Here is a 115343-nt window from a genome sequence, read left to right as displayed (position 1 = left end):
AGCCCGGCGATCGCACGGCCGGTCGTGCGAGTGCTGGGGAAGCCGATCCAGGCAGTGTTCGGGACGCCGGGCAAGCTGGCGCGCGAGAACGCGGCCCGCAACCCGCGGCGCACGGCCTCGACTGCGGGGGCGCTGATGATCGGCGTCACGCTGATGGCGACCACGGCGGTCGTCGGCGCCTCGGTGCGCAACACCGTGGCGGATGCGCTGACGGATGCCGTGAGCGCCGACTTCTTTGTGCGGAACGACCAGTCGCCCTTCGACCCCGCCAGCGGATTCCCGGCGCAGGTCGTGGACGATCTCGACGCCTTGGACATCATCGAGAGCGTCGTCGGCTACCGGGTGGCATTCAGCGGGATGTCTGTGGGCGGCCAGAGCCGCGACCTGGTCAGCGCCGATTTCGACGCGGTGGAGGATCATCTGGACGGCGGCGTGATCTCGGGGTCGATCGCCGCCGGCGACCCGCTCACCGGCGTCGCTCTTCATGTCGACCCTGCTGAGGATCTCGGCGTCGCCGTCGGGGACACGCTGGAGGCGACGTTCCCCGACAACGAGACGGTGACGCTGACGGTGGCGGCGATCTATACCGACGCTGTCATCTACGGCAACTGGCTCATCGACAACGCACTGTGGGAGCAGCACCTCAGCCGCCGTGACTACCGCTTCGGAACGGTGGTCGTCGCTCAAGCCGATCTGCTTGAGCGGGGCCAGGCCGCCATCTCGGAGGTCGTCGCCGGCTACCCGGGTGTGATCGCCGAGAACCGAGCCGAGTTCCGGGAGGCCAACGAGAGCCTGGTCGACTCGATCTTCGCGGTGATCACGGTGCTGCTGGGCCTGTCGTTCGTGATTGCCCTGGTCGGTATCACCAACACGCTGGCGCTGTCGGTGTTCGAACGGACCCGCGAGATCGGCCTGCTGCGGGCGGTGGGCATGACCCGGCGCCAGCTGCGGCGTGCCGTGCGGTGGGAGGCGGCCATCGTGGCCACGTTCGGCGGCCTGATGGGTGTGGTGGTGGGCATGATCCTCGGTGTGGCGGGCTCGCTGGCCACGCCGGACTCGTTCATCACCACCGTGGATGTGCCATTCGGAACCCTCGCCATCTACGTGGCCGCTGCGGGGCTGGCAGGCCTGCTGGCAGCTGTGCTGCCCGCTCGTCGCGCCGGCCGCATGAACATCCTGGACGCCATTGCCCACGAGTAGCTGAGTCACATCGGCGGGCCCGTTTCCGGCGCTGTTTCTAGAATGCCGCGATGACGTGCCCTGCCTGCGCTACCGAGGTCCCGCAGGGCGCACGCTTCTGCCCGACCTGCGGCAACCTGCTCGTCTCTACCGAGGAACGGCGCGTCGTCACGGTGCTGTTCGCCGACCTGGTCGGGTTCACGTCAATGAGCGAGGCTGCTGATCCCGAGGAGATCAAGCATCTCATCGACCAGTGCTTCCAGCGGCTCGTGGCCGACGTGACCGCGTTCGGGGGCACCGTCGACAAGATCATCGGCGACGCGATCCTGGCGCTGTTCGGCGCGCCGACGGCACATGAAGACGATCCTGAGCGGGCGCTGCGGGCAGCGTTCCGCATGCAGCGCTCGCTGGAGGCCTTCAACGCCGAACGCAATCTCGACCTGCGGATCCGAATCGGCATCAACACCGGCGAGGTGCTGGTGGGTGCGCTGCGAGCCGGGGGCGACTACACCGCCATGGGCGACACGGTCAATATCGCGAGCCGTCTCGAGACGCTGGCCGAGGCCGGCGAGGTGCTGGTGGGGCCGACGACTCAGGCAGCCACGGTCGGCATCGTCGACTACACGCCCCGCGGCGAGATCGGCCTGCGCGGGCGTGACGAGCCAGTGCCGGTCTTCCTGGCCAGCGGCGAGCTGGCGCCGCCCGGCCGCCACCGCAGCGCCACGATCTCGCCGCTGGTGGGGCGCGACCTGGAACATGCCCTGCTGGAGACCGCGATCGACACCGCAGTGGCCCGCAGGCGTGCGGGGCTGTGCCAGATCGTGGGCGAGGCCGGCATGGGCAAGACGCGCCTCGCCCGTGAGGCCGCGCACGGCGCCACCGACCGCCACGACGCGATGGTGCTCGAGAGCATGGCGCTGCCCTACGACGAGACCAACCCGCTGCGGTGTCTGGGAGACGCCATCGCCACCGCAGCAGGGGTGAACGCCGGCGACTCGACCGTGCAGGCCACCCGGCGTGTCTCGTCGCTGGTGGCCGACGTGCTGCGACCGACCAACGGCAACGGCGAGAGCCAGTTGGTCAACTACGAGGAGATCGACGAGATCACCGACGTGGTGCTCGCCGTGCTGGGGCGGGTGGGCAGCGGCGACCCTGCCGAGATCGAGTGGCGCGCCGAAGCCACATTCCGCTCCCTGCGCCGATTCCTGGGAGCTATGACGCGCCGCCAGCCCGTGGTACTGCTGCTGAGCGACGTGCACTGGGCGGAAGAACGGCTGCTCAGCGTGCTCGAGCAGCTGCTGGCTGCACTGGCCAACCAGCCGTTCGTGGTGATCACCACGGCCCGTTGGAACGTGGACGAGCAGCGCTGGACGGTGCCGCCGGGCCGTCACAGCACGGTGGTGCTGAACCTGGACCCGCTCAGCCGCGAGGCCACCGCCGAGCTGGCCGCCGAGCTGCTGGGCGGGGGCATTCCCGCCTACCTGGCCGATCAGCTCTACGAGCGCAGCGGCGGCAACCCGTTCTTCCTGGAGGAGATGTGCGTGCTGCTGCGGGAGTCGGGCGTGGTGGGGCCCGGCGCCCGTCCCGATCATGAGGAGCGCTCGCTGGCGGAGATGCCCGACACCCTGCGGGGACTGGTTGCCGCCCGTCTCGACACGCTGAGCTCGCCCGAGCGCCGGCTGGTGGACGCCGCATCGGTGCTGGGCGGCGGCGGCTCGACCAGCGAGCTGCTGGAGATGACGGCGGCCACGAATCCCGACACAAGTGCCGAGAACGACGCTGCCACCTTCCAGCGCCTGGTCGACAAGGACATCTTCACCAGCGAGGCAGATGTGTGGACGTTCCGCAGCGATGTGGTGCGCGACGTGGCCTACAGCATGCTGACCAAGACCGACCGTGCCGAACGGCATCTCGATGTGGCGCTGTGGCTGGCGCAGAACCGGGACGACCCCGCCAGCGACTCGGTGGGCGTGATCGCGGATCATTTCGCCTCGGCGGTGGAGCTGGGGGCCGATGCCGGGCAGCCGGCCGCAGGAAAGGCCGGCGCGGATGGCGCCGACGTCTTCGAGGGCGGCATGACCGAGGTGGCGATCGAGTGGCTGGGCCGCGCCGGCACCTGGGCCGCTGCCCGCGACAGCCACTATGCCGCCGCGCAGTTCTACCGGCGCGCCATCGAGATGCTCGGCGACGCCGACCCGCGCCTCATCGACATGTCGCTGGGCCGGGCGGCTGCACGCCTGCGGCTGGGGGAGCTGCACGGCGCCCACGCCGACGCCGAGCTGGCGCGTGCGCTCGCAACGCTGAACGGCAACCGGCTCGCGGCAGCGCACGGACTGCGGGTGCTGGGCGAGGTGGCGCTGGCCGGTGACGAGCACGCGGCCGCCGACAAGCTGCTGGCCGATGCGCTGGACCAGTTCCGCACCCTGGGCGAGGTGCGTGAGGCGGCCGAATCGCTGCGGCTGCGGGGCCTGGCTTCGCTCCGAGCCGGCGAGTATGCGCGTGCCGACCGCTACATCAATGAGGCCAACGGCACCTTTGCGCACCTGGGCGACGAGAGCGGCGTGGCCTGGTGCCTGCAGAATCTGGCGTGGCTGTCGTTCGAGCAGGGCTTGATCGACGAGGCCGGCAATCGCATCACCACCGCCATCGAACGGTTCGGGGATCTGGGCGACACGGTCGGCCTGGCGACGGCTGAGGGGCTGCTCGCATTCCTGCGCTTCCATGCGGGCGATCGTGACGAGGCCGAGGAGCTGGCGACGTCGGTGCATGCGATTGCCCACGAGCGGGGCGAGCGATTCACCGAGGCCATGATGGACCTGCTGCTGGGGTCGCTCGGCCTGTGGTCGGGCCGGGCTGCAGACGCTGTGGAGCGGGCGAAGGCTGCCGAGCAGGTCTTCCGCGACGTGCACAGCGATTTCGGCGAGGTGCAGGCGATGGGGCTACTGGGCCGGGCCTACGCGGCTGTCGGCGAGCTGCAGCGCAGCCGGGCGATGCTGGCTGAATGCCTGCAGCGGGCCAGCGACATGCCGGGCCAGCCGCTGGAGGGGTTCGCCCGGGCCGTGCGGGCCGGTGCCGCGGTGCAGATGGGCCAGCCCGAGATGGTCAGCGAGGATCTGGCGCGAGCGGGCTGGGAGCAGTCCGCCGATCATCGGCCGCGCGAGCCGGGACGGGGTCCTGACCAGACCGCGGTGATCGGCCAGCGTGATCTTGACGTCTCGCTGGGGCTTGCGCTGGCGCAGCTCGGCCAGGCGGAGGACGCCATCGCTGCGCTCGAGGCTGTGCCCACTGCCGACTTGCCGTCGACCTACCTGCATTCGTGTCTCGCGATCGCCTATGCCACCGCCGGGCGCACGGTTGACGCCCTCGAGCAGTCCCGCTTCGCCATGGCCAGCGGCACCGGCACCTACGTCGACGTGCGCAACGCTTTGGTGGCACGGGCGCTGGCGCACGCCCGCGATGCCGATCTGCCGGCGATGGAGGCGGCGTTCGAGCAGGTGATGATCCTCACCGACGCCACCGACAGCCGGCTCAGCCAGACCGTGGTGCGGCTGGCCCGTGCCATCGGGCATGAGTGCTTCGATGCGCCCGACACTGCTGCGCTGCGGTCGGAGGCGGAGGTGGGAATCGCGCAGCTCGGGGCGCGCCCGAGCGGCTGGGAGACGGCGTTCCGGCTTGCCGCCGGATTGGAGGCCGCGGCGCCGGTCATCACCGGTCCGCTGCCCGAGGCCATCCCGTTCCCCGGACTCATGGATCAATAGCCCGCACGGCAGACCTGCCGTGCACGCCGGTAATCTCGCCGGCGTGTCTCGGGTGCTGATTGCGAAGCTCGGTCTCGACGGGCATGACCGCGGGGTCAAGGTGGTGGCCCGCATGCTGCGCGATGCCGGCTTCGAGGTCATCTACACCGGCCTGTTCCAGACTCCCGAGAGCGTGGTGGCCGCAGCGGTCGACGAGGACGTGGACGCCATTGGCATCTCGATGCTGTCGGGGGCGCACGAGGCGTTGATGCCGCTCGTGACCCAGCGCCTGCGCGAGGCCGGCGCCGAGAACATCCCGGTCATCCTGGGCGGCATCGTGCCCGACGGCGACCTCGAGGCAATGCGCGAGGCGGGCATGGCAGCCGTGCTGACGCCAGGCGCGACCGCCGATGAGGTGGTGGCCGCCGTGAGCGACGCCATCGAGCGCTCCCAACAGACTGCTTGAGCCGGCTCGCCGGGTACCCGGTGCACGCAGACGGGTAGATTGCCCTGCGTGTTGAGCAACGGGTCTATTGAACGAGTCGGGGTGGTCGGCTGCGGCCTGATGGGGTCTGGCATCGCCGAAGTGGCTGCCCGCAGCGGGTGCGACGTCAAGGTCGTCGAGGTCGACGAGGGGGCGCTCGCAGCCGGCATGGCCCGCATCGAGAAGAGCCTGAACCGGGCCGTGAACGCCGGCAAGCTCGACGACGCCGGTCGGGAGGCGGCGCTGGGCGCCATGTCGTTCGGACTCGATCTTGACGATCTGGCCGATCGGGAGTTCGTGATCGAGGCGATCGTGGAGGCCGAGGCGGCCAAGCTCGACGTGTTCGGCCGGCTGTCGAAGGTGCTCGACGATCCCGACGCCGTGATGGCCTCCAACACGTCGGCCATCCCGATCATGAAGCTGGCGATGGCCACCGACAGACCGGCTCAAGTCATCGGCATGCACTTCTTCAATCCCGTGCCGGTGATGGGGCTGGTGGAGGTCATCTCGTCGCTGCTGACGGCAGAGGAAACGGCGCAGCGCTGCCGGTCCTTCGCATCGGACCGGCTCGGCAAGCGTGTGGTCGACTCGCAGGATCGGGCGGGGTTCGTGGTGAACGCCCTGCTGATCCCCTACATCCTGTCGGCCATCAGGATGCTCGAATCGGGCTTCGCATCGACCGAGGACATCGACGCCGGCATGGTGCTGGGCTGCAACCACCCGATGGGGCCGCTGGCCCTGTGCGACCTGATCGGCCTCGACACCACCCTTGCGGTAGCCGAGTCGCTGTATGAGGAGTTCCGCGAGCAGCTCTACGCCCCGCCGCCGATGCTCAGCCGCATGTGCGACGCCGGGCTGCTCGGGCGCAAGACCGGCCGGGGCTTCTACACCTACGGATGAATCCGGCTGACGACGAGGTACCCGCTGGTATCCACGCCCAGGCGGTCAGCGAGTGGTTCGCCGCCTATGTGCCGCAGGCTGCGGGGCCGCTGCGCTTTGAGCTGATCGCGGGTGGGCACTCGAACCTGACGTACCGGGTGCACTGCGGCGACGGCTCCTCGGTGGTGCTGCGGCGGCCGCCCCTGGGTCATGTGCTGGCCACGGCGCACGACATGGGCCGTGAGCACAAGATCATCTCCGGCGTGGGACAGACCGATGTGCCGGTGCCCCGGGCGATCGCGCTGTGCGCCGACGAGACGGTGAACGAGGCGCCGTTCTACGTCATGAGCTACGAGGCGGGCGCGGTGCTGCATTCGGCCGACGAATCGGCGCTGGTGCCTGACAGCGAACGTGTGCCGTTGAGCCGGCGGGTGGCCGATGTGCTGGCCGAGCTTCATGCGATCGAGCCCGACGACGTGGGCCTGGGCGACCTCGGACGGCGGGAGGACTACCTGGGCCGGCAGCTGCGTCGCTGGAAACGACAGTGGGAGCAGTCCAAGACCCGTGAGCTGCCGATCATGGACGACATTGCCGCCGAGCTGGAGGCCCGCAAGCCCGAGCAGATCGGCTCCGCGATCGTTCATGGCGACTACCGGCTGGGGAACATGATCTCCGGGGGCGGCGACATCGTGGCGGTGCTCGACTGGGAGCTGTGCACGCTCGGCGATCCGATGGCCGACGTGGGCTACCTGATGAACAACTGGGTGTCGCCCGATGAGCTGTCGGCGGGCAGCTCGGCGCCCACGCAGGCGGGCGGGTTCGCGTCTCGCAGCGAGATGCTGGACACCTATGCCGACGCGTCGGGGCGTGACCTGTCGCAGGTCGACTACTACCGCGCGTTCTCGTACTGGCGTCTGGCTGCTATATCGGAGGGCGTGCTCAACCGGTACCTGCGCGGGGCGATGGCGGACGCCGAGGACACCGACACTGATCAGTTCCGTGAGAACGTCGATTTCCTGTCGACAAGCGCAGCCGAACGCCTCGCCGTTCGCTGATGGCTGAGACGGATCGTCCTCCCGTCGAGCCGGAAGAACACGCCACAGCTTCTCCCGTCGTCGAATTGCACGAGCTGTCGGCGGCAGCGCCTGAATCAAGCCAGGCTGGCGGCCTGGTGCCCGAACTGCCCACTGCGCAGCCCGGAGCGCAGCTCCCGGCGGAGCTCGCCGGCGCTCCGCCGCAGCGGCGGGGCTGTCTGCTGATCGGGCTGGCTGCGGTGATCGGAGCGGCGGCGGGCGCGGTCGTCGCCGGGTTGATCCTGGTCATCGTGCTCAGCGGTGATGACGGTGGGCCATTGCGCGGTGACGGTGTTGCCGATTCGGGCGCTGTGCTGCCATCGGGCGATGATCTCGGACCTGCAGCGGTGCCGGCTGAAGTGACGCCGCCCGAGGGGTCAACGGGGGACTCAGACTTCTGGAGCCAGGTGCTCGCCGACTCTGACCTATTCAGCGGCATCACCTCTGGCGAATCGGGTACCCAGTCGGGCGACGGGGAGCTCGACCTCTCTCCGGGCGTCCTCGCCGACGTTTGGGCACGGATGCTCACCGGCGAGTCGGACGAGCCGGGGGCGCCTCTGGGCAGCCGCATCGAGGGCATCAACGTCAAGGCGGTCCTCGAGGAAGTCCAAGAATCCGTGGTGATCGTGAAGACTCCGACCGAGGAGAGTCCGGATGGCGGAGGCTCGGGATTCGTCGTGGCGTCTGATGGCCACATCGTCACCAACGAACATGTCGTCCGGGATGCCGAATTGGTTCAGGTTCGGCTGTTCGGCGGAGAACTCCTGCCCGCCGAAGTCGTTGCCAGCGACCCCACGCGTGATCTCGCTGTGCTGAAAATCGACCGTGCAGGACTACAGGCAGTCCGTCTCGGCTCCAGCGAGGGTGTAGAAGTTGGCGACGAAGTGATTGCCATCGGCAACGCCTTCGGCATCGACGGTGAGCCCACGGTCACGGCGGGCATCGTCTCGGGCCTGAATCGTCACATTGACTTTCCGGACCGCCGACGGTTGGTACGGCTCATACAGACCGATGCTGCGATCAATCCAGGCAATTCCGGCGGGCCGCTGGTAAACGCTGCTGGCGAGGTCATCGGTGTGAATACGGCGATCCGCAGCGGCTTCGCGGAGGGCATTGGGTACGCGATCTCGATTGATCATGCCCGCCCGATCATCGACCAACTGCTCGAAGGTGTCGTACAAGCCAAGGCGTACCTCGGCGTGCGGATCGCGTCGGTTAGCGAACTGCTGGCTGCGCAGGAGCAGGCTGAGGCTGAGGAGCCGGATCCGCTGGACGAATTGGGTGACGGCAGGCCTGAGACGGTCGAGCCGGGAAGCGACACTGGCACCGTCGAGCTCGACGACATCGATGTGCCGCCGGAAGTCACTTCCGGGGCGTATGTGGTCTCCGTGGAAGCCGGACACGCGGCCCAGCGAGCGGGAATCGTCCCCGGCGACGTCATCGTGTCTTTCGAGGGTGTGCCTATCCGAACCAGGGACGAACTGGTGCTGGAGATCTTGGCGCGGGTACCGGGCGATCTGGTGTCCATGGGCGTGATCGGCCTCGACGGCAGAGTACGCACGGTGGAACTGGTCTTGGGCTCGTTCCCCAACGAGTAGCGAGCACGAAGCCCTTCTGGAGCAAACCATGACGCGCACATCACGCTTGGGCGCAACAGGTGTTGAGGTCAGGGCATTCGACTGCCGCAGACGGGTGTAGATACACACATATGTGGTCATGCATCTACACATGCTTCAGTGTGCCGGTTTGGGAAGTGGTTGATGGCGTGCTAGTTGGCTTGGGCAACGCAATGCACTGCGTGAAGTCCTGTATCTGGGTTCCGCCGGCTGATCCAGGCATCATCTCAATCTGACGACCGAGCGCACGTGGCTTGGTCAGGCGCTGGCGGCGCGTTCCGCGTTCATTTGCGATACTTCATGACCCAAGCCAAAGGAGCAGGTCATGGCAGATCGCATTCTCGACACTGGAACTGACGACATCTCCGTCGAGGTGACCGACGGCGTGATGACGATCACGCTGAACCGCCCCGACCGCCGCAACGCGATGTCCACGCCGATGATGGACGGCCTGGTCGCGGCGCTGGCCGATGCCGAGACGGCCACCGACGTGGGGGCGTTGGTGCTGACGGGTGCCGGCGGCGCGTTCTGCGCCGGCGGCGATGTGAAGGGCATGGCTGCGGCCGGCGGTGAGGGCGGCGGCAGCCCGCTGCAGTACGACGCCCGGGTGCACAACCAGCGCCGAAGCCAGCGCGATACCTCGGGGAAGCTGTACGAGATGCCCAAGCCGACCATTGCGGCGCTGCCAGGTGCGGCTGCGGGTGCGGGCCTGTCGCTGGCGCTGGCGTGCGACCTGCGATATGCGGCGCCCAATGCGATCATGACCACGGCGTTCGCCCGGGTCGGGTTCAGCGGCGACTACGGCGGCACGTGGTTCATGTCGCGGCTGATCGGCTCGGCCAAGGCGCGTGAGCTGTACTTCCTGTCCGACCGGGTCGATATGGATCAAGCGGTGTCGCTGGGCCTGGTGAACGGAGTGTTCCCCGCGGAGAGCCTCATGGACGAGGTGGGTGCCATTGCCCAGCGGCTGGCCAATGGACCCACGGTGGCCTACCGGTACATGAAGGAGAACCTGAACCGGGCGGTTCACGGCGACATGGGCGAGTGCCTCGACATGGAGGCCGCGCACCACATCCATACCGGTCAGACCGACGACCACAAGGAAGCGGCGCAGGCGTTCGTGGACAAGCGGGAGCCGGTCTTCCACGGTCGTTGATCAGCCTGCCGTTCCCCCTCATCGCTGTGCCTGGCGGCAGTGCCGTTCGCCGGTTCTCTAACCGATATTCGATTCCTGTCATCCGCCGGAAGCGCCGGCTCGTAGCCTTGACCTGATGCGCAGTGAGGTCGACCCAGGTGAGGTTGACCTGGCACGAGTGCCGCCGGTGCCGCCGGTCGAAACGGCTCAGGCGCCGAGCCAAAGCGAGCCTGCGCGTGTCATCCCGCCTGCAGATGCAGCCCGTCCGGGAGCCTCGGTTGCGACGGGTACGCCGGTCATCGAGCGTGTGAATGCCCAGCGCAACGGTTCCGCGCCGACCCTCGCGCCTGCTCCCCCGACGATTTCACGAGCGGCCGAGTCGGGCCTCGCCGAACCGCCCGCGCCGTCGCCTCGTGCAGATCGTCTGGTTCCTCCGGCGAGTCCGCGCACTCGGGAGGCGGTGTCAGGGCGGGCCTGGCGGGCGCTCACGGTGGCGTCACTGGGCACCGTGCTGGTGGGCTTCAACAGCACCGCCACCAACATTGCCTTGGACTCGATCCGGCAGAGCTTCGCCGGGGCCACGGCTGCGGACGTGGGGTGGGGCATCGCCGGGTACATGATCGGCACGGCAGCCTTCCTGCCGCTCGCCGGTCGCCTGGCCGACCGCATCGGCCGCAAGCGAATCTTCCAGACAGGCCTCGCCTTGTTCGCCCTGTCCGCCGTTGCCTCGGCGTTCGCTCCCACCGTTTGGACGCTGAACCTGGCCAGGGTGATGCAGGCGATCGGCGGGGCTGCGATCCTGCCCGCCTCATTGAGTCTTGTCCTGCCGCTTTTCCCCGCGTCGCGCCGAACGAGCGCCGTGGGGCTGTGGTCAGCCGCCGGGCCGCTCGCCGCAGGCATCGCGCCGGGTCTGTCCGCACTGCTGCTGGGTACCGTGGGTTGGCGATTCCTCTACTTCGTGAGCGCGCCGGTGGCGGCGCTGATGTTCTTCGTGGCGTGGCGCCTGCTCACCGAGTTGCCGCCCCCAGCGACATCGAATCGACTGGATGTCACCGGCGCGGCTGCGGGCACCATCGGCCTTGCTGCGCTGGTTGCGGCGATCATGCAGGGAACCCGCGAATGGGGATGGTCATCACCGGTCACGCTCGTCGTAATGGCGGTGGGAGCGGGTGCATTCGCCTGGTTCGTCGCCAATTCGCTGCGCCATCCCGAGCCACTGCTCAACCTGCACCTGTTGCGAGGGCGCGGTGTGTGGGTGACGCAGCTCGCCAACTTCCTGGTGGGCGTGTCGTCGCAGTCGATCTGGCTCATCTGGCCGCTGTTCATGTTCAACTTCTGGGGCTATTCGGAGTTTCAGGTCGGATTCGGCGTCACCATCGGACCCATCGTCGCCGGTGCATCCACGGTGTTCTTCAGCCGGCTGGGGGAGCGCTGGAACGCCATTGCCCTGTGCCGTACCGGTGCGGCCATCCAGGTCATTGCCATCGGGTGGCAGGTGGTGCGGCTGGGCACCGAGGCTGACTATTTCGCCGAGATGATGCCCACGATTGCGCTGTTCGGCTTGGGCTGGGGGATGTGCGTGCCGCTGCTGAACAGCGTGGCGCTGGCGTGGGTCGACGACTCGTACTTCGGCGAGATCAGCGGGCTGTTCAACACGTTGCGCTATGCGGCGTCGGCGATCGGCATAGCGGGTCTGTTCGCCTTGCTGAAAGAGGAAGCCGGCTCGATCATCTACTACCAGCGCGGGCTGGCGTTCTTCTTGGTGTTCTCGATCATCGCGTTCGTGTCGCTGTGGATTCCGATCGGCCGGCCCGACCGGTCCCATGGCTGACATGGGTGGCCGAGTGCTGCTGGCGACTGTGACGTAATCCAGCGTCTCGCTTCAGGTCTCGTGCTTGGCTCGAATGCGCGTCATTCCTCAGGAACTGTTGACGACCCGCGCGGGCGACGAGTGAGCCGAGCCAGAGTCTTGATTCTCGGCGTTGATGCGGGGCGGGTGGGTCTGGCACGCTGATCCCCTGACTCTTGATCAGATGCTCCGGTTGTTCGCCATTGCGGCGCTCGTGTGCAACGCCGCGACGCTCGGTCTGGCGGCGGCGGCCCTTCGGCGCCGCGGGCGTCCTCGGCGGGGCGGGCTCACGAGCGGGCCCGGGCCGGCGGGCGTCGGCGCCCGGACGGTCGTGGGGGCTGCTGCGCTGCTGGCGACTGCGGCCACGCTGGGTTCGCTGTACCTGTCTGAGATCGCCCACCTGGAGCCGTGCCGCTGGTGCTGGTTCCAGCGCATCGCCATGTACCCGCTGGCGCTGGTGCTGATTGTCGGGCTGCTGTTCCGGGACCGCACCGTGTACCGCTACGGGCTGCCGATGTGCGTAGCGGGCGCTGCGATGTCGACGTGGCACTACCTGCTGCAGCACTTTCCCGATCTTGAAGGCGCTGCGACGTGCAGCATCACCAGCCCGTGCACAGTGCGGTACGCGTGGGAGTTCGGGTTCGTGTCGATCCCGTACATGGCCGGCAGCGTGTTCGTGCTCGTGGGTGCACTGCTGACCTTGGCGTGGCGCCGCTCTTGACACGTCCTCCGCATTGCACCGCCCTCTCTCGTACTTCGCGGGAACGCCGCCGTTGGCTCCTCCCGATCCTCGGCCGTCTCTCCTGCCTCGCAGGCCAGCCGCCGTTGGCTCCTCCCGGTCCTCGGCCTTCTCTCTCGGCTCGCGGGCCAGCCATCCTTCCCCCTACAGCATCACGTCCCTGACCATGAGAGGACTTGTGAGGCTTCTACGGTTGAGGCATGAAATGCGAGGGAGGGGCTGAGCGATGAGACGGCTGCTGGGCAAGTTGATTCCCCGATCCACCGGCGGGCGCTGGGTGCTCGGCACAGGACTCGCCGCTGTGGTGGGGGTCGGCATCTACCTGGTCTTCTTCGTCTTTGCGTTCCACCTGATCTTTGTGGACGAGGTGGTCGACGAGGAAGGTCCCGAGTTCGCTGTCGAGGCCGATATCGATGCGCTGATCAGCGAAGCGCTCGACACCGCCGGCACGGAGGCGGCGTCGGGCGCGGCCGATGCGGCCGATGCGGGCGAGCCCGGCGAGTCCGGCGACGCAGAAGCCGAGCCGATCCCCGACGAGTCGATGACGGTGTCCGAGCATCCTGACGACGATGAGACGGCTGCTGACGAGCCCGCAGCAGACGCGCCCGAAGCGGACGAGCCCGCGGCGACTGCGCCGGCCACGACGGCGGCCCCCCCGCCGACTACCACTGAGGCTGAACCGGCCGTCCGGGTTGCCTATGTGGGGAGCTTCGGACCGCGGTCGCACCCTGCCGAGGGCACGGCGGTGGTGCTCACCGACGGCGCGCAGACGTTCCTGCGGTTCGACGACGATTTCGCCACCGACAACGGCCCCGACCTGAACGTGTACCTGCACACTGCGGGTCCCGACGCATCGGTCGGCGACCTCGTGGGCGACTTCATCGACTTAGGCGACCTGAAGGGCAACATCGGGGCGCAGAACTACGTGATTCCCGCCGACATCGATCTGGACCGCTACAGCACCGTGTCGGTCTGGTGCGTCCGCTTCCGCGTGGTCTTCGGCACCGCCGAGCTGGTGCCCATGAACTGACCTCGTCCCGGCCGCCCCCAGCAGCGGGCGCACCTCTTAGTGTTCTGGCATGGAGGTGAAGGACGGGCGGGCGCATCTGGCCGCGCTTGATACTGACCGGCAGGTGTACCTCGATGGGGAGCTGATCAAGCGGGTCGCGGAGCATCCGGCGTTCGCGCAGAGCTGCCGGGCGATCGCCGGCCTGTACGACTTCCAGGCTTCGCATCAGGAACTGATGACGTTCGACATCGGCGACGGGCGGCGGGCCAACCGGGCCTGGCACATGCCACGGTCGTACGAGGACCTGGTGGCCAAGCGTGTTGCCATGACTGCTTGGGCCGAGCTCCATGCCGGCTACATGGGCCGCTCGCCGGATCATCTGGCCTGCGCCGTGTCGGGCCAGCTCATGAACCTCGAGCTGTTCGAAGAGCACAACCCCCGCTGCGCCAAGGCCTACTGGGACTACTACGAGTGGGCCCGGGCCAATGACATCTTTCTGACCTACGTGATCATCAACCCCCAGGGCGACCGGTCGCGGGCGTGGGGCGACCAGCCGAAGCAGATCACCACTCACATCGTGGACGAGGGACCCGACGGGCCGACGGTGCGCGGGGCGAAGATGCTGGGCACCAGCTCGATCATGGCTGAGGAGATCCTGGTCGCCAACATCCAGCCGCTGCAGGAGGGTGAGGATCATCTGGCGATCTCGTTCGCTGTGCCGCTCGACACGCCCGGCGTCAAGGTCGTGTCACGCAAGAGCTTCGAGCAGCATGCAGTCAGCCCGTTCGACAACCCGCTGTCGCACCGATTCGACGAGAACGACGCCATCATCTACTTCGACGACGTGACCGTGCCGTGGGAGCGGGTCTTCGTGTACCGCAATGTCGACATGTGCCGGCGCCAGTTCCACGAGACGCCCGGGCACGTGTACCAGAACTACCAAGCGCAGGTGCGGCTGGTGGTCAAGCTGCGGTTCCTGCTGGCAGTGGCCCGGCGGCTCACCGAGACGATCGGGACATCCGGCATGCCGGCAATTCAGGCGAAGCTCGGCGAGCTGGCCGCCCGCGTGGCTGCGGTGGAGGGCCTGATGTTCGGCATGGAGGCGAGCGGGCAGCAGTTCGGCGAGTACTTGATGCCGAACCGGCACCTGCTGTACTCCGCGCAGGTCACGACGCAGGCCCTGTACCCGCAGCTGATCACCGAGATCCGGGAGCTGGCCGGGGGCGGGCTGATCATGCTGCCGTCGTCGTCGGCCGACCTGTCGAGTCCTGAAGTGGCTGCCGTGCTCGACGACACGCTGGTCTCGGCCCGGGACGGCGAGGGCGCGTACGAGCGGATGAAATTCCTGAAGCTGGCGTGGGACGCCATCGGCTCGGAGTTCGCCAGCCGCCACACGCAGTACGAGATGTTCTATGCCGGCGCCCAGTTCGTGACTCAGGGCCACAGCTTCCGCACCTACGACTGGGAGGGCGCCGACCGGCTTGTCTCGTCGATGTTGGCGGGCATCGACGCCGACTGGAGCGGTGCCCGTCAGGTCGCTGAGGGCCAAGTTGGTGTCCTTCGCGAGAATGCCGGCCCCGACAGCGCTGGAGGGGAAGGCGCCGGTCGGCACGGTGCCGGAGCGGAAGGCGGCAGCCAGCATCGCGCTGGGCGCGAGGACGTCGGGCAGGGCAACGCCGACAGGGAGACCTGATGGAGATCCGCAAGATGATGACGTTCGTCGAGGACACCCGCAGCGAGGCGGGGGTCGACGTCGGTCCGGTACTGCGCAAGGTGGCGGTGGTGGCGGTCGTGAAGAACGACTATGCGGGCCGCCATGTTCAGGATCTGTCGCCGTACTACGAGGCGAGCGTCGAGCTCGGCGAGGAGATCGCGGCGCTGGCGGTGGAGCAGATGAAGCCGTACACGGTCATGAGCTACGGCAAGGCGGCCATCGTGGGGCTCGACGGCGAACAGGAGCACGGCGTTGCGCTGCTCACCACGCCGTACGGCAACGTGCTGCGCGAGGCGGCGGGCGGCGGTTCGGCTTGGATCTCCTCGGCCACCAAGCGGGCGCAGCCCGGGGCGTCCATCGACATCCCGCTGGCGTACAAGGATGCGTTGTATGTGCGTTCGCACTACGACGCCATGAGCATCACCCTCCACGACGCGCCGCTGGCCGACGAGATCGCCGTGATCTGCTGTTTCGCCAACCGCGGCCGCCCGCACCACCGCGTCGGCGGCCTGAGCATCGCGGAGGCAGTCGGCGAGGACGGTTTGACCTGATGCGCGTGACGGTCAACATCGGCCCTGTGCTGGCTGTCGAGCTGACGGCGAGTTGCTCCGACGATCGCCGCCATCGTCATGTCGGCCGGTTGAGCATCGATGATGCGGTGGGCGAGGACGGGCTGACCTGATGCGTGCTGGTCGGATGTCGGCTGAGTCGAGGGGGCTGACCTGATGCATGTCGCGATCATCAACATCGGCAGTCTGTTGAGCGGCGACTGGCGCGAGCCCTTCATCGATGCCAACACCGTGGTGACCGACGGTGGGTTGATCTCGTGGGTCGGCACATCCGGCGGCGTGGCCGGCGAGTTCGACTATTGCGATGTGGTGATCGATGCGGCCGGGGCCACCGTGGCGCCCGGCTTGATCGACTCGCACGTGCATGTGGCGTTCGGCGACTTCACGCCACGGCAGAACACGGTGGGCTACCTCGAGAGCTACCTGCATGGCGGCACCACGACGGCGCTGTCGGCGGGCGAGGTGCATATCCCGGGCCGGCCGCACGACCTGGCCGGCGTGAAGGCCCTCGCGATTGCTGCTCACAAGTGCTACGAGAACTTCCGGCCCGGCGGCATGAGGGTTCATGCGGGCTCACTGCTGCTCGAGCCGGGACTGGAGCCCGACGACTTCGCCGCTGTGCGGGCCGAGGGCGTGTGGCTCTGCAAAGCCGGCTTCGGCGACGTGGAGGGCGCCAAGGACTATGTCGAGCTCGTCGCCATGGCCAAAGAGGCCGGCCTCATGACCACATTGCACACCGGCGGCTGCTCCATCCCCGGCACGTTCCCCGTGACCGGCGAGGACGTGCTGGACATCAACCCCGACATCTCGTTCCACATCAACGGCGGCCCGGTCGCCATCGAGGACCGCTACTACGACGTGATCGCCCAGACGCAGATCGGCATGCAGGTGTGCGCCGCAGGCAACCTGCGCACCGGCATCCTCGCCGCCGAGGCCGCGCACCGCCATGACGCCTTCGATCGCTTGCTGATCGGCACCGACACCCCCACCGGCAGCGGCATCATGCCGCTGGGGATGCTCTACACGATCGTCCACATGGCGGCCGTCAGCGACCTAGATGTCGTTGACCTGATCGGCGCCGCTACCGGCAACGTGGCCCGGATGTTCGGCCTGAACAACGGCATGATCTCTGCCGGCCGTGACGCCGACCTGATCGTGATCGATGCCCCGCTCGGCGGCACCAAGGACACCGCCCTCGACGCTATGAAGAACGGCGACATGGTCGCGGTGGGCGCCGTGGTCACCAACGGCGTGCCCCGCTTCGTCGGCCGCAGCCGCAACACGCCGCCCACGACCCGCCCGATCACGGTGAGCCGCTCGTCAGTCCTGCAGCAATTCTGACCTCGGCCCGCCCCCGCAGCCATCCCAACCTCCCGCCACGGCGGCTCAAGATCGCGGACTCGCCGGCAGCTGGTTCAGGCCGCTTTCATGAAGCGCACGTTGAGGTGCAGGTAGGCGTTCGGGTTGGGGTGCTTGGCCCAGACGTCCTGCCACTCCTGACTGCCGAGCGTGGACCGGAAGCCCTCCTCGCGGGCGGCCCGGCTGGCCCACCGGATGATCCAGCACACGTTGGGCTGGCCGTGCGGTGACACCTGCGGGTCTGACCCTGCCACCTCGGGCTCGTGACCGTCATCAACCCAGAAGTCGATGACGTCGAGGTTCTCCCGCAGCCACGGCGCCGCGTGCTCGGCGGCCCACTCCTTGTAGGCCTCGAACCACTCCGGATCGATGGTGTAGTCGCGGACTTCCACGATGGCTTCTGATGCGTCTGCCATAGGCGCTCCTTTCGTTGCCGCAGGACAAGCTGCCTGCGGGCCTGCGAGGGCAGTCTTGCAGGGGCCTGTGACACGAGCAGGAGCTGCCGTCTCAGCACCCGGTTCAGCCGCCGCCGGTCTCAGCCCCGTCGGTGGGGATGGCCTGGATGTCCTGGATCACGTCGGGCGGAAGATCCGCCCCGATGTCCATGGCGACCGACGCATTGACCTCGTCGACCAGCCCGTCGAAGTGCTCGGCGATGGCGCCCGCGATCTGGTCATGGCGTCCCACGGCGGCGAACAGCTGCACCACATCGTCGTCGACGCAGCCGGCCATCTGGCCCCAGCCGTCGTTGCGGGAGAGGTGGTTCAGCTTCTCGCCCAGATCGCCGAGGTCGTGCTGCTCGAGCACCGGCCAGTACGCCCGGGTGCTGCCGTAGAAGCCGATCCGGTAGCGCACCCACTCGACCATGCGGTCGACGGTCTCGTCGTCGGGGCCGGTGCAGATGAACCCGCCGCCGGTCACCCAGAAGTCGCTGCGGCTGCGCCCGGCCCGGTCGAGCCCGGTCTGGAGCTGCGGCATGACCTCACGCCTCAAGTAATCGGGCGTGCAGAAGCCGTGCAGGCGAACCCCGTCGCAGTGCTGGCCGGCCACTCGCAGCATCGCGGGCCCGACCGCGGCGATCATGATCGGCGGCGTCGGGCCGTCGAGCGGTTCAGGCGTGAAGTTGGGCGTCATCAGCGAGAACTGATAGTGCTCGCCCTCGTAGCTCAGCCGCTCGCCCGTCGACCATGTGTGCCAGATGGCCCGGATCGCCTGCACGTACTCGGCCATGCGGGGCGCCGGCGCCGACCACGGCACGCTGAAACGGCGCTCGTTGTGCCCCTTGACCTGGCTGCCGATGCCCAGCACGAACCGACCGCCAGAGGCCGCCTGCAGGTCCCACGCGGTCGAGGCAGTCACCATCGGGCTGCGGGGGAAGCTGATGGCCACGCTGGTGGCCAGCCTCACCCGCTCGCTGTTGACCGCCGCTATCGCCAGCGGGATGAACGGCTCGTGGCGGTTCTCCATGGTGACGACGCTGTCGTAGCCGTCGGCCTCGATCCGCCGCACCTCGTCGGGCACGGCTGGCAGGTTGTGCTGGGGCAGTGTCGCGCTGACGTGCATGGCGTCCTCCGGTTCGCTGGGGCTCCATGTTGCCGTCGGGCCACGCCTCACGCTCGTGGCCGTGCACTGGCGAAACAATTGCCAGTCCGAACGACAATAGATGAGCTCGCCGCTAGGGTTGCGCTTGTGACCGAGACAACCTCCACGTTGGCGATCCCGGTTGCGGCGGCCGACGTGTGGGATGCGCTGGCGGACTTCGGGGAAATCGTCGGCTGGGCTCCCAACGTCGACCACTCGTGCCTCATGAGCAGCCAGACCTCTGGGGTCGGCACAGCGCGGCGCATCCAGGCCGGGCGCAGGACGCTGGTGGAGCGGGTGGTCGAGTGGCAGCCCGGCGAACGGCTCGGCTATGTCATCGAAGGGCTGCCGGTAGTCCGGTCGCTGCGGAGCACCTGGCATCTCGACGAGCGGGGTCCCCGCACAGTGGTGTCGCTCACTACCGCCGTCGACGCGGGATCACGCCCGCCGCAGAAGCTGGCCGCGAAGGCGCTGGCCCGCCGGCTCTCGAAGGTGTCCGACCAGATGCTGGAGGGCCTTGATCTCCATGTACGAGGGTCCACTCCGTGAAGCCGCGATGTCGGCGTTCATATGCCCTGCCGACGCCGGGCCTGAGCTTGGACGAAAGGCTTTCTTCGTGACCGATCTGCTTGGTCGTCGGAATGTACGGGTCATACTGAGATGTGACGAGCAGGTGTGGGCGTCATGAACGCCCGGCCCGACGTGATCATCCTGATGACCGATCAGGAGCGTGCCGCGCCGCCGTATGAGCCGGCCGAGGTGCGGGCGTGGCGCAAGCGTCTCGGCGGCGCCGCCTGGTTCGAGGACCACGGCGTGTCGTTCGGGCGCCACTACACGGGGTCGGTCGCCTGCGTGCCGAGCCGGCCGACGCTGTTCACCGGCCAGTACCCCGACGTGCACGGCGTCACCCAGACGAACGGCCTCGGCAAGATGGCCGACGACAGCAGGATGCGGTGGCTGCGGCCGGGCGAGGTGCCCACGCTGGGCCACTGGTTCCGGGCCGGCGGCTACGACACGCACTACCAGGGCAAGTGGCATTGCAGTCATGCTGACTTGACCCATGAGGGAGCGCGGCTGGACACCAACGACGACGAGGGCTTGGTCGACGCCGCTGCCGAGCAGGCGTACCTCGATGCCGACCCGCTCGGCCCGTTCGACTTCTCGGGCTGGATCGGCCCTGAGCCCCACGGCGGGCGACCGGCAGACAGCGGGCTCGTGCGCGACCCCCTGTTCGCCGACCGGGTGGTCGCGTGGCTGGAGGATCGCTATGCCCGCCGCCGGGCCGGCGACGAGGCAGCGCTGCGGCCGTTCCTGCTGGTGGCCAGCTTCGTCAATCCCCATGACATCGTGTTCGCCCCGGCATGGCTCGGCCGCCGCGGACCCGACAACCCGCTGGCCGCCGGCGACGCCGATCCGCCGCCCATCCCGCCGTCGCCCACCGACGACGAGGACCTGTCCACCAAGCCGGCGGCACAGATCGCCTTCCGGGCCTCGTACCCGACCACCTACGGGCTGGCGCCGGCGGTTGACCGGGTGTATCGCAACCAGGCGGCCGAGTACCGCAGCCTGTACTACCGGCTCCATGCCGAGGTGGACGGGCCGCTCGACCGGGTGCGCCGGGCGGTGACCGAGGGCGGCTCCGAGGAGGCGGTGCTGGTGCGCACGTCGGATCATGGCGAGCTGCTGGGGGCGCACGGCGGGCTGCACCAGAAGTGGTTCAACCTCTATGACGAGGCGACGCGGGTGCCGTTCGTGATCGCCCGGGTCGGCTCGAAGGCGACGACGGGCCGGGTCGTCGACGATGCGCCGACGTCTCATGTGGATCTGGTGCCGACGCTGCTCGGGGCGGCGGGCATCGATATGGCTTCGGCGGCCGATGAGCTGCGGAGCACCCATTCCGAGGTGCATCCGCTGCCCGGCCGTGACCTGATGGACGTGGTCGACGGCGTTGCGGAGCCCGACCGGGATCGTCATGTGTACTTGATGACCCGCGACAACATGCCCGAGGGCGATTCGGGTGCCAGTGCGATGGCCCGGCGGATGGGGAGAACGCCTCCGCCGCTGCGCATCCAGGTGCCGGCCCACGTCGGCGCCAGCTTCGAGAGCCTCGTGTGCCGGATTGGTGACGCTCCACCTGATGCCGGTGTCGGCGAGGCCCGGCCTGCTGCTGATGCTGGCGACGCTTGGCCTGTCGCAGCCGCGGACGGTGGCGGCGACGGTGCCGGGTCTACCGGCGCAGGGCACTTGTGGAAGATCGTCCGCACGTTTGACGATCCGGCGACGTGGACGCAGCCGGGCGTGCGGCACCTTGCAGCCGACGGCCCGGCGGGGGAGGTGTACCGCACCGAGCCGCTGCCCGACCAGTGGGAGCTCTACGACCTCGATGCCGACCCGATCGAGGCACACAACCGCTGGCGCGACCCGGCCGCGGCCGAGGTGTTCGCAGAGATGACGAAACGCATGACCGACGAGCGAGCTCGAGCCGTACCCGAGCGCAATCAGCCGTGGCCGTACGCGATGCGGCAGCCCGGCGGAGGCACTGGCAGCTCGACGATGAGCGGATCAGTCAAGGTTCGCCCTCCCGCTCGTGCGCTTCGCAAGGTGCTGCAGCGGCTCGGCATGCATCCCGACGACGTTGAGTCGATTGATGTTGATCTCAGCGGCCGGCGGGCGCTGATCGTCGCCACGAATCATGGCGTGCTGGACATCGGCAAGCCGACCGGTGTGTTCGCCAGCGAGATGACAGTCCCGTACTACGCGTTCGCCGATGCCGGCATGTCGGTGGACGTCGCCAGCCCCAAGGGCGGCGTCATCCCGGTGGACCCGCAGTCGCTGCGTGCCCCGGTGCGCACCGAGGCCTGCGACCGCTTCCTCGCCGACGAAGTGTTCAGAGGCAAGGTGCAGGAGTCACTGGCCGTCGGCGACCTCGACGTTGCCGACTACGACGTCGTCTACCTGGCGGGCGGCTGGGGAGCTGCATTCGACCTCGGGTTCTCCGAGGAGCTCGGCCGCAAGATCACCGAAGCCGACGAGCAGGGCAGTGTGATCGGCGGCGTGTGCCACGGCCCGCTGGGACTGCTGCAGGCCAAGGCCGCCGACGGCAGCCCGCTGGTCGAGGGCCGCCGGGTGACGGCAGTGACCGACAAGCAGGTCCGAGAATTGCGGATCACCTCCACGCCCCAGCATCCCGAGACCGAGCTGCGCAAAGCCGGCGCCCTGTTCGAGAGCGTGACCCGGTTCCGGGATCCGCTCGCCAACCACTGGGTGGTCGACGGCAATCTGGTCACCGGCCAGAACCAGAACGCGGCGCCGATGGTCGCCCGCGAGATGCTGCGACTCGTGAGCGAGCAGTGACCGACCTCAAGTCGCCCGCGGTGGACGTCGAGTCGCCCGATGATGCGCCAGAGCCCGTCGACGGCAGGGTCGCCCGGCGTGAACGGAATATCGACGCCGTCCTCGATGTCGTACTCGAGATGTTCGCCGAGGAGTGGCTGTTCCCGACGATGGAGCAGGCGGCGAGCCGGTCGGGCCTGTCGCTGCGCTCGCTCTACCGGTACTTCGCTGATCCGGGCCAGCTGCTCGAGGCCACCATCAGGCGAAACCGGGAACTTGCCGCCCCCGTCGCCCATCTGCACGCCATCGGCGAGGGCCCGCTGGCTGCCCGCATCGACGCCTTCGTAGCCATGCGACTGCGCCTCTACGACATGATCGGCCCGGTGTACCGGGCGACGCTGGCTCATGCCCACCGACTGCCCCGCATCAGCGACCAGCTCGCCACGGGCCGCGATGATCTCCGAGAACAGTTCGAGCTGCAGTTCGCCCCCGAGCTCGCCTCCCGCAAGCCGGCCGACCGTGACGCCGTGCTCGCGGCCGGCGACTTGCTGGCTCAACTCGACTCGATCGACTACCTCCGCCGCCACCGTGCCCTGTCCGCCACCGAGACCGCAGCCGTGCTGTCGTCGACCCTAAACACGCTGCTGGGCTGAGTCGGCCACAACACCGGCGGCGCCCGGGGGCCCCGTCGAACACACCTGGCGCCCTCGGCAGGATTCGAACCTGCGACGCACGGTTTAGGAAACCGACGCTCTATCCCCTGAGCTACGAGGGCAAAATCGGCACACATCCCCAAGAGGGCTGCCCTCGAAGTCTGCCTGATTCGTGGTCCCGCCACGAATCCCATCACTTCTGACGTGATACAGGCTCGCGCCCCACTCGTCACGCGCCGATGGATTCGCCACTTGGCAACTCCTCGTTGCCGAAGTGCACTTTGCGTGAGCTATCTGTCCGGTGCCGAAGGCAAGCGGGCCTCGCAGCCCGTCGCGGCTCCACGGACCTCGGAGCCGCGGTGCGGGTCTAGGGCGCTCGGGGTCGGGCGCTGCCGGTTCGTTTTGCGTTTGCAGGTTCGGGTCCTGTCGCTTTGGTAGGGGTCCAGGTGCCGTCGGGTTGGGGGATCATCTGGTGGCCGTGCTGGTGGAGGTGATGGTGGTGGGTGTGGCACAGCAGCACGAGATTGTCGAGGTCGGTGGGGCCGCCGTGGGTCCAGTGGTGGATGTGGTGGGCGTCGCAGCGTGAGGGATGTTCCGCGCAGCCGGGCCATTGGCAGTGTTTGTCGCGGGCGATGAGCAGCCGTCGCAGCCGCAGCGGGACTGTTCTGGCCGAACGGCCGACGTCGGCAGGTCCGCCGGGGCCGCCCAGGATCATGGGGATGATCTCGGCGTCGCAGGCCAGCCGTCGCACGATCTCAGGCGGCAGCTCGACCCCGGCATCAGTCAGGCCCATCTCGTCGGTGCGGCTGCGCAGCGCGTCGAGGCCGATCAGCACGTTGATCTGCGCCGGCGGCAGCCTCCGCCTGATCGCTGCGTCGTCGTCGTCAACCGGCTGATCGGGGAGGTGGCTGTCTGGTTGCGCACGAGCGTGGAGCCGGTCGACCGCTTCGGCATCGGTGTCGGTGAGGGTGATGCCCGCGAGCGCGTAGGCGAGCACGTCGGCGTCTCGTTGGGCGGGTGTGCGACGGCCATTGCGCACTTGCTTGTCGTTGAGCCAGTACTGGCGGCGCAGCGCCTCGAGACCGGCCTCGACCGCGGCGCCGACCTCGGGGTCGAGCTTGGCCCACAGCCGCAGCATCCCCTCGTGGTCTCGCTGCCAGCCCGCACCTCGGGCGCGCCGCTGCCGCTCGAACCGCTCCATCGGGGTCTCCACTGAGTGGTCGGCCTCGGCCCGGCGCACCCGCCGACGCGTGGCGTCGGTGTCCTCGCCGGCCGCGGCAGCGGTCAGCTCGGCGCGCACCCCATCAGGCACACGCGCGTCGCACAGCGCCTCGGCCTGGGCGGCGTTGACCTCGCCGCCTGACAGCGCCTCCAGCACGCCGGGGTGCTCGCGGGCCTTCTCAGCGGCACGGACCATTCGGCGGGCGTCACGCTCGGACACCCCCGCCGCATCGCGCAACGACAGATGCGGCGCAACATCAGGTGCAACACCAGAGCGGCTCAACGCATCGAGCGCGCCCAGTACCTCGGCCCGATACCCCGCCAGCCGATTCGCGACCCGCTCGATGTCGCCCAGCACACCCAACAGCTCGGCGCGCCCCAACCCGGCCAACGCCGCACCACCCAACCGGGACAGCGACAACCGCTCGGGCGAATCAGGCCGAACAGACAGGCTGGACCGGTCGGGGTAGCCAGGCTCGCGAGACGGCCGGAGCTGGTGAGGCAACGGCGACCTCGGTTTGGGCGATGCGAGTTGGGTCGATTGAGCGGAGCCGGTGACAAGGTGTTCTGCACGGGCGTGGTTGGCGGACGTGTCACCGGCGGGGAAGAGCTCAGCGGATGCGCCCGCAGCATCATCGTCGGCAGCGCCCACAGCACCCGCCTCGCCAGCCCGTCCGGCCCCGCCAGAACCGTTCCTCAACATGGGAACAACCGTACGAAGGGGGTGTCACACGATTCGGGCACGGCCCGCCCATCAACCGTTCAGCCCAGGTCACCGGCCGGGGCCGACCAGGTCGATGATGCCGATCGAGGGGCGTACGCCCAATCGCAGCTGCGGGGCGTTGCCGCGCTCGCGGCCCACGCCGGTCGACACGTAGATCGGCGTCCCGTGCAGCTCATGCAGCCCGCCCGCCGCCACATGCCGGGGCACGCCCGTCAACGTCAGCGGCGGACCGAAGAACGGCAGCGACACCTGCCCGCCGTGCGTGTGACCAGAAACCACCAGATCGACCGGCGTCTGCCGCACCAGCTCAATGGCGTCCGGCTTGTGCCCGATCAGAATCCGCACGCCCAGACCCGTCCGCACGCCCGGACCCGTCCGCACGCCGGCCGACCCTCCGTCGCCACCGCCATCGCCGCCGCCGTCACCGTCGCCATCGCCGCCACCGGCTGGTCCCACACCATCACCGGTCAGCCCCTGCTCGCCACCAGCCAGTCGCCTCGCCATCCGCCGGGCTGCCGCATCGTCGCCGAACAGCGTCGTTCCGCCCACCCACACCGACACCCCGTTGAGCTCGAACGCATCGATCTCGTTGTCGAGCACCCTGGCTCCAGTGCCCTCGGTGATTCGGCGCAGCCCCGCAACCGTGTCGGTGTTGCCGCTCACCAGGTACACCAGCGGCACCTCGCCGACAATCCGCCTGATCAACTCCGTGAATTGCGGCGCCCGCTCGTCGAACAGCTCGGCATCGAACTGGTACAGGTCACCCGGCAGCAGCACGATGTCGGGTTCGAAACCCAGCAGGCGCTCCACCGCATCACGCTCGTAGTCACCCACCGCCGTGGTCTGCAGATCCGCCAGCACGCCGATCCGGATCGGCTCGCCCACCCCATCCACCCCGTTCACCCCATCCACCGCCAGCGACACCGTCTCCACCCGCAGCCAGAACGGCTCCACATAGGTCGCATACACACCGACCGGAATGGCGGCCAGCGCAACCACGCACACGGCAGTGACGCCCCACGGCCGCGCCCGGGCCCCCATCAGCACGATGCCGCCGGCCAACGGCACCCCGACGGTCCCCACCACATAGGCCACATGGATCAGCGTGAACCCGTCCACGCCGGTGATGAACAGCGCCCCAGCGCCCAGCACCACCGTGCCGGCGAAACCCACGCCCGCCGCACGTCCGACAACCCGTCCGCCCCCCAGACCGGCGCGCAGCCAGCGCACCGCGCACAGCCCCGAAACGCCCCCCACCAGCACAGCGGCCGCAATGCAGTAGTAGTTCAAGATCACCGGCTGCTCGACCCCGACTCAGCAGGGTGCCACAGACGCTCCGCCCCAGCCGGGCGGGGCCGAACATCGGACCAAGGCGGCCCGTCACTGTCGAGGCTGACCGTGCGGTGCCGTTCGTCGTTGACCGCCTCAGTTCTCGATGGCCTGATCCGCGGCGACGAGCCCGCCGTCTGCGCCGCCTCACATTGATAGGCAAGCCACCACTTGCCTGTTACAGTGCCAGGCCAGTGGCCGACATCTACAAGGCCATCGCGGACCGTACGCGTCGAATCATCCTCGACGAGCTGTCCGAGCGCGATGGCCAGACACTGTTCGAGATCGGAGCACGGCTCGCCTCCAAGCATCAGCTGAGTTCGACCCGCCAGGCGATCTCTCAGCACCTCGGCGTTCTGGAGGACGCCGGCCTCGTCTCAACCAGGCGTGAAGGCCGCTACAAGTACCACTTCTTCAACCCGGCACCGCTGGCCGAGATCAACCGGCGATGGCCAAGAAAGGACCCAACCATGAGGATCGAACTCACCGGAGTTTTCGTTCACGACCAGGCGAAGGCCCTGGCGTTCTATACCGACGTGCTCGGCTTCCAGACGCGCCACGACATCCCGCTCGGCCAAGACCGCTGGCTCACCGTCGTCTCGCCCGACGACCCCGACGGGCCCGAGCTGCTGCTCGAGCCGTCGCATCACCCGGCGGTCAAGCCCTACCGCGACGCCCTGATGGCCGACGGCATCCCGCTGGCCCAGTTCGCCGTCGACGACGTCGACGCCGAGCACCAGCGCCTGACCGAGGCCGGCGTCACCTTCACGGTGCCCCCGACCGATGTCGGCGAAGCCTGGATCGCCGTGTTCGATGACACCTGCGGCAACCTCGTCCAGATCATCTCCGCCAAGTCCTGAGGACGACCCCCGGTCGACGACGGCGCAGCAGGTCGGCAACGCCGCCGATGTAGGCCCCATCGACATCCATGCACAGCCGCAGCAGGGCGGAGCCGAAGTCGCGGCAGAGCCGTGGCGTAACTCAGCGCACTACGATGTAGTGCAACGCACTCAGACTGTTCCGATGGAGAGTTGCGATGAGGACGTTGCGATGAGGACGTTGCGATGAGCCGACCGACATCGCTGCGGCTGCCAGAAGCGCTGCGGACGCGCCTCGACGACGAGAGCCGGCGGATCGCAAGCGCCCCGTCGTCGCTGGCAGTTGTGCTGATTGATGAAGGGCTCAAGATGCGGCGCTTTCCCGGCATCGTGTTCCGTGACGGCCCGGCGGGGCGCCGCGCCGGGCTGGCCTCCGGACCCGACGTGTGGGAGATCGTGCGTGACCTCAAGCGCCACGGCGCCGACCCCGACTCCACCGGCGACCCAGTCAGCGTTGTCGCCGAGGAAACGGGCCTTGCGCCCGAGCTGATCGGTCTCGCAGCCGACTACTACGCCACGTTCCCCGATGAGATCGACGACCGCATAGCAGCCGACGCCAGAGCAGCCGAAGAAATGCGTGCGCTCGCGGATCGCCGAGAGCGCATGCTGTCGGCGTGAGGTGGCTGCTCGACGAGATGTACCCGCCCGCCGCCGCTGCCGAACTCGGACGGCTCGGCCACGATGCCCGCAGCGTCGCCGGCTCGGCGCTGGCGGGCGCCGATGACGAGCATCTCTATGAGCTGGCGGCCAGCGAGGGTCGCGTCCTCGTCACGGAGAACTTCGCCGACTACGCGGTCCTGGTGACCCGCAGCCTGGAGCGCAGCGCTCCCCGGGGCGTCGTCGCGTTCGTCAGAAAGAGCGACCTGCCCTCAGGAACAGCCCTGGGCCCAGCCCTCGCACGCCGCCTCGACGCATGGGCCGACGCCAACCCATCGCCCCCACCCGGCACCCACTGTCCCTGACACCAACCCACCCGCGCCGCTACCCCCGACCGCTACCGTGGTGGCCGACAACCCCGAGGGGTCGCTGCTCCAGCGGCTTCCGGGGTTCAGTCGTTCTGGTCCCGGCACCATGAGAGTTCGCAATGAAGCTGACCTACGCAGTCGTCATCGAGCAGACCCCGAACAACTACGGCGCCTACGCGCCAGACGTCCCGGGATGCATCAGCACCGCTGCAACCGTCGATGAGATGCTCGCGAACATCCGCGAGGCGCTCGCCTTCCACATCGAAGGCCTGGTCGAGGGCGGCGACCCTGTACCGGTACCCACGATGTCGATCGACGATGCCATTGCGCACCACAGCGGGCCCGTTCCTGAGGACGTGCTCAGCTCGTACTCCGAGTTCGGCGATGCCGCAGCGACCGTGTCGGCCCGATTCGAGACAGTCGAAGTCGAAATCTCAACTCCTCAAGCAACACTCGCCGACTGACGCCATCCCGGCTCCAGTTCGAGACTGCGTACCGGCGAGCTGCGTCGCGCCCCCCTGGCTATGGTGACGCTCAACGGGAGGTGCGGAGTTCACCGCTTGCGCAGGGGAACCTGAGCACTCGGCGTTGAGCCGACTTCAGGCGGACCGGCCTCCCGTTTTGCGCGTCACGGGTCGAAATCGACTGTGGCCTGCGGTTTCAGGGGGCCTACGGTGTCGGCTTCGGGTAGCGGCCCGGCCGACGCTCGTGGGAACGATGCTTCGGGAAAACGCAGTAGCGAATCATTTGAGTTTGTCAGAAATATTAGATAGATTTCTGACAAAACAAACGATCCGAAGGACACGAAGGGAGGTCACCCATGGCATCAGTGGCGAACGAGATCACTCAGCAGATGGCCGAGCGCGCCCCGGGGACATGGGTGTGCACTCCTAGAGACTTCCTAGGCCTCGGCAGCCGCGATGCGGTCGATCAGGCACTGTCGCGTTTGGTCAAGGCCGGCACGCTGCGCCGGATCGGGCAGGGCCTCTACGACATGCCGCGGTTCAGCATCAGGCTGAACCGGCCTGCACCGGCCGACATGGACGCCGCCGTAGCTGCGCTGGCGCGGCGGGACGGCGTGCGGATCATGCCTGACGGGCTGGTTGCCGCAAATCGCCTGGGGCTCACCAATGCAGTGCCGGCAAAGACGAGCTACCTCACCGACGGCGCATCCAGGACGCTCAAGATCGACGGCAGAACGGTTCGCTTCCGACATGGCCGGCCTCGGATCATGCAGTGGGCCGGCAGACCAGCGGCCCCGGTGGTTCAGGCACTGGTGTGGCTCGGCCCGGACGCCGCCACCGATGCCCAGGTTGTCGCGACGCTCCGGCGCCGCCTCCCTGACGAGGTCAAGCACGATCTCAGCGAGCACATCAACGACGTTCCCGGCTGGGCGATGCCGCTCGCGCGCAGCATCGTGAGCGGCCCAGCAATCGCCGCGTGAACAAGGCATTCGCTGAATTCCTCTCCTTCAGTGAGCAAGACCGGCGCGACGTCTTTGAAGCAGCCGCAACTCGCCTCGACACGCTTCCCAGCTATGTGGAGAAGGATTTCTGGGTTTGCGTCGTTCTCGATGCGATCTTCAACGGATTACCTGACGGGCACCCTCGGTTGCTGTTCAAGGGCGGGACGTCGCTGTCGAAGGTCTTCGGCCTGATCAATCGGTTTTCCGAAGACATCGATCTCGTCGTGTACCGAGACGATCTGGGCTTTGGAGGCGACAGGGACCCGATCGCAGCGAAATCTCTGTCGAGGAACCAGCGAAGTGCGCTCTTCAAGACGCTCGCTGAGCGCTGCAGCAGTCACATCGTCGGTGATTTTCGGGTCGCGCTGACGAGAGCAGTCAGCGAGGCTGCGGAAGATTGCCTTGTCGTACCTGACGGCGAGGATTCGCAGACGCTCCTAGTCGAATACCCCACGCTCTACCCCAGTAGCGATTCCGCCTATGTGGCGCCGAGCGTGAAGATCGAGGCAGGAGCGAGATCAGCCACCGATCCCAATGAGTCCGGCGGCGCAACCGCGTTCATCGACGATGAACTGCTTGATTCCTCGCTCGATGTCAGCAACGTCAAAGTGCTCTCACCGAACAGGACCTACTGGGAGAAGCTCCTGATTCTGCACGGAGCGCACTGCGGCTACCGAGACGAAAAGCGTCTACCCGAAGACAGGAACCGGATCTCGCGCCATTACTACGACGCCGCCATGATCACGGCAACCGACCTCGGCGCGTCGGCCTTGACTGATCTCGAGCTTCTCGACGAGGTACGAAGCCACAACCTCGTCGCATTCAGGCAGGCATGGAAGCGATTCGAACAAGCCACGCCTGGCTCGCTGAGACTCGTACCGCAATCCGGGCTACGGGAGGCGATCGAACGGGACTATGCGGCAATGCAGGACATGGTCCTCGGGGATGCTCCTGAGTTTGACTGGATCAACGAGAGGCTGCAAGAAGCCGAAGCCGCTGTCAATTGAGGGCACGCGAATTTCGGCCAGGCCGGCGGGCGTCGAGCAAGACCATCTCGGGATCCGGCTTCGAGGGTGCGCCGGTCCCGGTCGGGCTCGACCCTGACCGCCAAGAGGCTTCGGCCCGTTCCCGATGGCGTGGAACACCGAACTGGCCGATCCGATGGGCGGCCAGCAACGGTTCGATCGCCGCCGGGACTGGTGGGCCAAGCACCGCCCCCACATCGAGTCGACCATCCTGGCCAGCTAGACGACCGCAACGGGGAATCCTCGCGGAAGCTGGCACGATGGTTGAACCATGAAACCTGAAGCGACCACCTTGGGACATCGCGTCGACGTCGTGCGGTCTGGCGACTGGTGGGCGATTACGGTGCCCGCGCTCCGGGGCGTCTTCTCGCAAGCGAGGAACCTTGATGAGGTGCCGGAGGTCGCTCGCGAGGCGATCGCCATGATGCTCGACGTCGATCCTGTTGAGGTGGGCCCGATCGAGGTGCGTGTGCAACCGCAGCAGGGTGAGGCCGAGCTTCTGGCCGAGTAGGACCGTCGCCGCCAAGTCTGTCCGTGAGCCGCCCAGCCTCTGGGAAATGACAGAGGTCCCTCACAAGGAGGGACCTCGGGTCCTGAACGACGAAGCGAACAGGGCGTTATGCCCGGAGAATATCGCCGCACCACCACGGCATCTACGTGCCAGGTGTCAGCCTCAGCCGGGGAGGTTGGGTACCGATGACGCCATCGGGATCGCCTCTGTGGCGTAGTACCAGACCTGCACTGGCACTGAGACCATCGCCGTCACGACGATTGACCGCCGGCGAGTCAGGAATGCCAGCCCGAGAATCGCAGCGATCGTCACGGCAATCACCGCCCATCCCGCCACGTACCGCTGCTTGCATGGAGCATCCCAGTCGAATCCGCAGAACGCCGTCCCGAAGCCCCAGCCGCCGAGATACAACGACACGAACAGCGATCCGAGCAGCCAGGCGAACAGGTGCGCTACGACGCCAGGGCGTCTATCGAGCAGTTCGGTGCTTTGCCGAGGCGGCGGCACGGGGAGCGGCCGCATCGCTGCGCTGGACTTGCGTGCCACTCGTCAGACTCTCCATCTCGGGGCCCGATGGAAGCTTCGCAGCGCTGAGGTCGAATGCGGGTCAATTCATCGAGAAAAACGCTCGATGGGGCCTTGCTTCTGTGCCTTGGCGCGGTCAAGATCGCGGCAGCAGATAATTGCCGTTATCACATAGGTTCGTGAGTCTTCCAGCATGCACTATGTGCAGGTGTGCGGACAGCACTCAGTGTCGTTCAGCGGTGTCCGCGAGCCGGTCGCGTGCGGATGCAGGTCGGCGGCCCGTGACGGCATTCGCGGTGAGCGAACGCCGCAGGTACGGTTGTAGAACTGCGCGACGGCACCGCGGTCGGCGGTCTCGTTGCGGGTGTAGTGGGCGGGCATCATCGGAGAACGCCACCGTCCCATGCTCGTCATCAGGCTGGGCAGCTCAGACGCCAATGCGGGCAAGGTCCTGGGCCATGCCGACACGGGGCGAGTGACCGCTGAATCCGTCGCCCAGGCCGGCCGCCAAGGCTGCCTTCTTGATCCGCAGCGAGATCTGATTCGAGCTGAGCTCGAACACAGGCCGGAGCTCCGCCGGGGCGCCATTGCGAATCGACGCTAGGGCCACCATGGTCGGCGCCGACACGAACACCACGGCACCCGTCGCCGTCGGGATCAGTCTTCGAGCGTCGGATCAGCAGCCGCCCGCTGCCGTCGGGCGCCCTCTCGATGTCGCTCCAGGTGAGCGCAGCGCATTCGGAGACCCGCAGCATCGCGTCGCGCATGAGCCGCACGAGCGCGATGTCGACGCATCCTCTTCGTGCAGCAGCCTGGGCGACTCTCGCGCCTGCCGTTCTTGCCGAGACGAGCCCGGCACGCGAGTGGCTGCGCTGGCGTCGAGCGCCTCTGCCGTGAGGGCCCTTCGCCTGCTTCTGAGCCTTGCCGGCCACCCGAGTCGCTCCCCGAAGGGCTCTCTTGACGTCCGGAGGGCTGCACGGGTTCTCGAGGCCGCAGCATGTTGTGGACGTAGGCGATTGCGGCGGCGCCACACGCAACGTGGCTCGGCCTGTGCCCGAGCAGCTCGAAGCGCCCGGCCAGGTATGCGGCGACTTGCTCGGGCTCGGCGGGGAGTGCCGGGATGCCCCGAGTCGTATGGCCCAGGACGAAGTTCCGCCATTGGCTTCTGTAGCTGCGGATCGTGTTGGGCGAGACCTCATGGGAACAGAGCCAGTTCGATGACTCTGCCCATCGGAATCGGTGAGGAGAACGGCGTCGCGGAGCTGTGGCGGGGCTCGCACGCTACAAGTTCCGTACCGGGCGTTCGCTCACCGGAATGCCGTCACGGGCCGCCGCCTGCATCCGCACGCGACGGCTTCGCGGACACCGCTGAAGGACACGGTGCTGTCCGCACACCTGCGGATAGTGCATGCTGAAGCCAGAACCTATGTGATAACGGCAATTTCACACGGCAGCCGAATCGGGTGTGGCTCGAATCAGCCCGAGCAAACGCCCCAAGCCGATGACCCCGCCCGGCCGGTCAGCGGCAGCTCTTGCGAGCATCGTCGAGTCCTGCGTTCCTCGCGAGGACGTCCTGAAGGGCGGACTCGTCGACAAGCACTTCGCTGCCCAGCTTGACCAGGTCATCCGCAACGCCGTCGGCTATCACGACTACGCCGACCCTGACTCGTTCTTCAAGATCACCCACCCGACGAAGGGTCTGCGCGACCTCCTAGCGGGAACCTTCGCCCGCCTGTCGGACAACGCCAGCGCAGCACCCAGCGCTGAGCACGCTGTTTATCGCTACGAGACCAGCTTCGGCGGTGGCAAGACCCACGGCCTGATCGCCCTCTGGCACTTGGCCAGCGGCGCTCGCCCACCAAACCTCGACGAGTTCATCGATCCGGCTCTGCTGCCCGACGAATGCGCTGTCGCCGCGGTAGTCGGCGACAGCCTCGACTCTGTCAACGGTCTCACCACGGATGACATCACAACATTCACGATGTGGGGCGAGATCGCCCGACAGCTCGGCGACGACGCATGGGCCGCCGTGCGCAAGAGCGACGAGACTCGAACGACCATCGGCAAGCAGGTGTGGCTCGACGTCATCGGCGACCGCCCGACGGTGATCGTGATCGACGAGATCGCCCAGCACCTCCGGATGCTGGCGACTTCAGGAAGCGAGGAACAGCGCAACCTCGCAGCCCAGACCATCGCAGGGCTCAAGGTGCTGTTCGAGGCGGCGACCGCAGCTCCGCGAGCACGCATCATCGTCACGCTGGCCACCGGAACCGAGGCGTTCGAAGCCGAGACCGCCGAGATCGAGAAGGCGCTGCTCGAAGCCGAGGCCCAACAGACGATCGCCGAAGCGCACGACGTCATGGAACGCCCGAAGGGCGCTGTCGGTCGACCAGCCGAAGACGACGAGATCGGTTTCATTCTCCGTCGGCGCCTGTTTGCGGAGGTCGACGAGACTGCCGCTCGGGCGGCCGCAGATGCCTACCGGAAGCTCTACTCGACGCTGGCCGAACAGGGCTACACCGTGGGCGGTTCAGCCACCGACAACCCGGCGGGCTACGCCGAGCGACTGCGAACCGCATACCCGTTCCATCCGTCACTGATCGACTGCCTTGACAAGCGGATCGGCCCCATGCCGGGGTTTCAACGCGCACGTGGCGCACTCAAGATGCTCGCCGAGACAGTGGCGGCCCTCTGGCGATCCGATGCCACCACGCCCATCATCAACCTCGGCGATCTTCCTCTCGACAACCTGACCGTCAGGTCAGCGATCACGACTTCGATCGGGCGCGAGTCCCTCGACGGACCCGCCGTTGCCGACTTCGCTTCGGATACCAGTCACGCCGCATCGGTGGACAACGAACGATGGCCGACAGAGCGACTCGCGACTCGCGCCTGCCGTGCGGCGTTCTGCAACAGCGTCGTCGGTGGGGCACAACCGGGCGCCTCGGAACCTGACCTCTACGCAGGAACACTCGCACCGGGTGAGAGCCCTGATGAGGTCGACGCAGCGCTGGTGGCGACCAGCAAAGTCGCATGGCACTTAACCAACGACGGCGCTCGATGGCGGTTTCAGGTAGAGCCCAACGCCAATCGCATCATCGCCAGCGAAGTGGCAAACGTCCTCAAGGCGGATGTCACCGAGGAGCTCGACCGGCGCATCCGACTCATCTTTGCCAGCGATGGTCCAACCAAGGCCGTGCACTTCCCGGCCGGGCCTGCCGATGTACCCGATGCTCAGCAGCTGCACCTGGTGGTGTTCTCACACGAGGACCTGACGGTCACCGCCGCGTCGGCAAGTGCGATTCCCACCCAGGTCATCGACGTGGCCCATCGCTACGGCGTCAACGATCAGAACCGGACCAACCGCAACTCGGTCGTGGTCCTCGTGGCCGACACCGACGCGGTGGAGGGCATGCGTGACCGCATTCGGTTCGAGCTCGCAGCACAGCGGATCACCAGCGACTCGAATCGCCTCAACGAATTCGACACGGAGGTCGCGAAAGCACTTCGAGGCTTGGCACGAGACGCGGCGCTCGAATCCCGCATCGCCATCACGAGGGCGTACTCCCACCTGTACTGGCCCGAGAACGCGCCCGCGAACAGCCACCTCCGACACCTTCAACTCTCGTTTAGCGACTACGGGAAGACGCCGAAGGGTTCGCATACCCCGGTGATCATCGAAGCGCTGCGCAGCAACGGCAAGATCACCGATACAGCGCCACCCACAGACCTGCTGGAAAACGCCAGCGGCTTCGGCAAGGTTCGCACCGAGATCACGACGGCTGAACTGGCCGGTCTGCCGTGGCGTGACCATCGCCAGAAGATCGTGCTGAACGCTAGCTTGCTCACTGAGGCGATCTCGGCCGGAGTCTTCAACGGCACGTGGGTCTACTTCGACCCGGAGGCGGAGCGGGCATGGGGCAAGGACGATCCGCCGACAGCGATTCGCACCGCCGCCGACACCATGCTGTACACGCCCGCTCGAGCGGCCGAGCTGAACCTGTTGCGCAAGCGAGCGAGCTGGGACGCGATCAGAGCGGTTGTGACCGCCAGCGCAGGGCCATTCGACGGGGCGAGTCTTCGACGCGAACTGACGACAGCCCTCAGCGGCGAACCACCCAAGGAAGAGGTGCTGTCTGCCCTTGCTGCCGCGGTACTCGCTGGCCGGCAGATCGCGGTGTCGATCACCTCCCCCAGTTCTGAAGCTGCCCTGCAGCCGCTGTCCGCGCGCGAGATCGAAGGGGCCGAACTCGATGCCGTGTTCGTCTATGTACCCGCGCAGCCCGTCGATCCGCCGCCGCCCTTGCGTCACATCGCCGTCGAGGGCGAGACAGCCGGAGTCGCACTCGGAAGGCTCGGCGACGCTGTTTCCGACAGCGGTGTTGATGAGATCGTCGCGTTGGCAATCACGGCGAGCGCTGAGGGGAGTCAGGGCACCAACAACCTTCGGGCGCTCGGACTCTGCGCATCTCAACTGCCTCGCTTCGAGTGCGACATCACGGCCTTGCTGGAGGTCGAGTTCGAGGGGCTTGAGGGAGCAATCGGTGCCGAACTCGCAGGCGGCATAACCGACTGGCGTCGCATTGAGCAAGCGATGTTCTCGCTGGCCGATCTCGGCGACGCAGTTGGGGGCACGTTGACGATGCGTCTGACGCCGCCATCGCCAATAGCGGTTGACGGCAGCGACTGGGAGCAGTTCCGATCGGTGGTCGCCAACAACAACCCGGGTGCTCTGAGCATCGAGGCCGAGCCGGCCGATACCCCTTCAGCAGGCGGCGCACAGTGAGCGTGCCGAGCCTGCGCGAACGGCGCTTTGAGCTGCAGTTGCAACCGACTGTGGCCGGCGACGACTGGGGCTTCCAGCTGAGCGAGACGTTTGGCGATGTCAAGGAGGCGGTGACGAGGGTCGACGTGGCACGCGCCACCCAGTTCAGGCGGGCAGTGCTCGAAGCGGTCGAGGAATCGGGTTACCCGTCCGCTGCGGTATCGCCGAGGCGGTGCCGGCCCTTCAACCTGCAGCAGGCTCCTGGCGTTCGGCTGGCGTTGACGGTGCGCGCCTCCCTTCCAGTGACAAGGCCACTCCGACGTAGGGCGATCGTCGACGGCATCGGGGCCCTTTCCCCCGAAGAAGCGCTGTATTGGTACGCCCGCACTTCCGGCCCCGAGCGTGGACGGGCATTGCGGGCTCTGCGATTGCTGCTAGCCGATGACTGAGAGTGATCGGCCACGTCTGCTGATCGAGGACTGGCTCCCGGTCGCAGAACTGGGTATCGAGTCTGTGCGAGAACGGGCGGCTGCCAGCGCATTGCCCCCGATCTACTTCTTGCATGTGTGGTGGGCCCGACGGCCGCTTGTCGCCAGCGCGGCTGCGATTCTCGCAAGCTTGCTGCCAGCGTGGTCCGAGGAGTTGGCTGGCGACTTCAACGATCACGATGAGCTGTCCACACCGGAGGCATACCAACGCTGGCTCTTGCGCCTTTGCGGTATCTGGGGCGATCCAATCGCTGCTCGTGTGCGCATTGCGATCGCCACAGAGCAAGGCATCCGACTCGGTTCCGCGGCATATGGCTACAAGCAGGCTTACAAGAACTCCCCTGATGCGAACAACGTTCAGTTGCTCCACGAGGTGCTTAGACACGCTTGGGGGCGAGTCCCCGAAGTGTGCGACCCAACCGCCGGCGGCGGCTCGATTCCATATGAGGCCGCTCGCTATCGCCTGCACGCTCACGCCAACGATCTCAACCCTGTGGCGGCGTCAGTGCTCAAGGCAGGTGTCGATATTCCTTCGCAATTCGGGACGTCGCTCAAGGACGATCTTCGACACTGGGGGCAGCTTCTCGTGGAGCGGCTCCAGGCGCGTCTCGGTTCCTTCTTTGAGCTCCCCGATGACAGCGACAACAACACCTACATCTTCGCCCGGACGGTGGCCTGCCCACGCACGGGCAAGACGGTGCCGTTAGTGGGCGACTGGGCATTGCGCCGGGGCGACAGGCCGGTTGCGGTTCGATTGGTGACTGAGCGAGCAGGCGGTGTGCTCCGCGAACCCGAGTTCGAGATTGTTGAGGGCGCGGCGGCACGATTCGATACCAAGAAAGCGGGCACCTGGTCGCGGGGCAAAGGGATCTCACCTTGGGATCACTTGGTGATCGACAGTGGATACATCAAGGCTGAAGCCCAAGCCGGACGCATGGGCGACGTGATGTACGCGGTGGCTATCCGCACCGCGAAAGGACGGGGATTCAGAGCACCGACCGAAGTCGATCTGCAGGCTCTCGCCGCTGCGGAATCCGAGCTGGAGCGTCTGTGGCCTCAGTGGGAGCGTGATGACGTGCTCCCTTCCGAGGTCATTCCCTCGGGCAACAAGACCAACGAGCCCCACAACTACGGGATGCCTTGCTGGCGGGACATGTTCACTCCCCGGCAGTTGTTGGTCCACGGCACATTCGTTGAGGAATACCGCCAGCTGGTCACCGAGTTACGCGAGACCATGGGCAATTGCGACCGCGCCGATGCCGTAGCGGCGCTGATCGGCATGATGCCCGGCAAGGCCCTCAACTGGAACGCGCGAATGGCCAGTTGGGACGTGTCGAGGCAGAAGATCCGTTCGGTGTTTGACTCTCACAATTTCGCCTTCAAGAACACATTCGCTGAATTCGAAGGTGGGTCGGAGCTTCCAACTTGGACGCTGAGGCAGCTCCTCGACGCGTACTCGGGCATCGCGAAGCTGCTGGCACCGGACACTGATGCCCAGATGCTCGACACCACCGAACTGCCCCCTGCGGCTGTCACCGTCACCGGGGAGAATGCTGGGAATCTGACGTCGCTGGCGGACGGGTCACAGACGCTGGTGTGCATCGACCCGCCGTACTACGACAACGTGATGTACGCCGAGTTGGCGGACTACTTCTACGTGTGGCACAAGCGGACTCTCGGCCGACTTTGGCCGGATCTGTTCGCCGACCAGCTCACCAACAAGCACGACGAGGCAGTCACCAATAGGGCGCGCTTCTCCCACGCTGGCAGACGAGCCTCAGAACTGGCTGATCATGACTACACGGCCAAGATGGCGGCCATCTTCGCTGAGTGCCACCGGGTACTCGCACCCGACGGTGCGATGACCGTGATGTTCACCCATAAGCGGGCGGATGCGTGGGACTCGCTCGGCACGGCGCTGCTGCAGGCTGGATTCGAGATTCGAGCGTCCTGGCCGGTGCACACTGAGAGTGAGCAGTCGCTCCACCAAGCCCGTCAAAACGCCGTCAAGTCGACCATGTTCTTGAGTTGCCGCAAGCGTGCAGGCAGCCGGATCGGTGGCGGCTTGGTGTACCTCGACGACATCGCCGCAGACATACGAAGTGCGGCAGGCGCGGCTCTTGACCGCGGCCACGCGCAGGGTCTTGTTGGCGTTGATCTGCTGCTGTCCACGTATGGGCCCGCTCTTGCGGTGCTGTCGTCGCGATGGCCCGTGCACGCGGCAGAAGCTGATGAGACCGGTCGTTCTCGGCTGCTGCGACCAGAGGAGGCACTGGCTGTCGCCCGCGGCGAGGTGCTGCGTCGTGAACGGATGCGGTTGGTGGGCCGCGACACCGAGTTCGATCCGCTCACTGACTTCACGTTGCTGTCGTGGAGCACGTTCGGTGCCCGCGAGTTTCCCTACGACGAAGCGCGCAAGTTGGCGTTGTCCATCAGCGATCTTGACCTCGACGACGTCGAAGCAGCGAAGCTTCTCAGCGCAGAGAAAGGCACAGTGCGCTTGAGCGAACCGCGGCTTCGCCTGCGCCGAGAATCCGACGCGCACTTGCCCGGTATTGACCGCTCTCGCACAGTCGTCGACGTGTGGGTGGACGCCATTCACACCGCTGCCTACATCACTGCGCAAGATGGCCCGGGTGCGGCCAAGCGATGGCTCGACGAACGCGATCTCGCTGAGAACCCCGTATTCGAATCCTGCCTCCAAGCGTTCGTACGCGCGCTGCCGAATACCAAGCACCAAGGAGAGTGGAACGTCCCCGAGGCCGAGCACCTGCACTCGCTCGTGAAGACGTACTTCGAGAACATCGTGTTGCCGCCAGAACCGGAAAAGCTCGAGGCCGAGGATCTGTCGCTGCCGGGCATCGCGAATGGCTGACGACGGGCTTGCCGGGCTGAACCTACGAACGCGCTATGGCTCACACGACGACCCGCTGAACGCGTTCTACGTACCGGTCCTGGAGCGGGCGACTGCGTATGACCGCGTTGCGGGGTATTTCTCGTCGTCGTCCTTCGTGTCGGCATCGGCTGGGCTGGCGCGGTTCATCAACAACAACGGCACTATTCGGCTGCTGATCGGGGCGCAACTATCCGTAGCCGACCGTGACGCGCTGCTCGGAAAGGCGCCGCTGACCGACGTGTTGGCTCGCAGCCTCAGCGGCGAATTGGACAACTCCGTGAGTGCCGACGAGATCGCGCGCCAGCGCCTCGAGGTCATTGCCTGGTTGGTGCAACAGGGGCGGCTCCAGATCCGGGTCGGTGTGCCGTGCGACACGAACGGCGTTCCGTTGGCCGGCTCTGAAGCTGGCCAGCGCTACTTCCACGCCAAGTCCGGAGTGCTCGCCGACGATGCAGGCAACCGTGTGGCATTCACCGGCAGCATCAATGAGTCGGCGTCGGGCTGGGAGCACAACTTCGAGTCTTTCAGCGTGTACCGATCATGGCGCGCTGAGAGCTGGGCGGACTACGGCGAACCGCTGGCACAGGAGTTTGAGGACCTGTGGGGCGGCCAACCTTCTGCCGAAGATGACGATGAGCATCAATCGGGCAGCCCCTCCTGGCGGACGGTGCCGCTTCCCGAGGCTGTGCGTGATCGGCTTGTACAGCTCGTTCCCCCTGACTGGACACCGCCGCCTCGCGACCCGCTGGAGCCGCCACCCGCGTTGACACCGCCCGAGCTTGAGCACTTGGACGCAATTCGCACGGCACCAGGCACGTGCTCCGGCGTGGGACTGGTATCGGCGGCAGTCGAACCGTGGCCGCACCAGCTCGCAATCGCACGGCGCATCACCGAGACGTGGCCGCGTTCGTACCTGCTGGCTGATGAAGTCGGCCTCGGCAAGACGATCGAGACCGGCTTGGTGCTGCGCGAGCTACTGCTGTCGGGTCGCCTCAACACGGCTCTGTTGCTGGTTCCCGCATCGGTGTTGATCCAGTGGCAGGAGGAGCTCAGCGAGAAGTTCCTGCTGGACATTCCACGCTTGGACAAAGGCGACTTGGTGTGGGTCGATGGGCGACGGCAAAAGGCGGCAGCGCCCGCTGAGAGTGCGTGGCGGTCGGCACCGGTGCTGTTGGCCTCGTCTCATCTCGCCCGCCGGCGGGAACATCGTGCCGCCCTATGTGAGGGCGAAGCCTGGGACTTGGTGTTCGTGGACGAAGCCCATCACGCTCGCCGCCGAGGCACCAGGGCTTCGGATTCGCCGAACCAGATGCTGGCCACGCTGATGGCGATGAAGCGCGCAGGCGCGTGGGACGTGCTGCTGCTCGCATCAGCGACCCCGATGCAGATGAACACCCACGACATCTGGGACTTGCTTCAGCTCTTCGGCCTTCCCTCGCCGTGGTCGGAATCGCCGGAGCGCATGGAGCGGTACTTCGACGAGTTCGGGGCTGAGTTCGCTGATCGCAACTGGAAGTTCCTTCGTCGGATGCTGGCGGGACACTTCGTCGCTGCCGAACCTGACCCTGCACTTGTCGACGAGATGACCGGGGCGCTCGGTCGCGTGGCAGCCAGCAGCATCACCCGCTATCACGAGCGACCGTATGTACGCAGTACGACACTCAACCTGAACAAGCAGCGGAAGTCGTGGTGGGACACTTGGCTGCGAGCCAGCACGCCGGTGCGCGACCGGGTGTTCCGCACCACGCGGGCGACGTTGCGCACGTACCAACAGCAAGGTGTGCTATCCGAAGGCACGGTGGTGCCGGAGCGCCGCGTCACGCACGAATCATGCGAGTTGGGTGAGGCGGCTGAGCCGCTCTATAGCCGCATCGACAGCTACATCCAGCGCCACTACAACGCCTACCTGGCTGATCGAGGCCGGCGACGACCCTTGGGCTTCATCATGACCGTGTACCGCCGGCGGCTCACATCGAGCTTCCATGCGGTGCGGTGTTCGCTCGAGCGTCGGCGGGAAGTGCTGCGAGGGCAGCGTCGGCTCGAAGCTCTCGTTGACGATGACGATGTGGCGTCGTCTGAGGAGTCGAGTGCTCTCGCTGCAAACGGCATGGCCGCGTCGCAAGCGATGGTGAACGGGGCCGGGGTCGATGCAGCGTGGGACCCCGAGGTCGCTGACACCGAGTGGGACGACGCAGCGGCGGCGACGGCTGGCGAGTACCTGGCTGGGGAGCTGGCCGAACTGGACAGCTTCATCGACGATCTGAATGACCTGCCCCCCGACGAGCCCAAAACGCAACTGCTGTACGAGCTGCTTGAGTTGAGCTTCAAGGACGGGCATCGAAGCGTGGTGGTGTTCACGCAGTACGCCGACACGTTGCGCTACCTGCGCGATCGTTTGCGGGTCTTCTACGGCACGGGGATCGTCTGCTACTTCGGCGGAAGGGGTGAGCGATGGGACCCTGACGCTGGCGAGTGGGCTGTCCTGCCGAAGGAAGATGTCAAGAAGCTGTTCCGTCAGGGCGAAGATGTCCGCATCATGCTGGGCACCGACTCCATGTCGGAGGGCCTGAACCTGCAGACGTGCGCCCGCGTCATCAACTACGACCTGCCGTGGAATTTCATGCGCGTCGAGCAGCGCATCGGGCGCGTCGACCGCATCGGGGGCCAGCCGCTCGTGGAGGTGACCAACCTCTCGTACAAGGGCACGGTCGAGGACGACATCCTCCGGCGGATCGAGGAGCGGTTGCACTGGTTCACCACGATCATTGGAAACGCGCAACCGGTTCTGGCGTCGATGGAATCTGCCATGCAAAGGGCTGCCTTGGGCCAGATCACTCCCGACCATGCCGTCAACGAGATTGAGCAGATCAATCGCCAGGCGCTGTTGTCGCCCGTCAAGCTGGCCGACCTCGACGCCGTGCCGCGCCACACCGAGCCTCTGCAACCTGCCATGGACCTCGGCGGTCTCAGAGATGCGCTCTTGGCCATCACGCCGTGTGCCGAGCGCCTGCGCCGACACCCCGACATCGACGGAGCATTGCTCCTCCACCTGGACGGCTCGGCCCACGCCGTCACCTTCGACCGTTCCCACGTGCAGCAGCACGACGGCCTCTCGCTCCTCACCTGGGGGAGCCCGCTCCTCGACCAACTGCTCGACACGGCGCAAGTAGCTAGGGTTCTTGGCCTGGATTCGGCCGGACCAACCGACGGCCCTGATCAGTAGGGCGACTGGCCCGCGTTCGAAAATGCTCCCGGAGCCGGCGGCCGTCGGCGGTACGGTGCCAGCGTGACCCCCAATCACAGTGCAGAACAGGTCGCGGCCGACAGTGCCGACGAGCGTTCGGCGCGTCTGGGCGTGCTGGCCCGGAGCCTCAAAGTCATTCGCTCGGACAAGTCGTACTTGGCCGCGACGCTGCTTTCTGATGGCAAACGATGGGGTTTCACGTTCCAGTCGAACTTTGCCGGTTTCCCCGACGGCAAGGGACCTGATCACGGAGTCGAGCTGCGCGAGCCGTCGCAGGTCTACCCGGAGAAGATGACCCGCATCTGGGACCGAATGGGCCAGAGCTGGATCGTGGTGAACGAGGACGCAGACTTGGCCGCCTACTTCCAACTCGGCGGGCATGCGCTCCTCGCGGAAGACCTAGCCCATCGTTGCCTTGCCGAGTTCATCCAGCCGCGGGAGTATGCGAACGTCGGCCCGATGGGGTTTCGTCGCCATGACCCGGAATCCCGCGAAGCCCAGCAGTCGCGCCCGCGGCCCCGACAGAGACGGCGGATCCTCGAACGAGATGGCCACTGCTGCCAGAAGTGCGGCAGAGTCCCCGCGGAGGGTGACGACCTGAGCCAGCTTCAAATCCATCACATCAAGTTGTTCAGCAAGGGCGGACCCACTATCGACGAGAACCTCATCACCCTGTGCCGAGGATGCCACGAGGACCTTGACCCGCATGATCAGCCGTGGCTGTTCTGGTACTCCGACGGCCCCATGCGCAGAGCGCTTGACAAACTCAACACAAGAGCTCACGACAAGGGCGTTGAGGCCTTCCGTCGACTTGCCGCTAAGGCCATCAACAATCGCGACCTCCACGAGTAGCAGGCTGCACAGTCTCTTGTTGGTCGATGTCGTTGATCACCCCGAGGCACGCCCCGAAGCCTGCTGCGAACTGTCGAAGGTGCTTTGCGCTTTCGAAACGAGCATGCCGCCATGCAGGAGTTGGCCGAGCCCCGTACGTCCGGTCTCGGTTGGGCACGCCGGCATCTACTGGCGCTGGGTCCCTGAGCCGCGTGTCCAGCCGACCGACGGTACTTCTGGTCGATGAAGTGCGGCCGCACTTCGGATAACTTGAAGTGCGGCCGCACTTCATCGATCGGAGATCCAATGACCAACAACGGCGAAGCCACACATCCCGAAGTCACCGTTCTTAGTGGTGACGCATTCGACCTCATCGACCAGATCGACGATGAGATCGATCTCGTGCTCACCTCACCGCCGTTTTGGGGGTTGCGGTCATATGGTCTCGACCACCGCGAGGATGTTCTCGCGCAATGGAAGGAGGCGGGAAACGACCCAGAGTGCCCTCCTCCGTATTGCTGGTACCGCAAAGCGGGAGGGATTCTGGGCTTGGAGCCGTACCCGCATTGGTACATCGCTCATCTTGTTGAGTTCTTTGAGAAGGCTCGCGGCAAGCTCAGGCAGTCGGGAAGTATGTGGGTCAACCTGGGTGATACGTACTTCGCGCGCTGGAGCAGCATCCGCGACGAGGGCCGACAAGGACTTAGCGAGCGCAGGAGCCGGCGCAGAACACCCTCGGGTGGCTATTTGCGGGACAAGCAGCTGCTGCTCGTTCCCGCCCGATTTGCGATCGCTATGCAGGAATCCGGCTGGATCCTTCGCAACGACATGATCTGGTCAAAGCCGAACGTGATGCCGCGGCCGGAGTCGGACCGGCTAAGGCTGTCGCATGAGCACTGGTTCCACTTTGTGCTCCGGAACTCGCGGGGTCGCCCGAAGTACCACTACGACCTCGCAGGGTGTGAAGAGGGAGCGCGAGATGTGGTCACGGCCCACGCTTGCTCAGGCGAGGGGAACCACTCGGCGACATTTCCGTCGACCGTGGTTCGGCCTCGCATCCTGAGCTCGTGCCCCCCCGGCGGCCTCGTGCTCGACCCGTTCTGCGGTTCTGGCCGGGCGCTGGTTGAGGCACTTGACACAGAGCGGCGGGCAATCGGCTTTGAATTGTCCGAGTCATTCGCGAAACTGGCCCGAGCCAATGTTGCCGACGCGATCTCTCGCAACGGAGACCCCGCGTCGCACGACCTGAAGGGACTGGCAGCTATTCGATGACAGAGCTTCCGGAATCAGCCGATCCTGACACCGCGAAGGTCTTGGAGATTCTTCGCGCTGCGAGACGTGGCTCTCACGACCCCGACGAGGAGCTCGCCGAGATGCTCTCCGAGCTTGAGGGATCTGCCAGCGAACTGGATGCGCAAGAACTCCTCTTAGGACTCGCAGACGATGTTGATTCGAATTAGCACCGACCCATCAGGACCGCTAAGCGTGATTGGCGCGCTTCCTGACGCGCGCCTCGCGATCCTCGAGGGCTACAACGGCATCGGCAAGACTCTGGCGGTCCGGATCTTGGAACTGTGCACCGGGAGCATGCCATACGCGCCGGATTCTCCATCGTGGGAGAGCCTCCGGGAGGGTCTTGGTCATCTAGAAGTTCAAATCGAAGGGCTCCAGGGCGCCGAGCGCGTGACGTGGACGGCTGATAGTGCCAATTGGCAAGCGGGCAGTGGACCGATTCCGCGCGATGACTGGTTTACCTCGATTTCGATCGACGGCAAATCAGCATCTCTCGACGAGATCAGACGCTTGGTCAGAGTCACTCGCCTTGCGGGCGATGAGGATCTCACGCAAACTTTCGCCGCCGAGGCAGAGGCTCGTGCGGCGGACGTGCATCGCTGGGCAGCCAAACATGCCCATTCAGAGTGGGGTCCCCTAAAGCAGTTAGAAGATCTCGCAGGAAATGCTGGTGATTTGCTGTCGAGTGTGTCCATCGCGGACCTCGCAAGGCTTGAATCAGAGGCTGACGAGGCCAAACGACATCTCGCCGAAGCTCGGAGCGAAGTTAGAGCCCTGCAGAATCGCCGGAACTTGATCAACGAGGCACTCGACTTGAGGCGCCGCGTCCACGAGATGCTCGCCAACGAGCCCGTATTGCAACAGGAGCTTGAGGAGATCGACAGGCAGATTGTCGAGCGACAGTTAGAGCTCGATGCGGCCCAAGAAGAGGTGACGCAACTTGCGGCGCAGGCCGGGCGGAGTCGGGAATTGGAACGAGAACTCTTCAACGCGGAACGGACGCGGCGACGGAATATTGACAAACTCGCCGACGCTTGGAGGATCGCGGCGTCGCGTGCTGCTGCGCTAGATGTCGAGAGCGATTCTAGAATCGTCAGAGAAGTCCTAAATGAATTGACTGAGCGCGAGCGGTGGCTTGAGGATCAGCATCACCAGCAGAATCAAGCGCCGGCAATGATGGTACTTCTGGAGTCTCTCTCGAGCGATCTGAACGATGCGGAAGCACGAGGCTTGGGCAATCAAACGGCCATCGACGACGCGGACAGCGGCCTTCAACTCAGCGTGTCTAAGACCCGTGTTGGTATGGCGGCACGTCACCAGTACCTACAGCAGCAACCACCTCCACCTGGGGCCGTAGAGATTGCCCAAGAATTGGAACAAGTCAGTACACGGAAGACGCAAGCTGAGTTGCTCCGGGCCTCGCTGCTCGACGTTGGCCGCTTTCAACGACTCGTCCGTCACAACGAGTCTCGTGTACGCAAAGCGCTCCAACAAGGTGCCGGCGGTGAAGCCGCCGAGGCCCTGGAGCGTGCCAGCGTACGCAGATCTGAGTGCAATCAAGTTCTGCTCGAGCTTGCTGCCAGACGAGCAGCTGTGGCGCAGAGATTGGGAACTGCGGGCAGCGATATGAGTCAGGAAGAACTTCTCACGCGGTTTGACAGGACTCTGGCATCGCTTGAGATTTCGGAGGAGCAAATCGAATCGGAGTTGCATGATATCGACTCACGTTACACGGAGGCTCAATCGGAACTGGGCGAGCTCGATGGCTGGGATCGCAATTGCCGGCAGCGATTACTCCAGGAGAGGACGACGATTCGAAACGCGTTCGAACTACTCCAGAGGGACGCCAATCTGTCGTGGATCCGGTCGGCGATCGACAACCAATCGTCTCGGAATTCAGATGATCTTGAAGATATACACCTAGAATTGAATTCGGCTCAGCGACTTATCCGTGATGTTCTTGAGCGACTCGGAAAGCACCGTAGGCAGCTGGAAGCCATCGAGGCGGCGTTGCAGGGTGTCGCGCGGCAATTGCGAGGGCAGCCTATAAACGCAACGGAATACGTCGAGCAGCTCCAGCATTGGTTGGCAGCATCGTTCAGTGGCCGGCTTAACGACCCACGCGTCCGGCACGAGCTCTTTAGAGATGCGGATGATGACGAAGATATCACTGTCGATCTAGCAACTCGAAGAGTTCATTGGAGCGAGAGCGGGTCCAAGCGGTCGCGTCCGCTGGAGGCCTTTAGCAGTGGTGAACAGGCTTTCGCTTATACGCGCGCCCGTCTTGCGCTACTAGATGACCCGAAGCTGCCAGTAACGAACCGCCTCGTTGTGCTCGATGAGTTTGGCGCGTTCATCGCGCAGCATCTTCTCAGCGGGATGCTCGAATATCTCAAGGAATGGACAAGGGAGCGACAAGGTGTACATGTGCTCCTCATTTTGCCGCTGAGCAATGACTACTCCCAAATGTCGCGAGATTCGATCGGAGAGAGAGCCAAGAGATACGAGTCGCTCGCGAAGCGTGTCGATGACGACGGTTACGCGACTAGGACGATTGTGTGATGATGGATAACGAGTCGCTACTAGGCATATCCGGCAGGATCACGGCCTCTCAAGCTAGCCGACTAATCCAAGATCTTGTTGAAGGATGGCATGCGACCTACGGGCGGCCAGTCGGTGATCTCGAGAACGACCTTGAGATAGCTCGCCAGTGGTTTGACCCGGTAGCACAGGGTCAAAGGTTGAGACGCGAAATTGCCAACTTGAATTCGATGCCTAAGCATCTCGCATCGCTTGTGCCACCGCTTGCACTTAGCGTGGGACATCACCGATGGCTCGTGACACCAGAGGGGCGTTGTGCCCTGGAACTACTGAAGAGCTTGTCTGCCGATCAAGAAGCCCACTATGTGACAACAACACAACTCAGTATTTACGAGCGACGCCTCGCTCGACTCTATCGCGATTGGTCTCGACACCGCTTGAATTCAGTGTTGGCATTGCTCGAAGGAACCAACAAACCCTTGCAGATTCCAGCTGCGGGAATAGTCGTTGCGCTGTTGGTTAACCGCTCAACAAGCCGAGACCGCGCCCTTATTCGATTCGCCGCAGATCCTGAACGTAGTGTCATCAACAAGGCATTCTTTTCTCCAGTGCAGGCTTTTGCTGATGTGTTGTCACCAAATAGACGGCGCAGCGACATCAGTGAGCAGCTAATCAGTGGATGGATGCTCTATGAGGCTCGCAGGCGAATTGGGACGGCGATCGTAATAGACGAAGGGCGCGATAACGAACACGATTCCATTTGGATCGAAGCCGACAGCGAGGCACTAGTTGTCGACCTCGTAGCACGCGATCTGGTCAGAGGTCATCGAACTCGCGTTGGGCCGGATCTGTTCGTGGAGGCATTCGATCGGCTGGTTCACGAGCTGCGTCGCGCGAGTCGAGCGCTCGCGGGCTTTGGACTGGCACATGAACGCCCGAGAGACACACAAAGGTTACGTCAACTCTTTGATCACCAGCTGCGCCGTCATATCGAAGCGAGCACATGACGACACCGGTCACTTGGTTTGAGCTCGGCCAAGCCATAGCCGAGGCACATACGCGGCGGATGGCTGAGGGGATCACAGTTGTTCCGGTAATACTTGACGATGCCCACGCAGCGAGACCGATTCTGCGGGCTCTTGCTGAAACTCATGATGGTTGCCTTCTAGACGCGACCAATCAAGACGTTGACAGTGAGCACCATTGGAATCTGCATAAGCCGGTACCCGGTACAAGAGACCCTAACCGGCGTAATGCGATTGAGGTCACGTTGTCAAGATCTGATCGGAGAGTTGTACTCGCGGAACAGGAAGATGGCACACTAGACGCGAGATTCCTAGGTTCAGATGAGTCAGAAACGCTGAGCGCGGGGGATCAAATGCTGCACGCCATAGCGAGGGGTGCCGCGCACCGACACTTGGATGACTACGAATTCGCGATATTGGTATATTCGAATGGACCGCTGGATGCTCGTGCCGAGGAAGCAGCTTGGAATCTCATCATGCAGAGGATTCATGGCTCGCAGCGCGCGATCCCTCAAACTCTTATTCTGGCTATCGAATCTGGCATCGATATCGCAACCCACTGCCAGCCGGAAACGGGTTTTCGCTATGCCATTGAGCATGGACAGCTCGTGCGCCGGCGAGGTAAGCAGCACTTGCGTCAGGCGACCGCACAGATCGCCGAACAGTGTAGATCCTCGCCTGTAGTACTTCTGCTAGGGGCCGGCTTCAGTGTCTCGTCCCGACTGCCCCTTGGGGATGAGTTACGCGACAATGCCATTATGCGTCTATTGAATGATCCGTCGTTAGAAAGTCTCGACTCAATTGATTTAGGTGTTGAGTTTCATACGTGGCTATCTGAGCTGTCTAGCACTCCTGAGTGGATTTCTCGAGAAGAGCTATTGATGGACCCGCGCGAATTCGCTAGTGGGCTTACTCTAGAACGAGTACTTGTAGTGGAAGAGCAGTTCCGTCCGGAGCTGCCAACGCTGCAAGAGTTCAAAGATCGTCACGACGAGATTGTCGATAGCCCCGGGCCATCAGTCGTTCATCTCGCGAAAATCTTAGAGTCTTGGGATGCGAAATTGATTGTCGCCCAACTGAACTTCGACTGTCTGTTGGAGAGAAACACGTCCGCGCCGTTGAAACCCTTCATTTCGGATGAAGAGTTTGGTGACGCAGTTAGCTATATTGAACGCTACTGCAATGGAGATGAAGACTCTGTTCCGCTGCTCAAGTTGCATGGCACGATAGACGAGATCGAAACATGCGTGGCAACTCAGGATCAAACGAATCGCGGCCTCGCTACTACGAAGTTTCGGACGCTGATTTCGTTGCTTGATCTCTCACAGAGCCCCTTACCTTGGATTTATATCGGGGCGAGTATGCGCGATCGTGATCTGCTGCAAACCTTGAACGGGCAACAGTTTGCCAAAGGGCTGGACGAGCAATGGGTAATACCGTATATCGTGCGATCATTGAAGAAATTTGGAGATGAGCGCGAACCGCACTGGAAGGATAGTGGCTTGCGGGGTCTTGAACCCAGAGTGATTACCGAAACGAGCGATGCATTTTTTGAAATGCTAGCGGAGTCTGAGTTCTAACTGTTGACCATTGATGGCTACCACAGGGTGCAGTGAATATACGTTGTTGCCTGGAATTGATCGGAAGCTTTCGAATTGACTAGGTGTGTTCACGGTACATCCGGCGTCGCGGTGATTCGACGGTCGCAGTGGATGCTCGGAACAGGAGGGCTTTAGCAGCCGCAATCATCGGTAGCGCAGACTGGCCGTGTCACTGGGTTTGTCCGACGTCCTGGAACCGTGTTTTCGGCGTTCGTCCAGCACTGCTCGTCTATCTCAAGGACGCCTGTTTTGGTGGCGCCCCTCGCTTCCTAGGCACCGAGTCGGACGGCTCGATGGTGCTCGACTTGGTCGAGGGGTGGGTGCCGGCCGAGGCCGAGTGCTGGCGGCTGGGTCGCGGCGAGCTGGCGTCAATGGAGAGCTGTTCGGGCCTATCACGACTGCGTCGCGGGGTTCGCTTCAGGGACCGACTTCGAGGAGGGCCCTTCGGGAGGCATGCGATGTGGGACCTCGCGCACGCCGTGTGGCAGTTCGCCCCTGTCTGTGACGATGCCGATGGGTGGCTGGGTGGCTGGCCGAGCCCGCCCGACCGGTCGGCGCGCATCGCGGCGCTGGTGGACGGCTACCGGCTGGGCGCCGGGCGGGGTGCGGTTGGAGGGCGCCTGGGTGCTCGGGGGCACAATGTGCCGTCGAGGAGACACGTCATGGCGCAGGCATTCTCGGTCGAAGAGATCATCGGTCACCCGGCTCCGCACGTGTGGGCCGCCCTGGTCGACTGGCCGAACGCTCACCGGTGGATGCCCGGGATCGACACGATCGCCGCCGACGGCCAGACCGCCGAAGGCACCCGGCTGACGTTCCGCGCTCGTGGCAAGGATCGCTCCAGCACCATCGTGGGATGCGTCGCCGGGCAGTCGATCGTGCTGCGTTCGGTTCAGGGCGGCGTGAGGGCGGACTACGCCTACGAGGTCCACCCCCACGATGAGGGCACCTCACGGGTCACGCTGACCGCCGACTGCCAGAGCACGGGCGTGCTGTGGCGTGTGATGTGGCCCCTGCTGCGCATCGCCATCAGAGCGTCAGACGCCAAGCAGCTCAGACTCCTGCGGGCCACGCTCGAAGACGCCTGACCGTCCGGGCTGCGGGCGGCTGCCAGCTGGGCGCCGAGCGGGCCGATGAACTCGCAGACGTGGTGGTGGAGGTGATCGCCGCCGCCGAGATTGTCCAACCCGAAGGTTGGCCACCAGGCTCTTGAGAAAACCATTCGTGTCGTCTCGGAAGTCGACAGTACGGTGCGACGGCAGTGTGTATCCTGCTTGCAGCGGAGAGGACCCGAGCATTCGGTGCCGTGAGCTTGCTCCTCTGCTGACTCGCAGAACGTGCCCCGCTTCGGCGGGGCACGAACGCGTTTGGGAGTCAGTTTGTATCTCTGCTTTGTTGACGAGTCGGGATCACACGGCGCCAGTCCCGTGTTCGTGGTCGGAGGAATCATTGTCCACGAGGAAGATGCCTGGCATCTGCAGCAGCGCCTTGACAAATTCTTGTTTCGAAAGCTCCGCCCTCTGGGCCTCGACCACACCATGTACGAGCTTCACGCGACGGAGATGTGGCGTGGTCGCAAGAGGTGGAGGAATGTCGCCGAAGCAGATCGCCGCCGGGTACTCGCAGGCGCCTACGCGACACTTGCCGTTACGCGCCGGTCAACCCTGAACGGCCGTGGCGCCTCATCGGCGCAGTCATGGAGCGGGATCCCCAGAACCAGAAGCTCAGGGCGTACGAACTGCTCACGAAGAAGTTCGACGATTTCGTGTACCGCATGAGCCGTCAGGGCCACCAGCAACGAGGGCTCATCGTCCACGATCAGAGCAGTGTCGAGGGAAGGCTGCAGAACTGGACGAATCAGTGGCGCACCGCGAGCAGTTCGCTCGGCCAGCTGCGCAACCTTGCCGATGTTCCGCTGTTCGCCGATTCCCGGGCAACGAGAGCCCTCCAAGCCGCTGATCTCGTCGCGTACGCGCTGTTCAGGTACTACTCGAAACCTGGCGGGCGCCCCGATGAGCGCTATGCGCGCCGTCTCTGGCCTCAGTTCGATGCTGACCGCGGTCGCATGCACGGCCTCATCCACGACAGTGACTACTTCGGCAGCTGCCAGTGTCCCGCCTGCGCCAGCCGGCGATGAGTGAGCGCTTCTTCAGTCAACGGTGATCCTCGACGCCGGGCGGCGTGCGGATGGGGGACACCCGGGTGCTCGGGGGCACAATGGGCCGTCGAGGGGACACGTCATGGCGCAGGCATTCTCGGTCGAGGAGATCATCGGTCACCCGGCTGACGTTCCGCGCTCGTGGCAAGGATCGCTTCAGCACCATCGTGCGATGCGTCGCCGGGCAGTCGATCGTGCTGCGCTCGGTTCAGTGCGACGGGTGCGCGCCGGCTAACCCGCTTGCCCGAGTCCGAGTTCGCGCGAGATCACGATCCTCTGGATCTCGCTGGTGCCTTCGCCGATTTCCAAGATCTTCGCGTCGCGATAGAACCGCGCCACAGGGGTTTCGTCAATGAAGCCATACCCGCCGAAGACCTGCGTCGCTTCTCGGGCCGCGGCGACTGCCGCCTCGGTGGCGTAGAGCTTGGCGATAGCCGCTTCCTTCTTGAACGGCAGCCCTGCGTCTTTGCGTGCCGCGGCCGCATAGGTCACTTGTCGAGCGGTTTCCACGGCTACCGCCATGTCGGCGCATTTGAATGCGACTGCTTGGTTGCTGCCGATCGGCCGGCCGAACGCCATTCGCTGGTTCGCATACGCCGTGCATTCTTCGAGGCAGGCTTGAATCAGTCCGACTGCGAGTGCCGAGATGGCGATCCGCCCGTCATCGAGGGTCGCCAGGAACTGCTGGAAGCCGCGGCCAGGCGCCCCGAGGAGGTTGGATTCGGGCACCCGACATCCGTTGAACAACAGCCCATGAGTGTCCGATGCGTGCCATCCCATCTTGTGGTACGCCGGCTCCACGATGAAGCCGTCAGTGCCCGACGGCACGATGAAGGTTGAGATGCCGTCGGCGGTTCGCGCAGTCACGTTGACCACGCTGGTGATGTCCGTGCCCGAGTTCGTGATGAAGCACTTCGATCCGTCGATCACCCAGTGCGGCTCTCCGCCCGCAGTGTCGAGCGAGGCCCGCGTCTTGGTTGCGCCGGCGTCCGAACCAGCGTCCGGCTCCGTCAGTCCGAATCCGGCGAGTGCTTGACCGGCCACGAGGTCGGGCAGGAACTCCTCCTTCTGCGCGTCCGATCCGAATTCGAAGATCGGTTTTGCGCCCAAGCAGACCCCGGCTTCAAGCGTGATGCCGAGCGATTGATCCGCGCGGCCGATTTCCTCGATGGCGATGCACAGCGTCGTGAAATCCGCGCCTGCTCCGCCGTACTCCTCCGGGAAGATGAGGCCGAAGAGCCCGAGATCGCCCATGTCCTTGACGGTGTCGGTCGGAAACGTGTGGTCGAGATCCCACTGCGCTGCACTGGGTTTGATCTCGGCGTTCGCGAAGTCACGGACGACGGCCCGGAACTGGTCTTGCTCCTCAGTGAATTGCATATTGCGTCGCGCTCCGTCGGTGAGATGTTGGGGCAGTTGCCTAAAGGGCCAGAAATGTGCGTTGGAGGTCGCGGTCGTCGTGGAGTTCGGCAATGGCGACGTTCTCGATGATCTCGCCCTTGTCCATGATCAGGCCGCGTTCCGCGATGCGAGCCGCGAAGTCGAGGTTCTGTTCGACGACGAGCACGGTGATCCCTCGTGCGAGATTGATGTGGTCGATGGCCTCGGCGATTTCGTCGAGGATGGAGGGCTGAATGCCTTCAGAGGGTTCGTCGAGGAGCAGCAATTTCGGCTCGGAGACGAGTGCTCGTGCGAGGGCCAGGATTTGCTGCTGACCGCCTGACAGGCTGCCGCCGCGAGCCCGTTGGCGCTCCGCGAGCAGGGGGAACTCGTCGTAGACCTCGTCGATCTTCGCATCGGCCGAACCGCGAACTGCTGCGGCGCCGACCTTGAGGTTCTCCGCGACGGTGAGCTTGGGAAAGATGTCGCGTCCTTGGGGTACGTGGGCGATTCCCAGTCGGGCTCGTTCATGGGGCCGCAGCGGCATCAGATCGGTTCCCTGGAACGTGAGCGTCCCGCCCGTGGGACTGATTTCGCCGCTGAGCGCACGCATGAGCGTCGTCTTGCCGACGCCGTTGCGGCCGAGGATGGCGGCTCGCTCGCCTGCGGCAAGGGAGAGGTTGATGCCGTGCAGCACCGCTGCAGACCCGTAACCGGCTCTCAGGTCACTCGCCTGCAGCATCGGCGTGCCTTCCTCCTAGGTAGATGTCGATGATTCGTTCGTCCCTCGAGAGCTGTTCGAAGCTGCCTTGGGCGAACAACGAGCCCATGTGGAGCACGGTGATGGGTGCGTCCAAGCGGCGTACAAATTCCATGTCGTGCTCGACGACGATGACAGAAGCGCGTGCGCCCATTTCGGTGACCAGCGCCGCGGTGCGTTCTGTCTCGCCGCGTGTCATTCCGGCCGTCGGCTCGTCGAGCAGTACGACGCTGGGTTCGCCGGCGACAACCATGCCGATCTCCAGCCACTGCTGCTGGCCGTGAGACAGTGTCCCGGCAGGGCGTTCGGCGTCGCCCCGCAACCCCAGCCATGCGAGAAGCTCCGATGAGCGAGTCTGGGACGATTCGATGTTGCGGGACTTTGCGTAAGAGGCCAGCCAGAGGTTCTCTCGGGTCGTCAGGGCTGCATAGATCGATGCGACCTGCAGCTTGATCCCCACGCCGCCTCGCGCCCGGCGGTAGGGATGCCACTTGGTCAGGTCGTGATCGTCGAGGGTGACCGCTCCGGAGGTGGCTCGCAACTGACCAGAGAGCAGGGCGAGCAGGGTGCTCTTGCCGGCCCCATTAGGTCCGATGAGACACGACACTCCCTGAGACGGGAAATCCAACGTGACGTCATCGACTGCCGCTAGACCGCCGAACTGCTTGGTGACGCCTTGGACGGCAATCCGGTGCCCCCGATACTCCGAACTGTGGTGGGGGAATACGTCCGAGACATCGTCACCGTTCTGCAATGGCACCGGTCCACCGGCCGCAGGCGGCTGGTCGCGGCTGGCCAGCGTCGCGGAAATCCGGCTCCGCATCCGTCCGAGGCCGGGGACGATCCCTCCGGGCAGTGCCAGGACGATCACGATCAACAGCAGCCCGAGAACGATCGGTTCGTTGTCTCCGCTCGCTCCGCCGAACCACGATGAGAACCCTTTGACAACCAGCACGCCGATGAACGCCCCTGCGACGCTGGTTCGGCCCCCGACCAGCACCCAGATCACGACCAGCGCTGCAGGAGCGAGCGAGAAGACCGGCGGGCTGATGAACCTGCCCCACGCTGCGAAGAGCGCGCCCGCGAAACCGGCGATGGCCCCGCCGATAGTGAACAGAGCGAGCTTGTGTCGGCGGACGTCATAGCCGAGCAACTCGGTGCGCAGCTCGTTGTGCTGCAAGGCGACCGAAATGCGGCCGAACGGCCTGCGAGCGATGATCCGAACGACCACAGCGATAACGAGACCCGCGGCGGCGCACACCAAGAAGAACTGTGTGCGGGTGAGCACATAGCTCTCCGCGCCGGGCAGCCGCACCGTGAGCCGGGGAATGCGGGTCATGCCGTTGTATCCGCCGAATGGCGCGTCACCAATGCGATACGCGGTGCCTGAGGTCGAGTTGACGAACGCGAACAACACCAAGCTGGTGGCCAGCGTGATGATCGCCACGTACACGTCGGTGACGTTGCCGTAGAACATGAAGTAGCCGAGCAGCGCGGCGACGATCGTCCCCGCCGCAATGGCGGCCAGTACTGCGGTGACCGTCTCGCCGGTGTTGTCAGCGAGATTGATGGCCCAGAACCCGTAGGTGTAACCACCGACGCCATAAATGGCCGCTTGGCCGAGGCTGAAGATCCCTCCTTGGCCCCATACCAGCGTGAGAGACAGAGCGAGGATCGCTTGGGTGGCCCACAGAGTCCACTCGAAGGCCGTGAACTCCTCGACCAGGTTGGCCAGCACGGCGACAACAGCAAACGCGGCTGCGGCTGCGGCTGCGTCGTTTCGCATCGAACCGCGAGCGGTGCCTGCTTGGTGGGAGCGCAACAGCGCCGTGAGAGCCTTCATCGAAGGCTCCGTTGGCCAGTGAGGCCCTGGGGCATGAAGCGCAGGATCACGATCGCAGCGATCAGCAACATGGCTTGCCCGATGACCGGCGTGAACAGACTCGTGCTGACGTTCTCGATGAACCCCAGCAGCCCACTGGCAGAAACCGGGCCGGCCACGAAGGCAGGCCCGCCGACGATCACCGTCATGAACGAGCGGGCCACATACGTCTGGCCCATGGTGGGAATGACACCCACGAGGGGGGCCAGCACTGCACCCGCTGCACCAGCAAGCGAGGCGCCGAACCCGAACGTCCACATGTTGATCCGGGACGTGTTGACGCCGAGACTCTCGGCCATCGTCGGCGACTGCACCGACGCACGCGCGTGCAGCCCGTAGCGGGTGTGGCGCATGACGGCGTAGGTGACCAGCACACACGTCACGGCTGCCCCAATGAGCACGACGTTGTAGGTCGACATCGAGTAGTCGCCGACATCGAAGTTGCCGACCGGTACTGCGATGCCTTCAGTAACCGATCCGTAGATGTTCTCGATGACCTGCACCATGACCAACGACAGGCCCCAGGTAGCCAGCATCGTGTCCGCCAGACGGGCGTAGAGCCATCGGATCAGCAAACGCTCGACGATGATGCCGAACACCCCGACTGCCACTGCCGCGGTCAGCATCGCGACCCAAATGTTGAGTCCGTTGCGAACCCCGGTGAGCGTGGCGAACGCCCCCAGCATGATGAACTCGCCGTGAGCGAGATTGATGATCCCCCTCATGCCGAAGGTGACCGCCAACCCGACCGACACCAAGGCCAGCACCGAGATCGTCGTCGCGAGGCCGAAGCCGAGGTTGAAAAGTCGATCGAAGGCCATCGGCTCTGAGCGCTCCGTTGTTCTTCAGGTTCAGAACACAGCCGCAGGAAGGCGCCGAGGGGTGTTGGCGCCTTCCTGCGACTGGATGTCGCCAGCTCCGCAGCTTGGGATCAGGGAGTGAACTGCTGGTTCGTGTCGGGGCTGGCGATGAGATCGCAGACGTCCTGCTCGAACGACGGCGGGATGTTGTCGAACGTCTCGAAGACGTCGAAGCCGTTGCTGGAATTGGCCCGGGCCAGACTCACTGGCTGGACCAGGTGGTGCGAACCCCCGTCCAGACTCACCTCGCCCTTCGGGCTGGAGAAGCTGACGCCGCTTTCGAGCTGAGCGATCACAGCATCGCGGTCCAATGTCCCTGCTGCGTTCACTGCGTCAGCCCACAGGTGCCACCCCTCCCAGACGTACACAGCGAGGTCGGTGATATAGGGGTAGTCGCTGCCGAACTCGCCGTGCCATGCAGCGACGAATTCCCCGTTGGCCGCGGTGTCGAGCTCTTCGAAGTACGGATAGGCGACGATGATGCCTTCAGAGGAGGCTGCATCGAGCGCCACCTGCTCGCTGCCCAGACCGAACGTCGTTGACACGATCGGGATATCGGCGTTGACCCCGGCCGCGTTGTACTGGCTGTAGAACGACATGTGAGCGCCCCCGACCAGCAGCGAAACGACCGCATCGGGATTCGCGTCCTGCACTTCTGAGATCGTGGTGCCGAATTCGGCCACGTCGAGCGGGAAGAAGTCCTCGCCCACGATCTCGCCGCCGTTGGCGGCCGCATATTCGCGGACCCAGTCCGCCGAGATCTGGCCGTAGTTGTAGTCCGCCGCAAGCACGTACAGGCGCGGCCCCATGTTCTCGATGGCCCACGGGATCAGAACCTGGAGCTGCTGGGTTGGCACGACGCCGGTGACGAACGTATTGCGGTCGCAGACCCCGCCCTCATAGAGGACGTTGTAGAAGTACAGCAATTCGGCTTCGTCGAAGATCGGACGAATTGCCTCACGCGACGCGCTGGTGATGCCTGCATGGACCACCGCGAGGTCTTCGGCCACCAGCCGGTCGGCGCCGGCGATGTACTCGTTCTGATCGGACTTCGAGTCGAGAGCCACAAGCTCGAGTTGGCGACCGAGCACACCGCCTTTCGCATTGATGTCGGCGATCGCGAGCCGCGTCGCGTCAGCCATCGGCGTGCCGTATATGTTCAGCGGCCCGGTTTCGTCGAGGAGGCTTCCGACTCGAATCGGTTCGGTATCCGCTGGAGCAGCAGGTTCGTCCGCGGCAGTGTCATCCGCTTCGTCGGCAGCCGTGGTCTCTGGGGCCTCGGCCGCCGTATCTGCGGTTCCCGCGTCCGCGGCCGCTGCAGTGTCTGCGGCCGGTTCGGCGTCATCATCACTGCTGGTGCAAGCCGCCGCCGTCAGCGCAAGTGCGACGATTGCGACGGCGAGTCTGGATAGGCGACTGCGGGCGCTGCGCCCGGTCACGCTCGGATTTGCAGACATAGGAACTGGCCTCCCCTTCGTGACGCTTCAGCCGTCGACCGCGGTCGCCGCTCGCCACGGCTCCTACGGCGCGATCGGCTTGATGCGTGTTCTGGGCAGTGCTTATGGCCCTGATACGAGTCGCCAACACACGCGATTGCAGGGTTGGGCGGAATTACCCGCGAATGCAGGTACGCGCTAGAGCAGTCGCAACTCGCGGGCTACCGCCACGGCTTCGATGCGGTTGCGAGCGTGCAGTTTCGACAGCAGCGCTTGTGTGTAGCTGCGCACCGTGTTCTCGGCCAGATGCAACTCGGCGGCGATCTCCTTGCTGGTGCGTCCCAGTGCCATCACGCACAGGACCTCGTATTCGCGCAGGGTCAGCGACTCGTAGACGCCGCCTTCATCTCCGAGCCGCAGCGCACGAGCTTTCGGGTCGACGACCAGCGACGGATCGACGTAGATCTCGCCGGTCATCACGCGACGCAGTGCATCGACCAGATTGCTGGCGTCCTTCAGCACGACTCCTACCGCGCCAGCGTTCAGGCAGGCTCGCAGCGGCTCCCGATCGTCAAAGGCGGTATGAATGATGATGCGAGACGTCCGCGAAGCGTCGGCCAGCAGCCGGCACAGGTGCGGTGCGAAGCTGTCCCCCAGCTTGAGGTCCAACAGCACTAGGTCAGGCCCGAGCGATTTCGCGAGCGCCACCCCATCGGTCCCGTTTGTGGCCTCGCCGATCATGGTGAATTCCGTCTGGCCGGCCAACAGCTGGCGGACTCCGTCGATCACAACCGGATGGTCGTCGATCACCAGGACTGAAGCGGTCATCAGTGCTCGCCGACGGGCATGGTGATGCGGACCGTTGTCCCGCCGTCCTCTCCAGGCCGCACCTCTAGGTCGCCGCCTTGGCGTTGTGCTTGTCGCAACATCGAGGCCAAGCCCCAGTGTCGATCGCCGGACGGAATCACGAGGAGCTCGAATCGTTCTGGCAGCCCGTGGCCGTCGTCCTGAATCACCAGCGAGACTTCTGCGTCTCGGAATTCCAGCGTTGCGACGACCATGGATGCCTGCGCGTGTTGTTCGATGTTGAAGAAGGCTTGGCGGGCGATGCTGACGAGCGCAGCCTCGACTCGTTGCGGCAACGGACGAATGGCGCCCCGCACGACGAAGTGCGCCATGAGTCCCGATCTGGCTGCTAAGTCGTCTATTTCGCTTTGAAGCGCAACTGTGGCGGACTCGTTGGAATCGCCGGGCTCGGTGACATTGAATGCCTGGCGCATTCGTTGGGTCGCTTCTTGGGCCTGGCGCTCGATGCGCTCGGCGATCGCGGACTGGCTCCCATTTCCTCCGTCTCGCAGACACTGAGCAGCCACGCTGATCGAGAACAGCAGCTGGCTGACGTCATCGTGGAGATCGGTCGCAATGCGCTGACGTTCAGCGTCGACGTGTCGACGGATGGCTGTGGCGGCTCGAATCGACGCAGCCATCATTGGCGCCAGGTTGATCGCCGCTTCTTCGAGCAGCACTTTGGATCTGTCGCCGATAGACCCGATAGAGCGCAGCCCGCCGTAGAGGATCCCTACGAGTTCGTCGTCGTACTCGACGGGCACAGCCACCATGCCGCCGAGCCCTTCAGCGGACACGACATCGGCGAAATGGTTCGTGATGCGCGGATCTGTGGTGTAGTTCTCCACCTCGATCGGTCGGCGCTCGATCATCACCCGGCCGCCCATGCCCTCGCCCGCCGAGACCTGAACTTGGCGAAAGCGGTCGGTGCGTGCTCCATGAACACCGCGCATCGCGTAGTGCGACAAGCCGTCGCGTACGGCCACCGACACAAGAGGAAGTCCCAGGAGTCGATGCAGCAGCGTCGCGGTGCGCTGGGCGAGCGCTCCTGGATCGAGGAATCCAATCAGCGTCTCGCTGAGGTCCGCGAGCCGTTCGAGATCCTCTAGGCGGGCAGCTTCACTGCCTCCAATGCCGTTGCCCCCCGGCCTGACTTCAGCCATGGCTCCCTCGCGCTCCGAGACCGATGGTTCCCCAATCAATAGAGCACGATTCGTGTGCCCTTCGTTCAGCCGTCGAGCCTTTCCTTTGCCATCGGAGATAGGGCGAATCCGCCCACCAGCTTTTCATAGGCCCGGCCCACCCGAATCAGCGTGCGCTCGTCCCACCGTCTGCCCACAATGCTCATGCCCACAGGCATTCCGCCGCCTGCGGCGACCGGAATCGTCAGGTCAGGATTGCCCGTCACGTTTGAGACCGCCGTATTGGGGATCATCTCCAGCGCACGTGCCACGTACTCGTCGATTGGGGCGTCGCTCGAGGGAATCTTCGTTGCCGGGAACGGCAGCGTCGGGTAGCACAGCACGTCATAGTCAGCGAGCGCGGCGTCCACGGCAGCGTTGATCTTCGGGCGGACGTTGGAAGCGCGGGCATAGGCCCCTCCACCTGTGTGCGAGAACGTGTGCTCAGCACATAGGAGCACGAACTTGAGCGTTTTGGATGTCAGCTCAGCGTGTGCCCTCCAACCACGATGTGTGTGCTCGATCTGCTCGGGATCGAACCGACCCCGGTAGTTCATGCCGTAGCCATTGCCGCGGATCATCTGCCACATTGCTCCATCAGTGGCGATGACGTTCCAGACGTGCAGCGCGTCTCGGTGCTCGGGCACCGAGACGCTCTCAACGGCCGCTCCTGCGTCCGCGAGGCGACCGGCGGCGGCTTCCACGAGTGCGTCCGACACCGGATCGCTGAGCCCTTCCCAGCCGAATCCCTCGGCGACGACTCCGATCTTGAGCCCGTCGATGCCGTCGTCCATGCCGTCGGAATAGTTGATGCCCGATGGCGCGTGCGGTTGGCGCGGATCGTTGCCGTCAGGACCCGCGATCGCTGTCAGGAACGTTGCGAGATCATCCATGTTCCGGGCTATCGGCCCCAGATGATCGATGGTCCATTCGATCGGATAGGCCCCGGTGTAAGGAACCAGGCCAAAGGTGGGCTTCAGCCCGACGTTGCCGCAGAACGCGGACGGCATCCGGATCGATCCGCCCTGGTCGCCGGCGATGGCCATGTCCACCTCGCCGGCCGCGACGAGCGCGCCGCTTCCGCCTGACGATCCCCCTGAGGTGCGTGAGGTGTCCCAAGGGTTGCGAATGGGGCCCGTCGCGCAGGTGTGGCTGGCTCCCGAAAAGCAGAGGTCTTCGCAGGCCGACTTTCCGAGGATTCGGCCGCCTGCCGCAAGGATGCGCGAGACAACCGTGGCGTCGATTGTCGGCACGTAGCCCTCGACGATTCGAGAACCGTTCATCATCGGAACACCCGCCACGGCCACGTTGTCCTTGATGGCGAACGTCTTGCCTGACAGAGGTCCCGAATCGATGTCTTGGAGGTCGCATCGCACATACCAGGCGCCGAGCTCGTTGTCGGCATCGTCTGGCCGGTAGCTGCTGCGGTCGGGAGCCTCGGGCTTGGACCCGTCGTACATCGCATCGACGTACTCGTATGAACCCAACGCGCCTGCGATCAGCGCCTGATACACCGAGAGCTCGTCGTCATGAAGCCCCAGACTCCAGCGCTGCGAAATCTCGCGCAGCTCATCCAGATCGGGTACTGGAACGGCCACCGCTACCCCCGTGTCGTCCGTCTTCGCGACCCCTTTCAGGGCCGAGCCGCTCGCAGCGTAAGTTCGCCCGCGAACGCCATGTCACCTGCAATTGCGGGTATCTGGAACTAGGGCAACCGACCCGCCGCCGGGCAGTCGATCGTGCTGCGCTCGGTTCAGGGCGGCGTGAGGGCGGACTACGCCTACGAGGTCCACCTCCACGATGAGGGCACCTCACGGGTCACGCTGACCGCCGACTGCCAGAGCACGGGCGTGCTGTGGCGTGTGATGTGGCCCCTGGTGCGCATCGCCATCCGAGCGTCGGACGCCAAGCAGCTCAGACTCCTGCGGGCCACGCTCGAAGACGCCTGACCGCCCGGGCTGCTGCTGGATCAGCGTGCTCTGCGAGCTCTGCGGACCTGGCGTACTGCCTCGACGGCGATGTCGGCTGCCTCGTCTTCGGAGAGGTCGGAGTTCCTCGTGGCACTTTCGGCGAGGTCAGCGCTGAGAGCAGCAGCGTCGGCCGAGTAGAGCGCCCAAGCTGACTGTCGGGTGATGCCCAGGGCTCTGCCGATGGCCTCCCACGTGGCCCCTGCCTCGCGAGCCGCAGCCACCGTCTCGCGCTTGAGTTCATCGCACTCATCGATGGCGCGCACGAGTTCGCGTAGCGCGTCGATGGGCTTCGCCGGCAGGCGGTTGTGAGCGATGAGGCTCATGTTTGTCAGTTTAACCTGACAAACAAGCTCTGGCCGCCGTGGGAGTCCTGGCGATCGTGCAGAGACCTCTTCCGTCAGTTGCTGCAGTTCCTTGGCGAGACCGCTCGTGCAGCCCAGATCGACAAGTGCTGCGTGGCGGTCCGACACCTCGGCGACGTTACGTCTGGCGGCTGCCGCCGCCAAACGAATAGATGGGACCCCCAGAGGGGGTCCGATCTGGACCTCGACAGAGGTCCGTGGCAAAGCGGGTTCCAACGGAACCCGGACCAAAATGCTGCCCAACGGGCAAGACGACATCTAGCGTCGCCAACGCGTCGAGGGTTCGAGAGAGCCAAGGTTCGCGAGATGTCGACGGGAGCGGGGCACGTCCCGACGTCACTTCGATGACACGATGATCCAACCCACGGCAAGGAGAAAGCACGTGCCAGTGACGTATGCCGAACCCAGCGAGATCGTCGTGCATCGCCCGACTCCCTACGAGGCTCGGGAAGCGCTCGAAGCCGCGATCGCCGAGACCGGATTCACCCGCGAGGAACTCGAGGCACAGGCACGCGCCGGCCGGTTCGAGACGGCGCTGGCACACCAGACGTGGTATTCGTTGCCGCCCCACGCTGAATGACCTTGATGCGCAGGCACGTGATTGCGCAAGATATTCGCCAATGAGCGATCCGTTTTCACATGTCATGGAGGCGGTGGGCCGGGACCCGGAGTGTGTGAGCCGAGTTCGCAGAGCGTCAAGATTCCGAACACTGTGCAATGAGGGGAATCCGGCGGTCACCTAGTTGGGCGCGAGGGTTTCTCGACACGCTCGACAGCCAGCACCGAGTCGCCTTGCTGCGCCTAGTCCTCAAGATGCGGCGGCGATGCGAAATCGGCGTCAGCCTCGCGACTTGAGCGCCGCCGCACGAGCCAGACGAGCACCAGACCCCCCAGCACTGCGGCGGCCACAATGATTGCGGCCAGCGTCGCCAACCCGGATCCGCCGCTGGGCGTGGCGCCCGCATAGAGCGTGTCGGGCATGCCTTCGGTGTCTGTGAGCACGACGTGCCAATGGAATGTTGATCCGTCTCGCGAGTCTGCGTTGTGTTCGTGCACCTCGCCTGGCAGCGCCACCGAGATGGTGAGGGTCGGTTGATCGACGATCAGGGCGGCCAGGTCCGCGTTTCGCGCGAAACCAAACTGCTCTTGGACAATGCCCATGTCCAGTTCGAATCTCCAGCCGTCCTCGTTGCGCTGGAACAGCGGTCCGCCGTCGGGGCCCAGCCCGGACAGGACACGCTCGGCATGGCCTGCAGTCCACGAGGCCGTGAACGTGCCATCGCAGCCGGCATCGTCCACGACCAGTTCGATGGCCCCCTCGTAGCCGTCGTCGAGGGAACCCGGTGACTCGGTCTCGAGCATTGCGTCGGCGTTCGCCTCGCAGAGTTCCTCGAACGTGACGTCGTCCATTTGGCCGATTTCGAGCAACAGTTCCCAGACGGTTCTTTCCAGGTGCAGCGAACCGGTCATCGAACCCGACCCGTCGTCGTGCAAGACGGCATCGACCGACATGTGGAAGCAGGCCGTCGTCAACAGAGTCAGTGCACACGTGGTTGCTGCCACTCGGCCGTACGACCGCCAGGGCGGCAACGACCTAGCCAGCACATCGGTGCGACTCATTGTCGAAGATTACGAGTCGGCAATGCAATGTGCCCCATGAGGCCGGCGCCGGGAGACTGTGGGCCGTCGAGGAGACCGCCGAAGGCACCCGGCTGACGTTTCGCGCTCGTGGCAAGGATCGCTCCAGCACCATCGTGGGATGCGTCGCCGGGCAGTCGATCGTGCTGCGCTCGGTTCAGGGCGGCGTGAGGGCGGACTACGCCTACGAGGTCCACCCCCACGATGAGGGCACCTCACGGTGCTGGGAGTCGTGCCGTCGAACGCGAGAAAATCAATTTGCACGTCAAGCAATTTCATCTATTTTCAATTCATCATGTGACGCGATGAGAGCAGGAGCGACCATGGCGACTATCGTTGAGGACATGGAGGCCGAGGGCACCGCCGCTACGACAGCTGAGACGACCACAGTGCGCCTCGACGGCGAGGATCGGGAGCTGCTTGACGAGATCGCGCCCGAGTTCGGCGGCCGATCAGCAGCGATCAAGCAGGGCATCGCAATGCTGGCCGACGAGCACCGCCGTCGCCGTGCCCTGGAGGCCTTCATGGAAGAGTGGTCAGCCGAGTCGGGGCCGCCCGACCCCGATGGTGTGGCCGCGATGAGAGAGCGCTTCTTTAGTCAACGGTGATCCTCGACGCCGGCGTGCTGGTCGCCATTGATCGAGACGAGCCTGCAGCCAAGGACTTCGTCGAGGCCGCTCTGCAGGTGGGCGAGGCGCTGCGCACCACAGCCCCGACGGTCGCGCAGGTGTGGCGGGACGGCTCGCGGCAGGCTCGATTGTCTCGACTCCTAGGCGCGCTGGACGTGCGCCCCTTCACCGCAACACAGATTTCGCCGGTCGGAACGCTTCTGCGCCATTCGGGCACGTCCGATGTCGTCGACACTCACCTGCTCGCATGCGCAATCCATCTCGACGACATCATCATCACCTCCGATCTCGACGACTTCGCACGTCTCACAGCGCACCTCGGCGAGGCCGAGCTGCGGGCACGGCATTGGCACTGACGGCGTTGGCACTGACCGCCGATTGCCAGAGCACGGGCGTGTTGTGGCGTGTGATGTGGCCCCTGGTGCGCATCGCCATCCGAGCGTCCGACGCCAAGCAGCTCAGACTCCTGCGGGCCACGCTCGAAGACGCCTGACCGCCCGGGCTGCGGCTAGCATGAAAATCACTGGGGTTTACCTAGAGATCACGTCTACTGTGCTGCCATGACGCAACGACGGCGCCAGGCGCGGTGCCGCAGCAGGTAAAGGCGGCTCGATGACGTCTGGCTACGAGGCCGCACTGCTGGTGCTGGTGCTGCTGCTCCCCGGAGCGTTTGCAGCCTGGGGATTCGAGCGGCATGTGCAGCGCTACGGCCGGCGTCTGAAGGACTGGCTCTTGCGGTTGGCCGGCCTGTCGGCGGTATGCCTTGCGGTGGGAGCGGGGCCGCTGTACTGGCTGGTCGCCACCTACTGGCGTGACTTCGCCGAACGCGAGCCACTGCCGGGGTGGCTGTATCTGGTTCCCGGTCTCTACCTAGCCTTGCCTGCGTCCGGAGGGTGGACGCTTGGCCTGCTGGTGCGTCGGACGGGATCGCCGCTGTCGAGGCGGCTCGGCCCAATCCGTGCGCCGTCTGCATGGGATCTGCTGTTCAATACCGGAGAGGTGGGGTTCGTGAGGTGCCGCCTGCGGTCGGGCCGCTGGGTGGGAGGCTTCTATGCGGATGCCGATCCGATCCGGTCCTACGTCGGCGCTGACGGACCGGTCCCGGACATCTACCTCGCGCACGCTGCCGAGTTCGACCAGGAGACTGGCTACCCGGTCAGGCGCGGCGGCGACTACGTCTGGACGGGCGGCGGCATCCTGCTCAAGTGGGCCGATATCGAATCGTTAGAGTTTCAAAAGGAAGCCGAACCGGGAACGGAGAACGCCGATGGCCAAGAAGCGTCGCTCGAGACGTAAGCCGTCTCGGGACTCACGCCCGACCTACGTCGGCGGCTACTCGCCCAAGCGCCGGGTGAACCTGGCTGACTTGCCGAAGGACATGTTCCGTCCCAAGACAACAGACGAGCTCATCAACGGCAGCCACAGCTAGTACTGCTGCGCCGCTCGACAACGTGCCCCGCTTCGGCGAGGCGCGAACGCGTCCTCGCATCTGCGCCCCCTACGCCTCGCATCGGACTGGCTCAGCCTGCTCGGCGAGCTCTTCGGACCTGGCGAACTGCCTCGACGGCGATGTCGGCCGCCTCGTCTTCGGAGAGGTCTGTGTTCCTCGCAGCATTCGCGGCGAGGTCAGCGCTGAGAGCGGCTGCGTCGGCCGAATAGAGCGCCCAAGCTGACTGTCGGGTAATGCCCAGGGCTTTGCCGATGGCCTCCCAGGTGGCGCCGGCCTCGCGAGCCGCAGCCACAGACTCGCGATCGAGTTCATGGCCAATATCGGCAAGTGCTGCGCGGCTGTCCGACATCCGGGCGACGTTATGTCCGGTGCTACGTCCCGCCAAACGAATAAATGGGATCCCCAGTGGGGGTCCCAGCTGGACCTCGACAGATGTCCGTAGCAAAGCGGGTTCCAGCGGAACCCGGACCAAGATGGTGCCCAACGGGCAAGCTCTAAGTTTCCTCAAGTGACATGAGGATCTGTGATGCGTCCGTTGCGATCGAATGGGCCCCGGCAGCTTTGAGGCGACTGGGCAGGGCTGCAGAACAGTGACTACCGGCAACGAATCCGATGCACCTCATTCCTGCGGCCACGGCAGCCGCAACGCCATGTGGACTGTCTTCGATGACAGTGCATTCGCTCGGGTCCGTGTCGAGTTGCTGGGCGGCGTAAAGAAATAGATCCGGTGCTGGTTTGCCGTTCGAAACCATCTCAGCAGAGAAGACGTGTTCCGGCTTGAAGTGACGTGAGAGCCCTGTCACATCGAGAGACAGGCGAACGCGGGAAAGAGCGCTGCTTGAGGCGACGCACCGGGGGCAGTGAAGCTCATCGAGGAGGCCAGCAAGCCCCTGCACAGGCTGAAGGTGTTCGGGAAAGCCTGCCAGCGCTGCTCGCTGGACTTCGTCGAAGAATCCAGGGGGCAGAGCCTTGCCAAAGTCGGCTTCGATCATTTCGGCCATCTTGTCGTAACTCAGTCCGACGTAGTTGTCGACGATGTATGCGAAAGACGCGGGGATTCCAGCGTGATTCAGCGCTTCTTCTTCGTGCTTCACGACGAGAGCCTCGCTGTCCACGAGCACGCCATCGCAATCGAAAATGGCAAGCACCGTGTCACCTCCAGTCGGAATGCAGCTTCGAGTTGTATCGCCGCCGACGGAGCGACCGCGGAAGGCACTCGGTGATGTCGGCGACTGCGCCAGTCATGCAGCAGCGTCGTCCGAGAGCACACGCCTGGCAGCAGCACGTTCATCGGGCGTGAGCGGTCCGCCAGTCTCGTCGAGCATCGTGGCCAGCAGCTCGTCGAATTCGGCGTCGCGCGCCAGCTGGCACCTCAGGGCGTGTTCGACATACGCCGACACGCTCGATGCACCTCCTTGGGCGATCAGCGCCTTCACCCGGTCGGCGATATTGGAGTCGACAGTGACCGTCATCCGGCTATTCGTGACTGCCATGCCGGTCAACGTAGCTTGCAGCTGCTCGAGACCAGGGCGTCGTCGGGCCCCGACATCGCGGGCACGGCGCGCTGGTTGACTGGTGCTCATGAGGGCGGCACCCAGTCTTGACATGCGGGTCTTTGTCGGCGTTGCCAACGATCCTGGGGGCGACGTGGGGTCAGAGACGCGCTTCGAGTACCACGAGGAAGCCGACGGGGTCGTGTGGGCGCGCTACCAGGGCGGCACGGTGCGGCTCGGTCATCTCGTCGGGCGGCGCGACGGCGACAATCTGGACTTCCGCTATTCGCACCTGACGACGAGCGGGACGACAGCCAATGGGCACTGCCGCAGCCGCATCGTCGTGTCAGACGACGGGCCGCTGGAGCTGCACGAAGAATGGGAGTGGGAGAGCCAGCCCGGCACCGGCACCAGCCTCGTCCGCGAGATCGATGAACGCACATCAACCCGGGGCTGAGTCGGGGCTTTCGATCCTCACGCGGCAGGGACATCCCGACTACCTGGACCTGCCGTGGGACCGGCCGCTTGAGCAGTGGCACGACGTCACCGAGCGTCTGATCCGGGTGCGGCGGGGACTCAGCCGCCACGTCGTGCGGATGGTGCAGTACGACGGCCGGGTCTATGCCCTCAAAGAGACCTCCCAGGCGTTGGCCGAGCACGAGTACCGCGTCCTGCGCCAGCTTGAGGACGAGCGGCTCCCGGCGGTGCGCGCCGTCGGCGTGGTGAGCGGGCGCCGTGCCGCCGACGGCTCGGAGCTCGAGTCGGTCCTGATCACCCGCTTCTTGGACTTCGCCCTTCCCTACCAGTACCTGTTCCGCACGACGTCGCCCTCGCTGCTGCGCGACCGGCTGCTCGACGCGGCCGTGGTGCTGTTCACCCGGCTGCATCTCGAAGGGGTGTACTGGGGTGACATCTCGCTGGCGAACATCCTGTTCCGGCGCGACGCCGGCGCCCTGATGGCGTACCTGGTCGACGCCGAGACCGCAGAGTGTCGACCGGCGCTGACCGATTCGTTGCGGGCGCACGACCTCGCCATCGGGGTCGAGAACATCACGGGGGGTCTGTACGACGCCATCGCCGGCGGGCTGCTCGAAGGCGATGTCGACCCGGTCGAGATCACCGACGACCTCGTCGACCGGTACCACCGCGTCTGGGCCGAACTCACACGAGAAGACGAGATCTCCGCGGACGAACGCTGGCGCATCAATGAGCGAATCCAGCGCCTGAACGCGATGGGGTTCGATGTGGAGGAGCTGTCCGTGGTGCGATCCTCCGACGGCTCCCGGCTGAGAATCCGGCCCGTGGTGGTCGAGGAAGGGCACGCGCATCTGCGCCTGCGCAAGCTGACCGGGCTCGAAGTGCAGGAGAACCAGGCCCGCACGCTGCTCAACGCACTCGACGCCTACGGACTGTCGCTCGAGCACCAAGCCGGCGGGGCGCTGCCCGAGGCAGTGAAGGCATACCGATGGCTGTCAGAGCGCTACGAGCCGGTCATCGCTGCGATTCCGGCTCGGTACCGGGACCGGCTCGACGATGCCCAGCTCATCTACGAGTTCATCGAGCACCGCAATGCGCTCTCCCGGGCCGCCGGCCGGCAGATCGAGAACGAGGAAGCCTTGGTGACCTTCGTCAATGACGTGCTCGACGGGCTTCCCAAGGAGAAGGCCATCATCGACCAGGAGGACGAGGCCGATCCCTACGACGCATTCCTCCGCCGCACAGGAGAGACACGGAGCGCCTGAGGCTGCGGTGTCCGCGGCCTCGGTGGGCGAGGCTCGTGCGGTTGGGTCGGCTCGGCCTGGCCCTCAGCGGGGGGTGGGGATGCGGCTGCCGCGGCTGGTGTGGAGCCAGTTCATGCCGTCGCGGACGTACTCGGCGGCGACGTTGCGCTGGGGGTTGTAGTCCCACCAGGGGGTTCCGGCGGCTTGCGTTGCGGCGCTGACAACCCGCCGGGAGCGCTGTGATGCCAGGACTTGGTCGCGCAGTGCGGCGCTGTCCCAGCGCTGGGCGGTCTCTGCGGTGAAGGCTGCGGCGAGTTCGGTGTGGGCGGGGTCGGCCGCCAGGTTATTGCGCTCGAGGGGATCGTCGACCAGGTCGTACAGCAGGGGCGGGTCGCCCTCGCAGTGGATCCATTTGTGACGTCCCCGGCGGATCATGAACATCGGCTGGGTGGTGAGCACTGATGTGTATTCGCCGAACGCCTCGCCAGCGCTGCCGGTGTCACCGCTACTGCTGCTCGACGCCAGTTCCCACAGGCTGCGCCCCGCGGGCGGTGTGCTCATCTGGGGCCAGCCGGCGCTGCCACCCCCGTCGGTTGCGATGTCGAGCAGGGTCGGCAGCAGATCCACCAGCGAGCACACGTCGGGAACGGCACGGTTGGCCACCCCTGGGCCGGCCATCACGAACGGCACCCGCGCCGCCCGCTCGAAGAAGCACATCTTGAAGAACGTGCCGCGGTCGCCCAGCATGTCGCCGTGGTCGCTGATGACGATCACGACCGTGTCGTCGGTGCGGCCGGTCTCGTCGAGCACCTCCACCAGGCGCCCCACCCACGAGTCGAAGTAGCTGGTGTTGGCGTAGTAGCCGTGGCGGGCGCTGCGGCATTGCTCGGGGGTGGCGCCGACGCCTTCGGCCCCGATGCCACGCCACAGCCGCCGGGTGTGCGGATCGACCGCGTCGGGAGCGATCGGATCGGGCAGGTCGATGTCGTCGTGGTCGTACAGGTCCCACCACCGCTGACGGGCCTCGTAGGGATCGTGGGGATGGGTGAACGACGTCACCAGGAAGAACGGCCGCTCGTCGTCGGTCGCCCGGGCCAGGTCGTACAGGTGCCTCACCGCGGCGAACCCTGCCTCGGAGTCGAAGTCGTGCTGGTAGTTGGTCACCACCGGGCCCGCCTCGGACAGGCTGGCCATGGTGTACCAGTCGCTCGGCGGCACTCCCGCCGCCTCCCAGTCGGGCGTCAGCGCAAACCCCGAGGGGTAAATGTCGGTGGTCAGGCGTTCCTCGAACCCGTGGAGCTGGTCGGGACCGATGAAGTGCATCTTTCCCGACAGCGTCGTGCGGTAGCCCAGCAGTCGCAGGTAGTGCGTGAGCGTCGGCACCGACGCGGCGAACTCGGCGCCGTTGTCCCACGCCCCGATCGAGGCCGGCATCTGGCCCGACAGCATCGAGAACCGCGACGGCGCGCACAGCGGGAAGTTGCAGTACGCCGCATCGAAGCGGATGCCCCGCCCGGCGAGCGCATCCAGCGCCGGGGTCTGCACCACCGGATGGCCGTAGGTGCCGGTGAAGTGAGGCGCCAGCTGATCCGCCATCACGATCAAGATGTTCGGGCGTCGTCCCGAGCGCGTCACCGAGCGGAACCTACACCCGCACCCCCGGCCGCAGTGACCGCGCAAGCCGACGTTCGAGTCGGCCCCGGGGCTCGGCGCAGGTCAGTCGAAGTCGCTCGGCTGCGGCGGCCTCATCAGCGCGTCGATCGCCGTCCACAGGGTGCGTGACACCGGGTCGAACAGCACCGGCGTCGCCACGCCCACCGGCAAGGCCAGCGCCGCCAGCAAACCGCCGCTCACATCAGTGCCCCAGACCAGCATCGCTGCGATGACCGTCCCCAGCACTACGGCGGCACTGACGACCGTGTTCACCGCCACGGCGCCCAGCCAGTGACCTTCCATGCGTGCGAACTTCAGACCGCAGCTCGGGCAACGCTCACAAATGTCGAACATCCTCCACCGCCGAAACAACCCGCGACCGCCACACGACGGGCACGCCAACGTCACCCCGCGCCACAGCACCCGCACCGCCGCAGTCTGCCCGCCGCTGACCGCTGAGCTCAGCTTGTGGCCATGCCGAGCCGGCGACTCTGCTCGCTCAGGATCCCGTCGTGACGGGACACCGTCTGCTGCAGCGCAGCGATGTCCACCCGCATCGCTTGCAGTTCGCCTCTGACTGCGGCGAACTCAGCCTGCATTTCGGTGCGGAGTTGAGCGATGTCGGCCCGGATGCCGCGCATGAAGAAGAAGAGCATGGCCAAGAAGCCCGCACCCAACACGCTGACAATCGCTGCGATCACGGCAGAGTCCATAGTAGGCACCTCGGGTCTCGGCGGAATGCGGCAAGCCGCGCTCGTCGCAATCTAGAACGTCAGTAATTTCTATGTAAATTGGTTTTCTCGCCCCCGGAACGACATCGGCCTCTCACCCGGACGTGTGCGCAATCGTCGAGCTGTCACACTCCAGACTCTTCCGAATGAACATCGAGCAGCCGCGCATCATCTTGCTGACGGGCGTCCCGGGCGCTGGCAAGACATCGGTTGCTGGCGCCCTTGCTGCGATGTTTCCCCGCAGCGCGCACGTCGAGGCCGATGCGCTGCGTGACTGCATTCGTCAGGGCGGAGTGAACCCCGGCGGTTCGCCGAGTGATGAGGCCGACCGTCAGCTCGAGCTGGTGACGCGGATGGTGGCGGAAGTGGCCAACCAGCTCTTTGCTGACGGCTTCACGGTGATCGTCGACGATGTCGTCGTCACCCGGGGCCGGCTGGATTGGTATCTGGCTGCGCTGCGAGGAGCGCCGCTGCACTACGTACTGCTCGCTCCGCCGCGTGAAATCGTGCTCGAACGCGACCGGCGACGCACCGACAAGAGCGTTGCGGAGCAGTACCTGTGGCTGTATGACCGGATGGAGCAGGAATGCCTCGGCATTGGGCTGGACGTCGACACTTCTCCCTGGGATGAAGCGGAGACGGCGACCGTCATTGCCGCCGCGATCCGTGCAGGTCAAGGGCTGATCCGCTAGCCGTGTCGGAAGCGACACGCAGATTCATCGTGAATGAGTCCAGGCATAGTCGTAACCGCCGTGCTCTGGCAGCAGAGGCCGTCGCCTTGGAGGCTGACGAGGCCGACCGGGCCGAGATGGTCGCCGTAGCCAGCTTGATGGCAGCGTTCCGTTTGCCGGAGCGGAGTCCAGGAACGGCGCCCGCCGAAACGCCTTGGTCCTGAGCAGCACTGGCCACGGTGCTCGATCTCTGACCGGCCGCATCCTCCGGTCGCCCAAGCTATTGCGGAAGATTCACTCAGTTTTCTTCCGTAATGGAGTCGACTGCGGAAGGAACAGTCAGGCAGAAACGTCTACGCACTGATGCGGTGGCGGGGCTGCCCGGCTTGGCAGAGCGGTGTCGAGTCGACGCCAACTCGGTGTCAATAGGCCGCTGTGCCTGTCTGCCCCTCGGAGGGCGTAGTAAGCCGGACGGCATGGCAGCACGGTTGCGGCTGCAGGCCTGTGCTTGGTCCTTGGGGGCCGTCGCCGTCCTCGCTGCTGCAGCGTGCGGTGCGACCAGCCGGTCCGAACAGGTCTCGACCGCCGGGCCGCTCTCCGAAGAGAGCGCTCAACCGTCCCCGGCAACCGTCGCCCCCACCATCGGCGCATTCGCGGCATGCGATGACATCCCGGATGTCGAGAGCATCTTCGGGCCAGGGCCGGCTTACGACAGCCTGCCCTCATCGATATTCAGCATCGTCGGGGAGTACGGGGCGAAGCACAGCGACGAGTTCGGCTTCATGTGGAATGGCGCGGCGCCCGGCGGGGCCATCGTTGCGGCGTTCACCGGCAACATCGAAGCCCACCGCCAAGCGCTGGAAGCGCTGCTGCCGCCGGACACACCCTTCGACGTCGTCAAGGTCGACTATTCCCACGCCGCGCTGCTGGACCTCCAAGCGTCCATCGGGCGCCTCCAGGGAATGCAGGGCATCGGCATCTGGACCGTGCGGAACCGGGTGTCGATCGACTTCGTGGACCCGACGGAGGCCACGCTCGAACTGCTCGCTGAGACCGTGCCCGCTGACATGATCTGCCTCGAGGTCATCTACAGCGTCGAGCCGCCCAGCGGTCCGCTCGACATCATCCCCCTCGACGATGCTGGCGACCCGCCGACCGAGTGCTGGTGGGGCGGCAATGACCTCAGCTCCACCCGATGCGAGAACCGTGTGGTGCTGCCGCCCGGGCTCGGTCATGTCGCCGTCCATCTCGATCCCGCTGCACTGCCGGACCCTGCCGACACCCGCGTCCAGCTGCTGCTGACCGAAGCCGGCTGCACCAGCGGCCGCGAGATGGGCGATGCCCTGCGCGGACCGCAGATCATCGAGACCGACGACGAAGTGCTGGTGGCATTCGCAGTAGTGCCCTACGTCGGCGCGGCCAACTGCCCCGACAACCCGGACGTACATGCGACCGTCGAACTGTCCCGACCCCTGGGCGATCGCACTCTGCTTCACGGCGTCCTGGTCCCGCCCGAGCCAATCCAGCTCCGTCCCGACCCGGATTGGTAGCTGGCATTCGCACTTGCCCGATGCCCTGCCGGCCGCTCCGCGCCAGCTCGCCCCAGAAATCGGGTTTCCTACTTGAGTAGGATTCTGGTATGAAAATCAGTGTGAGCATCCCGGACGAGGACGTCGAAACGCTCGATGCATACGCGCAAGCGCACCAGCTGCCGTCCCGGTCGGCGACGATCAGGCAGGCGATCCGCCTCCTGCGCACGTCGGACTTGGTGCTCGACTACTCCACCGCATTCGAGGAGTGGTCGGAGGCCGATGCGGCGCTGTGGGACACCGCTGCGGGTGATGGACTCGAGACTGGCTGATGCAGCGCAGCGAGGTCCGCGTCGTCGACTTCGGCCCTGCCGTCGGCTCAGAAGCCGCCCGGCGGCGGCCGGCGGTCATTGTCAGCAATGATGCGGCAAACGCTGCGGTCGGCATCACCGGACGCGGTGTGGTGACCGTGGTGCCGCTGACCTCGAGCACCGACCGGGTGCTGCCGTTCCAAGTCCTCATCGAGGCTGTTGACGCCGGGCTGGGGGTTGATTCCAAGGCGCAAGCCGAACAGGTCCGCTCGGTGGCTGCGAGCCGTATCGGCGACCGCATCGGTGTGCTGCCGTTCGAGCTCATGCAGCGGCTCGACGACGCCCTCCGCCTCCATCTCGACCTGTAGCCGCCTCAGCGAGCGCGGTCTGTCAACTGGGCCTGCCCATTGCACGAGGCGCCGACGGCCAGCCGCGCCCAGCCGTGTCGGCTCCAGACGAATCCAAGAGTCGAGCGCCTTGGCTGACGAGTTCGCCGAGGCTCAGATCAGCGCGTGCGCTGTGAGCGCAGGCCGTGATGGCTTGGGTGTTCAGGACCGCTGCTCCACCTGCGGAACCCGCTGGCGCTCGCGACTCGCCAATTCACCTTCTGCCTCGTCCAGCATCGATTGGGCGTGTGGTCGCGCCGAGAATTCATCGTGCAGTTCGGAGAGTGGCCGCAACCGGAGATTTCGACGCCGACGGATCCAGCCCATGACGCTGACGCTAGCAACGTCACCGAACGCACCATTCACGGGTTGGTCCGATGGGCCGCGAGGTGCGTTTCATAGAGACGGTCTGCCCGTCGGATCATTCGCCGGTACCACCTCTCGCCCTGCTGGCTGGCCGCTTTGTCGCCGCCGCACAGCATCACGATGCGCTGTTGGGGATCGAGTGCATAGAACGCCCGAATTGTCGGGGTTGGACGGAGTTCCTTCATGTTGCGATATCGCGAGCCTCGGACGGTGTCGGCTATCGGTCTGCCCAGGCGCGGTCCTTGCTCAATCAGGCGGTGCTCGGCTCTCTGCAACCGAGCACGGACGTCGTCTGCGAGCGATCGCACCCAATCGCGATACTCCGCTGTCGTCACGATCTCCCACACCAGGGGGAGTTCACACCGGCGTGATTCCCGCTTCCAGCGGTTTTCTTGGCGATCAAGGACGGAGGGTGGGGCAGCTCATGATGCGATGTATCGGGCGCTTGGCCGGATGATCTTGTTGTCGGTGGCTTGTTCGAGGATGTGGGCGCCCCAGCCCACGATGCGGCTCGCGGTGAAGGTGGCCGTGAAGGCCTCTTGTGGGAGTCCGGCGAGGTGCAGCACCACTGCGGCGTAGTACTCCACGTTGGTGACGATGACGGCGCCGGGTTTGTGGTGGGCGAGCAATGCGAGCAGTTCCGCTTCGATGGCCACGGCTCGCTCGACGAGCTCTCCGCCCAGCTCGAGCGCCACTTGCTTCAGCGTTTCCGAGCGAGGGTCTGCTGTGCGGTAGACGGCATGCCCGAACCCCATGAGCTTGCGGCCCGCGTCCAGCTCGGCGGATGCCCAGGTTCGGGCCGATGCTGGGTCGCCGATCGCTTCGATCATGTCGAGCACGCGGCTCGGAGCGCCTCCGTGCAACGGTCCCGCCAGCGCGCCGAGTGCTCCGACGAATGCCGCGGCCACCGACGCGCCGGTGCTGGTGATGACCCGAGCGGTGAACGCCGAGGCGTTGAACCCGTGCTCGGCGGTGAGCCCCAGGTACGTCTCGACAGCCCGTGTGTGCGCCGGTTGCGGTGCATGGCCCAAGGCCGTTCTCAGGTAGTGCGCTGCGTACGAGGTGCGGTCGTCTGGGGTCACTGGCTCGCCCCCGGAGCGGACGCGATTGACCGTGCCCAGCACGGTCGGGGCGGCACCGATGGCTTGCATCACCGCGCGCCGGCGTTCGGCATGGGTCATGTCGATGCTCGGACGCCCGTCGACGACCAGCGGCAGCACGCTGGCCAGCACCGCGAGCGGGTCGAGGTCGGTGCGCGACAGCCTGACGACGAGGTCGAGCGCATCCGTATCCAGCTCTCGATGCGCCGACAGCTCGGCTGCGAAGTCCGCTTCGGAGCCAGTAGACGGCGCCTCGCCGTCGATGAGCAGGCTGGCGATTGTCTCGAAGGATGCTGTGCGGGCGAGCTCGGTCGCGTCACGGCCTCGGTAGTGGTACCAGCCTTCCTCGCCAAGGACTGTGCCGACCGCGGTGTCGGCCACGATCAAGCCCTTCAGCCCGGGCGGGGCGACAGATCCTGCGGGGACGACGTTGTTGCTCATGGCAGCGAGCGTAGGTGTCGAAAGATATATTGACAATGTTGATCAATATCAACGTTGCTGCGCTCCACACGGGGCGTCGCAGACCGAAGGCGAATCAAGCGCATGGATGATTGGCTGACGACCGAGCAGGCAGCTGCACGCCTCGGCGTCAAGCGCGAGACGCTGTATGCCTACGTGAGCAGGGGATTGGTGCACCGGGCGCTCGACGCGGATGGCCGCAGGTCTCGATTCGACCCCTCCGAGATCGATCAGCTGCGACGACGACAACGACCGGAGGGAGAATTCGCCACGCTCGTGTCGACCCGCATCGCACGACCTACCGATGAAGGCGTGCACGTGCGCGGCCGAGACCTCGTGGCCGATGCAGCGCTGTCGAGGTTCGAAGAGGCAGCAGACCGGATATGGCAGGCGGGTCCAGGCGAGTCGTGGCCGTCCGTCGCCGCTCCCGACGAGACTCTCGACGAGGTGCTCACCCGGATTCCGCAGCACACGCCCCCCATGGACCGGCTCCGGATCGGAGTCGCACTGGCCTCCGCCGCAGATCCCCTGCGGGACGACCTGTCGCCGACCTCGGTGCGCACTGCGGCACGTCGAGCCGTCTGCGCGATGGTCAAATCTCTGCCACGGCGCTGCAACCCCCAAGGCGAGAACGTCGCCGACGCGCTGTGGTGCCGCTTGGCTCGTCGGCAGGCCAGCCAGCGACGCCGGTCAGCGCTGAACCGAGCGCTCGTGCTCCTGGCAGAGCACGGCCTGGCGAGCTCCACGCTGGGCGCCCGAGTCGCAGCGTCGGTGCGTGCTGACCCCTACTCGGTCATCACCGCCGGTCTCGGCGTGCTCGGCGGTCGCCTGCACGGCTCAGCGAGTGCCCCGGTGCACCGCCTCCTCGCAGCAGCTGCGCGCAACGGCGATGCGCCTCGTGCTCTCGGCGACGCGCAGCGATCCCTGGGCTTCACGCCCGGGTTCGGACACGTCACGCTCAAGCGACGAGACGCCCGCTGCGGTGCACTGATCGAAGCCCTGACCGGCGCCTGGCCCACCGACGAGCGCCTCGGAACGGTGCTCGAGGTGTACAACCTCGCAGCTGATCGCACCGAGGGCATCGCCACCGTTGACTTCGCCCTCGGCGGCCTGACCTACCTGGCCGACATGACGCCTGAGGCCGGCGAGGCCATCTTCGCCATCGCACGCACCGTCGGCTGGATCGCCCACGCCCTCGAGGAATACGGCGAAGAGCCCCTCAGATTCCGCTTCCGAGCCCGCTACATCGGCGACTGACTACCCAATCTCACCCGCCACATGGCGCGCCGACGGCCAGCTGTACGGGAATCTCCTCGTCTTGCGACGAGACCACGACCTCGACGCAGCCGGGTTCATTCACCCAGATGCCGCCGGCCCAGACCATCCACTCGCCGCGATCGGCGCCACATGGCCAGCCGCCCACGTACTCAGCCGAATTGACGTCGCACGCGGGACCGTGCGAGTCGCAGGGACCGGCCGTCAGTGCGTCGACGCGCCCGAGCACATCGTCCCCGTAATCCAAGAAAGCGTCGCTTGGGGCTGCCGCAATCGCCAGCGAGGCTTGCTGAGCGCGGCGCACGAGCAGCCCGAACTTCGCGAACCGGTAGTCCTCGTAGCCGGAGCCCTCCGAGCCCGAACGCCCGAGCTGCAACATCCCTGTCGGCAGCGCGATGAATCCGCCGCCCGAACCATGTGCGGCGTAGCCAGGACCAGGCTCGGGGACCATGTCGATGACGTGCAGGCATTCGACGAGCCGGTGCCGGAGCTGAGCGTCGGTCGCCAGATCGTCCGCTGTGCTGCCGGTGCAGCCCGAGACCAGTCCTGCAGCCAGCACCGCACAAGCGAGTCGCACCAACCCGGCGAGCTGGCGGCGGGGCCTCAAGCCGTGTTGCCGGTGAACCGGTGCTCCTCCAGGTCGCTGAGGCTGGCCCACTCCAGGGTGCGGGCATGGGTCGACTCCAGCACCACCGGGGGAGCCACGCCCGCCTCGAACGCTTCGGTCCAGCGTGAGGCGCACAGGCACCACTGGTCGCCGGGTTTCAGCCCGTCGAAGCCCGTAGCCGGCTGCGGCGTCGACAGGTCGTTGCCGGCCGAGGCCGAGAACTCCAGGAACTCCGCCGTCATCACCGCGCACACGGTGTGAACGCCGAAATCGCCCGAGTCGGTGTTGCAGCAGCCGTCGCGGAACCAGCCGGTCAGCGGGTCATACGAGCACGGCTGCAGCTCGTCGCCGAGAACGTTCTGGGCCACGCCGCCCAGTCTCTCAGGTCGTCGCCATGGTCGAACGTGCAGCCGATCGCGCACGCAGGCGGGCGGCGGCCGCGTAGACCAGCCAGCCCAGGCACCACGCCGCAACGATGACGACCAGCACCGTCTCGCCTCTGGCATCCAGGCCCGGGCCGTAGAACGGCTCCACGAAGTAGTGCGATATGAAGCCGCCGCGGTAGGGCGTCTGTTGTGCGAGGCGCCACAGGTCCTTCTCCCACATCGTCAGCGGGCACGGCAGCCGGGGGACGTTGATGGCCGCAATCGGCAGCACCACGGCCAGGTACCACGGCATCAGTCTTTGGCGGCGCGCCGCCAGCGGTGCTCCCACAACGACGAAGACGGCCAGCAGCCCATGGGTAAGCGCCACGGCTGCCGCCGCCAACCACGCGGCCACGCATCCACGCTACGCGTGGCGGCTCTGCCCGGGGACTCAGCCGCTCAGCCGACGATCAGCTCCCGCAGCGGCCCGAAGATCGTCGGGCTGGCGGCGAACACCAGGTCGTCGTTGAGCTCGTCGGGCAGCTCGACCCGGGCGCCCGCTTCCGCAGCGATCAACGCGCCAGCGGCCCAGTCGTACACCCGCAGGTCGTGCTCGAAGAAGGCGTCGCAGCGACTGTTGGCGACCCAGCACAGGTGCAGCGCCGCAGAGCCGAAAGCCCGAACGTCGCGGGTCGCCGGAAGCACACGCGCGAGCGCTGCGGTTTGCTCGCGTCGCCTGCCTGCGTGGTAGGAGAAACCCGTTGCCACGAGCGCTTGCGCCAGGCTTTCTTGTGCCGTGCTGGCAATGGGCGAGCCGTCCAGACGAGCGCCTGAGCCGAGTGCGGCCGAGAACACCTCGCCGCGCAGAACGTCGGCAACAGCCCCCGCCACGACGGTGCCGTCACGGGTCGCCGCGATGCTCACGCCGAACACCGGCAGGTCGTACAGGAAGTTGACGGTGCCGTCGATGGGGTCCACGATCCAGCCGACGCCGCTGCGACCGACTTCGTCACCCAGCTCCTCGCCGACGATCGACGAACCCGGGCAGCGACGCAGCAGCTCGCCCCGGATGAGCTCCTCGGACTGAATGTCCACGGCCGTGACCACGTCGGTCGGTGAAGACTTGGTGCGCAGCGCCTCGCCGGTGCCCACCACCCCCCGCAGGAACGTGGCTGCAACCTCGGCGACCTCAACAGCGATCTTCTCCAGCTCAGCAGGCGTCATGCGCCGCTCACCTTGCCATGCCCACTTGCATTCAGCGAGGTCACTGCACCGCCGACTGTTACCGGCTGCCGACCTGCTCGGCCAGCCACGGCAACAAGAAGGCCAGGAAGTCGGCTGCGAACTCGGGCCGCAGCAGGTCGTACTCGTCGGGGCTGCCCGTGGTGGCTGCCTGGAACAGATGGTTGGCCCCCAGAACCGTCCCGATCGCATAGCTGGGCACGTCCGATGCTGCGATCGCTTCGGACACGGCGCTCGCGTTGGGGCCAGCGCGCACCTGGGTGTCCAGCTCGCCGAACAGTGCCAGCACGGGAACGTCCAAGGCCGCTATGGCGGCTGCGGAATCGTGCTGGAGGGTCGAAACGAACCACGGGCTCTGCCAAGCGGTCATGTCCTGGCTGACGACGACGTCGATGTACTCGTCGAGATCGCCCAGAGCTTGGCGGCTTTGTTCGGGCAGCTCTTGCACCTGCTGGCGAGCGAGCGCGCGAAGCGCACGTTCCACGTCTTCCCAGCCCTGCCCCGTGGAGATCGCCTCGAAGGCCATGTGCTGGGCCGCCTGGTATTGCTCGATCTGATCCTGAGACATCCCCGACAGCTCCAGCAGCTCCAGCTGGGCCTCGAGCAGCTCGGGTCTTGGCACGGCCGGGGCCGCCAGCAGTGCAACGAAGGCAACGCGGCCGGACCGGCTGGCTGCCAAGGGCGCGACCATGCCGCCCTCGCTGTGGCCGATCAGACCGATGCGCTTGGCGTCGATGTCGTCTCGGGAGACGAGCAGGTCCACTGCTGCTGCCACATCTGCCGCTCGGTCCTCGATGGTGGCCTGCAGGCCGTCGCCGGACGATCCGCCGATGCCTCGGTCGTCGTAGCGAAGCGACGCGATGCCGATGGTGGCCAACTCCTCCGCAAGCGCCGCAAAGACCCTGAAGCCGGCCACGTCGACATCGCGCGTCTGGTCGCCGCTGCCGCTGATGAGCACCACCGCGGGGTGCGGCCCGTCACCGTCAGGCAGGGTGACCTGGCCGGCGAGGACGATGTCGCTGTTCGTGAACGTCACGTCGTCGCTGCGGAACGCCGACGGCTCGGGCTCGCCAGCGCGCTCCAATCGGAAGATCCCCGCCGCGTCGGCCTGGTTGAAGTCGCCGTCGATCACCCCATCGCCCACTTCCCCGTCCCAGATGGCCTGACCGAAGGGCGACTCGAGCTCGAAATGGATATGGCGTCCGTCGAGCGAGACGTTGACCAGATCGAGTCCGATCCCGCCCTGGATGTCCATAGCTGCGAGCAACTCGTCACCGGACAGCTCGAATGCGACGGCAAAGGGCAACTCGCCGAGCGCCACGATGCGGGTGACGCCCTCCCAGCGACCCACCAGTTCTGTGCCGATACCGATATCGGCCGCTGGGGCGACTGTGGATTCAGATTGATCTGAGGTCGCGGGAACTGCCGGCAACTCCGTGGTCGCTGCGGGAGCTGTCGTTGCGGGAGGTTCCGGCGCTGCCGTGATGGCCGTGATCGGGTCCGTGCCGGCAGTCGTCGGCGACGAAATGCCCGGACTGCTGCAGGCGAAGGCCATCACACCGACCAGCAGCGCCGTCAGTGCTGGGAGCATGCGTGCCGGCCTCGGGCCGGCCGGGCGGCTCAGGTGGTTGGCCCGATCGCGCTGATGAGCCGAGCCACCAATGCCGACCACTCGTCGTCGGGCGGTGGTGGCCGCTCGGAGGATTGAACACGCAGGGCCAGGAACGAACCGAGGCCGAGCGACTGGCAGAGAAGGACGATGGAGGCGGTGCTCAATGACGGGTCGATCAGCCCGGCTTCCTTGCCTGCATCCACGATCTCTCCGAGTTCTCTCGCCTCGACTTCCTGAGCGTGGACAATCGCAGCGTCACTCGTTCCTTCTCGACTGGCGCTCACGCATGCTTCGATCCAGAGGTTGCGTGTGTCATCGCGCCCGGTGTTGAGCAGGTTGGCGCCGAGCAAGGCGAGCTTCTCGGCCGGGGTCGCATCGACGCTCTTGATCAGCAGCAGCATGCGTTGCGCGGAGGCGTGCTCGACGACTGCCTCGAACATCTCGTGCTTGTTGGCCCAGCGCGCATAAATGGCGCCGGACGTCATGCCGCATCTGCGGGCAATCGCCGAAACCGTGGCGGCTTCGAAGCCGCGCTCGCCGAATACCGCTATGGCTGCGTCCAGGAGCTCCTCGGTGACCCGCTCGGATTTGCGCCTGGGTTGGGTGAGCTCCTCATGGATGGGAGGCCCAGAGTCCTGTGCAGCTGTCACTGACCGCCGAGCGTAGCCGTCGCACATGGCCGGTCAATACGATCCCGAGGAAGTTCCTCTCTCGCGTACCGTTGCTTGTGAGGATTCCTTCACACAGTGATTTCGTGCCGGATCCCGCGGACATCCATTTCGAAGTCGAGATCGATGACGGGCGGGCGCGATCGGTACCAGCGCAGGCCGTGGCGCGTCGCCGGCCCCATGGCCCCGATGACGGCGTCTTCCAGCAGGCCTTCGTGCATGAACACCGTGTACACGTCGGTGGTGGTGACGAGGTGCCAGCCTGCACCCATGGCCCCCAGGCGAGAGCCCATGGTGGCGGCCACGAACGCCGCTTTCTCCCGCATGGCCTCGGGCCCGGTCTCGCCCTTGCGGATGATCTCGTTGTCATCGAGCGACGCCTCGGGGATCTCACCGGCTCCCGACACGACAAAGGTGACGGGGGCGTCGTCGGCCTCGACGGTGTAGGAGAAGGCGTGCAGCACGGGCTCAGCGGGCGGGCCGTGCGCGGGGGCGACGTTGGTGCGAGCCAGCGGGTTGTGATCGCCGACGTAGAGATCCCATGACCGGACGAGCTCGACATAACCGGCGTTGAAGTCGATGAAGTCGGGCATCGAGTACGGCGCAGGGCAGCGCAGCTCGATGGCGCACAGCGCGGGACGTTCCCGCCCGACAGCGGCCAGATGGGCGTCGATCTGCTCGAACCCCTGGCGCCATGGCACCTGGGCGGCGAGCGTGGCGTGGACGACCTCGTGGCCTGCGTTTGCCACCACACCGCTCGAGAACGGCGAGATGCCGGTGAGGAATCGGTACCCGCCAGCGGGATTGTCGATGAGCATCCGTGTCTCCTTGTAGAGGCTGGCCTCTACTTAGCAGAACGCTCCCGTGAACGGGATGGCAGCCCTAGCCGCTGGCCATCGTCCAGCTCAGGACCAGCAGGCAGCCGGCCAGCGCCACAGCGATCGCGAGCATCCAATCGCCGGCACGAGCCCGAGACTCTGTCGAGGTGTCCATGGTGGTTTCTCCGCTTCTGTGAAGCGTGCCCTTGAGTGCACGTTGTCTTTCCCGCAGTGCACCAGGGGGGTGTGACAACCAAGAGCTGCGGTCAGCGGTGACAGCGAGCGGCAGGCTGCGGCGTCACCACGTCGGCCGGGTGAGCACGCCGCCGTCGACCACCAGATCCACCCCGGTGATCCACCGTGCCAAGTCCGAGCAGAGGAACACGCATGCATCGCCGATGTCTGCGGCTGTGCCCAACCGGCCCAGCGGAGCCGCTTCGTGCCAGCGGGCCACGCCCTCGGGCCAGTCGTCGTCGAGACCGGGACGGTCGATGAGGCCCGGCGAGATGCTGTTGACGCGGATGCCGTCGGGGCCGTAGGCGCCTGCGGCCGCTCGGGCGTGCATCAGCAGACCCGCCTTGGCCGTCGCGTAGTGGCCGTGCAGGTCGGTGGGCTGGTGCCCCTCGATCGAGGCGATGTGGACGATCGATCCGCCCGCACCGAGTTCCCGCATGGCGGCGGCCGCGCACTGCGTCAGCCGGTGCGCCGCCGTCAGGTTGACGTCGATCATCTCGGACCAGTCGCTGTCGCTCAGATCGGCGAAGTGCACGAGCGGCTGGATGGCGGCGTTGTTGACGAGCCCATCGAGGCGACCGCACGCGCTCAGCGCGGCATCCACGACGCGTTGGGGCGCATCGGGTTCGACCAGGTCGGCCTGCACTGATGCCACGGGTTGCCCATCTGCGTCCACCAGATGGTCGGTCGGGGACGAGCGGGTATGGGCCACGACGGTGGCACCGGCGGCCATCAGCCGGCGGGCGATGCCGGAGCCGATGCCCCCGCCGGCTCCGGTCACCACGATGACCCGACCGTCCAATCGGATTAGCTCGTCCGGCGGCGGCAGCTCGTCCTGCTCAGCCATCTCCGGGGTCCTCCCGTGTGAGGCGTTCGATATCGGCGGCAGCTTCGGGATATGCGTGGGCGAGCTCGGCCCGGCCGCCGAGCTCGAATCCGGCCTCGTGGTAGCCGGGTGCCATCGTGGTGCCCACCAGCGACCAGTCCCCGGCGGTCTCCGCCGCCATCCAGGTGCCTGCCCCGACAACCACAACCGGCCGCTCGTCGGCCGCCAATTCGTCTCCGAGCCGCGGCCGCGTCACCTTCCCGCCGGGCTCCAGCAGCAGCATGTCCACTGCAGCGCCGGCGTAGTGATGCCACAGCTCCACGCTGTCCAGCCGGTGCAGCGCCGAGAAGTCGTCGGGCTGCAGCAGGAAGTAGATGGCCGTCGAGTGCTCGTCACGCCACGTCTCGGCCCACTGGCCGCCCTCGCCCGGGAGCGGCACGAGCCCTAACAGCTCGATCACCTCGTCCGCATCCACCGGCCCAACGTAACCCTGTGATCCCCGCCCGGGCGCACCGGCAAAGCTGTCTCAGTCGAGTTCGAGCTCCGGCGGGATGGGGTCGAGGCCCAGCAGGTCCTCCAGCACAGCGATGGTCTGCAGCACACCCACATCGTCGGTCTGGTGGCCCAGCACGCTCAGCCCGATCGGCATGCCGTCGCTGGTGAAACCGCTGCACACCGTGCCTGCCGGACGCCGGGTGAGGTTGGCCAGCGGAGTGAAGCGCACCCAGTTCTCCACTTCGACCCCGTCGACGGTGCCGTCGCCGCCGACTACTGGTGTTTGGCCCGCCATCGTGGGCAGCAACATCGCATCGAACCCAGCCATCACCTCACCGAGCCGTACCGACATCTCCCCGCACTGCTGCCGTGCCACAGCCAGTGTGTCCACCGTCACTTGTTCGAACATCTCCTCCAGCGCCACGGCTAGCCAGTCGGTGATGTCGCCCCACGCGGGCGTGCCCAGCAGCGGCCGGAATGCAGGTCCCATGGCCCCGATCAAGAACAGCGGCACGAACGCCCGCGACACCGCATCGGCTGGATCGAACAGTGTCCCCATCTCGACGACCTCGACACCTTCGGCAGCCAGTAGCTCCAGCGCTGCCGCACACGACGCCACGATCTCCGAGTCCACAGGCCCGCCGTCGAATGAAGGTGCCCACAGCACCCTCGAGGGCAGCGGGGGATCGTCGAGCGCAGCGCGCCATGACTCGGTCGGTGCCGGCAGGCTGCGCAGATCAGACGGATGAGGTCCGACCAGCGCATCGAGGCAGTACGCCACGTCCCGGATGCGGCGGGCCATGGGGCCGACGCACGACAGATCCAGCAGCCCCAGCGGGGGCGGACCGCTCGGCACACGCCCGTGGCTGGGCTTGAGACCGGACATTCCGCACATGGCCGAGGGGATGCGGATGGAGCCCCCGCCATCGGAGCCGGTGCCCACCGGCACCATGCCCGACATCACCGCCGCCGCCGTGCCGCCCGATGATCCGCCGGGGGAGCGGCCGGACTGCCACGGGTTCCACGTGGGGCCGAAGACGTTGTTGTAGGTGTCGCCCATGCAGCCGAACTCGGGCGTGTTGGTTTTGCCGAGGATCACCGCGCCCGCAGCCCGCATGCGCGCCACCTCGGTGGAATCGGCAGCGACCGGCGGGCTGTCACGCAGGTGCATCGCCCCCCGCGTGGTGACGAATCCGGCGGCGTCGGCGAGGTCTTTGACCCCGATCGGGATGCCCGCCAGAGGCCCCACATCCTCACCGGCATCGAGCCGCTCGTCGATCGCCGCGGCCTGGCGGCGTGCATCCTCGGCGTCGAGCGCCACGAACGCGTTGAGCTGTGGGTTCAGCGCCTCAATGCGCCCCAGCGCGCGCTCGGTGACCGCCGCAGCCGTGAGCGTGCGGTCTCGCACCATCGCCGCCAGCGCCTCCACCGACACCGTCCGAAAGTCGGGCACGTCCATGGCTGCCTCCCCTGTCCCGCTTGCCGCCGGACACTAGCGAGCCGCTGAAACCCCGCCGGGCAGCGACTTCCTCAACGAGCGGATGCGCCGCCGTCGATGGTGATCGACGTGCCGCTGACGTGACTCGCCCGGTCAGACGCCAGAAAGGCCACCACATCGGCCACCTGCTCCACCGTGCCCGGTGCGGGATCGGCGGGGATCAGTTCCTCCCAGCGCGACTCGTCGCCGAGCTCGTCGATGGCCTGGCGGCGGAGCATGTCGCCCATCCGGTCGGTGATGATCAGGCCGGGATTGACGGCCACCACGCGCACGCCGTCGCGCAGGCTCCGGCTGCCGAGCGCAGCGGTCATGGCGACGAGGCCGCTGTTGCCCACCCCGCCGGCGATGTACGACGGCTGCGGTCGCAGCGACGCCACGCCGATGACGTTCACGATGACTCCGCTGCCCCGAGATGTCATCAACGGCAGGAGCGCGCGGCACAGGTCGATGTAGCCGAACACCTTCAGGTCCCAGGCCTCGCGCCAGGTCGCGTCGTCCACCGTGACGATGTCGCCGGCGGGAATCGCCCCGGCGTTGTTCACCCAGATGTCGACCAGCCCAGCACCGCCGCCATCGCAGCCGGTCTCGCCAAGCAGAGTCTGCCGGCCCTCCGGCGTCGACAGGTCGACGGCGTGCGTCGTGACGGCCGCCCCAGGCGCCTCCTCCTGCACCTGATTGGCGGCCTGCGCCAGTACGTCCGCCGATCGAGCGGCCAGCGCGATATCGCAGCCCTCACGGGCCAGCGCCACGGCGCAGCCGAGCCCGATCCCCTTCGATGCGCCGGTGATCACCGCACGCCGGCCAGCCAGTCCCAGATCCATCGGCTCAACGTAACGCCGGCCTGCGAGTCGTGCGGGCGTGACAGCCGACCCGCAGGTTCGTCTAGAAGAGCTGAGGCTGCGCGTCTTGGTACGGGTCGGTGTCGTCCCGCGTGAGTCGCATGCTGCGGATCTGCCGCCAGATGTCCGCGAGATCTTCTGAAGGACGATATTTCCTTCCGCGCTTGTCGCCGACCGGCGTGAGCAATCCGGCCCTCACCATTGTCTGGAGATCCCGTGAAGCCATGCCGCTGCTGACTGGCTCCCCATCGGTCGTCTCGGTCCGAGCGAGGTACAGCGACCGTCGCACTGTCCATCCGCGGGCTGCGTCGCACAGCGTGCCGACAGTTCGTTCTGGCACATTGCGCTGCTGCGCAAGTTGGCTGCACGCGTCCCACAGCACTTCGAATTCGAGCACCCGGCGCAGCACAGTGCGCGCTTGGCGAAGGTGTGCCGTTAAGCAGAACTCGATCCAGGGGCGCGCACTGCGCTCCGGCGACCATCGACCACCGGCGACTGCACTGAGCGCTGCGTAATAGTCCACGGTGTTGCGTCCGAGGTACTCCTCGATGCTGAGGAATTCCGGCGCGAGCGGATCGTCGTCCCGCACGGCGGCTGCGGCGAGCAACAGGGTCTGCACGCAGCGCGCCATCCGGCCGTTTCCGTCGCTGAATGGATGGATGAGCACCAAGTTGAGGTGCGCCATTGCGGCAGCAACCATCGTCGGCACAGTGTCATCGGAGAAGAGGTCGTCGCACTGCTCGAAGAATTCACCGAGCAAGACTTCGATGACTTGGCGCTCCGGGGCGTCATACACCGACTCGCCGTCGGTGTCGGCAACCCAGATCGCACCTGGACGAAGTTGACCCGGGTAGTGGGCGAGGTCGTGCTTGATCATCATGAAGTGCAGTGACCGGAGCGTCGACAGGTCGACCGGCAGCGGCGGGGCCCAGGAGCTTCCCGACTCGGAGCCTGCTGCGTCGTGTGCCGATGAGTCGCGAAGCCGATCTCGCGGCGACACCCCGGCAGCGAGTTGCAGCGCGTAGGTCATGGCGTCGCGGTAGCCGGCCACAGCGCTGACAGTGTCTTCGGACACCTCGGCGATCGGTTCATCGTGGTCGATGACAGCGGCCGCATCCTCAACGCTGGCGTGGTACCCCTCGATCGAGTTTGAGCCTTGAACAGCGCGCGCGAATTGGGCGCGACGAAGGGTGCCGTACCAACGTCGTCGCATGCGCAGATACGGCCTGAGCTGTTCCCGCAGATGCTCGACTTCATCCGCGACAGCCGCGTCGGTGGCTGTCATGTCGGGCACTTCGTAGATCACACGCGTGATACTACCCACTTATTCGTCGTTAGACAATGAATATTAATCATCATCTCACAGTGGAATGATTGTGTGAAACGGTCATGGAAGGAACACCGGCACCGAGCCGTCACGGACCATGAACCTGCTGCCGTTCGGGCGGCGCTTGGGCTTCGGTTCTACGCTGCGCGCATGGCGAGCGTCGACGAGGTTCGTGACGAAGCCCGCACGTGGCTGGAAGAGCACTGGCAACGTGAGCGGCCGCTCATCGAGTGGCGCAATCTGCTGGCTGACACCGGGTGGGGCACGCCGTCGTGGCCCGTCGAGTGGCACGGGCGCGGGCTGCCGCCGTCAATGGATGCCGTGGTGGCCCGCGAGTTCGACGCGGTCGGAGCAGTCGGGGTGGCGGCGGGCGTCAGCATGTATCTCGTCGCGCCGACCTTGCTGGCCCACGCCGATGACGATCAGAAGCGGCGCCACCTGCGACCGATCCTCACCGGCGAGCACAAGTGGTGCCAGCTCTTCTCCGAGCCCACCAACGGCTCAGACCTGGCGGGACTGGTGACCCGAGCCGACCGCGACGGCGACGAGTGGATCGTCAACGGGCAGAAGGTGTGGAACTCGGGAGCGCACAAGGCCCGCTTCGGCATTTTGATGGCGCGCACCAACTGGGACGTGCCCAAGCACCAAGGCATCTCGTACTTCCTGATCCCGATGGACCAGCCCGGCGTGGAGGTGCGCCCGCTGCGCCAGATGAACGGCCACGCCACGTTCAACGAGGTGTTCTTCGAGGATGCCCGGGTGCCCGGCGACGAGCTGGTCGGCAACCCCGGCGACGGCTGGCGCATCGGCCTCACCACGCTCACCCACGAGCGGGCCGCGGTGGCCACGCGCCGCCCGCGCTACCCGGCCGACGGCGGCCCGACGGTCGAGCGGGCGAAGCAGGAGAGCGACGAGTACTTCGCCACCTACAAGTGGTACCCGCAGCGAGCCGGCCGGGCGAACCTGGTGGTCCCCGAAGCGCAGCGCACCGGTCGGGTCAGCGACCCCGTAGTCCGCCAGCAGATCGCCCGGGTCGAGACGCTGCGCCGCATCGCGTCGTGGACCACCCAGCGCGCCCGGGCTGCCCGTGCTGCCGGCAAGCCGCCCGGCCCGGAGGGTTCGCTCACCAAGCTGAACATGTCGGTGACGGCCCGGGCCTGCCATGTGGCCCACACGATGATCGCCGGTTCCATGGGCATGCTGGTCGGCCCTGGTTCGAACGCCGACGGCATCGTGTCGGAGATTCTGATGTCCACGCCGGCCATGTCGATTGCCGGCGGCACCGACGAGATCCAGCGCAACATCATCGGCGAACGGGTGCTGGGCCTGCCCAAAGAACCAGACGACGCCAAGGACATCCCCTACAAGGACGCCCGCCGCAACTGAGCCCCGCTGGGGACCGGGCAGACGGCGCGCGGGCTGCTCGGTACGATCCGTCGCGTGGCCACGCTGGGCTTGCGACATGCGGTGCTGTGGGTGAACGACCCGGAGGCATCGGCTCGCTTCTACGAACAGGCGCTCGGCCTGGAAGTCGCGAACCGCTACGGCACAGCGGTGTTCATGGCGTCACCCGACTCCAATACCGACCACGACCTCGGCTTGTTCGATGCTGCCGGCGAGGGTGCGCCGGCCCGCCACGTGGGCCTGTATCACCTGGCCTGGGAAGTGGCCACGCTGGCCGAGTTGGCCGACGCCAAGACTCGGCTGGCCGAGATGGGCGTGCTGGTCGGCGAGAACAACCACGGCGTCAGCCGCAGCCTGTACTGCCACGACCCCGACGGCATCGAGTTCGAGGTGATGTGGGAGGTGCCGCCGGAGCTCTACGAACCCGACGCGCCCCGCAACGTCCCGCTCGACCTCGACGCCGACATGGCCCGCTGGGGCGCCGACTGCCTCAGCCGCGGCGCCCGCCCCGCCGCGTAGCCACCTGAAGCATCGGCGGCACTCGCGGCGCTGGCCGCGCCGGCCGCTACACGTCGATCTTGTAGAGCCGGGCGGCGTTGTCCTGCAAAATCTGCTTCTGCACGGCGGGGTCGAGGCTGCCGATCGCATCACGCACCCGCTCGACACTCTTCGGGTACAGGCACGTGGGGTGCGGGATGTCGGTCTCGAACATGATCTGGCTGGCCCCGATGTGGTCGATGGCTGGCGCCAGCGTCTGGGACTCGAACCAGAAGCAGCCGTAGAACTGCCGCCGGAAGTAGTCCGACGGCTTCATCGACAGGTGCGCCAGATGCTCGGGCGCGGTCTCGCCGCACTGGTAGTCGAGCGCGTCGAGCAGGAACGGGATCCAGCCGACGCCACTCTCCACCGACACGAAGTTGAGGTTCGGGTAGCGCTCGGGCACGTCGCTGACCAGCAGGTTCACCATCCAGCGAAGCTGGCCCAGGAAGATCGCCGCCCCGCCGAGCGAGATCTTCACATCGCCCGACCAGGTGTCGTACGGCACTTTGCCCGACCAGTCGATGTCTCCCTCCGAGGCGCCGATGTGGAAGTTGACCGGCATCTCCAGCGCCTCGCAGATCTCCCAGAACGGCCGCCACTCGGGCTGGGCGAAGTTGGGCATGCCCGAGTCGTGCGGGTTGGAGCACATCACGATGCCCTTGGCGCCGTTGCGGTGCATCCGGTCGACCTCGAGCACGCTGGCGTCGATGTCCCACCACGGCACCAGCGCCATCGGCAAAATGCGGCCGCCCGAGCGAGCCTGCAGGTCGGCCATCCAGTCGTTGTAGATCTCCACGCAGGCGATGCGCAGCGCCCGGTCCTCCACCTTCAGGAAGTTCTGATTCCCGAAGCCGCCGACGTTGGGGTACACGATGCCGTGCGACACGCCCATGGCGTCCATCAGCTCGAGGCGGGCGTCGCAGTCGTAGGAGGCGGCGTGCACCATCTCGATGTCGTGCTTGAGGAACTTCAGCCCCAGCATCTTCTCGCCGTCGGGCAGGATCGCCGACACCGCTGAGTCGCCCGCGATCGGGATGTCGCCGTTCACCACCCACTTGCGCTTGCCGTCGTGCTCGCGGATCTGGGGCACCAGGTCGCGGTACTTGGCGGGCGCCAGGCTGGTCCACAGGTCGTGCGGCTCGGTCCAGTGCGTGTCCGAGTCGACGATCTTGATGCCCGGAAAGAACTCAGTGATCGGCATGGCCGCATAACCCCCTCGGTGCCCACCGGCACCTCGGTCGAAATTATCACCGGACCCCGCCAGCGATCAGGGCTGGTACTGCCGGGGCGGGCAACACGACCGCGTCGACGGCGCCAGGTCGGAACGCGCCGTCTGCCAAGCGACCCGATCTGCGCGAAGCTCGGCTCATCTCCAAGGAGGCGGACAATGCTGCGACTCACGTTCCTGCTGCGGCGCAAGAAGGGCATGAGCCGGGCCGAGATGCAGGACTACTGGCTGAACGTGCACGGGCCGCTGGTGGTATCGCACTCGGCGACAGCGAAGATGCTGCGCTACGTCCAGGTGCACACCACCGACGACGACCACAGCCGCCTGCCGGGCCGGCGCGGCCAGATGGAAGAACCCTACGACGGCGTCGCTGAGGTCTGGTGGGAGTCGAAGGAGTCGATGCTGGAGGCCATGCGCACCGATGCCGGCCGCGAGTTCGACCGGGTGCTGGTGGAAGACGAGCTTAACTTCGCCGACATCGAGAACTCCTCGGCGTACTACTGCTACGAGTACCCGCAGGTGAACCCCACGCCGGAGAACATCGTGGCCACTGAGCGCTCCAGTCTGGTGAAGCTGTACTTCAGCTTCCGCCACCTGCCGTCGCTCAGCATCGACGAGGCGCAGTGGTACTGGCGGACCCATCACGGGCCCGTCATCCGCCGCCAGGCACAGTCGTCAGGCATCTTGCGGTACCAGCAGGTGCACGCCGACGAGCACTCCTTCACGGCGGCCGTCAACCGCTCGCGAGGCTCGACCGTGGAGCCCTATACCGGGCACGCCGAGGTGTGGATGGACCGCAGCGCCATGGGCAACGCGATCCCCGAGAACCGTGCCGCATCCCGCCGGGCGTACGAGGACGAGGCCAACTTCATCGACTTCGGCCGCTCGGTGATGTTCCTGGCCAAAGAGCACGTGATGGTCGACCACCGCTGAGTATCAGGTCTGCTCTTGGCGGCGGACCACGAAGAACCACGTCAGCGCGAACGACAGCACGACGAGGATCACGCTCATCAGCCCGGCCTCGGCGATGAACGCATCCTCGAACGAGCCGAAGATGCGGGTGGTCAGCGTGGAGAAGTCCAGGGGCGACACGAACAGGCTGATCGGCAGCTCCTTCATCACCGACAGCAGCACCAGCCCCCCGGATGCGCCGAGCGCGGGCCCCATCACCGGCACGTCCACGGTGAAGAAGCGGCGCACCGGCCCGGCGCCGAGCAGCCGGGCGGAGTCGTGCAGCCGATCGGGCACGCTGCGCACCGCCACCACGCTGATGCCCATGGCCAGCGACCCGAAGCGCACGATGTAGGCGAAGATCAGCAGCACGGTCGTGTCGCCGAGCAGCTCCAGCACCACGTCAGTCCGCAGCACCCAGAAGCGCATCGACAATGCGATCAGCAGCCCGGGCAGCGCGAACGTGCTGATGACCACGGCGTGCGCGAGCGACCCGGTGCGGGACCGGTGCCGTCCCACCAGCATGGCGATGGGCAGCACTGCCGCCACCGAGATGGCGGCAGCCACCACGCTCACCCACACGGTGTTGAAGGTGGCGTCGGCGATGCTGCCGTAGTCGACCGCGAGCGCCCGCTCGCCGGTCACCGAGCGCAGCACGCCCCGCTGCGCCCAGTCCACCAGCGCGATGAAGGGCGCTGCCACGCTCGCGAACACGGTCAGCCCGACCGCCGCGACGGCGACGGTCTTCCAGCGGCCCAAGCGATAGTCGAGGGGCCGGTTCGAGCCGGTGCGAGCGCCATCGGGCAGCCGGCGGGAGAACCACCGCTCGGCCAGCACCACTGCCGCTGCGAGCACCAGCAGCATCAGGCTGAGTGCCAGCGCCACCGGCGGGTTCGCCAGGTGGTTCGTGGCGATGGCGCGGGTCAGCGTGTCGTAGCGCATCAGCTGCACCGCACCGAAATCGCTGAGCGTGTACAGGAACACCAGCAGCGTGCCGGCCCCGATGGCGGTGCCCGCGTGGGGCAGGCAGATGCGGCGGAACACCGCGAAGGCACTGTCGCCGAGCATCCGGGCGCTCTCCTCGAGGCTGCCGGGGAGCTGGCGCAGCCGGGCGGCAACCGGCAGGTACACGTAGGGGTAGGTCATCAGCAGCAGCACCAGCCAGGCGCCGAAGAAGCCGCGCAGCTCGGGCACCGTCGTGATGCCGATGTAGGCGAGCAGGTCGTTGGCCAGGCCGCCCGGGTTGAGCGTGCGGATGAACGCCGCGGCGCCGACGAAGGTCGGGTACACGAGCGGCAGCGGCAGCAGCACCCGCCACAGCCTGCGCAGCGGCAGGTCGGTGCGGGCGGTGAGCCACGCCAGACCGGTGCCGAGCACCAGCGCGCACGCCGAGACCGACACGGCGAGCCGCAGCGACCGCCACAGCGGGCCCAGCGTGCGGGCGCTCCACAGCAGGCCGTCGGGGCCGGTGCCGTCGCGCAGCGCCCGGTACACCAGGTACACGCCGGGGAAGGCGAACAGGAATGCCAGCGCCACGCCGGCGAGGCGCAGCGCCGGCGGTGCCGTGCTGCGTCCCCGCCGGGTGGCGGCGATCATCTCAGCCACCCGATCGGGCCGGTGTCAGGACCGGTGTCACTCGTTCAGGATGCCGCTGGCCTCGATGATCTCGGTGGACCGGGCGAATCCCTCGCCGAGCGAGTCGAAGTCGAGGCTTCCTACCTCGGGGCCGACGAGGGCTGGCAGGACATCAGCCGGAGCGACCCCTGCGGCCAGCGGGTACTCAAGCGTCTCGCTGCTGAAGTACTGCTGCACCGGTGCGCTCAGCAAGTAGGCGATGAACTCGTTGGCGGCGTCCGTCTGCTCGCTGGAGGCCGTCACCGTGGCCGCGGTGATGATGAGCAGCGAGCCGATGTCGTCGCCGGCGAAGTCCCAGTTCGCCGCGCGGTGACCGTCGCCGATGGCCTCGGCCACTTGGTACTGGTAGTAGTGGTTCACGAGGCCCATGTCGATCTCGCCGCGGCCGGCAGCCTCCACGATGGACCGGTTGTTGGGGTAGTAACGGGCGTCGTTGGCCACCATGTCTGCAAGCCACTGCGTGACGGCGTCGTCGCCGTGCTGGTGCCGGAAGACCGTGAACCAGTCCACGAAGGAGCCGTTGGTGGCGGGAATGGCCACCCGGCCGCGGTAGCGCTCGTCGGTGAGGTCGAAGACCGACGCCGGCAGCTCGTCGCCGGCGACGTTGTCGACGTTGTAGACGAGCACGCGCTTGCGACCGGTGAAGCCGACCCAGGTGCGTGAGCCGGAACGGTTCTGGCTGTCGACGAGTTCGGCGACGCCTGCGTCGACCGTGCCGAGCAGGCCCTTGTTCTCCAAGAAGCCCACGGGACCCGGCGAGCGAGACAGGAACACGTCAGCGCTGGTGCGGTCGCCTTCCTCTGCCAGCAGCAGCGCCAGGTCGGTCGACGCGCCCCAGCGGACCGCCACATCGACACCGGTCTCGCACTCGAACGCGTCGAGCACGGGCTGGATCAGATTCTCGGTGCGACCGGAATAGACGGTGAGCTGCCGATCACCGGCATCGGCGCACTCGCCGTTGTAGATCGCCGCAGCGGGCCCTTCCAGCGTGCGCGCAGACCCGCAGGCCGCAGTGATCAGGGCGACGCTGACAGCGAGCGCTATCCAAGTCGCTCTGCGCTGGAAGCGGCGAGATGGTGTGGGCGAAGTGGCGTGAGCAGGGGGCACGTTCAACATGGCGCCGCACTATAGCCAGAGTTTCCGCAGTTTGTAAAGTGAACCTAACGACCTATGTGGAGCTAACTGTTCAAGTCGTGAGTGCCATCCATCGAGAATCGGCTTGTATATCGTTGGGGCGTGGCCCTAGGGTCGCTGGTGGAACTAGACGGAATCGAATCGTCCGAGGCGGGTCTGAGTCCAGCTCGGCGCACCAGCGCTAGTCCCACGAGAGCCGCACCTTCCGGGGTGCGGCTCTCGTCATGCTGGTAGGTCGAACTTCGTTAACTCTCGTTATTTTCTGCTCAGGCGAAGCGCAGCGGGTCGGCGGCGCTCCAGTCGACGGGCTGCTCGTCGAGGTTGAGCGCGAGCTGGTGCCAGACCAGCTCGACTGCCGGCGGACCCACCGGGTCAGTCTCCTCGGCGGCGCTCACCATCAGCTCGTACATGGCGCCGTCGGTCTCGTCGGTCGGGCGGGCCAGCAGCGCCATGAACGCTTCGGCCATCTCGCAGGGCTCCAGCATCCGCGGCTGCCAACGTCCGAAGACCCGCTCGTTGCCGGCGTACTCGTTCGTCATGCCCGTGCGCACGAACGGCAGCAGCAGCGTGAAGCACGTGACCAATTCGGCGCTGCGGCCCAGGTTCACCTTCAGCACCTTGGGCAGCTGCAGCACGGCCCAGTTGCTGAGCGCATAGCCGGGCACCGCCGGGCCGGGGTCGACGGCCTGCCGTGACGACACATACACGAACTGGGCTTGCTCGCCGGCATACACCGCCTCGCCCGCCCACAGGTGGGTCGATGCCAGGAAGCCGTCGACCTTGGTGTCGAGCACCAGCCGGGACTGCTCCAGATTCTCGATGAATGCCTGGCGTACCCGGGCCCGCCGCAGCGACGACGACTCGCCCTCGACTTGGCGCAGCGTGCGCCCGAGGTTGTAGCCCGATTCGGTCAGCCCTGAATTGCAGATCACCAGGTTCGGCGGCAGGCCGCCCATCTGGTCGATGACGTAGCTCCGGATGGCCCACAGGTCTCGAAGGTTGGTGACGTCGGCCTGCACCGGGAAGGCGTGCACGCCCTCCTCGCGCAGGCGATCGACTAGGTCGAACCCGTCTTCGTAGCTGCGATGGAAGTGAATGCCGACCGAGTCGGCGCCGTTGAGCCCAGCGCTGAGCGCCATCGCTTGGCCGATGCCGCCGTCCTTGCCGGCACCGGTGATGAGCACCCGCTTGCCCTCTACCGCGGAGCGGAACTCATCGAACCTGAATGCGTCAGTCGGCGCGGTGTAGGCCATGGTGTTGCTCCGGGATAGCTAGCGACCAGTCCACACAGGATCGCGCTTCTCGACGAACGCCCGTGGCCCCTCCAGGAAATCCTCGGTTCCCAGGATGTTGCGGAAATGGCCTTTGGTGATCTCCCAACCGTCGTCCTCGGAGCGGGCGTGGCTTTCGAGCACCACGGCGCGGCTCTCACGCACGGCCTTGGGGGCATTCGCGATGATCCGGTCGGCGAGGGCCATCGCGGCGGGCACCACCTCGCCTTCGGCGGCCATCTCGTTGACCAGCCCGAGCTGGAAGGCGCGCTCGGCCGAGATCGGGTCGCCGGTCATGGCCAGCTCCAGGGCCACGTTGCGGCCCACCACCTGCGGCAGCCGGAACAGCCCGCCCGCAGCGGCCACCAGCGACCGCTTCACCTCGGGAATGCCGAAGCGGGCCCGCGGCGAGGCCACCACCAGATCGCACGACAGCACGATCTCGAGGCCGCCCGCCAGTGCAGCGCCGTCCACTGCCGCGATCAGCGGCTTGGTGCGGGGGTAGCGGGCGAGCCCGGCGAAACCGCCCTTTTCCGTCTCGATGGGCTTCTTGGCGGCGACCGACTTCAGGTCGGCCCCGGCGCTGAACACCGTGCCGGTGCCGGCCAGGATGCCGACCCACACCTCGGGATCGGCTTCGAAGGCGTCGAGATGGGCTTCCATCTCCGACGACACCTCGTGGCTGATGGCATTGCGGGCTTCGGGCCGGTTCAGCGTGAAGATCGCCACCCGCCCCTGGACTTCGTAATCAACGACCATCGCGTCAATCTAGGAGGCTTAGCGGCGGATGTCGGGGGCGCCGAGGCGGGCGGCGTCGGCGGTCTGGTCGTCGGGCCTTTTCTGGCTGTCCCGCTCGGCCTCCACTCGTGCCCGGTAGTGCCACACCTCGCGCTCGATGGTCTCGGGAGTCCAGCCGAGCTCAGCGGCCATCAGTTCGGCGGTGTCCTGCGCGGCGTCGACGCCGCGGTCGAACGATTCCACCGACAGCCGTGTCCGCCGGGTCAGCACGTCATCGAGATGCAGGGCGCCTTCGTGGCGCACTGCGTGCACGGCCTCTGCACGCAGGTACGGCAGCCCCTCCGCCAGCGGCTGGCCCAGATCGGGCCGATCGGCGATCAGCTCGATCACCTCGTCGATCCGGTCGCCGTGGCGGTCCAGCAGATGCGCAGCCGCGGCCCGGCTCAACCCCACCCGGGCACCGAGCTCGTCGTGGCGTCGTCGCCGCTCCTCGTAGCCGTCGGCACCCACGAGCGGCGTGACCAGCGTGGCCGATCGGCGAGCGGCAGCGTCACGGCGGCGACGGGGAAGCTTCGGTGCCGTGCCGCCCCGTGCCGCCCACACCTCGCCGAGCGCCATCTCGACCGTGTCGGCTGCCATGACCCGGTAGGTCGTGTACTTGCCGCCCGCGACCGAGACCAGCCCCGGCGCCACCCGGGTGATCGTGTGCTCGCGGCTCAGCTTGGCGGACTGCTCAGCCGAATCCGGGGCATTGCCGGCGACCAGCGGGCGCAGGCCGGCATAGACGCCGCAGATGTCGTCGCGGCGGATCGGGCGGGCCAGCACGCTGTTGAGGCGCTCGAGCAGCAGGTCGATGTCGGCGCTGCTGGCAGCGGGGTGGGCGTAGTCGAGATCCCAGTCGCTGTCGGTGGTGCCGATGATCCAGCGCTCGCCCCAGGGCACCACGAACAGCACGCTGGGCGGTGTGGGCACGATCAGGCCGCACTGCAGGTCGATGCGATCGCGCGGCACCAGCAGGTGGATCCCCTTCGATGCACGGATCCGGGTGCGGGAACCGGCGGGGGGCTGGGCGCCGCGGTCGGCGAGCTGCTCGATCTGGCTCGTCCACACGCCGGTGGCGTTGATCACCGCGTCGGCGTCGAGCTTGAAAGTGCGACCGGTCTCGCCGCAGTGGGCGATGACCCCCCGGACCGCACCCTCGGTGACCACCAGCTCCTGCACGCGGGTGGAGGTGAGGATGCGTGCGCCATGGGCGGCAGCAGTGCGGGCGATGGCCACCACGAGCCGGGCGTCGTCGGTCTGGCCGTCCCAATAGGTGATGGCGCCGCGCACGACATCGGCGTCGAGGCCGGGCGCCAGACGCTGCGTGCCACGCGCTCCGAGGTGGCGGTGCGAGCCGTGGGCGTGGCGCCCGCGACCGGCCATCAAGCTGTACAGCGCGATGCCGAGCCCGGTGCGCAGCCGTTCGCGCCAGCCCCGCCGGATGGGGTACAGGAACTGGACTGGGCGCACGAGGTGCGGCGCCAGCCGGCCCAGCAGCAGGCGGCGCTCGGTGAGCGACTCGGACACCAGACCGAACTCGAGGCGCTGCAGGTAGCGCAGGCCCCCGTGGATCAGCTTCGACGAGCGGCTCGAGGTGCCCGACGCCAGGTCGCGCTGCTCGAGCAGCGCCACGCTGTGGCCCCGCAGCGCCAGGTCCAGTGCGCAGCCGGCGCCGGTGACGCCGCCGCCGATGACCACGACGTCGACGCGGCCTTCACCCTGCCCGCCGCTCAGCTCGTCGAGCCATGCGGCGCGCTGCGCCGGCCCCAGCCGGCTGTCTCCGGCCTCCTCGGCTTCGGACCCGCCGTCGTCGGTCGTCTCACCCTCGTTCACTGTTCTGCCACTCTGCGAAATGCCCGCTGCGCTCAGGCGAACTCGTGGGGCAGGTGGCGGTGGGTCGCCCATCCGAACAGCTCCCAGCCGAAGTCACCCTCGGTCAGGTTCTGGCGCGCAGTGCGTGCCGCCTCGGCAGAGATCGGGATGGCGTCGCGGGCCTTCATCTGCACCTCGGCCACGCGCTCGGCGAGCACGAACCAGCCCACCGCGTCGGCCGGGCTCGCCCCCACCGTCAGCAGCCCGTGGTTGGCCAAGATCACCGTGCGGCAGTCGCCCAACGCAGCGGCGATGCGCTTGCCGCCGTCGGTAGACAGGATCTGCACCTCTTCGTCATCGAAGAGCCCATGGTCCTCGAAGAAGCAGGTCGCCTCCTGGTTGATCGGCTCGATCATTCGCCGCTCGGCAGAGAACGGCGTGCCCCACTGGGTGTGCGTGTGGGCAGCGGCGCCGATGTCGGGGCGCGCCTCATGGATCGGATGATGTATGTGATAGGCGGCGTTGTTGATCGGTGCCGGCCGGCCGTCCTGATCGGCGGCAGTGCCGTCGGGAGCCACCAGCACGAGGTCGTCGACGCTCGCCCGCTCGAAGGGCATGCCCCAGCGCAGCAGCCACATGTGGTCGGTGCGCAGCGGGTCGCGGCAGGTGATGTGGCCGTCGCCCAGTTCGCCCCAGCGCAGCGTCCCGAACAGGCGGTATGCCTGGGCCAGGTCAGCGAGCAGGCGGGCGCGCTCGGCGTGCGGATCGGCCTCGAACGGCTCGGCGGTTTCCGCGGCAAGGTCGCGAGCACTCACTGCGCGAATTCTGCCACGGGCGCAGGGAGGCTGAGCCCCGCGGCCCACTCTGGCCCCGGGCTCAGCCTCCTCACGGCACGTCCGCAACCGCTTGCGGACTAGTCTCAGCCGAGCGGGCGTATGCGCCCGAGATGGGGGTTGCATGGCGACGGTCACCCTCGACCGGCTGACGAAGAAGTACCCGAACGGCTTCGTCGCCGTCACCGATCTGAACATCGACATCGCTGACGGCGAGTTCCTGGTGCTCGTGGGACCGTCGGGCTGCGGCAAGTCCACGGCCCTGCGCATGGTGGCCGGACTCGAGGAGATCAGCGACGGGGACCTGCTGATCGGCGACGAGCGCATGAACGACGTGGAGCCCAAGGACCGCAACATCGCCATGGTCTTCCAGAGCTATGCGCTGTATCCCCACCTCGACGTGGCCCGCAACATCGGATTTCCGCTGAAACTGGCCGGCGTGCCCAAGGCCGAGATCGAAAAGCGTGTGACCGAGGCCGCCCGGCTGCTCGAGCTGGAACCGCTGCTGGGCAACAAGCCGGCGCAACTGTCGGGTGGCCAGCGCCAGCGCGTGGCGATGGGCCGCGCCATCGTGCGAGACCCCGCGGTGTTCCTCATGGACGAGCCGCTGTCGAACCTCGACGCCAAGCTGCGGGTGCAGATGCGCGCCGAGATCACGGCCCTGCAGCACCGGCTGGGCGCCACCACCATCTACGTCACCCACGACCAGGTCGAGGCCATGACCATGGGCGATCGGGTCGCCGTGCTGAAGGACGGCGTGCTGCAGCAGGTGGACGGCCCGACTGACCTCTACGAGCACCCCGACAATCTCTTCGTGGCCGGCTTCATCGGCGCACCGTCGATGAATCTGCGCATGGCCCGACTCACCTCAGGTGCTGATGGCTGGCGATTGCAGCTGGGCTCGCAAGTGCTGGATCTGCCCGAGCGTGTTCTGGATGCGCGACCGGCGCTGCGTGCCTACGACGGCGCCGACGTGGTGGTGGGCATCCGGCCCGAAGCGTTCGAGGACGCCTCGGTCGCAGGCGAGAACGGCAGGCCGCGCCTGTCAGCAGAGGTGTCACTGTCCGAGGCCTTGGGCTCGGACCTGCTGCTGCACTTCCCGCTCGACGCTCCCTCGGTGGAGGCGGGCGACCCCGACGCGCTCGAGGGGATCGAGGACCGCATGGTCATCGCCAGGGTTCACCCGCGCAGCACCGCCCGCCCCGGCTCAACCGTCGAGCTCACCGTGGACGTGGACGAGCTGCATTTCTTCGATTCGGAGACCGAAGCCGCAATCCGCTCCTGAGTTCTCAGGCGTTCCAGAGCTTGCGGTGCGGGATTGATTGCAGCACCAGTTGGCCGAAGAGGTTGCATTCGGCGATGTGGGGGTAGCCGGACAGGATGAACGCGTCGATGCCGACTGCCCGGTAGGCGTCGAGCTTGGCGGCGACCTCGTCGGGGTCGCCCACGATGGCTGCCCCGGCACCGCTGCGGGCTCGGCCGATGCCGGTCCACAGGCCTTCTTCGGCGAAGCCGTCGTCGTCGGCGCTGTCGCGCAGCTGCGCCTGCCGCTGCACGCCGACCGAGGCCGAGTCGAGCGCCCGGGCTCGGATCGATGCGCCGGTGTCGTCGTCGAGCTGGCTCACCAGCCGGCGGGTGGCGTCGATGGCCTCCGAGTTGGTGGAGCGGACGATCACGTGAGACCGCAGGCCGAACTTCAGCTCACGCCCCACTGCGCTCGCCCGGTCTCGCATCTCGCTGACTGTTGCCGCAACGCCTGCAACCGTGTCGGGCCAGGTGAGGAACACATCGGCTGCGACCGCTGCGGTGTGCTTGGCGTCGTCGGAGAAACCACCGAAGTAGAAGGGCGGGCAGCGGCCGCTGACGGTGCCGACACGGGGCGGGTCGAGCTGCACCGAGACGAACTCGCCGTCGAAGTCGACCGGCTGGCCGTCGAGGAGGGTCCGCAGCACCTCCATGTACTCGCGGGTGCGCTGGTAGCGGGGGCCTGAGGGCAGCGGGGCACCCGGCAGGTCGCTGGAGATGATGTTGATGGTGAGACGGCCTCCCGCCATCTGGTCGATGGATGCAAGCTGGCGTGCGAGCTGGGGCGGCCACAGCTCGCCCATGCGCACTGCCAGCAGCAGGTTGATGCGCTCGGTGCGCGTGGCGATGCCTGCAGCGAACGCCGTGGCGTCGATGCCCAGGGTGTATCCCGAGGGCAGCAGCACATTGTCGAAGCCGTTGCGCTCAGCCGTGGTGACGATGTCCGCGCAGTGCTCCCACGTGCTGGCCAAGGTCGGATCGGGCACGCCCAGGAACTCGTAGTCGTCGTCGCACAGTGCCGAGAACCAGGCGATCTCCGGCGGGGCTGTGCTCATGGCTGCGGCTCCGCAAGCTGGGCCGCAGTCACTGGCCCAGCTCCGCAGGGGTGAGCAGCTCGCTCATCTGCACGGGCCGGCCCTCGTCGATCGAGATGTGGGCGGCGCGGCCGAGGGCCACCGACCACAGCCCGTCGGCCAGGGTGCACTCCGCGAGGCTCGACGTGAGCACGGCGTCGCGGAAGCGCTCCAGTTCGATGTACGACGAGCCGTGGTGGTGGCCGGTCACGGGCGCGGTGCTGGCGATCTGCTGCTCGGTCACGTTGCCGATCCAGTCGCGTTCGCGTACGCCGATTCGCAGCACATCGTCGGGGATCAGTGCTTCGAGCTTGCCGTCATCGCCCACCACCGACAGCTCTTCCTGGTTGCGGGTGGCATCGGCGAACATGCACAGGTCCAGCAGCGCCCGGGCGCCGGAGGCGAAGTCGACGATGACGAAGGCGTTGTCCAAGATGTCGGGCGTCTCGCCGCCGTAGCGCTCGTCGAGGTGGTTCAGATCCTGCGCGCCCGACGCCATGACGCGCACCGGCTCGCTCGGAACGATGAGCCGCATGAGGTCGAAGAAGTGGCAGCACTTCTCCACCAGCGTCCCGCCGGTGTTGCGATTGAACCGGTTCCAGTCGCGCACCTTCGGCTGGAACGGGAAGCGGTGCTCGCGGATGGCCACCATGCGGATTTGCCCGACCACCCCGGCGTGCGCCTGGGAGATCAGCGCAGCCACAGGCGCCATGTAGCGGTACTCGAGACCCACCCACACCAGCGGTGCGTCAGCCCTGAGCGCCGCGACGCCGTCGATGATGCGGCGGCAGTCATCCAGCGTGGTGGCCAGCGGCTTCTCGATGAGCTGGGGCACGCCGGCATCCGCCGCGTCCAGGACGATGTCGGTGTGCAGGTGGTTCGGCGTTGCGACCACCACGGCATCGCACAACCCTGCGTCCAGGAGCTCCCGATGGTTCTCGAACTCCGGCACCGGGTCGAGCCCGTGGCACGCCAGCTCGTGCTGGGCCGCCTTGAGCGACGGCTCCCAGTCGTCGCACAACGCCGAGACCTCAGCGCCGTCGAGCGCGATCACGTTGGCGATGTGCTCGATGCCCATCATGCCGGTGCCGATGACACCGAATCGCATCGGCCCACGGGCCGCTCGGGCCGCGGTTTCGCCTCCGTCCTCGGCCTCTTGCGTGCCGTCGCTCACGGCAATGGCTGACCTTCGGAGGCTTCGACAAGGTCATACACGTCGTTGCGATCGAGTTGCACGCTGAGCGCTGATTGCAGCGCTCGGAGCCGATCGGGCTGCTGGCTGCCGACAATGGCCACCGGCGCCGTCGGATGCGCCAGCACGAAGGCCACGCACACCGCAGCCCGGTCGACGCCCTCCCGCTCGGCCAGCCGGTCCAGCGTGGCGAGCAACTCGGGCCGCACGCCGCCGTTCTCGTCGGCCTGCTCGGTGAGTCGCCCGCCTGCCAGCGGGCCCGGAGCCATGAGTCGCCCGCCTGCGAGCGGGCTCCATGCCAGCGGCACCATGCCCATCTCCGAGCACAGGTCGAGCGTGCCGTCTCTCAGCGGGTCCAGGCAGGCGGCCGAGTACTCCGGCTGGGTGCTCACCAATGGTGCGTCCAGGTGAGCTGCCAGCGCCCGGGTCTGGGCGGGCGTGTAGTTGGAGACCCCCACGGCACCGGCGAGCCCGTCGGCAACCAGCCCGTCGAGCGCGGCAGCCACCTCGGACGGATGGGTGAACATGTCGGGCCGGTGCACCTGGTACAGGTCGATGCGGTCGGTCCCGAGCCGGGACAGTGATGCCTCGCACGCCGATCGCATGGCAGCAGCGCCCGAGTCGTACGGCACCGGCGGCACGATGCCGCCCTTGGTGGCCAGCACCATGCGATCGCGCAGGTCTGGCCGGGCCCGCAGCACTGCGCCCAGGTTCTCCTCGCAACTGCCGAAGCCAGTGCCGCCCCAGTCCAGGCCGTAGACGTCGGCGATGTCCACCAGATTCATGCCGAGGTCCAGCCCGGCTTCGATCAGCGCTGTGTTCTGACCGACGTCGGTGCCGGTGAAGCGCCACAGGCCCAGCGCCAGCGGCCCGACCTCGACGCCGCCCGGTCCGAGCCCTCGTGGGCCCGTGCGCACCAGATTCGAAGCGTCCACAGACGTCAAGACTTCACCGAGCCGGCCAGCAGCCCGCGCACGAAGAAGCGCTGCAGGAAGAAGAACACGAGCATCGGCACGCCTGCCTGCACGAAGGCGCCCGCCGACAGCAGGTGTTCGCGCAGGCCGAACTCGCCGGCCATCGAGGCGATCTTGATGGTGGCGGGGTAGTTCTCGCCTGCCGCGCCGAGCATCGTCAGGGCGATCAGGTAATCGTTCCAAGTCCAGAGGAACTGGAAGATGGCGAAGGCCGCCAGGGCGGGAACCGACAGCGGTACCACGATGCGCCAGAAGATGGTGAAGTGATCGGCGCCGTCGATGCGGGCCGCCTCGAACAGCTCACCGGGCAGCGTCGAGATGTAGTTGTGCAGCAGGAAGATGGCGAACGGCAGGGCGAACGCGGTGTGGGTCAGCCAGACCGCCGTCGCGGTGCCGGCGAGGCTGAAGTCGGGGAACAGCGTGACGACGATCTCGGTGCCGGGAAGGGTCCAGTGGGCACCGCCGGCGAACATCTGCAGCAGCGGCAGCAACGCCACCTGGTTGGGCAGGGCCAGCAGCGAGACCGTGCCGATGAACAGCCACTCGCGGCCTCGAAACGGGATCCACGCGAACGCGTACGCCGCCAGGGCGGCGATGGCGATGGGGATGATCGTCGCCGGGATGGCGATGGCGAACGAGTTCAGCAGCGCCTGCCACAGCCCGCCGGTCTGCTCGCCCGACGACAGCACATCGGCGTAGTTCTCCAGCGTCCAGTTGCCTTCGGTGAACGACGTCCACCAGCCCGAGGCGCGCTGGTCGTCACGGTGCCGGAACGAGTTGAGGAACAGGCTGCCGGTGGGAACGCTCCAGACGATCACCATCAGCCACAGCACCCAGGCCGGTATCGAGCGCAGGAAGCGGTACACCGCCCGCCCGACGCGGTCGGGGCCTCGCCGCCCGCGCTGCGCCGAACCGCTGCCTGCCGGCCCTGCGGCCGCTGCGGTCTCGGCGGCGCTACTCACCGCGCTGCATCCGTCTGATGTTGAGGCCCATGACGGGCACCACGCCCAGGAACAGCACCACCGCCAGGGCCGAACCCAGCCCCAGGTTGAACTCGGTGAAGCTGCGCTGCCACATCTCGTTGGCGATGACCTGCGTGCCGAAGTTGCCGTTGGTCATCACCCGCACGATGTCGAACACTTTCATGACCAGCACGATCATGGCGGTCATGACCACCGTGATGGTGGGCACGATGGTGGGCAGCGTCACCCCGAAGAACACCTGGCGCTCGTCGGCGCCGTCGACGCGGGCCGCCTCGATCAGGTCGGCCGGCACGGCCTTGATCGCCGCCGACAGGATGACCATGGCGAACCCCGTCTGAATCCAGATGAGCACCACCATCAACCACACGTTGTTGAAGGGCGATTCCTGGACGAACAGGATGGTCCCCGCGATCGGCTCGTCATTGGGACCGAGCGCCGAGCCGCCCACACCGGGACCCAGGAAGCGGTAGATCAGCCACAGCAGCGGGATGGCCGCAACCGCCGACCCCACAGCGATCGCCGACTGCCGCCGCCGCACGCCGAATGCGCACAGCGCGGTGAGCAGGACAGTGACGGCGGCCAGCACAGCAACGGCGGTCCACGCGCCGCCGCTCGACGGCCGCAGCGTGCCCAGCCAAACCCAGATGGCGTTGAGCAGTCCGGTCTGGGACTTCTGCGGCGGCCGGGCGATGTACATGAAGCGCCAGATGATCCCCGCGCCGACGAAGGAGATCGCCATCGGCAGGAAGATCAGGCTCTTGGCGAACGACTCGCGCTTGGTGCGGTCGGCGATCACTGCGGCCAGCAGGCCCAGCGCCGTGGACAGGAAGGTGACCGCCACCACCCACCACAGGTTGTTCATGACGGTGCCGCGCAGGTTGGCGAACACGGCGAAGCTCAGCAGCAGGCCGCCGCCGAGCCCGATCCCGACGGTGCTAGCCGACACGTCGGCCCTGACGCCGCGACTGCGGCCCCGACTCATCGCGATGAGGGTTGCAATGGCGAACAAAATGAGGCTGCCCCAGAACAACCGGCTGCCGAAGATGCCTGCCCAGCCCGACAGATCCACACTCTGCGCGTTGGTGAAGATCTCGCCGTAGTTGGCGAGCCCGCGGAAGCTCTCGCCCGCCTTGTCGAACAGCGACAGGTAGATGGTGCGCAGCAGCGGCACGATCAGCCCCAGCGCGACGAACAGCATCGCCGGCCCCACGAACGTGAGCGCTCGCAGCCGGCCCTGCAGCGTGGCAATGCGGTCACCGGCAGGAGACCGCTTCACACCGACTGCCGCACCTGCCAGCCCGAACACAGCAGCTCCGATGACAATCCACATGAGGGTCGGGTTGATCCACCCGAATGAGGGACCGTCCAGCAGCGGCGTGCACTCATCGTTGCGGGAACCCTCGACTGCGATGCATCTGCGGAGTCCCGCCGCCACCGCGCCCGCGCCTGCGCCGACGAGCACACCCGCCACCGCCGCCACGACGGCCCAGCGGCGCTCGACCAGTCCGAACAGCCGGTGGGTGCCCCAGAACACGGCGGCGCTGGCGCCGACGGAGATCACGATGCCCAGAAAGGCACCCCACAGCGCTGCCATCGTCGCAGTCTTACAGGCGACCGGCCGGCGGGGAGAGCCGTGAGTCGGCGCACCTCCCCGGAAGGCTCAACGGATGTCCGTACGCGCCGGAGGCCGGCCCACGTCGGCGGGCCGGCCTCCGTTCACGCATGTTGTCTCTCAGCCGTCCTCGAACGACTGCCGCCGCCTACTGCGGCCAGCTGTCGTCGATGGCTTGCGTTGCCTCGGCAACGGTCTTGTCGCCGTTGACGACGGCGGTGCCCTCGGTCCAGAAGGTGCCGGCGCCGACTTCGGCGGGCATCAGGTCTGAACCGTCGAAGCGCACGACATCGGCGTTCTGCAGGATGTCGAGGAACGACTGCTCGAGCGGCTGGTACACGCTCGGGTCCTGGTTCGTCGCTGCCGACAGGAAGCCGGACAGGCCACCGCCCTTGCGCTCGGTCTGTGCCTGCTGGCGCACCTCGGCGTAGGTGGAGCTGGCGAAGTACTTCATGACTTCCCACACCTCGGGAGCGTCGCGGAAGGCGCCCACCAGGGTGCCGGCGCCCAGCACAGGCTGGTCGCCCTTGACCGACGGGAAGTAGAAGGTGTCCACGGCATCGGCCGAGCCGTCGGCGAATGCGGTTCCCTCCGGGATGAACGCCGCGTAGAAGGACGCCTGACGGTGCATCATGCAGTCGTCGTCGACCAGCGGCTGGCCGTTGTCGCCGAATGGAGTGGCGGCGATGGAGCCGCCCGCGGCGAACACCATGCCCGGCGTGTTCCACAGGTCGAGCACCTCGGTGAACACACCGCTGACTTCGGCGCTGGAGAAGGCCAGTTCGCCGGCGACCCATGCGTCGTATTCGGCGGGCGTGTGGAAGCGCAGCATCAGGTCTTCGACCCAGTCGGTGAAGGTCCAGCCGGTGGCCGGGCCGCTCTCGATGCCGATGCAGAAGGGGGTGTCGCCGTTGGCGATCATCTCGGCCGACAGCGCCTTGAGCTCGTCCCAGGTGCCGGGCACCGAGTAGCCCTTCGACTCGAACAGCGCCGGCTTGTACCACACCAGCGACTTCAGGTCCGACTTGTTCGGGATGCCGTACTGGGTTCCGTCGACATCGCCGAACGCCGTCCAGGCGGGCGTCCAGTGCTCGTTCATGGCTGCGATGACATCGTCGGGCAGCGCGATGAGGTGGCCGTCACGTGCGAAGTCGGCCAGCTTGCCCGGCTGCGGGAAGATGAAGATGTCCGGCGGGTTGCCGCCGGCAGCTTGTGCGTTGATCTGGTCCGCGGCGTCGCGGGCACCGGTGTAGCTGATCTCGATGCCGGTCTGGGCGGCGAAGTGGTCGAGCGCATCTCGCAGCGCACCGGCTTCCTCGTCGCTGGACTCGGGACCGAAGACGGTCACCTTGGTGCCCGACAGGTCCATCATGTCGTCGGACATGTCGTCATCCATGGAGTCGTCCATCGACTCGTCATCCATGGAGTCGTCCATCGACTCGTCGGCCATCGCCTCGGTCGCGGCCGGCGCCTCTTCGGCGTCTCCGTCGTCATCGCTGCCGCACGCCGCCGCGATGAGCCCGAAGGCCAGCGCGATGGCCAGGAGACGCGCCCAGCGGAGTCGGGTGCGTCTGTTGCTGTGGTCTCTCATGTGTTCCTCCCTGGGGGACCGCAAACCGGTGCGCCCGCGCATGTTGCAAGCGCTTGCAGACACGGTTGCCGAAGCCTAGCCGACTGCCGAATGGACGCGCCCGCCGGGTATCTCACGGCGAACCCACTGAATCGCGGACGATCAGCTCGGTGTCGAGCTGGATGTGCTGGGGTGCAGGCGTGGCAGCCTCCAGCGACCGCAGCACCAGCTCCGCAGCGGCGACACCCTGGTCAGCAACGTGCTGGCGCACGGTCGTCAAGCCCACGAGACGGCTCTGGTCGTGGTCATCGACGCCGACGAGCGACAGATCGTCACCGACGCTCAGACCCAGATCGCGCGCCGCGAGCATGGCGCCGAACGCCTGCTCGTCGCACATGGCGAAGATCGCAGTCGGCGGCTCCGCGGCCCCGAGCAGCACGTGGGCCGCGCGTCGTGCCTCGGCCCAGCTGTTGCTCGTCGAAACGGTCATCGCCGGATCAGGCGTCAGCCCCGCTGCGCTGTGCGCCCGGGCATAGCCCTCTGCTCGCCGGCTGGGGATGGAGAAGTTGAGCGAATCCCCGCTGCTGAGGCTGAGCAACCCGATGCGCCGGTGGCCGTTGTCGAGCAGGAGCTCGGTGGCGGTGCGGCCGACCGCCACGTTGTCCACCGTCACCGAGCTGAGCGCCGCCGTCCGGAAGCCGACCGTGACAGCACAGCCGCCTTGCGCCACGAAGGCGCTCGCCACATCGGGACCCACGGCGACGTCGATCAGCACTACCGCATCGCTGCGACCCGATCTGACGCCGTTCAGCTCTATGAAGCGACGGCGTTCGTCGGAGTTGGCGACGCCCGACAGCAACAGGTCGTATCCCGCTGCGGTCGTGTGACGGCCCAGCGCGCCCACGATCGTCGCGTTGAACCAGGCGGCTGGGTCGGGCACCGCCGCGGCGATCGTGTTGGTCGTCCCTGCGGCCAGCCGTGCTGCGGGCAGGTTGGGCCGGTAGTCGAGTTCGGCAGCGGCCGTGAGCACTCTCTGCCGTGTGGCTGAGGCGACATGGGGCAACCCCCGCAATGCCCGGCTGACCGTCGCAGTGGATACTCCCGCGGCTCGGGCGACGTCGCCGATCCGAACCATGGGACCCGTCATTCCTGCCACACCATCGCGCTCGCCGGGGCGAGCAGATAGGTCCCGTTCGACTGTCTCGATCCTGCGGGCGCTCCGGATTCGGCTACCCCGTCATAGGGATGGGGACACGCCGCCGACGAGTCATACAGCACGGTGGCGATGGCCGGGATCTCCACTTCGTGGGAGTCGTCGCCGACGCTCGCAGCGACCCCGATGCGGCCCCGGCGGTACGAGATGACCGGTCCGCGGCCGCTGTCGATCCACTCCACGGCGTCCTCGCCGTCAGCAGATCCATTCGAGAGCACGGATCGCACCCGCTGCTGGGTGTCGAGCAGCGCCCGATAGGCCCCCAGCCATGACCGCTCGTCGTTGGACTGCGCAGCGGCCGTCTCGCCCGAGGGACGCGCGGCAGAGCGCAGCCACGGCTCGGCGGCCGAGAAACCGTTGTGCGGGCCGTCGCCCCAGGGCATCGGGGTGCGGCAGCCGTCTCGGCCGGCGCCGACGTCGTCGTCGGGACCGACGGGATCCAGCTTGTCCTCTGCAGCCACCTCGCCGTCGGCCAGGCCGAGCTCCTCGCCCTGGTACAGCACCAGGGTGCCGGGCAGGAACGCGGCGAGCACGTTGAAGGCAAGGGTGCGCGCTGCACCCCAATGCTGCGGGGTCCCCGCGGCGCGGTCGGCGTCGGGCGCCGACGCGAAGCGGGTCGGCGCCCGTGGCATGTCGTGGCTGCTCATCGCCCACACCAGGCGGTCGGCCAAGGCGCTCGACGGGCCGCGGAGCGTTCTGCGAATCTCGCCGGCGTCCCAATCGATGTGCATCGGCGCGAACCAGTAGCCGCCGTGCATGCCGTCGGGCGGCAGCAGATCGTCCATGCCCCGCGGATCGAGGTGGTACGTCTCCCCGTGCAGGAACGCCCCGTAGGAATCGCAGATCTTGCGCCAGCGCCGGAAGACGTCCTGGCTCTCAGGCTGGAAGACGTCGTAGAGATGCTCGAAGCAATCCCACTGCTCCCAGCGGGACGCTCGGGGCGGGATGGGAAGGAGCTGCGGGTTCGAGCGCAGCCCAGCGTCCTTGACCAGGCCGCCGGCCACGTCGACCCGGAAGCCGGCGACACCGCGGTCGAGCCAGAACCGCAAGATGTCGTCCCACTCGTCGGCCACCGCCGGATTGCGCCAATTCAGATCCGGCTGCGACGTCAGGAACAGGTGCAGGTAGTACTGGCCGGACTCAGGCTCCAGCGTCCACGCCGGACCGCCGAAGTAGCCCACCCAGTTGTTCGGCGGACCGCCGTCGGGGGCGGGGTCGCGCCAGATGTAGTAGTCGCGGTAGCGAGCCCGCTCGGCTTCGCCGGCGTTGCCGAGTGCGGCCTGGAACCATCGGTGAGCACTGCTCGTGTGATTGGGCACCAGGTCGGTCACGACGCGGATGCCGCGACCGGCGGCGTCGGCCACCAGCGCGTCGAAGGCGGCCAGATCGCCGAACAGCGGGTCGACGTCGCAGTAGTCAGCGACGTCGTAGCCCCAGTCGTGCCCGGGCGTGGGATAGAAGGGCGTCACCCAGATGAAGTCGACCCCGAGGTCGCTCAGGTAGCCGAGCTTGGACCGGATGCCGGCCAGGTCGCCGACGCCGTCGTCGTTCGAGTCGGCGAAGGATCGCAGATACACCTGGTAGCCGACGGCGTCAGTCCACCATGGCAAAGACAATTGGGGCGAAGACGGGCGGCGGTCCGATGTCGGGCTGTCAGGCGTCACGCCGTCTCCAGTCATGTTCCGGGCAGCGCCGCCACCTGCGGCAACGTGCCTGCGGTCAGTCTGCCCCGATTCTGCAACCGATTGCAGGATCAGATCATGCGGCGGCCGGGCTGTGTAACCCAAAGACCGACCCGCCGAAGCGGGCCGGGCTGTGTAACCCAAAGACCGACCCGCCGAAGCGGGCCGGTCCTTGGTCTGTCAGTTTGGGTTGTGTGATGTGCAGCTCGGAGTTCACACCCCGAGCGGTGAACACGCGGCTTGTCTAGCGCAGTGCAACGAATAGTGTCAACTGTCCGAGCGCAGCCGCCCTCGGGCAGGTGAACAGAAAGACACTCGTGATGCCACAACCTCCGAGCCCCTATGACTTCCTTCCTGCAGTCGCGTCGTTCGAGGTGCGCAGCGACGATGTGGCTGAGGGGCAGATGCTGCCGATGCCGCAGGTCTCGGGCATCTTCGGCGCTGGCGGCGAAGATCGATCGCCGCATCTCGCGTGGTCGGGTGCGCCTGATGGCACCCAGAGCTACGCCGTGACCTGTTTCGATCCCGACGCGCCCACCGGCAGCGGATTCTGGCACTGGGTGGTGTATGACATCCCTGCGTCGTGCGCTGAGCTTGCCTCGGGTGCCGGCAATGCCGAGGGCAGCGGGCTGCCCGACGGAGCCAAGCAGCTCCGCAACGACGCCGGGCTGTCCGGCTACCTGGGCTCGGCGCCGCCCGCGGGCCATGGCCCGCACCGCTACATGTTCGCCGTGCACGCGCTGAACGTTGCCTCGCTGCCGATCGATGAGAGCGTCTCGCCGGCAATCTGCGGCTTCAACATGTTCGGCACGACGCTGGCCCGGGCCCTCATCACGCCTGTTTACGAACAGGGCTAGCCATGGCTGCCGGAATGCCCCAGCGGCATTCCGATCCCGCAGGCTCCAGCGAATGGCGGTGCTCGTTCTCCGTCTCGCTCGGAATGACGACGTGGGGGAGACGTGCTTGACAACGATCAGGACGTGACCGACGACGATCTTGCTGCCCTCGAGGTGATCTACCGCGTCATGTGGGAAGACGAGGGCTCTGGGCTGCACAAGCATGTGGCGCGCAGCTTTCGAGCATGGGCCCAGATGCAGCACCCGCATCTCGACGTGGCCGATGTCGAATCTGACGGTGGGGAGGGCGACCACATCGCGCAGGAGAACGGAACCCGCGTCGACCTGACGCGGGCCACCCGGACCAACGGCGGCGTCACTACGACGACGCTGGAGCTCGCCCAGCACGCCGCGCTGGGCAGGTCGGTGGTCAGAATCCGCGTGCTCAGCGGCAACGGCGAGGCCTGGGTCTGGGTGGACGTCGAGGCACCTCCCCTTGCTTCGGTGCCGGTGAGCCTGGGCGCAGTCGATCCGGGGGTCTCCGCTGCGGCGGGCTCGGATTCAGGGCAGTCACGCTGGGCTCAACTGCGCTCGACGGGGGCCGAGTCGCTCGTGTCCGAGCTGCTCGACACTGCTCACCGCCGGGGCGGACGGCCCCACCTCGGCCGCGAACCGCTCACGACGTCACCGGTGCCGGTCCGTGATGCCGAGCACGCCAAGGCGATCCGCAATGCGGTCCTGTCGCCTGATCGTCCGGTCCCGTATCTCGTGCTGGCGTGGGATCCCATCAACCCCAACACAGCACTCGGCGACATGACCCGGCGAGCGCAGAGCGCAGCTTCCCAAGTCGCCGGTCTGGCTCGCGTCTTCGTCATGCCGCTGGAGACGCTGACGCCGTTTCAGCGCCTGATCGGCGGCGAGATGGACCTGGAGCCGGGCGAGGCGCGGCTGTACCTGCCGGGCCAGCACGAACCGCACCGGCATCGCACCCTCGCCAAGGAGGTAGTGCGATCGGACGCGCATCAGGCCGGCCGCTGGGCCAGTCAGCTGCTGAGCCTTGCCATGGTCGAGCGCGAGCCGCCCACCCTCTTCAGCCAGTCTCAAGCCGAGCTCGGCAGTCAGCGCAGGGCGCCCGAACTGGCGTCCGGCTCTGGCCTTCATGAGCGCATCGAGGCGCTCGAATCCGAGCGTGACGATCTGTGGGAAGCGTTGTTCGAGACGCGTGAGCAGCGACAGGCCGCCCGGGATCAGCGCGACGAGATGTCCCAGCAGGTCCTCGACATGCAGGACGAGCTCGAGCTGGCGCAGCTTCGCACCGAGGAGCTCCAGGAGAAGCTCATCGACAAGGAAGACCAGATGGTGGAGATGCTGGTGCGAGTCGGCGAAGCCGGCACCCCGATGGTCACCGATGCCGCTGGCAGGAAGTACCCGCCGGTGACGTCGGTGAGCCACGCGCTGCAGCTCGCTCGGGCCAACCTCGTCAGGGTCGAGATCCCGCCCGAGATCGATCAGCACGTCGCCGAGCTGGACAACTCGATCGAGGCGCGGTCATGGGCGCGCAGCGTGTTCGACGGGCTGCTTGCACTCGAGGCCTACGCCCATTCGGGCGCCGAGTTCGGCGACTTTCGGGACTGGTGCAAGTCGAGCAAGCATCCGCGCAAATGGTTCGCGAACTCGAAGAAGCTGGCCATGCGCGAATCCGAAGAGGTGATGAGGCGACCCGAGCTGAGACGCCTGCGGGAGATGCCGGTGTCGGCGCGGGTCAGCGACGCAGGCCACATCGTCATGGAGGCGCATCTCAAGCTGTCCAACGGCGGACTCGCACCGAGGCTCTATTTTCACGACGACACCGGTCGCAACACCGGCAAGGTGCATGTGGGCTATGTCGGCCCGCACCTGCCGACCAAGCGCTTCAGGTCCTGAGACCGAGGCCGGGTCGCCGGAACTTCTTGCTCCGTGCCCCGGCGCCGATGCCGGGTTGTCAGCTCGGGTCGTCAGTTCGACGCTCCCTGGGCGGTCTGGCGGTCGCCTTGGGGATCGCGGCGCGACACGAAGCCGTTGAGGTCACAGGCCTCGCGCACGGGCGCCGACATGTCGTAGGTGCCGGGGTCCAGCGGGGTGCCGGTGCCGTCGGCGACTCGCGTCATCATGTGGAAGTTGGCGCTGACGGCGACCGCATCCACCATGACGTCGGCGCCGGCGGCGTCGACCACTGCGGCACGTGCGGCAGCGGTGGCCTCGGCGTCGCCCTCCCACATCGCCTCGGCGAGGCGCGCCAGCAGCGCGCCGTGGGGCACGCCG

General features: G+C 66.5%; 109 protein-coding genes, 1 tRNA gene and 2 pseudogenes (2 of these 112 running past the window's edge). 59 read left to right on the top strand and 53 right to left on the bottom strand.

Annotated elements, in window-relative coordinates:
* From ACOGI5_RS03200 to ACOGI5_RS03135, 14 genes are all read left to right on the top strand, one after another.
* Positions 1-1200, top strand: partial view of an ABC transporter permease gene (locus ACOGI5_RS03200; RefSeq protein ID WP_419863029.1) — the end only. Its footprint begins 1350 nt before the window's first position; only the last 1200 of its 2550 coding nucleotides appear in the window; its start codon lies off the left edge, out of view; it ends in the stop codon at positions 1198-1200.
* 50 nt (positions 1201-1250) lie between these two features.
* Complete coding sequence (locus ACOGI5_RS03195) at positions 1251-4937, top strand: adenylate/guanylate cyclase domain-containing protein (protein ID WP_419863028.1); 3687 nt, start codon at positions 1251-1253, stop codon at positions 4935-4937.
* 19 nt (positions 4938-4956) lie between these two features.
* Positions 4957-5382 (top strand): cobalamin B12-binding domain-containing protein, encoded by a 426-nt coding sequence (locus tag ACOGI5_RS03190; RefSeq protein ID WP_419863027.1) that lies wholly within the window; start codon positions 4957-4959, stop codon positions 5380-5382.
* Between the two features lie 48 nt (positions 5383-5430).
* A complete protein-coding gene (locus ACOGI5_RS03185; RefSeq protein WP_419863026.1) occupies positions 5431-6300 on the top strand; it encodes a 3-hydroxybutyryl-CoA dehydrogenase in 870 nt (289 codons plus the stop codon).
* On the top strand, positions 6297-7334 hold the full coding sequence (locus ACOGI5_RS03180; protein ID WP_419863025.1) for a phosphotransferase family protein: 1038 nt from the start codon (positions 6297-6299) through the stop codon (positions 7332-7334). The genes ACOGI5_RS03185 and ACOGI5_RS03180 overlap by 4 nt, the downstream gene beginning before the upstream one ends.
* Entirely contained in the window at positions 7334-8950 is a 1617-nt protein-coding gene (locus tag ACOGI5_RS03175) for a S1C family serine protease (RefSeq protein WP_419863024.1), read from the top strand. The genes ACOGI5_RS03180 and ACOGI5_RS03175 overlap by 1 nt, the downstream gene beginning before the upstream one ends.
* Positions 8951-9293: 343 nt before the next feature.
* Positions 9294-10124: an enoyl-CoA hydratase-related protein gene (locus ACOGI5_RS03170; RefSeq protein WP_419863023.1), complete on the top strand. Its 831-nt coding sequence runs from the start codon at positions 9294-9296 to the stop codon at positions 10122-10124.
* Between the two features lie 115 nt (positions 10125-10239).
* Entirely contained in the window at positions 10240-11934 is a 1695-nt protein-coding gene (locus ACOGI5_RS03165; protein ID WP_419863022.1) for an MFS transporter, read from the top strand.
* A 202-nt stretch (positions 11935-12136) separates the two neighbouring features.
* Entirely contained in the window at positions 12137-12673 is a 537-nt protein-coding gene (locus ACOGI5_RS03160) for a disulfide bond formation protein B (RefSeq protein ID WP_419863021.1), read from the top strand.
* Between the two features lie 244 nt (positions 12674-12917).
* The gene (locus ACOGI5_RS03155; RefSeq protein ID WP_419863020.1) at positions 12918-13721 is read left to right on the top strand and encodes a DM13 domain-containing protein; all 804 of its coding nucleotides are present in this window, start codon (positions 12918-12920) and stop codon (positions 13719-13721) included.
* 49 nt (positions 13722-13770) lie between these two features.
* Positions 13771-15393: a 4-hydroxyphenylacetate 3-hydroxylase family protein gene (locus ACOGI5_RS03150; protein WP_419863019.1), complete on the top strand. Its 1623-nt coding sequence runs from the start codon at positions 13771-13773 to the stop codon at positions 15391-15393.
* Positions 15393-15965, top strand: a complete 573-nt coding sequence (locus ACOGI5_RS03145; protein ID WP_419863018.1) for an amino acid synthesis family protein — start codon at positions 15393-15395, stop codon at positions 15963-15965. Before ACOGI5_RS03150 ends, ACOGI5_RS03145 begins: the two co-directional genes overlap by 1 nt.
* Entirely contained in the window at positions 15965-16096 is a 132-nt protein-coding gene (locus tag ACOGI5_RS03140; protein WP_419863017.1) for a hypothetical protein, read from the top strand. The genes ACOGI5_RS03145 and ACOGI5_RS03140 overlap by 1 nt, the downstream gene beginning before the upstream one ends.
* Positions 16097-16139: 43 nt before the next feature.
* A complete protein-coding gene (locus ACOGI5_RS03135) occupies positions 16140-17324 on the top strand; it encodes an amidohydrolase family protein (RefSeq protein ID WP_419863016.1) in 1185 nt (394 codons plus the stop codon).
* 74 nt (positions 17325-17398) lie between these two features.
* Here ACOGI5_RS03135 and ACOGI5_RS03130 read toward each other — a convergent pair whose 3' ends face one another.
* Both ACOGI5_RS03130 and ACOGI5_RS03125 read right to left on the bottom strand, forming a co-directional pair.
* A complete protein-coding gene (locus ACOGI5_RS03130; RefSeq protein WP_419863015.1) occupies positions 17399-17758 on the bottom strand; it encodes a hypothetical protein in 360 nt (119 codons plus the stop codon).
* 103 nt (positions 17759-17861) lie between these two features.
* A complete protein-coding gene (locus tag ACOGI5_RS03125) occupies positions 17862-18905 on the bottom strand; it encodes a TIGR03617 family F420-dependent LLM class oxidoreductase (RefSeq protein ID WP_419863014.1) in 1044 nt (347 codons plus the stop codon).
* Between the two features lie 126 nt (positions 18906-19031).
* Between ACOGI5_RS03125 and ACOGI5_RS03120 the strand changes: the two genes are divergently transcribed.
* The 4 genes and pseudogenes from ACOGI5_RS03120 (at position 19032) to ACOGI5_RS03105 (ending at position 22909) form a co-directional block, all read left to right on the top strand.
* Complete coding sequence (locus ACOGI5_RS03120) at positions 19032-19472, top strand: SRPBCC family protein (RefSeq protein WP_419863013.1); 441 nt, start codon at positions 19032-19034, stop codon at positions 19470-19472.
* A gap of 135 nt (positions 19473-19607) precedes the next feature.
* Positions 19608-21470: pseudogene (locus ACOGI5_RS03115) on the top strand (sulfatase-like hydrolase/transferase); the annotation flags it as partial.
* Positions 21471-21476: 6 nt separating this feature from the next.
* Positions 21477-22277, top strand: coding sequence for a type 1 glutamine amidotransferase domain-containing protein (locus tag ACOGI5_RS03110; RefSeq protein WP_419865422.1), 801 nt, complete (start codon positions 21477-21479; stop codon positions 22275-22277).
* Positions 22274-22909, top strand: coding sequence for a TetR/AcrR family transcriptional regulator (locus ACOGI5_RS03105; protein WP_419863012.1), 636 nt, complete (start codon positions 22274-22276; stop codon positions 22907-22909). Before ACOGI5_RS03110 ends, ACOGI5_RS03105 begins: the two co-directional genes overlap by 4 nt.
* Before the next feature lie 46 nt (positions 22910-22955).
* Here ACOGI5_RS03105 and ACOGI5_RS03100 read toward each other — a convergent pair.
* The 3 genes from ACOGI5_RS03100 to ACOGI5_RS03090 all read right to left on the bottom strand — a co-directional run bounded on the left by ACOGI5_RS03100 (position 22956) and on the right by ACOGI5_RS03090 (position 26150).
* A tRNA-Arg gene (locus ACOGI5_RS03100) sits at positions 22956-23031 on the bottom strand.
* Positions 23032-23276: 245 nt separating this feature from the next.
* Entirely contained in the window at positions 23277-24833 is a 1557-nt protein-coding gene (locus ACOGI5_RS03095; RefSeq protein WP_419863011.1) for a hypothetical protein, read from the bottom strand.
* A gap of 69 nt (positions 24834-24902) precedes the next feature.
* The gene (locus ACOGI5_RS03090) at positions 24903-26150 is read right to left on the bottom strand and encodes a metallophosphoesterase (RefSeq protein WP_419863010.1); all 1248 of its coding nucleotides are present in this window, start codon (positions 26148-26150) and stop codon (positions 24903-24905) included.
* Positions 26151-26176: 26 nt separating this feature from the next.
* Here ACOGI5_RS03090 and ACOGI5_RS03085 point away from each other — a divergent pair.
* From ACOGI5_RS03085 to ACOGI5_RS03050, 8 genes and pseudogenes are all read left to right on the top strand, one after another.
* Positions 26177-26554, top strand: a pseudogene (locus tag ACOGI5_RS03085) (winged helix-turn-helix domain-containing protein); the annotation flags it as partial.
* A 99-nt stretch (positions 26555-26653) separates the two neighbouring features.
* Complete coding sequence (locus tag ACOGI5_RS03080) at positions 26654-27043, top strand: VOC family protein (RefSeq protein ID WP_419865421.1); 390 nt, start codon at positions 26654-26656, stop codon at positions 27041-27043.
* 204 nt (positions 27044-27247) lie between these two features.
* Positions 27248-27679, top strand: a complete 432-nt coding sequence (locus ACOGI5_RS03075; RefSeq protein ID WP_419863009.1) for a CopG family transcriptional regulator — start codon at positions 27248-27250, stop codon at positions 27677-27679.
* Positions 27676-28023, top strand: coding sequence for a DUF5615 family PIN-like protein (locus ACOGI5_RS03070; RefSeq protein WP_419863008.1), 348 nt, complete (start codon positions 27676-27678; stop codon positions 28021-28023). The genes ACOGI5_RS03075 and ACOGI5_RS03070 overlap by 4 nt, the downstream gene beginning before the upstream one ends.
* A 122-nt stretch (positions 28024-28145) precedes the next feature.
* A complete protein-coding gene (locus tag ACOGI5_RS03065) occupies positions 28146-28490 on the top strand; it encodes a type II toxin-antitoxin system HicB family antitoxin (RefSeq protein WP_419863007.1) in 345 nt (114 codons plus the stop codon).
* A gap of 356 nt (positions 28491-28846) precedes the next feature.
* A complete protein-coding gene (locus ACOGI5_RS03060; RefSeq protein ID WP_419863006.1) occupies positions 28847-29470 on the top strand; it encodes a DUF6088 family protein in 624 nt (207 codons plus the stop codon).
* On the top strand, positions 29467-30498 hold the full coding sequence (locus ACOGI5_RS03055; protein ID WP_419863005.1) for a nucleotidyl transferase AbiEii/AbiGii toxin family protein: 1032 nt from the start codon (positions 29467-29469) through the stop codon (positions 30496-30498). The genes ACOGI5_RS03060 and ACOGI5_RS03055 overlap by 4 nt, the downstream gene beginning before the upstream one ends.
* A gap of 289 nt (positions 30499-30787) precedes the next feature.
* The gene (locus tag ACOGI5_RS03050) at positions 30788-31027 is read left to right on the top strand and encodes a type II toxin-antitoxin system HicB family antitoxin (protein ID WP_419863004.1); all 240 of its coding nucleotides are present in this window, start codon (positions 30788-30790) and stop codon (positions 31025-31027) included.
* A gap of 162 nt (positions 31028-31189) precedes the next feature.
* Here the strand turns inward: ACOGI5_RS03050 and ACOGI5_RS03045 are convergent, their stop codons facing one another.
* Positions 31190-31573 (bottom strand): hypothetical protein, encoded by a 384-nt coding sequence (locus ACOGI5_RS03045; RefSeq protein WP_419863003.1) that lies wholly within the window; start codon positions 31571-31573, stop codon positions 31190-31192.
* 406 nt (positions 31574-31979) lie between these two features.
* Positions 31980-32180, bottom strand: a complete 201-nt coding sequence (locus ACOGI5_RS03040; protein WP_419863002.1) for a hypothetical protein — start codon at positions 32178-32180, stop codon at positions 31980-31982.
* 873 nt (positions 32181-33053) lie between these two features.
* Between ACOGI5_RS03040 and ACOGI5_RS03035 the strand changes: the two genes are divergently transcribed.
* From ACOGI5_RS03035 to ACOGI5_RS02975, 13 genes are all read left to right on the top strand, one after another.
* The gene (locus ACOGI5_RS03035) at positions 33054-36338 is read left to right on the top strand and encodes a DUF499 domain-containing protein (RefSeq protein WP_419863001.1); all 3285 of its coding nucleotides are present in this window, start codon (positions 33054-33056) and stop codon (positions 36336-36338) included.
* The gene (locus ACOGI5_RS03030; RefSeq protein ID WP_419863000.1) at positions 36335-36766 is read left to right on the top strand and encodes a DUF7680 family protein; all 432 of its coding nucleotides are present in this window, start codon (positions 36335-36337) and stop codon (positions 36764-36766) included. The genes ACOGI5_RS03035 and ACOGI5_RS03030 overlap by 4 nt, the downstream gene beginning before the upstream one ends.
* Complete coding sequence (locus ACOGI5_RS03025) at positions 36759-39680, top strand: DUF1156 domain-containing protein (protein ID WP_419862999.1); 2922 nt, start codon at positions 36759-36761, stop codon at positions 39678-39680. Before ACOGI5_RS03030 ends, ACOGI5_RS03025 begins: the two co-directional genes overlap by 8 nt.
* A complete protein-coding gene (locus ACOGI5_RS03020; protein WP_419862998.1) occupies positions 39673-42924 on the top strand; it encodes a DEAD/DEAH box helicase in 3252 nt (1083 codons plus the stop codon). Before ACOGI5_RS03025 ends, ACOGI5_RS03020 begins: the two co-directional genes overlap by 8 nt.
* Positions 42925-42987: 63 nt before the next feature.
* Complete coding sequence (locus tag ACOGI5_RS03015; protein ID WP_419862997.1) at positions 42988-43797, top strand: HNH endonuclease; 810 nt, start codon at positions 42988-42990, stop codon at positions 43795-43797.
* A 285-nt stretch (positions 43798-44082) separates the two neighbouring features.
* Positions 44083-45048, top strand: a complete 966-nt coding sequence (locus tag ACOGI5_RS03010) for a DNA-methyltransferase (protein WP_419862996.1) — start codon at positions 44083-44085, stop codon at positions 45046-45048.
* Positions 45045-45236, top strand: a complete 192-nt coding sequence (locus ACOGI5_RS03005; protein ID WP_419862995.1) for a hypothetical protein — start codon at positions 45045-45047, stop codon at positions 45234-45236. Before ACOGI5_RS03010 ends, ACOGI5_RS03005 begins: the two co-directional genes overlap by 4 nt.
* Positions 45237-45261: 25 nt before the next feature.
* Positions 45262-47631, top strand: coding sequence for a hypothetical protein (locus ACOGI5_RS03000; protein WP_419862994.1), 2370 nt, complete (start codon positions 45262-45264; stop codon positions 47629-47631).
* A 275-nt stretch (positions 47632-47906) separates the two neighbouring features.
* On the top strand, positions 47907-48617 hold the full coding sequence (locus ACOGI5_RS02995; RefSeq protein ID WP_419862993.1) for a hypothetical protein: 711 nt from the start codon (positions 47907-47909) through the stop codon (positions 48615-48617).
* A gap of 410 nt (positions 48618-49027) precedes the next feature.
* Positions 49028-50215 carry an SIR2 family protein gene (locus ACOGI5_RS02990; RefSeq protein WP_419862992.1) on the top strand — a complete coding sequence of 396 codons (1188 nt, stop codon included), beginning with the start codon at positions 49028-49030 and terminating at the stop codon, positions 50213-50215.
* 479 nt (positions 50216-50694) lie between these two features.
* Complete coding sequence (locus ACOGI5_RS02985) at positions 50695-51324, top strand: SRPBCC family protein (RefSeq protein WP_419862991.1); 630 nt, start codon at positions 50695-50697, stop codon at positions 51322-51324.
* 249 nt (positions 51325-51573) lie between these two features.
* Positions 51574-52014, top strand: a complete 441-nt coding sequence (locus ACOGI5_RS02980; RefSeq protein ID WP_419862990.1) for a DUF3800 domain-containing protein — start codon at positions 51574-51576, stop codon at positions 52012-52014.
* The gene (locus ACOGI5_RS02975; protein ID WP_419862989.1) at positions 51933-52373 is read left to right on the top strand and encodes a DUF3800 domain-containing protein; all 441 of its coding nucleotides are present in this window, start codon (positions 51933-51935) and stop codon (positions 52371-52373) included. The genes ACOGI5_RS02980 and ACOGI5_RS02975 overlap by 82 nt, the downstream gene beginning before the upstream one ends.
* Positions 52374-52625: 252 nt before the next feature.
* On the opposite strand, the gene ACOGI5_RS02970 is transcribed toward ACOGI5_RS02975, so the two are convergent.
* The 8 genes from ACOGI5_RS02970 to ACOGI5_RS02935 all read right to left on the bottom strand — a co-directional run bounded on the left by ACOGI5_RS02970 (position 52626) and on the right by ACOGI5_RS02935 (position 62337).
* Positions 52626-53774: an acyl-CoA dehydrogenase family protein gene (locus ACOGI5_RS02970; protein WP_419862988.1), complete on the bottom strand. Its 1149-nt coding sequence runs from the start codon at positions 53772-53774 to the stop codon at positions 52626-52628.
* A gap of 40 nt (positions 53775-53814) precedes the next feature.
* On the bottom strand, positions 53815-54516 hold the full coding sequence (locus ACOGI5_RS02965) for an ABC transporter ATP-binding protein (protein WP_419862987.1): 702 nt from the start codon (positions 54514-54516) through the stop codon (positions 53815-53817).
* Positions 54500-56377, bottom strand: a complete 1878-nt coding sequence (locus tag ACOGI5_RS02960) for an ABC transporter permease subunit (protein ID WP_419862986.1) — start codon at positions 56375-56377, stop codon at positions 54500-54502. Before ACOGI5_RS02960 ends, ACOGI5_RS02965 begins: the two co-directional genes overlap by 17 nt.
* Positions 56374-57237 carry an ABC transporter permease subunit gene (locus ACOGI5_RS02955; protein ID WP_419862985.1) on the bottom strand — a complete coding sequence of 288 codons (864 nt, stop codon included), beginning with the start codon at positions 57235-57237 and terminating at the stop codon, positions 56374-56376. Before ACOGI5_RS02955 ends, ACOGI5_RS02960 begins: the two co-directional genes overlap by 4 nt.
* A gap of 110 nt (positions 57238-57347) precedes the next feature.
* Positions 57348-58475 (bottom strand): ABC transporter substrate-binding protein, encoded by a 1128-nt coding sequence (locus ACOGI5_RS02950; RefSeq protein ID WP_419865420.1) that lies wholly within the window; start codon positions 58473-58475, stop codon positions 57348-57350.
* A 435-nt stretch (positions 58476-58910) separates the two neighbouring features.
* Positions 58911-59540: a response regulator gene (locus ACOGI5_RS02945; RefSeq protein ID WP_419862984.1), complete on the bottom strand. Its 630-nt coding sequence runs from the start codon at positions 59538-59540 to the stop codon at positions 58911-58913.
* Positions 59540-60721 carry a GAF domain-containing sensor histidine kinase gene (locus ACOGI5_RS02940; protein WP_323671840.1) on the bottom strand — a complete coding sequence of 394 codons (1182 nt, stop codon included), beginning with the start codon at positions 60719-60721 and terminating at the stop codon, positions 59540-59542. The genes ACOGI5_RS02945 and ACOGI5_RS02940 overlap by 1 nt, the downstream gene beginning before the upstream one ends.
* A 65-nt stretch (positions 60722-60786) precedes the next feature.
* Entirely contained in the window at positions 60787-62337 is a 1551-nt protein-coding gene (locus ACOGI5_RS02935) for an amidase (RefSeq protein ID WP_419862983.1), read from the bottom strand.
* Positions 62338-62478: 141 nt separating this feature from the next.
* On the opposite strand from ACOGI5_RS02935, the gene ACOGI5_RS02930 reads away from it, so the two are divergent.
* Entirely contained in the window at positions 62479-62688 is a 210-nt protein-coding gene (locus ACOGI5_RS02930) for a hypothetical protein (protein WP_419862982.1), read from the top strand.
* 20 nt (positions 62689-62708) lie between these two features.
* On the opposite strand, the gene ACOGI5_RS02925 is transcribed toward ACOGI5_RS02930, so the two are convergent.
* Positions 62709-63032: a hypothetical protein gene (locus ACOGI5_RS02925; protein WP_419862981.1), complete on the bottom strand. Its 324-nt coding sequence runs from the start codon at positions 63030-63032 to the stop codon at positions 62709-62711.
* A 421-nt stretch (positions 63033-63453) separates the two neighbouring features.
* Between ACOGI5_RS02925 and ACOGI5_RS02920 the strand changes: the two genes are divergently transcribed.
* Complete coding sequence (locus tag ACOGI5_RS02920; protein ID WP_419862980.1) at positions 63454-63651, top strand: hypothetical protein; 198 nt, start codon at positions 63454-63456, stop codon at positions 63649-63651.
* Positions 63652-63872: 221 nt separating this feature from the next.
* Here ACOGI5_RS02920 and ACOGI5_RS02915 read toward each other — a convergent pair whose 3' ends face one another.
* Positions 63873-64604: a hypothetical protein gene (locus ACOGI5_RS02915; protein WP_419862979.1), complete on the bottom strand. Its 732-nt coding sequence runs from the start codon at positions 64602-64604 to the stop codon at positions 63873-63875.
* 428 nt (positions 64605-65032) lie between these two features.
* Here ACOGI5_RS02915 and ACOGI5_RS02910 point away from each other — a divergent pair, with 428 nt between their 5' ends.
* The 5 genes from ACOGI5_RS02910 to ACOGI5_RS02890 all read left to right on the top strand — a co-directional run bounded on the left by ACOGI5_RS02910 (position 65033) and on the right by ACOGI5_RS02890 (position 66767).
* Complete coding sequence (locus ACOGI5_RS02910; RefSeq protein WP_419862978.1) at positions 65033-65317, top strand: hypothetical protein; 285 nt, start codon at positions 65033-65035, stop codon at positions 65315-65317.
* Complete coding sequence (locus ACOGI5_RS02905) at positions 65314-65694, top strand: PIN domain-containing protein (protein WP_419862977.1); 381 nt, start codon at positions 65314-65316, stop codon at positions 65692-65694. The genes ACOGI5_RS02910 and ACOGI5_RS02905 overlap by 4 nt, the downstream gene beginning before the upstream one ends.
* Positions 65695-65699: 5 nt before the next feature.
* Positions 65700-65831 (top strand): hypothetical protein, encoded by a 132-nt coding sequence (locus tag ACOGI5_RS02900; protein ID WP_419862976.1) that lies wholly within the window; start codon positions 65700-65702, stop codon positions 65829-65831.
* 119 nt (positions 65832-65950) lie between these two features.
* On the top strand, positions 65951-66634 hold the full coding sequence (locus ACOGI5_RS02895; RefSeq protein WP_419862975.1) for a DUF6338 family protein: 684 nt from the start codon (positions 65951-65953) through the stop codon (positions 66632-66634).
* On the top strand, positions 66606-66767 hold the full coding sequence (locus tag ACOGI5_RS02890) for a hypothetical protein (RefSeq protein WP_419862974.1): 162 nt from the start codon (positions 66606-66608) through the stop codon (positions 66765-66767). The genes ACOGI5_RS02895 and ACOGI5_RS02890 overlap by 29 nt, the downstream gene beginning before the upstream one ends.
* A gap of 91 nt (positions 66768-66858) precedes the next feature.
* On the opposite strand, the gene ACOGI5_RS02885 is transcribed toward ACOGI5_RS02890, so the two are convergent.
* The 3 genes from ACOGI5_RS02885 to ACOGI5_RS02875 all read right to left on the bottom strand — a co-directional run bounded on the left by ACOGI5_RS02885 (position 66859) and on the right by ACOGI5_RS02875 (position 68281).
* Positions 66859-67137: a hypothetical protein gene (locus ACOGI5_RS02885; RefSeq protein ID WP_419862973.1), complete on the bottom strand. Its 279-nt coding sequence runs from the start codon at positions 67135-67137 to the stop codon at positions 66859-66861.
* 145 nt (positions 67138-67282) lie between these two features.
* The gene (locus ACOGI5_RS02880; RefSeq protein WP_419862972.1) at positions 67283-67936 is read right to left on the bottom strand and encodes an HAD family hydrolase; all 654 of its coding nucleotides are present in this window, start codon (positions 67934-67936) and stop codon (positions 67283-67285) included.
* 93 nt (positions 67937-68029) lie between these two features.
* Entirely contained in the window at positions 68030-68281 is a 252-nt protein-coding gene (locus ACOGI5_RS02875) for a ribbon-helix-helix domain-containing protein (protein WP_419862971.1), read from the bottom strand.
* An 88-nt stretch (positions 68282-68369) separates the two neighbouring features.
* On the opposite strand from ACOGI5_RS02875, the gene ACOGI5_RS02870 reads away from it, so the two are divergent.
* Both ACOGI5_RS02870 and ACOGI5_RS02865 read left to right on the top strand, forming a co-directional pair.
* The gene (locus ACOGI5_RS02870) at positions 68370-68738 is read left to right on the top strand and encodes a hypothetical protein (protein ID WP_419862970.1); all 369 of its coding nucleotides are present in this window, start codon (positions 68370-68372) and stop codon (positions 68736-68738) included.
* Positions 68713-70023, top strand: coding sequence for a DUF4032 domain-containing protein (locus ACOGI5_RS02865; protein ID WP_419862969.1), 1311 nt, complete (start codon positions 68713-68715; stop codon positions 70021-70023). The genes ACOGI5_RS02870 and ACOGI5_RS02865 overlap by 26 nt, the downstream gene beginning before the upstream one ends.
* 63 nt (positions 70024-70086) lie before the next feature.
* On the opposite strand, the gene betC is transcribed toward ACOGI5_RS02865, so the two are convergent.
* From betC to ACOGI5_RS02850, 3 genes are all read right to left on the bottom strand, one after another.
* A complete protein-coding gene (gene betC, locus ACOGI5_RS02860; protein WP_419862968.1) occupies positions 70087-71637 on the bottom strand; it encodes a choline-sulfatase in 1551 nt (516 codons plus the stop codon).
* Positions 71638-71718: 81 nt separating this feature from the next.
* Positions 71719-71958 carry a hypothetical protein gene (locus tag ACOGI5_RS02855; protein WP_419862967.1) on the bottom strand — a complete coding sequence of 80 codons (240 nt, stop codon included), beginning with the start codon at positions 71956-71958 and terminating at the stop codon, positions 71719-71721.
* 158 nt (positions 71959-72116) lie between these two features.
* Positions 72117-72368, bottom strand: coding sequence for a hypothetical protein (locus ACOGI5_RS02850; protein ID WP_419862966.1), 252 nt, complete (start codon positions 72366-72368; stop codon positions 72117-72119).
* 164 nt (positions 72369-72532) lie between these two features.
* Between ACOGI5_RS02850 and ACOGI5_RS02845 the strand changes: the two genes are divergently transcribed.
* The 4 genes from ACOGI5_RS02845 (at position 72533) to ACOGI5_RS02830 (ending at position 75265) form a co-directional block, all read left to right on the top strand.
* Positions 72533-73078 (top strand): AAA family ATPase, encoded by a 546-nt coding sequence (locus tag ACOGI5_RS02845; RefSeq protein WP_419862965.1) that lies wholly within the window; start codon positions 72533-72535, stop codon positions 73076-73078.
* A 455-nt stretch (positions 73079-73533) separates the two neighbouring features.
* Positions 73534-74607, top strand: coding sequence for a hypothetical protein (locus tag ACOGI5_RS02840; protein ID WP_419862964.1), 1074 nt, complete (start codon positions 73534-73536; stop codon positions 74605-74607).
* 89 nt (positions 74608-74696) lie between these two features.
* Entirely contained in the window at positions 74697-74918 is a 222-nt protein-coding gene (locus ACOGI5_RS02835) for a ribbon-helix-helix domain-containing protein (RefSeq protein ID WP_419862963.1), read from the top strand.
* Entirely contained in the window at positions 74918-75265 is a 348-nt protein-coding gene (locus tag ACOGI5_RS02830; protein ID WP_419862962.1) for a type II toxin-antitoxin system PemK/MazF family toxin, read from the top strand. Before ACOGI5_RS02835 ends, ACOGI5_RS02830 begins: the two co-directional genes overlap by 1 nt.
* 380 nt (positions 75266-75645) lie before the next feature.
* On the opposite strand, the gene ACOGI5_RS02825 is transcribed toward ACOGI5_RS02830, so the two are convergent.
* Together ACOGI5_RS02825 and ACOGI5_RS02820 are read right to left on the bottom strand one after the other, a co-directional pair.
* The gene (locus tag ACOGI5_RS02825; protein ID WP_419865419.1) at positions 75646-75957 is read right to left on the bottom strand and encodes a type II toxin-antitoxin system RelE/ParE family toxin; all 312 of its coding nucleotides are present in this window, start codon (positions 75955-75957) and stop codon (positions 75646-75648) included.
* Between the two features lie 114 nt (positions 75958-76071).
* Positions 76072-77190 (bottom strand): citrate/2-methylcitrate synthase, encoded by a 1119-nt coding sequence (locus tag ACOGI5_RS02820; RefSeq protein ID WP_419862961.1) that lies wholly within the window; start codon positions 77188-77190, stop codon positions 76072-76074.
* Between the two features lie 102 nt (positions 77191-77292).
* Between ACOGI5_RS02820 and ACOGI5_RS02815 the strand changes: the two genes are divergently transcribed.
* Complete coding sequence (locus tag ACOGI5_RS02815) at positions 77293-78465, top strand: citrate synthase (protein WP_419862960.1); 1173 nt, start codon at positions 77293-77295, stop codon at positions 78463-78465.
* A 10-nt stretch (positions 78466-78475) separates the two neighbouring features.
* On the opposite strand, the gene ACOGI5_RS02810 is transcribed toward ACOGI5_RS02815, so the two are convergent.
* The 12 genes from ACOGI5_RS02810 to ACOGI5_RS02755 all read right to left on the bottom strand — a co-directional run bounded on the left by ACOGI5_RS02810 (position 78476) and on the right by ACOGI5_RS02755 (position 88993).
* A complete protein-coding gene (locus ACOGI5_RS02810; protein WP_419862959.1) occupies positions 78476-79042 on the bottom strand; it encodes a hypothetical protein in 567 nt (188 codons plus the stop codon).
* Positions 79043-79086: 44 nt separating this feature from the next.
* Entirely contained in the window at positions 79087-79458 is a 372-nt protein-coding gene (locus tag ACOGI5_RS02805) for a DUF2237 family protein (protein WP_419862958.1), read from the bottom strand.
* 13 nt (positions 79459-79471) lie between these two features.
* Positions 79472-79870 carry a DUF2784 domain-containing protein gene (locus ACOGI5_RS02800; RefSeq protein WP_419862957.1) on the bottom strand — a complete coding sequence of 133 codons (399 nt, stop codon included), beginning with the start codon at positions 79868-79870 and terminating at the stop codon, positions 79472-79474.
* Positions 79871-79914: 44 nt separating this feature from the next.
* A complete protein-coding gene (locus ACOGI5_RS02795; RefSeq protein WP_419862956.1) occupies positions 79915-80679 on the bottom strand; it encodes an inositol monophosphatase family protein in 765 nt (254 codons plus the stop codon).
* Between the two features lie 58 nt (positions 80680-80737).
* On the bottom strand, positions 80738-82288 hold the full coding sequence (locus tag ACOGI5_RS02790) for an alpha/beta hydrolase family protein (RefSeq protein ID WP_419862955.1): 1551 nt from the start codon (positions 82286-82288) through the stop codon (positions 80738-80740).
* A 29-nt stretch (positions 82289-82317) separates the two neighbouring features.
* Positions 82318-82959 carry a TetR/AcrR family transcriptional regulator gene (locus ACOGI5_RS02785; protein WP_419862954.1) on the bottom strand — a complete coding sequence of 214 codons (642 nt, stop codon included), beginning with the start codon at positions 82957-82959 and terminating at the stop codon, positions 82318-82320.
* Positions 82960-83048: 89 nt separating this feature from the next.
* Positions 83049-83795 carry a RidA family protein gene (locus tag ACOGI5_RS02780; protein WP_419862953.1) on the bottom strand — a complete coding sequence of 249 codons (747 nt, stop codon included), beginning with the start codon at positions 83793-83795 and terminating at the stop codon, positions 83049-83051.
* A gap of 298 nt (positions 83796-84093) precedes the next feature.
* Positions 84094-84876 carry an SDR family NAD(P)-dependent oxidoreductase gene (locus ACOGI5_RS02775; RefSeq protein WP_419862952.1) on the bottom strand — a complete coding sequence of 261 codons (783 nt, stop codon included), beginning with the start codon at positions 84874-84876 and terminating at the stop codon, positions 84094-84096.
* On the bottom strand, positions 84869-85330 hold the full coding sequence (locus ACOGI5_RS02770; protein ID WP_419862951.1) for a cupin domain-containing protein: 462 nt from the start codon (positions 85328-85330) through the stop codon (positions 84869-84871). The genes ACOGI5_RS02775 and ACOGI5_RS02770 overlap by 8 nt, the downstream gene beginning before the upstream one ends.
* A 51-nt stretch (positions 85331-85381) precedes the next feature.
* Positions 85382-86809: an amidase gene (locus ACOGI5_RS02765; RefSeq protein WP_419862950.1), complete on the bottom strand. Its 1428-nt coding sequence runs from the start codon at positions 86807-86809 to the stop codon at positions 85382-85384.
* Positions 86810-86880: 71 nt separating this feature from the next.
* A complete protein-coding gene (locus ACOGI5_RS02760; RefSeq protein WP_419862949.1) occupies positions 86881-87669 on the bottom strand; it encodes a short-chain dehydrogenase/reductase in 789 nt (262 codons plus the stop codon).
* Positions 87670-87730: 61 nt separating this feature from the next.
* Complete coding sequence (locus tag ACOGI5_RS02755) at positions 87731-88993, bottom strand: Fic family protein (RefSeq protein ID WP_419862948.1); 1263 nt, start codon at positions 88991-88993, stop codon at positions 87731-87733.
* Positions 88994-89164: 171 nt separating this feature from the next.
* Between ACOGI5_RS02755 and ACOGI5_RS02750 the strand changes: the two genes are divergently transcribed.
* Both ACOGI5_RS02750 and ACOGI5_RS02745 read left to right on the top strand, forming a co-directional pair.
* Positions 89165-90400, top strand: coding sequence for an acyl-CoA dehydrogenase family protein (locus ACOGI5_RS02750; RefSeq protein ID WP_419862947.1), 1236 nt, complete (start codon positions 89165-89167; stop codon positions 90398-90400).
* Positions 90401-90454: 54 nt separating this feature from the next.
* The gene (locus ACOGI5_RS02745; RefSeq protein ID WP_419862946.1) at positions 90455-90937 is read left to right on the top strand and encodes a VOC family protein; all 483 of its coding nucleotides are present in this window, start codon (positions 90455-90457) and stop codon (positions 90935-90937) included.
* A gap of 46 nt (positions 90938-90983) precedes the next feature.
* On the opposite strand, the gene ACOGI5_RS02740 is transcribed toward ACOGI5_RS02745, so the two are convergent.
* Positions 90984-92159: an amidohydrolase family protein gene (locus tag ACOGI5_RS02740; RefSeq protein WP_419862945.1), complete on the bottom strand. Its 1176-nt coding sequence runs from the start codon at positions 92157-92159 to the stop codon at positions 90984-90986.
* A 186-nt stretch (positions 92160-92345) separates the two neighbouring features.
* Here ACOGI5_RS02740 and ACOGI5_RS02735 point away from each other — a divergent pair, with 186 nt between their 5' ends.
* Positions 92346-93119 (top strand): EthD domain-containing protein, encoded by a 774-nt coding sequence (locus tag ACOGI5_RS02735; protein WP_419862944.1) that lies wholly within the window; start codon positions 92346-92348, stop codon positions 93117-93119.
* Between the two features lie 3 nt (positions 93120-93122).
* On the opposite strand, the gene ACOGI5_RS02730 is transcribed toward ACOGI5_RS02735, so the two are convergent.
* From ACOGI5_RS02730 to ACOGI5_RS02705, 6 genes are all read right to left on the bottom strand, one after another.
* On the bottom strand, positions 93123-94733 hold the full coding sequence (locus tag ACOGI5_RS02730) for an ABC transporter permease (RefSeq protein ID WP_419862943.1): 1611 nt from the start codon (positions 94731-94733) through the stop codon (positions 93123-93125).
* A 36-nt stretch (positions 94734-94769) separates the two neighbouring features.
* On the bottom strand, positions 94770-95888 hold the full coding sequence (locus ACOGI5_RS02725) for an extracellular solute-binding protein (protein WP_419862942.1): 1119 nt from the start codon (positions 95886-95888) through the stop codon (positions 94770-94772).
* A 284-nt stretch (positions 95889-96172) separates the two neighbouring features.
* Positions 96173-97159, bottom strand: coding sequence for an SDR family NAD(P)-dependent oxidoreductase (locus ACOGI5_RS02720; RefSeq protein WP_419862941.1), 987 nt, complete (start codon positions 97157-97159; stop codon positions 96173-96175).
* A gap of 18 nt (positions 97160-97177) precedes the next feature.
* Positions 97178-97936: a crotonase/enoyl-CoA hydratase family protein gene (locus tag ACOGI5_RS02715; protein ID WP_419862940.1), complete on the bottom strand. Its 759-nt coding sequence runs from the start codon at positions 97934-97936 to the stop codon at positions 97178-97180.
* An 18-nt stretch (positions 97937-97954) separates the two neighbouring features.
* Positions 97955-99790, bottom strand: coding sequence for a glycerol-3-phosphate dehydrogenase/oxidase (locus tag ACOGI5_RS02710; RefSeq protein WP_419862939.1), 1836 nt, complete (start codon positions 99788-99790; stop codon positions 97955-97957).
* A 32-nt stretch (positions 99791-99822) separates the two neighbouring features.
* Positions 99823-100584 carry a class II aldolase/adducin family protein gene (locus tag ACOGI5_RS02705; protein ID WP_419862938.1) on the bottom strand — a complete coding sequence of 254 codons (762 nt, stop codon included), beginning with the start codon at positions 100582-100584 and terminating at the stop codon, positions 99823-99825.
* A 142-nt stretch (positions 100585-100726) separates the two neighbouring features.
* Between ACOGI5_RS02705 and ACOGI5_RS02700 the strand changes: the two genes are divergently transcribed.
* Positions 100727-101887, top strand: coding sequence for an ABC transporter ATP-binding protein (locus ACOGI5_RS02700; RefSeq protein ID WP_419862937.1), 1161 nt, complete (start codon positions 100727-100729; stop codon positions 101885-101887).
* Positions 101888-101891: 4 nt separating this feature from the next.
* Here ACOGI5_RS02700 and ACOGI5_RS02695 read toward each other — a convergent pair whose 3' ends face one another.
* The 8 genes from ACOGI5_RS02695 to ACOGI5_RS02660 form a co-directional block, all read right to left on the bottom strand.
* Positions 101892-102962 (bottom strand): LLM class flavin-dependent oxidoreductase, encoded by a 1071-nt coding sequence (locus ACOGI5_RS02695; protein ID WP_419862936.1) that lies wholly within the window; start codon positions 102960-102962, stop codon positions 101892-101894.
* Between the two features lie 28 nt (positions 102963-102990).
* A complete protein-coding gene (locus tag ACOGI5_RS02690) occupies positions 102991-104154 on the bottom strand; it encodes a Gfo/Idh/MocA family protein (RefSeq protein WP_419862935.1) in 1164 nt (387 codons plus the stop codon).
* On the bottom strand, positions 104151-105107 hold the full coding sequence (locus ACOGI5_RS02685; protein ID WP_419862934.1) for an aldo/keto reductase: 957 nt from the start codon (positions 105105-105107) through the stop codon (positions 104151-104153). The genes ACOGI5_RS02690 and ACOGI5_RS02685 overlap by 4 nt, the downstream gene beginning before the upstream one ends.
* A gap of 5 nt (positions 105108-105112) precedes the next feature.
* Positions 105113-106108 (bottom strand): carbohydrate ABC transporter permease, encoded by a 996-nt coding sequence (locus tag ACOGI5_RS02680; RefSeq protein ID WP_419862933.1) that lies wholly within the window; start codon positions 106106-106108, stop codon positions 105113-105115.
* A complete protein-coding gene (locus tag ACOGI5_RS02675; protein ID WP_419862932.1) occupies positions 106101-107723 on the bottom strand; it encodes a carbohydrate ABC transporter permease in 1623 nt (540 codons plus the stop codon). Before ACOGI5_RS02675 ends, ACOGI5_RS02680 begins: the two co-directional genes overlap by 8 nt.
* A gap of 166 nt (positions 107724-107889) precedes the next feature.
* A complete protein-coding gene (locus ACOGI5_RS02670; protein ID WP_419862931.1) occupies positions 107890-109332 on the bottom strand; it encodes an ABC transporter substrate-binding protein in 1443 nt (480 codons plus the stop codon).
* 112 nt (positions 109333-109444) lie between these two features.
* Complete coding sequence (locus tag ACOGI5_RS02665; protein WP_419862930.1) at positions 109445-110458, bottom strand: LacI family DNA-binding transcriptional regulator; 1014 nt, start codon at positions 110456-110458, stop codon at positions 109445-109447.
* Positions 110455-112134: an alpha-amylase family glycosyl hydrolase gene (locus ACOGI5_RS02660; RefSeq protein ID WP_419862929.1), complete on the bottom strand. Its 1680-nt coding sequence runs from the start codon at positions 112132-112134 to the stop codon at positions 110455-110457. The genes ACOGI5_RS02665 and ACOGI5_RS02660 overlap by 4 nt, the downstream gene beginning before the upstream one ends.
* Positions 112135-112526: 392 nt before the next feature.
* On the opposite strand from ACOGI5_RS02660, the gene ACOGI5_RS02655 reads away from it, so the two are divergent.
* A complete protein-coding gene (locus ACOGI5_RS02655; protein ID WP_419862928.1) occupies positions 112527-113063 on the top strand; it encodes a YbhB/YbcL family Raf kinase inhibitor-like protein in 537 nt (178 codons plus the stop codon).
* A 102-nt stretch (positions 113064-113165) separates the two neighbouring features.
* Positions 113166-114965 (top strand): hypothetical protein, encoded by a 1800-nt coding sequence (locus tag ACOGI5_RS02650; RefSeq protein WP_419862927.1) that lies wholly within the window; start codon positions 113166-113168, stop codon positions 114963-114965.
* A 71-nt stretch (positions 114966-115036) separates the two neighbouring features.
* On the opposite strand, the gene ACOGI5_RS02645 is transcribed toward ACOGI5_RS02650, so the two are convergent.
* A protein-coding gene (locus ACOGI5_RS02645; protein ID WP_419862926.1) for a hypothetical protein crosses the window boundary here: on the bottom strand, positions 115037-115343 show its 3' portion. 47 nt of this gene lie beyond the right edge of the window; only the last 307 of its 354 coding nucleotides appear in the window; its start codon lies off the right edge, out of view; its stop codon occupies positions 115037-115039.

Origin of the sequence: Candidatus Poriferisodalis sp. (assembly GCF_965208925.1) — a bacterium.
Taxonomy (GTDB): domain Bacteria; phylum Actinomycetota; class Acidimicrobiia; order Acidimicrobiales; family Poriferisodalaceae; genus Poriferisodalis.
This window is presented reverse-complemented; position numbering and strand designations above follow the sequence as displayed.

Coding starts and splice junctions, on each gene's coding strand:
- ACOGI5_RS02730 (WP_419862943.1), bottom strand. CDS start 94,733: ATGATCGCCGCCACCCGGCGGGGACGCAGCACGGCACCGCCGGCGCTG.
- ACOGI5_RS02895 (WP_419862975.1), top strand. CDS start 65,951: ATGACGTCTGGCTACGAGGCCGCACTGCTGGTGCTGGTGCTGCTGCTC.
- ACOGI5_RS02875 (WP_419862971.1), bottom strand. CDS start 68,281: ATGGCAGTCACGAATAGCCGGATGACGGTCACTGTCGACTCCAATATC.
- ACOGI5_RS02715 (WP_419862940.1), bottom strand. CDS start 97,936: ATGGTCGTTGATTACGAAGTCCAGGGGCGGGTGGCGATCTTCACGCTG.
- ACOGI5_RS03035 (WP_419863001.1), top strand. CDS start 33,054: ATGACCCCGCCCGGCCGGTCAGCGGCAGCTCTTGCGAGCATCGTCGAG.
- ACOGI5_RS02830 (WP_419862962.1), top strand. CDS start 74,918: ATGCAGCGCAGCGAGGTCCGCGTCGTCGACTTCGGCCCTGCCGTCGGC.
- ACOGI5_RS03145 (WP_419863018.1), top strand. CDS start 15,393: ATGGAGATCCGCAAGATGATGACGTTCGTCGAGGACACCCGCAGCGAG.
- ACOGI5_RS02700 (WP_419862937.1), top strand. CDS start 100,727: ATGGCGACGGTCACCCTCGACCGGCTGACGAAGAAGTACCCGAACGGC.
- ACOGI5_RS03160 (WP_419863021.1), top strand. CDS start 12,137: ATGCTCCGGTTGTTCGCCATTGCGGCGCTCGTGTGCAACGCCGCGACG.
- ACOGI5_RS02820 (WP_419862961.1), bottom strand. CDS start 77,190: ATGAGCAACAACGTCGTCCCCGCAGGATCTGTCGCCCCGCCCGGGCTG.
- ACOGI5_RS02865 (WP_419862969.1), top strand. CDS start 68,713: ATGAACGCACATCAACCCGGGGCTGAGTCGGGGCTTTCGATCCTCACG.
- ACOGI5_RS03010 (WP_419862996.1), top strand. CDS start 44,083: ATGACCAACAACGGCGAAGCCACACATCCCGAAGTCACCGTTCTTAGT.
- ACOGI5_RS02870 (WP_419862970.1), top strand. CDS start 68,370: ATGAGGGCGGCACCCAGTCTTGACATGCGGGTCTTTGTCGGCGTTGCC.
- ACOGI5_RS02725 (WP_419862942.1), bottom strand. CDS start 95,888: ATGTTGAACGTGCCCCCTGCTCACGCCACTTCGCCCACACCATCTCGC.
- ACOGI5_RS02975 (WP_419862989.1), top strand. CDS start 51,933: ATGGAGCGGGATCCCCAGAACCAGAAGCTCAGGGCGTACGAACTGCTC.
- ACOGI5_RS02890 (WP_419862974.1), top strand. CDS start 66,606: ATGGCCAAGAAGCGTCGCTCGAGACGTAAGCCGTCTCGGGACTCACGC.
- ACOGI5_RS03005 (WP_419862995.1), top strand. CDS start 45,045: ATGACAGAGCTTCCGGAATCAGCCGATCCTGACACCGCGAAGGTCTTG.
- ACOGI5_RS03180 (WP_419863025.1), top strand. CDS start 6,297: ATGAATCCGGCTGACGACGAGGTACCCGCTGGTATCCACGCCCAGGCG.
- ACOGI5_RS03020 (WP_419862998.1), top strand. CDS start 39,673: ATGGCTGACGACGGGCTTGCCGGGCTGAACCTACGAACGCGCTATGGC.
- ACOGI5_RS03060 (WP_419863006.1), top strand. CDS start 28,847: ATGGCATCAGTGGCGAACGAGATCACTCAGCAGATGGCCGAGCGCGCC.
- ACOGI5_RS02845 (WP_419862965.1), top strand. CDS start 72,533: ATGAACATCGAGCAGCCGCGCATCATCTTGCTGACGGGCGTCCCGGGC.
- ACOGI5_RS02740 (WP_419862945.1), bottom strand. CDS start 92,159: ATGCCGATCACTGAGTTCTTTCCGGGCATCAAGATCGTCGACTCGGAC.
- ACOGI5_RS02665 (WP_419862930.1), bottom strand. CDS start 110,458: ATGACGGGTCCCATGGTTCGGATCGGCGACGTCGCCCGAGCCGCGGGA.
- ACOGI5_RS02855 (WP_419862967.1), bottom strand. CDS start 71,958: ATGGAAGGTCACTGGCTGGGCGCCGTGGCGGTGAACACGGTCGTCAGT.
- ACOGI5_RS02910 (WP_419862978.1), top strand. CDS start 65,033: ATGGCGACTATCGTTGAGGACATGGAGGCCGAGGGCACCGCCGCTACG.
- ACOGI5_RS03135 (WP_419863016.1), top strand. CDS start 16,140: ATGCATGTCGCGATCATCAACATCGGCAGTCTGTTGAGCGGCGACTGG.
- ACOGI5_RS02945 (WP_419862984.1), bottom strand. CDS start 59,540: ATGACCGCTTCAGTCCTGGTGATCGACGACCATCCGGTTGTGATCGAC.
- ACOGI5_RS02835 (WP_419862963.1), top strand. CDS start 74,697: ATGAAAATCAGTGTGAGCATCCCGGACGAGGACGTCGAAACGCTCGAT.
- ACOGI5_RS02795 (WP_419862956.1), bottom strand. CDS start 80,679: ATGACGCCTGCTGAGCTGGAGAAGATCGCTGTTGAGGTCGCCGAGGTT.
- ACOGI5_RS03175 (WP_419863024.1), top strand. CDS start 7,334: ATGGCTGAGACGGATCGTCCTCCCGTCGAGCCGGAAGAACACGCCACA.
- ACOGI5_RS02670 (WP_419862931.1), bottom strand. CDS start 109,332: ATGAGAGACCACAGCAACAGACGCACCCGACTCCGCTGGGCGCGTCTC.
- ACOGI5_RS03050 (WP_419863004.1), top strand. CDS start 30,788: ATGAAACCTGAAGCGACCACCTTGGGACATCGCGTCGACGTCGTGCGG.
- ACOGI5_RS02925 (WP_419862981.1), bottom strand. CDS start 63,032: ATGAGCCTCATCGCTCACAACCGCCTGCCGGCGAAGCCCATCGACGCG.
- ACOGI5_RS02955 (WP_419862985.1), bottom strand. CDS start 57,237: ATGGCCTTCGATCGACTTTTCAACCTCGGCTTCGGCCTCGCGACGACG.
- ACOGI5_RS02735 (WP_419862944.1), top strand. CDS start 92,346: ATGCTGCGACTCACGTTCCTGCTGCGGCGCAAGAAGGGCATGAGCCGG.
- ACOGI5_RS03195 (WP_419863028.1), top strand. CDS start 1,251: ATGACGTGCCCTGCCTGCGCTACCGAGGTCCCGCAGGGCGCACGCTTC.
- ACOGI5_RS02750 (WP_419862947.1), top strand. CDS start 89,165: ATGGCGAGCGTCGACGAGGTTCGTGACGAAGCCCGCACGTGGCTGGAA.
- ACOGI5_RS02885 (WP_419862973.1), bottom strand. CDS start 67,137: ATGTCGGACAGCCGCGCAGCACTTGCCGATATTGGCCATGAACTCGAT.
- ACOGI5_RS03095 (WP_419863011.1), bottom strand. CDS start 24,833: ATGTTGAGGAACGGTTCTGGCGGGGCCGGACGGGCTGGCGAGGCGGGT.
- ACOGI5_RS02840 (WP_419862964.1), top strand. CDS start 73,534: ATGGCAGCACGGTTGCGGCTGCAGGCCTGTGCTTGGTCCTTGGGGGCC.
- ACOGI5_RS03080 (WP_419865421.1), top strand. CDS start 26,654: ATGAGGATCGAACTCACCGGAGTTTTCGTTCACGACCAGGCGAAGGCC.
- ACOGI5_RS03065 (WP_419863007.1), top strand. CDS start 28,146: ATGAAGCTGACCTACGCAGTCGTCATCGAGCAGACCCCGAACAACTAC.
- ACOGI5_RS02790 (WP_419862955.1), bottom strand. CDS start 82,288: ATGCTCCCAGCACTGACGGCGCTGCTGGTCGGTGTGATGGCCTTCGCC.
- ACOGI5_RS02850 (WP_419862966.1), bottom strand. CDS start 72,368: ATGGACTCTGCCGTGATCGCAGCGATTGTCAGCGTGTTGGGTGCGGGC.
- ACOGI5_RS03155 (WP_419863020.1), top strand. CDS start 12,918: ATGAGACGGCTGCTGGGCAAGTTGATTCCCCGATCCACCGGCGGGCGC.
- ACOGI5_RS03170 (WP_419863023.1), top strand. CDS start 9,294: ATGGCAGATCGCATTCTCGACACTGGAACTGACGACATCTCCGTCGAG.
- ACOGI5_RS02760 (WP_419862949.1), bottom strand. CDS start 87,669: ATGGATCTGGGACTGGCTGGCCGGCGTGCGGTGATCACCGGCGCATCG.
- ACOGI5_RS03130 (WP_419863015.1), bottom strand. CDS start 17,758: ATGGCAGACGCATCAGAAGCCATCGTGGAAGTCCGCGACTACACCATC.
- ACOGI5_RS02960 (WP_419862986.1), bottom strand. CDS start 56,377: ATGAAGGCTCTCACGGCGCTGTTGCGCTCCCACCAAGCAGGCACCGCT.
- ACOGI5_RS02675 (WP_419862932.1), bottom strand. CDS start 107,723: ATGGCAGCGCTGTGGGGTGCCTTTCTGGGCATCGTGATCTCCGTCGGC.
- ACOGI5_RS03165 (WP_419863022.1), top strand. CDS start 10,240: ATGCGCAGTGAGGTCGACCCAGGTGAGGTTGACCTGGCACGAGTGCCG.
- ACOGI5_RS02815 (WP_419862960.1), top strand. CDS start 77,293: ATGGATGATTGGCTGACGACCGAGCAGGCAGCTGCACGCCTCGGCGTC.
- ACOGI5_RS02965 (WP_419862987.1), bottom strand. CDS start 54,516: ATGCTGCAGGCGAGTGACCTGAGAGCCGGTTACGGGTCTGCAGCGGTG.
- ACOGI5_RS03075 (WP_419863009.1), top strand. CDS start 27,248: ATGAGCCGACCGACATCGCTGCGGCTGCCAGAAGCGCTGCGGACGCGC.
- ACOGI5_RS02765 (WP_419862950.1), bottom strand. CDS start 86,809: ATGGACGTGCCCGACTTTCGGACGGTGTCGGTGGAGGCGCTGGCGGCG.
- ACOGI5_RS03125 (WP_419863014.1), bottom strand. CDS start 18,905: ATGCACGTCAGCGCGACACTGCCCCAGCACAACCTGCCAGCCGTGCCC.
- ACOGI5_RS02720 (WP_419862941.1), bottom strand. CDS start 97,159: ATGGCCTACACCGCGCCGACTGACGCATTCAGGTTCGATGAGTTCCGC.
- ACOGI5_RS02775 (WP_419862952.1), bottom strand. CDS start 84,876: ATGGCTGAGCAGGACGAGCTGCCGCCGCCGGACGAGCTAATCCGATTG.
- ACOGI5_RS03140 (WP_419863017.1), top strand. CDS start 15,965: ATGCGCGTGACGGTCAACATCGGCCCTGTGCTGGCTGTCGAGCTGACG.
- ACOGI5_RS03150 (WP_419863019.1), top strand. CDS start 13,771: ATGGAGGTGAAGGACGGGCGGGCGCATCTGGCCGCGCTTGATACTGAC.
- ACOGI5_RS02780 (WP_419862953.1), bottom strand. CDS start 83,795: ATGCTCATCGACAATCCCGCTGGCGGGTACCGATTCCTCACCGGCATC.
- ACOGI5_RS03025 (WP_419862999.1), top strand. CDS start 36,759: ATGACTGAGAGTGATCGGCCACGTCTGCTGATCGAGGACTGGCTCCCG.
- ACOGI5_RS02940 (WP_323671840.1), bottom strand. CDS start 60,721: ATGGCTGAAGTCAGGCCGGGGGGCAACGGCATTGGAGGCAGTGAAGCT.
- ACOGI5_RS02985 (WP_419862991.1), top strand. CDS start 50,695: ATGTGGGACCTCGCGCACGCCGTGTGGCAGTTCGCCCCTGTCTGTGAC.
- ACOGI5_RS02970 (WP_419862988.1), bottom strand. CDS start 53,774: ATGCAATTCACTGAGGAGCAAGACCAGTTCCGGGCCGTCGTCCGTGAC.
- ACOGI5_RS02655 (WP_419862928.1), top strand. CDS start 112,527: ATGCCACAACCTCCGAGCCCCTATGACTTCCTTCCTGCAGTCGCGTCG.
- ACOGI5_RS02695 (WP_419862936.1), bottom strand. CDS start 102,962: ATGAGCACAGCCCCGCCGGAGATCGCCTGGTTCTCGGCACTGTGCGAC.
- ACOGI5_RS03110 (WP_419865422.1), top strand. CDS start 21,477: ATGAGCGGATCAGTCAAGGTTCGCCCTCCCGCTCGTGCGCTTCGCAAG.